The sequence below is a fragment of the Methanobacterium congolense genome (assembly GCF_900095295.1).
GTDB lineage: Archaea > Methanobacteriota > Methanobacteria > Methanobacteriales > Methanobacteriaceae > Methanobacterium_C > Methanobacterium_C congolense.
In genome coordinates this window covers 1,586,887-1,702,229 of record NZ_LT607756.1, presented here as the reverse complement: position 1 = coordinate 1,702,229, position 115,343 = coordinate 1,586,887, and the positions used below count along the sequence as shown (strand labels likewise).

Here is a 115,343-nt window from a genome sequence, read left to right as displayed (position 1 = left end):
AGCCAGGTAATGCATTGCATTAGGGTTTTTAACAGTTATCCTGTCGTATTCCTTTGCAGCTTCCTTTATGGCCTTGTTAATTTCCCTAGGTGTTTTGTGATTAACATCTATTTCAAATTCCTTCATTAAAATCACCTGAAACTTCTTATTGAATATATTCTCGAGATTAAATGGTGTAAGCCCTGGTTTCTCCGGGTGCTATCTGTTCCACGTTGTGTGTATCCATAACTTCACGCAGTGACACTTCTTCTGAGGCTATTGCAAAAACCTCATCATTTTCAGCCATAACACCAGGTCTAAGTCCTAATTGATCCTTTGCTATTCCCACACCGTTAGGTGTTCCAACTATGTATGAGAATGGTCCATCCATATCCTTAACTGACTCTTCTAGAGCTTCTTCCAGTTTGTAGCCTTCTGAGAGTTTGTCTGCTATGTAGTGGACTATACACTCTGTGTCGTTGTTGGTTTCAAATATGTGTCCTTTCCTCTCCAGAGGATCCCTTATCTTCCAGTAGTTGGTTATCTGGCCGTTGTGAACCACTGTGATGTCTGGTATGATGTAGCTCTGGAAGGGGTGGGCATGGTACCTGTCCACGATACTTTCGGTTGAAAAACGGGTGTGACCTATTGCATGGGTTCCCATTTTGGATGCTGTATCGTACCTTGCAGCTATATCCTTAACAAGACCAACATCCTTTATCATTTCAAAGGAATGGGCTCCGTTAAGAACTATTACATCGTCTATTTTGTCTATTTCCATTATAAGTGGTTTAAGTGCTGCAAATGATTTAAGAGCAATTTTACACCTGTATATGATGGAATTTTCAACTGAGGGGATTACTTCCTCGCTTTTTATAGGGGTCACTGTGTTCACAGTACTTTTCACAGCTTCAAGGAGACCTGCTTTTTCTTTAACTTCGATGTTTAAGAGGTACTCGTTTTCTTCTAAACCAAGACCTCCGTATATTGCGAAACCTGCAGAATCCGGTCCTCTGTGTTGTAGGGCATCTAACATTTTGGTCAATGCAGCTCCTACTGGGTGAAGCTTTTTATCTTTATAAACTACTCCTGCTATTCCACACACTTCAATACCTCCTTTATGAAGTACTCATGAATTTTTGTATCATCTGTGAGCTCTGGATGAAAGGCAGTTGCAATGTGATGTTTGTATGCAACTGCAACTATCTTATCATCGAGTTTGGCAAGTACATCCACGCCTTCACCTGCTTCAAGGGCGTAGGGTGCTCTTATGAACACTCCCTTATAATTGCCACCAAATATTTCAATTTCATCTTCAAATGAAGCTCTTTGACGACCAAATCCATTTCTTCTAACTTTAATATCTATTAATCCGAGTAAAGGCTGTTCATAATCACTTTCTTTAGACAAGAGCACCATTCCGGCACATGTTCCCATAACAGGTATGTTCTGCTTGATTATAACATCCAGCACGCCGGTTTCCTTCATTAATTTACCGATAACGGTGCTTTCTCCTCCAGAGATGATTATTCCATCACATTCTGCGACTTCAGATGCTGTCTTCACCTTTGAGACACGGGCTTCAACACCCATCTTATCTAAAGTTCTTTTTGTGATTTCTAAATGTTCAGAAACGTCTCCCTGTAAGTCTAAAATTCCTATTGTTGTCATTTCAATGCCCTCTGTCGGTGTGCTTGTTTCATGTATCTTTGTCAAGTTTTTTTTAGCTTGATACTATTTGAAAAGCGTATTATATAAATATAGAGGAAACGAGTTTCCGAAAATTTGCGGGATGGCATCGTTTCTAAAACATATTTTATTTAATTGAAAATTTTTGTACAATGTTCAGAATTTAGACCTTTGATTATATTATAACTGAACGATTATATAAACTTTTTTTCTAATGGGCTGTACTGAAAGATTCAGACTTAAATTTTGATCTGGATTCCTTTTTGAACTCCAGAGAACTCTTCATGGGCATATGATCCTTTTTGGATCCTTCCATCTTCACGATAGTTTAATATATATTTATGTACACAATATTCTAAAATTTAAAAAAAATGGGAATAGATAAATAGAGAGTAATATAAAAAAAATATAATAATACATAATGTTCCTATTTTTCCCACAGCACCGTACCGATGAAGGAGGTTTAATTATGGAAAAAACAACGATTGCTCTAATAGCAGTAGTAATAATTTTGGTTGCAGGCGTGAGCTACCTCTTTGGTTTATCCCAGAATACAGGTAACATGACCCTCAACATATCAAACAACACAACAAATGATTCTGGAGATACTGGCATTACTTCAAATGATAATGATAAATCTAGTTACACCACAAAGACATCAACAACAACCAAGAAAAATACCACACATACCAACACAAACAATACCAGTAATGTAACAGAGGAGAACTAACTTATAAATAGTTTCTAATGGTTTGAGAGGGCTTGGCCGGAGGAAAGGAAACCTACCCTAAAATTGAGTCATTCAAACCCTAATTTTCTCTATTTATAAATATTCCCTCTTTCATTGTATCCTTTTTAAAAATTTTTTAAAATAATTTGAAATGTTAAAATAGGTTTGTTTATATTTTGACAGATTTTTCAAAAAAATAAGATGTATATGATATGGTATTTGTTTTATGTTGTTATAAAAAAAGGATTTGAAGTATCAAAAATCCTCATCCAGGCAGTCCAGAACTTCGTTGGTTGATTCCTTAACGAATTTTGCAGCCTCTAAGAATGCAACCTTCTCTTCTTCACTCATTTTTATTGGTATTATTCTCCTGATGCCATCCTTTCCAAGTTTAACAGGAACACCCAGACAGACATCTGGAACGCCCTCTATCTCACCTTCAAGGTAGGCGCTGACTGTCAGTATCTTCTTTTCATCGTTCAGGATGATGTTAACGATGTTGGATACAGCGTAGGCGGGTCCATACTCAGTCGCACCTTTTTTACTTATAACGTACTCGCCTGCACTTTTTACCTTCTCTATGGTTCTTGCAATGTCAAATGAATCGTACTTGGAGAAGTACTTCAAGAGTATTCCTCCAATGGATGTTGAACTTATGAGTGGAACCATGTGGTTTCCATGTTCCCCAACAACTCTTGTATGTATTTCACTCACGTGGATGTTGAAGTGTTTGGCTATCTGATTCTTAAGCCTCAGGGAGTCGAGATGATTACCCAGACCAAAAACTTTGTTTTTATCAAAACCAGAGGCCTTAAAAGCTATATAAGTCATCACATCAACGGGATTGGTTACAACGAGGAGCACGGAGTCTGGAGCATATCTTGCAACGGCTCTCGAGTACTCTGCAACTATCTTTGCATTTGGAACAGCAACATCCATCCTTGTCATGCCTGAACTTCTTGGAATTCCAGCGCTGAGCACCACAACATCCGAATCCCTTATATCTTTTAAATCACATGATGGGGTTATTGAAACATTAACATCCTTTGCAGCAAGGGCATCGTACATATCAAGGGCTTCACCTTCCACCTTATCAATACTTTTTTCCCTTGCTATAAGTACAAGTTCATCCACGAGATTTTCTTCGGCCAAACAGAATGCAGCTGTTTTACCAACTTTTCCTGATGCACCAATAACACTAACTTTCAATTAAACACCTCCGTGTGTTTCCATGTTAAACCTCAATTTTTTTATAGGATCATTTCTATCGAACTCTAATTCACAGCACAGATTCATCCAGGGGTTAGATGGTCTGGTTTTAAAAAAATAAGGTTCCTAAAAATTAATCAGAATAAATATTTTAGGGTATTCATAGGCTATAGTATGTTTTAGCATGTTCAATTAACCTATGGACCGGTTTGAGATTAAACCTTTTTCAGATAATTCTCAGCTACCCTTCTTACGAAACTACTCTTATCATTTAAGGCCTCTTTAAGGGGTTCCTCAGCTTTTTCATCCCCAACTCTACTTAAAGCCCATGCTGCGCCTCCCCTAACAAATCCACTCTCATCCTTCATGGATTTTATAAGTGGATCCACAGCCTTTTTGTTTCCTATTTTACCAAGGGCCCATGCTGCTCCTCCTCTAACACGCCAATCACCATGATTTAAAACGTTTATCAGGGGTTCAACAGCAGGATCACCTATGTTGGCAAGAGCTCCCGAGGTTTCTCTTCTAACCCATTTATTAGGATCACTCAAACTCTGTATGAGTGGTTCTATGGCTCTTTCAGCTTTGATGGTTCCAAGAACCCGTACTGCACCCTTTCGAATATTTTTATCCTCATTATCAAGGGCCTCTATGAGGGGGTCCACAGCAGGTTCACCAACCTCTTCAAGAAGTCCCATGGCCTGTAACTGAACCAGTTCATCATCATCTTTTAGAGTATCTATAAGCCTTTTAACGCTGTTTTCCCTTTCCATTTTACCACCTTAAACCATTAAATATTTTATATCTTAAATTCAATCAGTTTCAATGAAGTAAACATTTATTAAACCATTAAAATGGTCGCTACATTTTTTATGTTCAACTAAATAGTACATTTAATTACATTTTGTTACTTTGTTCCTCCTTTCGAATAAACTTTTCCATAACTGAAACATGAATTGAGGGTAATCAATCGTAATCTTCTTCTTTTAAATCAATAATTCTGCAAATCCATTTTAAAAACCATCTATTCTAAATTAAAAATCATAAAAACTTAAATCAATAAATGAACAAGAACATAATAGAAATATAGATTTTGAACTGAATATTTGATTTAGTTAATGGGATTCGGATGCCCAGAGGTGTCCAATAAATCGAACCAAAGTGTGATTTTTATGTACAGATTAACTGTTATACCTGGAGATGGAATAGGACCTGAGGTTATGGAAGCTGCACTCTACATACTTGAAGTCTCAGAAATTGATTTTAGCTACGAAACTGCCCATGCAGGTAACGAATGTTTTAAAAGAACCGGAAGCACGATACCCGATGAAACGATTTCGACTTCAAAAAAGTCAGATGCAACTCTTTTTGGTGCTGTTACAACGGTACCCGGACAGAAAAGTGGTATAATAACCCTGAGAAAGGAACTTGATCTTTACGTGAATTTAAGGCCGGTGAAATCCTATGAAGGAACTCCTTTTCTCTTTGAAGGCCTTGATTTTGTTATTGTAAGGGAAAATACAGAGGGGCTCTATTCAGGAGTTGAAAAATACACAGATGATGGTGCAGAGGCGGTACGTGTTGTAACGCGAGGGGCTTGTGAGCGTATATGTAAATTTGCATTTGAATACGCCAGAAAAAACATGAGAAAAAAGGTCACAGCGGTTCACAAGGCCAACGTCCTTAAGAAGACAGATGGAATTTTCAAGGACACCTTCTACGAGGTTGCTCATGAATACAATGATATACGATCGGAAGACTTTTATGTGGATGCAACAGCCATGTACCTCATAACAAAACCTCAGAACTTCGACGTTATGGTCACAACCAACCTCTTTGGCGATATACTCTCAGATGAAGGGGCAGGACTTGTAGGTGGTCTGGGACTGATTCCATCAGCCAATATTGGCGATAAAAATGGACTTTTTGAACCAGTACATGGGTCAGCTCCAGACATTGCAGGAAAAGGAATTGCAAACCCATCAGCCATGATACTTTCAATGTGTATGATGCTAAAATACCTTGGTGAAGTTGAAGAATCTCAGAAACTTGAAAAGGCATTAACAAAGGTTTTAAGGGATGGTAAGGTTGTCACACCTGATCTTGGTGGTGTTGCATCAACCATGGAAATGGCGGAACAGGTTAAAACGATATTTGAAGGTCTTTAATCTTTCAAAAACTTTTTTAAGGATACATACAGTTATAGCTTTAACATGCAATCCTTGTGCTGATGTTAGACCGAAAATTTGCTTTAACAATTTGATTTTATTTAATAATCTGATTTTAAAAAATAAGTTCCAAATTAAATAATTTTTTATCTTAAAAACTATAGAAAGTAACATGTCATTACCCTATGGTTTTGACCCATTTTATATCGCATAGAAATTATACCACTTCGTTATACATTTCACGTAACTTGGAGGTATAGTAAATTTTATATGGCCACCAAATCATAAGTTCTCTCATAAGATAAACTTAAAGTAGATTTTAACTGCTTTTAGGTCATTGAACTTAAGATTATTAATGATTTTCCATTACCTAAAATACGATGATCAGTGGTCTAAATGCTGCTTAAAGAAATTTTATGATTTTTTTGGAGGTACCAAAATGAAAACAACGATTAGTGTAATAAAAGCAGATGTTGGTAGTGTTGCAGGACATGCAGTGACTCATGACGCGCTTAAACAGAAATGCGACTCATTACTGGCAAAAGCAAAGGAAGAAGAACTTCTTGTGGATTATCATATAACCAACTGTGGTGACGACATAGACTTGATCATGACCCACACAAACGGTGAAGAAAACGAAGAAGTCCACGAACTTGCATTCAACGCCTTTATGGAAGCAACAAAAGTTGCAAAAAGCTTGAAACTCTACGGTGCAGGTCAGGACCTTTTATCTGACACATTCTCTGGTAACATCAAAGGAATGGGTCCAGGATGTGCTGAGATGGAGTTCAAAGAAAGACCATCCGACCCAGTATTTGTTTTCTGCTGTGACAAAACAGAACCTGGAGCATTCAACCTTCCTATATTTAGAATGTTCGCAGACCCATTCAACACAGCAGGACTTGTAATAGACCCATCACTCCACAAAGGATACGAATTTGAGATCTTTGATGTCATAGAACACAGAAAAGTTACAATGAAATGTCCAGATGAGATGTACGATCTTCTTGCCCTTATAGGCTCAACTGGAAGGTACGTTATAAAACACGTTACAAGGAGAAGCGACAACGAAATAGCTGCATCCATAAGCACAGAAAGATTAAACCTCATGGCAGGACAGTACATAGGAAAAGACGACCCAGTTGCCATAGTAAGGTCACAGTCTGGTTTCCCAGCAGCAGGAGAAGTAGTTGAACCATTCGCATTCCCACACCTCGTGAGTGGATGGATGAGGGGTTCACACAACGGACCATTAATGCCAGTTTCCACAGCAAACGCTCGCCCAGTAAGATTCGACGGCCCACCACGTGTAACAAGCCTAGGATTCCAGGTAGCAGATGCAAAGCTCGTTGGACCAGTTGACATGTTCGATGACCCTGCATTCGACAGATCAAGAAACCTTGCATCTGAAGTAGCGGAATACATGAGAAGGCATGGTCCATTCGAACCACACCGGTTACCAGCAGATGAAATGGAATATACCAGTCTTCCTGGTGTGCTTGAAAAATTAGAAGAAAGATTCGAAGATATGGAATGATTTAGAAGTTTAAAACTTCTATTTACATTTTTTATGGAAAAATCTTTTTTAAAACTTTAGAAATAACTTTTTTTTATTGTAAATAATTAACTTTACTTAATTCCAGCTGTGGAAGTTTTTTTATTAATTATAACTATTAATTATAATCTCATATTACATTGAAACCTTTTAAGTTCAAACCTTTTTTTTTACATGGAACTTTAATTTAATAGGATAATGTTGTTTTAAATTTTGATTTTTAACTATTAGATTTTTAACTAGCAACATTACCTCATTTTTTTCAGGATTTCACAGGGTATGTCAATAACTCTCTGGATTTTATCAATAACAGCACTGTCACTGGTTGCAACAATGCCTCCAATATCTTTAGATAATGATATAAGTTCAGAATCAACATTTTTAGATGTCACTGCATCTCCAGAAACATCACTGGCCTTTAAAATATTTCTTGTGATCTTTGAAAGTTCCCCACTCTGACTCACTGGGCTGTCGTATAGAAATTTCACGAATCTGGGGTTGTAATACTTTAAAATGAGCATTATCTGGGTTAAAGCAGTTTTTGTTGTATCGTTGATCTTGTACTTTCCAAAAACAGCATTAATATCCCTTAAAAATCCATCATCACATCTTACAAGGGATGGATAACCAGTACATATGCTTTCAACTGTTATAAGAACGTTGTATCCGTCCACAAAAACGTTTTCATCCTTTACACGGGAGATATCAAGGATCTTGTTTTGTCGGGATAGTGCTGCCTCCCTTGAGAAAACCTTTCTTGCAAGGTAATTTCTCTCATGGATGTTAAGGAGATATCTGTCTGAAACAAATTTCAAGGCTCCTTTCTTCCTGTAACCCCTATTTAAGAGGTACCTCAAATCTGTAACGGCTTTTGAGATTTTTTCTTCAAAATCCATGTTCATGCTTTCCAGGTTTTTCATAGAAAAGTTGAACTGTTGATCTTAATTTAATTTTTAAGATGTATTCTGGGATAGAATGATAGAAATGATGGATAAAATCATGTTAGAAATATTTTCAATACATATTCTAGGTTCTGTGATGGTTCATCCCTTTCGTTTAGCAACCATTATCAAAACACGGTCCGATGCATCTTCTGCTCTGTCAACCACATTTCCAAGGCGTAAAACAGTATTTTTAAGTTCAAGTAATCTTAATATTCCAAATTCATTGTTTCTGTAGGAATCATAGAGTTTTCTGAGAATTCTTCTCTCGATCTTGTCAACAGCATCTTCCATTTCTTCCAGTTCATGAGCCTTCAACATTGTAGCCCTTAAATCAACGTCAAGAAGTTCTATACAATCCTTCAGTATGGCCACAGAATTTAAGACTCCCTGTGTTATCTCCATGAAGTCTTCCTGGAATTTCTCTGGGAACTGGATTCTGCTGAGGCTTATTCCATAGGCTGTTTCTTGTGTCATGTCAGCAACACCATCCACAAGCTCTGCGAGAATTATTCTATCCTCACGGTCGAAGGGTAAGAATGCACCATCATAGAATTCAATTTCCATACTTCTACGGATCACGTCGGCTGAATGTTCGAGTTGGGATATTTTTTCAACTTCTAAATCCAGAGAATCAAAATCATTGCTGTAAAAAAATTCCATAAGCTTTTTGAGCCCGTGAACACATTCATAAACAAGTTCAACATGTTCTTTTGAATGTTTTTCAACTTCTGATTCTTTTTTAAACAGTTTTTTCATTTTATCCCCATTTAAATTTTTAATCTAATTATCAGGGAATAATTCTATTAATTTAAGCCATTTAAGTTCTACTTGATCAGGTTTACTCAAAGGATCTCTAAATCATTTTAAAAAGTTACATGATTGGTTTTAAATCCTGGAGATTTAAATGAGGTCATGTAGTATGCGCACGGCATCGAGAAGTCCATGTGCATAGGTTATACATCCAAATGCAGTCATTTGATCCTTTTTTTCAAGGTAGTAACTTGTGTCCTGGCAGTAGCTTTCTGCCATTTCAACGATCCGTTCCTGGTTTCCATGAATTTCTATGGATTCTAATTCTTTTATATTTTTTGCAAATAATTCAATATCCTTCTTTATCCTTTCAACGTCTCCATACATTTTACCACACCTGTTTTTTTGGATACGATCCCCTAAAAAATCCATCTGTGAGGTTCAACTCAAAAATAATGGAATAAAAAAAATAAATCATCAACTTTTTACTTTAATCACGTACTTCATTGTCCTTTCAGTTCTTTCCAGGAATGATAAACCCTTTGGAAGACAGTTAAATATCCTAAAATCATTATAAGAACAACTGCTCCATACAGGATCATGTTTTCATGGAAAACAACGCTTAAAATGGCTCCTGCAACTACTATGATCAAACGTTCAGCCCTTTCAGCGAATCCAACACTGCAGCTGATTCCCTCAGATTCAGCTCTTGCCCGGACGTAGCTCACAGTTAGGGATGCATGAATTGCAAGGGCACCAATGAGTGGGTTTACAAAGCCACCATACATTATACCAATTATTATTGCTGCGTCTGCAAATCTGTCTGATGTGGAGTCTAAAATTCCTCCAAACTTTGTTTTGGATGAATTGTTACGTGCAACAGCACCATCGAGCATGTCAACAAAGCCACCCAGAAGTATCATGGCTGCTCCAAGCAGGAGATCACCTACCGCGAACATGAATCCTGATAGAATGCTCACAATCAACCCTAAAATGGTCAGTACATTGGGATTTACGTTTATTCTCTTGGCTAGGGGGTCTATGAATTTCTTGACATTGGGTCGTAGTCTGTTCAGCATACCTCTAGTTATAGGTGGAGTTAGATATATACTTTTGATTTGGATTTCATGGATTTTTCAGATCCATTTTTTTGGAATCTTTTTTTAGAAAATCCTTTTTTTAGAAAATCCAAAAAAAAATTATATGAATCATTTGGATCAATTAATGTATCGAAATTCATAAGTATTTTTTCCAAATTAAAGATGATCCCAATTAAATATAAAATAAAGATGATGAGATGAAGCTGATTAAAATTAACCCTCAAAAACCTGAAAAAGATAAAATTGAACTTGCACTTAATATACTAAGGGAAGGAGGAGTTGTTGTTTATCCAACAGACACCCTTTATGGTATTGGTGTCAACATATTCAATGAGGATGCTGTTGAAAGGGTTTTCAGTATCAAAAAACGATCGAGATCGAAGCCGCTTTCAGTTTGCCTCCCCAAAGTTGAATCCATTTCAAAAGTTGCTTACATGGACAGTGAAACTGAAAAAATTGTGAGGAAACTTCTTCCGGGTCCGTTCACGCTGATTTTAAACAAAAAAGAATGCATAAGCTCAACTTTAACTGCAGGTGAAGCTAAAATTGGTGTCAGAATACCTGACAGTAGAGTTTCAATGGAACTTTCACGAGAATTTCCGGTAACAGCCACAAGTGCCAACATATCAGGCATGAAGGTTCCAGAATCCTCAGAAGGGGTTTATAAACAGATTGGTGGATCGGTTGACCTTATCTTAGATGCAGGAACGTTTAAAGAAAGCTTACCATCAACGGTTGTTGATTTAACTTGTCGTCCTCCTTCAGTGATTCGCAGGGGTTCGGGGGTAGAACTTTTTGATGAGATAATTGAGAAGATCAAATAATTCCACTCAAATAATTCCAAAATCAATCGATCTGTAAAAATTAATCAACAAAATACTCCTTTTAAATGGTTTTTGTGGATGTTTCAGTGTTAAATTCCTGATAAATAAAAATACATGAATTATATCTGAAAATACATGAATGTATCAGGAATACATGATCTAACTTTTTTTGGAATCTTTTGAAATCAAATTTAAATTTCTCAGGTATTCTCATGGCATTTGGCTGTTCAAATCATGGTACCATCCATCACTGGTTCCATTTTTGAATTTAGGAAGTACAAAACTTCTAAAAATAGTTTCAACCATTACCTTGAACATGTTTCTATGTTCAAGTAAATATTTAGGTCTTGTGTAAAATTTTAGGTAGGCTTTTGCCAGTTTTCGTTCCACAAACTTCTTGCTCAGCCCCAGGTCGTTGTAATTTATAACAGATTTCAGAACTGTGTATTTATCCCAGTTCTCTGTGTCCAGGAGTTTTTTAGCCTTAAGTTCATGGTAAATTGGCGTTCCAGGGAATGGAGTTAATATTGAGTACTGACTGTAATCTGCATTCAACTTAATTGAAAAATCAATTGTTTTATCCATTTCTTCTGCAGTTTCCCCAGGGAAACCCAGGATAAAGGAGGTCAAAACCTTTATACCTTCATCTTTTGCAGATTTAACAGCATCTTCGGCCTGTTTTAATGTGATTCCCTTCTTCATAAGGTCTAAAACTCTCTGTGAACCTGACTCCACTCCATAGTAAAGGGTGCTCATTCCTGAACTTTTCAGTTTGGCGAGAAGTACCTTATTAACCATATCAACCCTTGATGATGCAACGTAACTTACATCAAGGCCCCTTAAATTTATTTCATCGGCTATTTCACCTGCACGGCGCTTGTTCATCATGAAGGTGTCGTCGAGGAAGGCTATGTTTCTGATTTTGTAGCTGTCCACGAGTTCTTCAACTTCGTCAACAACATTTTCAGGACTTCTTGAGCGGAATCTTTTCCCCATTATCAGTGAGGAGGAACAGTAGCCGCAGGAATAAACACATCCCCTGCTTGTTATCATGTCACCCTCTTGATCCTTTGAAACGCCATAGGCATCAAAGGGTACAAGGTGACGTGCAGGGAATGGAAGGGAATCCAAGTCTTTAATCAAAGGCCTTGGTTGTGTCACTTGAATCACGCCTTTCTTATCCCTGTAAACTATGCCTTTAACATCATTTAAGCAGGTTATACCATACTTTAAGTATTTTTCAGCCAGATCAACAACGGTTTCTTCACCCTCACCAACAACAACCACATCCAGGCATTCATTTTCCTGGAGGGTTTCAACTGGGATGAACGTTGTGTGAGGACCTCCTATCATGGTAATTGAATTAGGAAGTGCTTTTTTCACACTTTCAGCATATTTCAATGCTTTTTTTATGTTGGATGTGCTGGCTGTAAGCCCCACGATGGATGGATCCATCTTTGAAACCATCTGTGTGATCTTCTCCTCACCCATCTGCATGATATCATCATCCAGTATTTTAACAGATAACTCTGCTTTTTCAAGGGATGCAGCAAGGTACATGAGATTCAGTGGAGGAACCTTGAAGCCTAAACAATTCTTCACGGCATTTTCATCACAGGGATTTATTAAAACCACGTCCATTTATTTCACACTCCTGAATTTAACTCCTCAAAATTAATAGGGTTTCATGCCCGGTGGAACGTTGGAGATTTCAGCTTAATAGGTACGTACGTTAAAATGGTGTGTTTAAGTTTATCTACTGAAATTTCAATAAAAATCTCCATGGAACTACAAGTCTTGTGATCTTAATATATCTTTTATGAAATTTAAAAATTTTTTTATTAAAAAAATCTGGTGGATTCTAGGGGCAAATCTATTTTTATGGAGTTAACAAATTTATCTCATAGAAGAATCAGAAAAGAAATATTACAAAAAATATTTTAAATAATAAATTCTTAATTAAACCCATGAACATCTGTAAAACTTAAATCAAATACTATGGGTGTCATGAAAATGAATTTTTAGAAGGAGTAAATATCTTGAAAGTTTTATCCAACCTTGAAGAAAAGAGCAAAATACCCACAGCATCACCCATAGACAACATGCTGGGGGGAGGTGTTGAAAGGGGATGTTTAACCCAGTTTTACGGCCCTCCAGGTTCGGGTAAAACCAACATAGCTCTGCAGCTTGTTGTACAGTGTGCAAAAAATGGTGGTAAAGCCATATTTGTAGACACAGAAGGTGGATTTTCAATAGAAAGGGTAAAACAGATATCAAACGGAAATTTCGATAGTTTTGCATCTAACATCATGATCCTGGAACCCACAACCTTCAGGGAACAGAACGAAGTTTTGGAAAAAATTGAAAACCACATAGATTCTGGAAAGGAGAAAGTTGAACTTGTTGTGCTGGATTCTGCAGTTGCACTTTACAGGCTGAAGGATGGAGAATCCAAACAGATGAACAGGGAGCTTGGAAAGCAAATGGGAAGACTCTCAAGGATTGCAAGGAAAAACAACGTTGCAATTGTGATAACCAACCAAATTTACTCTGTTTTTGATGCTGACGGTACAGACAGTATGATAGAACCGGTTGGAGGTACCATACTCAAGTACTGGAGCAAGATCATGGTTGAGGTTGTGAGGATCAACGGCAGCGGTGAACGTTTTGCAGTTTTGAAACGCCACAGAAGCCGGCCTGAAGGGCTCAGGGCGCGTTTCAGAATAGTTGATCATGGACTGGAATGATTACATAATACTTCATCCATTTAGCATTATTTTAAGATGTTCTGCAGTGTTCATCCAAACATACCTTTGGGAACTTTTTATAAAATATAATTAAATAATAACTTTATAAAATCAATTTTTTTATAAAATCAATAAAATCAATAAAATCAACTATAAAATCAAAAATGAAATACTGGAAATAAAATGCATCAACTGATTAAGTTGTGGGGAATAGATAATTTTAAATCATGTCAATACAAAATAAAAAAGAAAGATTGGTAATGGTATAAACCATTAAATATCAATTGATGTAAGAAGATAGATTTTAGAAAACTTATTGTTCAAAACGGGCAAAGGTAATTTTCCTGTTTTGGTTGATACACCTAAAAAAAGATACACTAAAGAGATATTAAATATAAAAAAATATTTGTTTGAGAGGATAAAACCGTATTTTTAAGCATTTAATAATTCTAAGGGTTATCTGCTTTTTTAAGATAATTATAGATACGATTGTGTTGTGAGATGTATGATTTCACCTAAGAAGTATGCAAAAGCTGCAAAGATGATACCAAAGGGTTTTAAAACACCCAACGAATTTTTCAATTACGTTTACAACGACGAAGACATGATCTGGATGGGTCAAAACACCAACCACCTTCATGATGAAAACGGAATTATGAACGCCATGATGGGCAGTATCAGAAAGAGAAACTACTGCAAATACCCACCTCCAGAAGGATTCCCTGAACTGAAGGAACTTGTACTGGAGGATCTTGGACTCAACGATGGCAGGTTTGACATTCTCATAACTGCAGGTGGTACAGAATCTCTGTACCTTTGCGCCAACGACATTCTGGAGCCAGAGAACAACACCATAACCTCTGACCCAGGCTACCTCATAATAGACAACTTCGCAAGCAGGTTCGGAGACCATGTAAAATCAGTTCCAATCTACAACCAGGAGTGCGGTTACAAACTCACACCGGACCTTGTCAGGGAGAACATGGACGATAACACCAAACTGGTGATACTCATCGATCCATTAAACCCACTTGGATCATGCTACACCAAGGAGGAGTTAAAGGAGTTTGCAGATATTGCAGAGGACAATGACATCTACCTGTTACATGACATCACCTACCGTGATTTTGCAAGGGATCATCATTTGATGGCTAACTACGCACCTGAACACACCATCACCATATACAGCTTCTCCAAGATCTATGGAATGGCAGGCATGAGGATCGGTGGAATAATAGGAATTCCAGAGGTTATAAACTCAATAAGAAGTATCGTGATAAACGACTTAGGAACCAACGTTGTTGCACAGCACGGTGCAATAGCAGCCCTTAAAACCAAACCAGAATGGCTTGACCGCATCAGGAACACCACCAGGGGTAACCAGAAGATAATCAAGGAAGCAGTTGACCAGGTTGAGGGAGCATTCATCCCAGTCTACCCATCAGATGGTAACATGATGGCAATAGACCTTTATGATGCAGGAATAAAACCAATGGATGTTGCAAACTACCTCCTGGACAGGAAGATCTTCACAAGGGAAGGATCTTACACAAGCAAACTCTTCGGACACAGATACCTGCGTGTGAGCTACTCAATACCAACAGAACAGGTTGAGTACTTTGGGGAAGAGTTCCTGAAGGCCATAGATGCTATAAAATCTAAATAAGATTTTATTTTTTTATACTTCATTTTTTTTTTAACGTACAACAAAGGAAACATAAAAAAAATCTCTTTTTTTAATTTGAAAACTTAATTTTTAAACAAGATAATCTTAACTAGATAAAATTTTAACTAGATAATTTTAAAGGCCAATTTTGCATTGAATTACTTAAAATTAATCTATTATAAAAATAATTTTTTATTATTTATTTTATTTTAATTTTAGGAGCTAATTATCATTTGTTTTATTTATAAATTCTTTTTAGGCAAAGTAGAAGTAAAAGATCTTTTTTAACATATAAAATTTTTAAAAATCAGAAATAATATTTAAAAAAATTTATTTTAAAAATTTGAAAAAAAAATTGAAGTTTAAATTGAGTTCAGGCTTCAAAAGGGTAAATGGAAACGTAATACTTCAAAAAGAAGAACTGGTTGAAGTTTCAGCTCTCCAGATAATAGTATTCTCCTTTTTCCTTCTGTTCACGGTCCAGATAACTTCCGAACTTGTTGACACGTGGTCTTTTAGTTTCTTTGTCACGGCGGAAGGTTATTCCAACATCTGAGAGGAAACTGTTCATTGCAGAGCGCAGGTCCATTGGTTTGCTTGCATGTCCCTCAACTCCAGGTTCACCGTAGAAAACCATTGCACGGTCTGATATGTAATCTATGAACACTATATCATGGTCAACTATGATGGAAGCAGCATTCCTGCTTTCAACAGCTCTTCTTATGGCCTTAGCAGCCCTGAGTCTCTGTTCAACATCTAAAAATGCTGTTGGCTCGTCGAAGAGGTACACCTCAGCATCCATGGAGAGTGTTATTGCAATGGAAAGCCGCTGAAGCTCACCACCACTCAGATCTCCAACATCCTTGTCCATTATATCATCAAGGGAGAAAGGCTTAACTATCTCTGTTTTGAAGATGTTCGTACCGTAGTTAGGTGCAGATGTTATCAGAAGTTCCTGGACAGTACCATCAAAGTCTGATGCAAGGTACTGTGGCTTGTAGGCAATTTTTATCTTCTTGCTGATCTTTCCACTGTCTGGTTTGGTGACCTTTGCAAGTATCTTTGCGAATGTGGTTTTACCTATACCGTTTGGACCGAAGGCGGTTATTATCTCATCATGCTGAACCTGGCCTGCTTCAGCTTCAAGTGAAAATCCCTCGTAGGACTTTTTGATGGTTGAGTACTCTGCAAGAACCTCAGCCTCAATTTCCTGGGCTGGGGGTTTCACATCAAAAACGATGGGTTGCTTCCTGATACGGATGTTTTCCTCCCTTAAAAATCCATGGAGGTATGCATTTATACCAACTCTAACTCCCCTCATCTGGGAGACAACACCATATCCTCCAGGTTGACCATATAAGAGGTGCACGTAATCTGAAATTGCATCCAGAACAGCCAGGTCGTGCTCTATTACCATAACTGATTTTCCAGCATCTGCAAGACTTCTTATAATTTTAACAGCGTTCAAACGCTGCTTCACATCAAGCCAGCTTGTTGGTTCGTCGAAGTAGTAGAAATCCGCTTCTCTTAGAACTGCTGCAGCTATTGCAACCCTCTGCAGTTCTCCTCCACTGAGTTTTGAGATATCTCTGTCCATTATTGAGCGTATCTCAAGGGTATCCAGGGTTTCATCCATTGCACCCCTCTCATCCACACCCTCAAGCAGTGTTCTGACCTTACCCTTAACAACCTTCGGGAGAAGATCAACCATCTGTGGCTTGTGCACAACTTTTATATCTCCATTTGAAAGTTTTTTGAAGTATGACTGGAGCTGTGAACCCTTGAAATAGTCTATAATCTCTTCCCATGAGGTTTCTTCATCGTAATTTCCAAGGTTGGGTTTCAACTCACCTGAAAGAATTCTTATGATGGTTGATTTTCCAATACCGTTGGGTCCCAGTATTCCCACAACTGAACCTTCCTTGATGTTGGGGAGACCAAAGAGCTCGAACATGTTCTGGCCGTAACGGTGTATGGGTTCGTCAAGAGCTTCAGGAAGGTTTATGATACTCACAGCATTGAAAGGACATCTGTTGGTACATATACCACACCCTGCACATAACTCCTCGGACATTATGGGTTTTTTAGTTTTTTCATCAATTGTTATTGTGTCTTCTTCCATTCTAACGCCTGGACAGTATTCTATGCAGACGTAGTTGCATTTTTTTGGTTGGCATCTATCATGATCCAATATTGATATCCTTGTCAAAATTCATCACCATAAAATGAGTTTAAATAAGTTACAATTAATTAAATCTTTACGGGTTTCATATGATATTTGTAAACCACAATAAATAAAATTACTTTTCAAAAATACATTTTCAGACACAATTTATTTGTAAGTATTTCCATGGATGATGTTATGGCTCACACTCAGGGTACTGAAAAAATTATGGATAACCCGGTTGAGTTTTGTTATAGCTGTCATTTATTATGACTATTTCCTGATAAAAAGAGATGTTCCATAATCATTTAGCCTTTAAAAAAAATTAAAATGTTAAAGAAAGAAATTGGGCAAAGTTATAATGCTTTTAGTGCCATTTCTATGTCTGATGCTTTAACTGTCTTTCTGCCAGCGTGTTTTGCTAGTTTAACAGCGTCTGCTGCAATTTTTTCGCCTGTTTCTTCCAGTACTTTTGCTAATTCGTCCCTTGCGTCATCACTGACTCTTGGAGCACCAGCATTTTTAATGATTCTTCCGACTGGAGCAATTGGTAATTCAGTCATATATACCACCTCATTCAATTATTAAGACCCCATAGTATTTAAATTTGTCGATTTATTGCTTATTGGAAACTCTTACAGTCATTGTGTCATCAATGAAAACTTTAATTAAATATCTGTCATGATAGAGTTTTTGATCCCATGGATCATGATCCACAGTTCCTATCCTCCAATGAAAAATTCAGTATCAATTCAAAAAATTCAGAAAGCTGAAATGGATATTTCTTATAAATTATTGTGGTCTAAATTTTTTCATGATAACTTTTGGGACAATATTTCCTATTAAAAAACTTCGTTATACATCAGGATTTGCTATTTTTTTTAAAGTAATGATATTACATATAAAAATAAAAGGAGATACTTAATAAACCTTTTAAATACCGAAAATATTCTTTAAAAAAAATTATTGAATAAAAAAGCCTTTAAAATCAACTTATTCCGCAAGTAAACAATTTTAAAACAAAATTTTAACGGATTTTACATAAAAAATTGAGAACACTACTCAAGGATCAAAGACCTACCCAAGGTTAAACATATAATTCAATAGACACATGGGATAAAAATTAATATGGATAATTCACTTGACTAAATGTTTAGGTTTCATAGTTTAAAATATTTACACATTGGATGGATGTGATTTAGATGACAATTGAAGTTGAAAGTACAGCTTTTAGAGAAGGAGAGCCTATACCAAACAGGTACACATGTACCGATGTTAATGTTTCCCCAGAGCTTCAGTGGAAGAACATTCCAGGTGGTGCAGAGAGTATTGCAGTTGTATGTGAAGATCCAGATGCACCTTCAGGTACATGGAGTCACTGGGTGCTTTTCAACCTGCCCCCGGACTGCAGAGAACTTCCAGAATGGGTCATGGAACGGGAGGAACTTGAAAATGGTGCCAGACAGGGCATGAACGATTTTGGAACAGTTGGATACAGGGGACCATGCCCTCCAGGGGGAACTCACAGGTACTACTTCAAGGTTTATGCCCTTGACACCATGATAAATCTTCCATCCCTCATAAAGCGCCAGGAACTTTTGGATGCAATGGTGGGACACATTCTGGATGAGGGCCAGCTCATGGGAGTTTACACAAGATAACTAAGAGCAGTTGATTAAAAGAGTAATCAAAGCCTTGCACTGTTGGGTAGTAAAATTAAGAGTTAACAGTATTCAGTACCTAAGAGTTTAAAATAAGTCATAATTAATAATTTACAGTATAAATTTAAAGTTTACAGTAAAAAAAGAAAGAAAAGAAAGACAGAAACGAACAAGGTTTTTTTCATGAAGCGAGAAGTAGAAGAAAGTGTATCTGTATTGAAGAAACTTTTAAAACCCGTTGTTGATGGTGAAATTTCAGCAGATGATCTGAACCTGGATCTGTGGAATGAACTCGGTTTTTCCCTTGAGAAGGTGATCTTCAATCCAGAAACCCGTGACATCACAATTGTAACACCAGATCGACCGGAAAAATCTGCAGTTATTGGGAAGGGAGGATGGGTTGTTGGAAGGTTGAGGGAAGAACTCGGTGCAAACTCCATCCATGTTGAAGCTTACTCAGACATGCTCATTAAAAGGTACAGAATGGAACTTGCACTGGAAAAGTTGAAGAACATCACACCAGACTTCAACCCAGAAGACAGAATTCCCCTAAAAAATCTTCAGAATCTTCTTGAAAAAAGAATTGAAAACATATATGGACTTGATTCCACTTTAAATGATTTTAATCCTTTAAAGCTGCAGTCAGAAGAATTAGATGAAGCTCGTGATCATAGGGCAGTGGTTGCACTTTCTGGTGGAGTGGACAGCAGTGCCTCCCTTGTAATTGCCAAATTCATGGGATTCAATCCAGTTGCAGTTACAGTGAATCCTGGTGACATCGTACTTCCAAGGTACTTCCAGAAAAGTGTTGAAAATCTCTCAGAAAGCCTGGAAGTGCCCCATGAATACGTGGCTGCGGATATGAAGGCGGTTGTGGATGATGCACTTGAGGGAAAGATACATCCATGTGGAAAGTGCTCTGGTACCATTGAAAATGAGGTTATGGCTTACGCTAATAAAATGAAAGTTCCCTTTGTAATATTTGGAGATTTCCTATCCACAGGGTCGCAGTCAATCCTCCTAAAGGATGGCATATGGAGAATTAACATGCCTGCAATGCTCTCTGCAACCAAGGGTGAAACAAAGGATCTGGCAGGTAGGTTTGGAATTGAAAGCCGCGGAGCTTATGGATGTCCCCTCATCAATGAGGTGCACAAGCGGCATCCACACATGCGCAGGTTTTCTATTCAAAGGGTTTTAAGGGAAACACGGGCTGGTGTTCTTGAGCCTGGTGAAGCCCTTAGCCTTATAATGAGAACCCTCTAATCCTTTATTTGATTAGTGTCAGTATTCCGTATATCACCAGGAATATTCCAACCAGATACCCCACAAGCTGTGGATAAATGATCATCAAAACACCGAGTATGATTGCAATTATTCCCAGTATCTCACGTGTTGTATCGTTTTCCATGGGAATATATTTTGTAATCAATCCTATATAGGTATTATGAAATCATATGGATGTGATGTTTAAGTTCTGTTACTAAAACGGGGTGGTTCGATGGACAGAATATGTCCAAACTGCGGATATCCAATGTTCTACAATGAATCTGATGGATTTTGGTACTGTTACAATTGTGGTTACATGGAAGAGGATGGATCTGCTTAAATAAAACGATTTTAAAAAATATTTTTCAGGGATTCTATTTTTTGTGGGGCTTATTTTTTTAAAGATTCTTTAACTTTTTAATTAAGATTTCTTTAAGTTTTTAATTCATATCAAGAAGATATCCCGTAAAAGAAGGTTTTCTCTTATTTTTTTTAAATTTTTAATTTATAGAATAAAATAAGAATAAAATTTAGAAGAGAATATATTGGATGCAAAACGTTAAAGAATGTCATACAAATTTGATTAAAATAACAAAAAAGGGTTTTAATGGAAAGAAGAGTTAATTAAAACCTTCCTCCTTCAAAAAGTTTCTCAACCTCTTTATAACCTCTTCCACAGCTTCTGGTGAGGATCCACCAATTGCCCTTCGGGTTTTAACGATCTCGTAGGGGTCAAGGGCCCTCTTAACCAGTTCATCATCAATTCCGAGTGGTTTGCTATGTATCTCCATTGAAACTTCATCAAGGAAATCAGAATCTATTTCTGCAGGTTTTATTCCTTTTTCAATGGCTTCTGTGACTGTTCTGCCCACTATTTGATGTGCAACACGGAACGGCATATTTTTTTCCTTCACCATAAGGTCTGCTAGTTCTGTTGCAGCTGCGAAGTTGGAGTTTGCAAGTTCCCTTCCACGTTCAGCATTGAACTCGATGGAGGCCAGCATGTGGTGTGTTATATTCAGCATGGATCGTGCAGTATCTACACTGTTCCACAGGTGAGGTGTCACTTCCTGAAGGTCACGGTTGTAGCTGTGGGGTAGGGCCTTCAGTATACTCATGACTGCAACAAGCTCCCCATATAGCACACCAGTTTTTGCCCTTCCAATCTCTGCAACATCAGGATTCTTCTTCTGAGGCATTATTGAGGATGTTGAAGAGTACTCATTGGATATTTCGACCATACCAAATTCGTACGTGCTCCATAGAATGAGTTCCTCACAGATCTTACTTAGATTTGATGCAAGCATGGACAGTGCAAATATGGTTTCTGCCATGAAGTCCCTGGAACTAACTGCATCTATGGAGTTTTCCATGAGTCTTGAAAAACCCAGAAGTTCCATTGTTCTTTCACGGTCTATTGGAAAACTCGTTGTTGTCATGGCTGCAGCACCAAGGGGACACATATCAACCCTTTTATAGGCATCGACAAGTCTTTCGTAATCCCTTCTAAGTTCATTTGCATAGGCCAGAATGTGGTGGGCAAAGGTCGTTGGCTGTGCATGCTGGAGGTGGGTGTACCCAACCATGATGGTTTCAGTGTTCTCTGATGCAATGTCAAGGATGGTGCCTATGAAATCCAGGAGATCCATTTTGATTTCATCTAGCTCCTCCTTAAGAACTAGCCTTAAGTCCGTTGCAACCTGGTCGTTTCGGGATTTACCCGTGTGCATGAAGCCTGCCCTTTCGCCTATCCTGGCAGTGACGTAATTTTCAAGGGCCATGTGTATATCCTCAACCGAGGGGTCCAGGTTAAGGGCATCTATTCCCTCAGATTCAAGGTCATGAAGGGCTTCAACTATCTTATCAGCATTTTCAGAGGGTATTATGCCCTGTTCCTTGAGCATGGTTGTGTGTGCAACGTTACATTTAATATCTGCCAGGAATATGCGTTTATCAAATTCCATGGATGATGTGAATGATGCAGCATCGCTTGTCATCTTTCCTTTTAATCTTCCAGATCTGAGATTCAAAAAGTTCACCTGAAAATTTGTTGAATTAAAAATTAATAAAAATAAAGAAATTTAAGTTATTCAACTTATGTTTAGTTGAATTTTGGATGTTTTTTAAATTTAAGCTTTTAAATCTATTTCTTATCCTTTTTCCACTGGGTGTAACCGCATCTTCCACATGCGTACCTGTCTCCGTGGTCAGCCATAAAGACTCCGTGGGAACATCTTACACACTCTGGGTTTTTCCTTATGATCTTGTTATCCTTAACTTCGTAAAGCTGGTATTTTTTCATAGATACATCCTCCCTTGGGTTTTAATTATAGATTAATTTTTATAAATAAATGATATTGAACTTATTTCATTGAGATAATTCGTCTCAGTGAAATAATTTATTTCATTGAAAATTTGATTTCAATTAAAATTGATTTCAATCAATCAGAATCAATTTGATATCTTTTTTGAAAAAGAATATTTGGAATGTGTGGATTGTTCCAATCCCAATTATTCCTCAGCTTCCTCTTCAGATTCCTTTTCAGGTTCTTTGTTTTTGGATATAACATGCTTTGTTTCGATTTTAGCGAGGTTTTCCTCTGAATCGTAAAGTTTTGCATATCCAACTGCTTTACCTTCACCGTAAGATGGTTTGACACTGTCCACAACCAGAAGGTTTTTGTCAACGTTTAAGAGTGCTACAAGTCTGTTTTTAACGTCAAGAATCTTTGGAGTAGATTCTCCCTGGTATGTGCATTCGAAGCGTACTTCTGTTCTGTTTAAAAGTGGATTTTCGATCTGTTCGTTTATATTGATATCCATTATTATGCCTCCTCTAACATTTTCATCAGGCGTTCTGCCGTTTCTTTAATTTTATCAACTTCACAAAGCACCACACCCTCCCCAGGTTGGCCGTATAATATTATAGAGCTTGAAGGGGCCATTAGTGCACATGGAATAACAGCAAGATCCTCTTCACCCTTAACTGTGATCAAAACATTGTGTTTTGAATCCATGAGTTCAAAGGCTTTTTCAATTGTTTTCCACAGCTCATCTGTTATTGTTCCAGGTGGGTTTTCTGTTTTTAATGTGATGTTATCGTAATTTATTTCCTTTTCAGATGGTCTTCTTTCGATCTTGTTATCAACGATACCTATGTTTGGCATTATTCCTGCTTCAAGGATGTTACCTGTTGTAACGTCACCTATTGAAATGATAAGATTCCCATTCTGAATGGATGATTTTAATATTTCTTCTGCATCTTCTATTGAAGGATAGAGTTTTCCGAATGGTTTTTTAAACTCTGATCTCATTTCTTTTTTAAGTATTAACACTATCTAACCCTCAGGGCATATTCTCCTGGAAGTGTTATGTGCAGATCCTTTGCAATGTTTGAGTTTTCAGGATCCACCACTATTAAAAAGCCACTCCAGTTTTTTGAAGTTGGTATGTTACACACTGCACACCTGTCTTCTTCCATGATTCTGTGGCATTTTGTGCATGCTTTGGTAACCATTTACTTCTTCTCCTCTGTCTTTTTAGTTTTTTTATTCTTCTTGTCCTTTTCTTCCTGGATCCATTCCACTCTTCCAAGGCCTGGTTGTCTCATTGTGAGACCTATTTTGGTCTCTTTAGAGGATTTTCCTTTAATGCTCAGTGCGACGATTCTTGCACGAACCCGGTTACCTTCTTCAAGGCTTTTCTTGGATTCTTTTCCTATGAGAGCTCCTCTTTTTCCATCGTAGTTTATGTAATCATCTGTAACCTGCGAAACGTGTACAAGTCCGTCCATGGGTCCGATGCGTATGAATGCTCCGAATTCCATTATTTCTATGACTTCCCCTTCCACGACTTCGTGTAACTCTGGTTTGAAGGACAGTGCTGTGAATACGACATCATGGTAAGCTGCACCATCGCCCATTATAACTTTTCCGATGCCTATTTCTTCAATTTCCTTGACTGTTACCATCAATCCCAGTTTTTTGTCTATCTTTCCAACGTAGCTTTCGTTTAAGATCTCTACAGCCACTTCTTCAAGTGGCTCTTCAAACCGGCTTGGTGGGATTCTCACAGTGTCTTCTATTTTGGATACTAAATACAATCAAATCCCCCTAATTCCTGCTTTAATATAAATTAAGCAAAGCTAAACATAATAATCCATCTAACCATACAATCTTTTAAATTGAGTACTGTTATTGGATCTGATTAACTTCATTTAAATTAATTTTTATTGGATGTTCCATTTAACTGTTGACTTTTAGAACTTACATCTCATCGTAAAGTTCTTTAGAATGTTTAATGGCTTCAAATGCTTTCTCTGCGTTGTCCCATCCAAGTACTTCAGTTGTTTTGCCTTCGAGTCTTTTGTACTCTGTGAAGAAGTGTTCTACTTCATCAAGGAACTGTTTTGGGATATCTGTAATGTCTTTAACATCGTTGTACCTTGGATCGTTTATTGGAACACCAAGGATCTTGTCGTCACTATCTCCACCGTCTATCATTCTCATGATACCTATTGGCCTGGTTTCTATGACGCAGCCGGGGAATGTTGGTTGATCCATCATGACGAGTATGTCCATGGGGTCTCCATCGTCCCAGAGGGTTTGTGGTATTATACCGTACTCTGCAGGGTAGTGGAATGGAGAGTAGAGAACCCTGTCAAGTGCAAATGCTTCCTTATCTTTATCGTATTCATATTTGTTCCTTGATCCTTTTGGAATTTCCACAACAGCGTATAAAACGTCTGTAGATGGTCCTGTTGGTATATCCTTCCAGAGATTCATATGATTCCTCCAAAAAACCTTGAGAGAACCTTTAAGGTTCATCAAAAGATAATCTTTACTCAATTTTAATAATTTTTATTTTTAACAGATCAATGTTAATTAACAAATCAATGTTAAATGTGATTATGAAATGATCATCATTTATTCTATTAATTTTTAAATCTTCAATGAATTTTAATAATTTTAATTAAAATATTATAAAATTTTATTATAAAATTTTTCTATAGTTCTATAAGTGGACATGTCCATCAACAGCAAGATAACTTCTTTGACGGAGATAAACAACGGTTATTCCTCTTTTTTTTGCCCTGTTTCTCAGTTCACGGTCATTTGTACATAGTACGTCTCTGGAATCGGGTTTGAACATTTTGAGGAGTGCATTATCAACATGTTCTTTCCTGTCAATTTCAAGTTCCAAGGTTTTCACTGGTTCAGAATTCGCTATTTTAAGGGCCACTCCTGATGCAATTCTGTCTTTACCTTTGGATCTTTTTTTTATGACCTCAAGTTCTCTTAAAACAGGTGATGGAACAACGTAACTGTATGAAGAGGGTAGGATGCGCTCAAGTTCACTGATGATGTCAACGTGAAATTGAGCGGGTATCATAAAAAATTTGCATCGAAAACTGCAAATGGTTTATTTAATGATACCATATCCAATTAACCTCCATCTTGCACCTACACGCCTGCTGAGTGCAACTCTCTGACCTTCCTCAGCACATACTGGTAGTTTGAGTTTAACATCAACCTCTTTTTTCCTGGCGCTTTTAACAACTCCAATGGTTGTTGTCGTTCCTATGTTTATCATGAGTGGTTCTGATGATTTTATAGGGTCAACGTCACGTTCTTCCTTGGTACCAACCACGCGTTCAAGTAGTTTGGTTTTCATTGTGAACTCATGCATTATAGGTGGTAGTGTTCCAGGTTTTCCTGCAACTGATCCTGACAGAGAATCTGCCTTTGTGAGTGCAGGGTCGAGTTTGGTTCCAACTCCAATGAGTCCTCCAGGTCCAACCTCTTCAACAGCTTCATCAGCTGCAACAAGACCTGTGATTTCAGAGTATAAACTTATCCATTCAGTTTTACCCTTTTTCTTAACCTGTATTCCAGGTTTTATCTCGATCTCATCGCCGACTTTGAGTTTTCCCTGAACAAGGGATCCTCCTATGACTCCACCCTGAATTTTTGTGGGTTTACATCCTGGTTTGTTAATGTCAAAGGACCTTGCAACGTACATCCTTGCAGCCTTCCTCAGTGAACGTCTTGGAGTTCTCATTTTCTCCTGTATGGTTTCAATGAGAATGTCTATGTTTGCTCCTTGCTGGGCAGATACTGGTATTATAGGTGCGTCTTCTGCACAAGTACCCTTTACAAACTCTTTTATTTCTTTATAGCTTTCTATTGCCCTTTCCTTTGAAACAATGTCTATCTTGTTCTGTACCACTATAACATCCGTGACTCCTATAACATCAAGGGCCATTAGATGCTCTTTAGTTTGTGGCTGTGGGCATGGTTCGTTTGCAGCTATAACAAGAACTGCACCGTCCATTATCGCCGCACCTGAGAGCATGGTTGCCATGAGTGTTTCGTGTCCAGGTGAATCCACGAAGGATACTTTCCTGAGCAGTTGTGTTTCCTTTCCACAGTTCTCACATATCTCTGCTGTTGTGTAGCACTGTGGTTCAGGACACTCAGTACACCTGCGGAAGGTTATGTCAGCATAACCCAACCTTATTGAGATACCCCTCTTGGTTTCCTCACTATGGGTATCTGTCCATATGCCCGATAGGGCCTTTGTCAAGGTTGTTTTACCATGATCAACGTGCCCTACAAGCCCAATGTTTATTTCGGACTGTATTTTCACAAGTTACACCTGTAAAAAATTCTAATCCTCACTCTGTTCTTCTTTGTTTAAAAGTTCAGCTATGGTTTTGCTGCCCTTCTCTGCAATGATGGTGTTGATCTGTACTATATCATCGGAGACTGTATTTCCCCTGACGGTTTTCCTTCTTCTCTGACCGTCTCTTTTTGGTTTGAAACCTATACCGTTGGATAGAAGACTTTTCATCCTCCTTGGGCCGTCAACATCTTTCTTCATTGGAAATCCGTTTTTGTCGCTTCCACCGGTTAATTTAAGTTTGTATCCTGTTAAACCAACTAGAGAGGCATCGAATTCATCACCGATCTTTAATCCTACGAGTTTCTTTGACTCTGCAGCTTCAACTTCAACTTGATGGCTGTTTGCGCCTTCTGAAATAACTAATTTAAATGCCAATCTATCTCCTCCATCTTATTCTTGGTTTTTTATAGTCTATATTATTTATCGTTTTCCATTGTAGAAACTTCAATGATAATGATAATTATATTTTGATATTATATTCAATTTGAGGATTTATAATCTTAAAAAATCCTTTTTGATCTTATTTGAATTGTGTATTTAGGGGTTAATATTCAACCCTTAAACCCCATAGTGGGTCTTCTTTTCTTTTTATCTCAACTATCTCGTCGAGTACTTGAAGTTCATCCTCTGAAAGTTTGCCCTTGAGTTCTGATTCAAGGATCTTAAAGTGGTTTTCAGGTATGTCCACGTAAAGAACATCCCCTTCCTCAAAGTCCTTCTGGAAAACAGCGTCTTTGATTGCCATTGCAACCTTCTGACCCCTTGCAGTTGAGGGTTTGTTTTCTCCCTTATCTTGCATACTCTCAACCTTCCCAACACGTTCACCATGCTCGTTTATTAGGCCATAATCCTTCTTCATGGTTCCTGCAAGGACTTCTATACCAGCAATTGCAGGTTTACTGTGTCTGAAAACGAGTTTAGGAATTATTCTAAGTTTTGCAGGTTTTATAACTGCATCAAGCCATTCTTTTCGTTTACGTTCCTCTGCAGCATCCATCCACTCTTTGTAATCTTCTGTAAGTTGGTATATAACGTTTGCAGAGAAAAGCTTTAGGTTGGAACTCTTTATTTCTTCCATTGCAGATGGGAGCACCTTTACGTTGAATGCTATGATCACACCGTAGAGTGGGTTTTCCTTCTGGACTATGTTGGTGTCAAAGACGTCACGCCTTGAAACATCACCTATATCTGCAACCCTTATGGGCACTTCCATGGCCTTGAGCATGTTAACCAATGCTTCAAGGGATCCAAGGGTATCTGCCTTTACAGTCACACCCATTTCGTCGGTGTCTATTTGTATACTCTCAATTTCACTTAAGATCTCTTCTTTAACCTTGTTAAAATCCTTGCCTGCAACACGCAGTGGCGATCCTGACATGACATCTTCGATGTTTGGTGCAACGATCTTTATACCTGCAGCTGCAACAACTTCATCAACCTTTTTGAAACGTTTTTTAGACTCCCTCATCTCTTCAAGGGGCCTTGGTTTTAGAAGGGATCTTATCTTGGTTGTTATAATTTCTTTATCAGTTGTAAGGGCTATTGTATCCTTTTTTTTGAGAATTCCATCGTATATAACTGCATCAACAGTTACTCCAAGTCCTGTTTCCTCTTTGACTTCGAGGATGGTTCCCTTTGCAGGGGAATCAGTTTCTATTTGAAGCTGTTCCTTGAGGTACTGCTGTGCAAGCCCCATCAGCATGGCCAAAAGTTCAGCTATTCCTTCACCGGTTTTTGCACTTATTGGAATGATACTTATCTGTCTTGCAAAGTTCTGAACCCTATCGAATCGTTCAGATTCAAATCCTTCCTCGTGTAATATTCCAACCAGTTCGTAGATGTTGTTGTCCAGTTTTTCCTGAACACTTCTGGGCTGTTTGTTGTAGGTTTCAAGGAATGAGAGACCTTTGTTGGTTTCCCAGCCGTAGATCTTATCGATCTTGTTGGCTGCAACTACGAATGGGGTTTTGCACATTTTGAGTATGTTCAATGCCTCATAGGTTTGGGGCTTGAAACCCTCATTGGAATCAACGATTAGAATTGCGAGATCTGCAAGTGCACCACCCCTCTTCCTGAGGGTTGTGAAGGCTTCATGGCCTGGAGTGTCAATGAAGAATAGTCCGGGTAGTGTTTCCCTGATGTCCAGTTTTTTCAGAAGGTCTCCGCCGATGTTGTCTATGACGTCCATTGGAATCTCAGTTGCACCTATGTGCTGGGTTATTCCTCCAGCTTCCCTCTGGGCTATGGCACTGCCCCTTATAAAATCCAGGAGTGTTGTTTTACCGTGGTCAACATGGCCAAGAACAGACACTATTGGTGATCTAATCTTCAATTTTATCCTCCAGATAACCATTAAAATTTGAATTTTTGTATGCTTTATGTTTTGTTGATAGTATATTTTAGTGTAATATACTGTAAATTCTGTAAAATTATCCTTATTTTAATTTTCAGGATAATGTTGGTTAAATTGAATCGTCATTGAATCCTTTGATTCATGAAACAGATGTTAAAATTTGAAAAAAAGAGCTTAAAAATTAAACGCTCTTCAATCAACTCTTTTTTTAAGGTTCTTCGTATATCAGTTCTTCATCAGGCAGAACGTATTCGCAGATTTCAGATTCATCGAAAAATAGTGATATTTCTCTTTTTGCAGAATCTGGTGCATCTGAAGCGTGTATTATATTTCTACCTGTGTCTATGGCATAGTCGCCTCTTATTGTACCCATATCAGCTTCCTGAGGGTTGGTGGCTCCTACCATCTTCCTGATCATGCTTATGCATTCTTCGCCTTCAATGACTGTTGCAAGCACTGGTCCGGAGGTTATGTAGTCAACGAGGTCTTTGAAGAATGGTTTTTCAGCGTGTTCTCCGTAGTGTGTTTCTGCAAGTTCCTTGTTTATAACCATCATCTTTGCAGCCAGTATCTTGAGTCCGCGTTTTTCAAAACGGCCTATGACTTCTCCGGCAAGTCTCCTTTTAACTGCATCAGGTTTAAGCATTACGAAGCTTCTCTGTTTCATTGTTTAACCCACTTAACCTTTCTTGGAACTCTTCCGAGTTTTATCCTGTTTTTCTCACATTTACTGCTGCAGAAGAAATAGACTGTTCCGTCCTTTTTAACGTACATTTTTCCTGTACCTTCTTCAATTTCTTCTCCGCAGAATGAACATGTTCTCATATTAAACACCTGTCTGTCTATGGGGTACGGATTTCCTTAGCTTCCCGTATTGTGTCCAGCAACATTAAAACGTCGCCTTCTTTTATTGCGCCCATGACGTTTCTGGTTAATATTCTACCTTTATCTCTTCCATCGAGTATCCTACATTTTACCTGCATGACTTCTCCAGTCATTCCAGTTCTTTTGAGAACTTCAATCACTTCAGCAGGAGTTGCTTCTCCCATTACAATCACCTTCAATAAATGAGAAAGGTATTGGTTTGATAGACTCTTTTGAGTCCCCTAAACCTTTCTTGTAAAAATAGTTCTATTTTTTGAGTTCTTCGACTTTCTCAACGATGTCTTTGATCAAGTCTTCAGCTTCGCCTGCTTCTATTATACATGCGGATGCTGTACCAACATTGAGACCTGCTGCTTCTCCTAATTCATCCTTGGTTGGGATGTAAACGTAAGGAATCTCTTTTTCTTCAGCGAGTACAGGTAAGTGTGCTGCTATTTCTGGTGGTTCGATGTCCTCAGCTATTAAAACGAGTACTGCGTTACCCCTTTCTATGGTTTTGGTAACCTCGTTTGTTCCTTTACCTACTTTACCTGTGTCTTTTGCTATTTCTAGAGCTTCGTAAGCTTTGTCAGCTATTTCTTTTGGTACGTCGAATTTAACATACATTGCTTTTGCCATTTTTTTACCTCCTTTTTCATCTGGTTTTAACCATCCATCGGCAGATCTTACTTTTACATTTCAAACTATAAAAGTTCTTCCGATCAGGCAATGACTTAAATTTAATCATTTAAATCAATTTGTGTGTTTAAATTTTTGTTTAAACAACTACCTGGAACATCCCATTTATCAAATCTCTTTTTGGGGAATTATCCAAGGGTTAAATCCTATTTAAAACCTATTTAAACTTAAAAATACATGATTTTAGAAGTTCAAAATTAGTTTATTAGATGTTTCAGCATCATAGTATATATACTTTCTTTATGCCTTTTAGATGCTGATTAAACATCTCTGCTACATGACTTTTATTCTTTGCGGATATAAATTCCAATTATTTCCTGAACCCCTCTTGAAACTCTTATCTTTAGATTTTATTCCTTAATTCTCATCTGAAAGTTTCAAAAGGAAAGAATCAGAGAATTTAACATCGTAGTACTCAAAATCATGTGATATCCTGTTGAAATGTTTTACACCCTTTTCTGTTAATAGGTACTCTGTTTCATTTGTTCTTATCAATTCTAAATCCATTAAGGGACTTACTATCTCAGAGAAGTTTTGCCTGTAATTGAACTCTTCATGGGGTGTTAATTTCAGCTCTGAAAGCACAGGTATGTAACGGGCTTTGAAAGCATTTTCAAGGGATTTTATCAGTCCTTCTTTTGTTTTAATATCTTTCCTATGAATTGCAAACAGTATCCAGAACTGGAAGGATTCATAATGGTTCAGTTTCATGTAATCCCCGAATGCAGTTTTGTACTGGGATAGATCGGTATCATCACCTTGGTATGATGATATTGCTTCCCTTGAAAGTCCAATGGCATCTCTCAATATTCCTAAGGATATGAATATTCCAACGATGGCATCAACGTAGTATACTCCGTAGATAGAGAAAACTGCACCTAAAATTACTGCAGACCCTATCATTATATGGTTTTTTGAATCAACGGATTGTGATACAATGGTTAAATTGTTCCTTTCCCGTCCAATGTGTCGTTGATAAATGAACAGGAAAATTGCAGTTAGTATGGCTATGAATTCAACAGCCATAACCAGGTAAGCATGGGAGATTGGTGTGAGTGTACCTGTTAATGCAACTATTATCCTCCTTAGGGCTTCAGAACCCACACTGAAGGCCGCAACAAAGAGCATGAAGATAACAAGAACTGTACTTAGGAATTCTCTGTGAATCTTTAGTCCCAGCCAGACCAAAAATGCTGAAATTGTGTCTGTTGTTGCATCAGCACCATCTGCTATTAAACCAACACTTCCAGTGACCAAACCCGATGACAACTTCATGATGGCCAGGAAGAAATTGATGAAGATGGTGTTTCTTGCAGCAGATGATGTTTCAAGCAGATCCTTCTCAATTAAACTGCTCCTTTTTTCCATTCTTTTGATTAGTTCGCTGGCTTTTTTGTTACCTTTATCAGTCAACTCGTAGGTTCCATTGGGGTTGCATATTGCCAGACCATTTTTTACAAGGGTTTCACATTCAAGGCCGGCATCTATGCCTACTTCTTTTGAGCTGTCATTTCTTCGTTCCTTGTAGTAAACTTCGTATATGCTGTACCTCAACCTTGAGAGATATGTGAAGGTTGTTTCAAGGGAGGATTTGTTATTTTCATGCCACTGCTGGTACCATATCTTTGAAATAAAAATAACTGTTTTATCGTTTAGATCCATGACACTCAGAGGATTCTCTTTGTAGAGTGCCATTAGAAGAAATTTATCGTAACCGATAAGGGGTTTATCCTTTAGTTTAGAATTTTTGTTCACGTAAATGCTCCTTAATTATATGAAATTGTATTTTCACCTAACATGTAATTTACATAATTCTTACAATCAACATTTAAACAAATCTTTCCAGCACTAAGAGAGCTACATAAACGGTACTGCACCACTTTGGTATTATTAGGGACAATACGGTTGCTGTTAATGACACTCCCACAAAAAGGAGGCATGTTAATTTTATACTCTTTATTTTTGTTTTATCCATTTTTTTGTTGATTAACCCTTTTTTAGTTGCATAATGCCAGTTTAAATAGAGCAAACTTGCAATTCCTAATAGGTTTAAGTTGAATATGAGTTGAGATATTGTGTAACCACTGTAGTCTCCGCTTATTTCTGTTGAAAATGGAACTATGGCAATAAAAAGAAGCCATACTATGTTTATCCATAAAAATACACTGTCCACATGTTTCACATAGTGCAATTGTTTATGATTGGCTGTCCAGAACATTGCAAGAAGAATAAAGCTTAAAACAAAATTGAAAAATGGAAATGCTATAGTGTAAAGAGCTTTTTGTATAGATGCATCTGATACTGGACCTGATACTGAAGGCACTCCTATGGTCAAAACTATCAATGTCATAGCTATTGCAAAGATACCATCTGTAATAGCTAAGATACGGTCTGTGGTCATGTAATCTGATTCTTTAAAATTATCCAATTCAATCTCCTCTTACTGGTGAATTATTGGTTATGAATTATTGTTTTCAACGTTTTATATGTTTCTTCATTGAGTACAATGTCACCAATGACTTATTCACAGAAATTTATATTATGAAAAAAAGTTTAAAGATTGAAATGATTTTATATTTGGGCTAAGAATTGGATCTTATGGAACAATCCTTGTTTAACCCCAAAATTAACCTTATCTTTAAGAATATTACTTTCTGTGGGGATAAGAATACTAACTTGGGTCAGGGAATGCCATTCAGATCCCAGTTTTAAAAACGGAGTATTGAACTATTTTACTGATTCAAAAATAGTTTAAGACTTGAAAAATGATTTCAATAAATACTAAAACTAACAATTAAAATTGATGTAAAAACTAATTAATATAATCAAAAAGAAAGATAGTTAAGGGACTTAGCGTCCTTTAACTGCCATTTCTATGTCAGATGCTTTTATTGTTTTCCTTCCGGCGTGTTTTGCAAGTTTAACAGCCTGTGAAGCTATTTCTTCACCTTTTTCTTCTAAAACTTTTGCTAGAGCTTCCCTAGCATCGTCACTGACCCTTTCTGCACCTGCATTTTTTATTATTCTTCCTATTGGAGCAATTGGTAATTCCATCTTTAATCACCTCATTTTTGTATATTAGTTATATTACTCTGTTGTCATACTGCTATATATATTTATCGTTTTATTTGGTGATTTTTTGATGATCTGTGTGCTGATGGGTCATGTCATGGTCATCCATATGATCTTGGGTCAGCCCATGACAAATCATGTGGTATTGGGACACTCATAAAAAATTAGAATAGAAATAAGTTTTGATTTTCCCTAAAAAAAATTGTAAGAGGAAATCCATTATTTGCCAGTAATAATACGTGAAAGAGCATTAATATCTGCTTCAACTTCAACAGGCTTTTCACACGCATTTATGGCAGTATTAGGGTCTTTTAACAGATGTCCAGTCACAATACAAACTACTTTTTCTCCCTTATCCACTTTACCGGTTTCAACTAACTTCTTAAGCCCTGCAATGGATGCTGCAGACGCAGGTTCAACACCAATTCCCTCGGTTCTTGCAAGTAATTTCTGGGCGTTGAGTATCTCATCGTCGGTCACAGTCTCGGCAAGACCATTGGAGTCATAGATTGCACGGAGAGCTTTTGTTGCACTCACAGGTGCACCGATTCTTATGGCGGTTGCAACGGTTTCCGGGTTTTCAACAGGTATTATATCTTTTTTACCATTCTTTACAGCGTTGTATATTGGTGCTGCACCTTCTGCCTGGATTCCAGTCATCATTGGCAGTTCATCAATGAATCCTGCATTGTAGAACTCGTTCACACCCTTCCATATTGCAGATATGTTTCCTGCATTTCCAACAGGCAGTATTATCCTGTCTGGGGACTGCCATCCAAGGTCGTCAACGATCTCAAATCCAATTGATTTTTGACCCTCCAGTCTGAAGGGGTTCACTGAATTTAAGAGGTAAAGCTGACCCTGAAGTGCCAGAGCAGTTATTGCCTCAAGGGCTTCATCGAAGTTTCCTTTAATGGAGATTACATCAGCTCCATGGAACATTGCCTGAGCAAGTTTTCCAAGGGCAACCTTTCCAGCTGGTAGAAGCACCACGCATCTTTTGCCTGCACGTGCTGCATAGGCTGCCAGTGAAGCTGAAGTATTTCCAGTTGATGCACATCCAACGGTGTCAACACCAAGTTCAACTGCCTTGGTGATTCCAACACTCATCCCCCTGTCTTTGAAGCTTCCAGTTGGATTGGAACCTTCAACCTTCACGTAGAGGTCCACTCCAAGGTCTTCTCCAAGCTTCTGACATCTTACGAAGGGTGTTCCTCCCTCTTCAAGGCTCACGATCTTTGATTGGTCAACAGGCATGAACTCCTTGTACTTCCACATGGTTGATTTTCGACAGCTAAAAACATCTTTTGAAACATCTGGGCTGCATTCCACCTCTAATATGGAACCGCATTCTTTACAAGTGTAAATTATTTCATCAAGGGCGTACTCTGCACCGCAGGATATACATCTTATCATCATCTCACCTTTTTTTAACTTTTAAATAATTTTTTGATTTTTTAATTAAAATTTTAGGGTTATGTGTTATTTTTAATCTTAAAATAACCCTAAAAATTTACGAATTTAATCTCATGTTTAAATGGATAATTACAAAACATCTTTATTTTTCTTTCAGTCTATTTTATTCATTTTATCTTTATTAAATATAGATTTAGATTTTTCATGATATAAAAATTGATTCAACAGTAATTTTTCAAAAAAAATCCGTGGTTTCAATGAATGTTGGCAATTCAATAATTGAAGATGATTTGAATGCCAAAAAACAGTAAAGTGAAGAAAAAAAGTGAAGAAAAAGATAAGTAATGGAATTAATTCACGTTTATAGCGTACTTTGAATGTAGTTTCCCCATGCAATACTTAGATTTGCTTCTATGAATGCTGCGATGATGAGCAGTACAACGGCGATCACAAAAAGCTTGAGTGATTCACTGATTTCATCCATGTGGCTTTCAAAAACGTACTTCATTTGGGTTACGGTGGATATGTCTGATCTTATGTGTAACATATCCTTAAACACATTTACAATCCAACTTGTGAGTCTGAATCCCGCAGCTCCTGCTATAATGATTCCAATGACTTCAAAAACTCCATGGGGTATTGTGTATACTACGAAGTTGCCAAGTTGGTACTGGGTTGCTGCATATCCAATGAAAAGTCCGTTCAAGGCTAAAAAATAGAATGTGCCAATTCCAAGGACTAATCCTCCAAGGTAAATAAACAATGCTATCTGGATGTTGTTTGTGAATATTGATAGGGTGGTTAATTTAAGCTGTCCCTCAGTGATCTTCTTTTTAAATTCCGACATAACAACACTTAATATGCTGTCAAGGGCACCTGAAAATGCGTAACCCACGAATATGGATATTACGAATATGGTGGCAGAAAGAATCAAAAAGGTTTCATTTCTCTTGTAAAGGCCGCTGAAAAAGCCGTCATATTTATCTTTTTTAAGCATGTCCATCTTCCTCTTAAGTAATCTTAACAATTACCTCATAATTCATTATTCCATATTACTACTTGTCCATTAAAACTTTTTCGGCAACATCCATGGCGTCTTTCCTGCTTTTTGAGATGTCTTCAAAGAAGGCTCTCATCATACTTGAAGCCCTAGCTTTACATTCACCACACATAACTGCACCATTCTTACAGTCATGGTAGATCTCCTTGAGTTCATCATCAGATTTTACAAGGTGGTAAAGTAGCATTTCATAGACAGAACAATCTTCAGGAACTCCTCCCATTTCCTTCTGTTCAGCAAGGCTTTCCCTTCCCCCTGTTTTTGCAGATTTGATCTTCTTCTCGGCAACCTCAGGACTGTCACTTAAAAATATTGCAGTTTTTGGCTTGCTGCTGGACATCTTATCTCCTGTGAGCCCTGTTATGAACCTGTGGTAAGTTGAAGATGGGGCAATGAAGTTGAATTTGGATTTGAAACGTTCTGCAATGTCCCTTGTTAACCTTATATGTGGATCCTGATCTGGACCTACAGGCACAACTGTAGGCTTGGGGCCACCACATTCCTCAAGCTGAGGATGGAGAATATCTGCAACCTGCATGAGCGGAACGTAGAGATGTGAGATGTTTGTGGAACCTCCAAAGCCATATATTGCCTTCATCTCGTTGAGGTTCACCCTGCGACCAAGCACGTAGGCAAGATCTCCAACGAGTTTGTTTTCAGACTGGAGGTAAGTGTGAACATTTTTTTTGTTAAAATCAAGGCCAAGTGCTATGTAATTGGTTATATACTCCTCTACAGCAAGTTTTCTTGAGTCTTCAAAGTCAACTTCCCTTGCGGAGTAGGATTCCATGTCTGCTATGGGTATGTAAATATCTGCACCCTTTGCCTGGTACCATACAAGCTGATCCACTATCATCTTGTGGCCGATGTGCATTTTACCACTTGGCATCATTCCACTTACAACTGCAAAGTCTGAACCTTCCCTTATTGCCTTTACAATTCTTCCGTAGTCCCTCTGACCGAAGATTATACCTCTCTTCATGAGCATGTGGGGATCATCTATGTCATCAATCATATCTGAGAATGGTTTGATTCCAAACTGTTCTATAAGCTTTTCATAGTCTACAACTGCTGAACTCCATGGATCTATCACTGAATCACCTTAAATTCATTATATTAAACTTAAATTCATATATTAATCCCTTAACATGAAATATTCATTAACATTAAACAAAATTTCATCAACATATAATGATGGTATCTGATTTTTGTTGTTCTTTTAATTTTGATTCGGTTTAATAACTTTAATAATTTGTTTAAGTTGATAACTGTATTTTAAAAACAGGATTTTAGTTGTTATTAAAAATTTATCAATCTTTTAAAGTGTTGATTATCTTTTTACTATCAATTAACACATCATTACTCAATAAAAAATTTATCTATTGATTTAAAGATCATTGAATGGTGAATGTTCCAATTTCTCAAGTATATCCCAAGTATATCCAAAGTGTATCCCAAGTTTATTATTCCAAGTTTTAAGGCCTTGTCCATTCCACGTTGTAGTAGGTTATATCGTTTTCATCATCAACAACTGCAAAGAGAAGTTTTTTATTCACTCCATGGGCAACCCTAACGTAACTTGAAAGGTCGAACATAGTTATGCTACAGTTTTCAGGGGCAACCTTCACCAGGTAATGGGAATGACCTTCACCCGGGGAAGTTCCTCGCTCGTAAAGTCTGAATTCAGAGCCATATTTGAAGCCGGTTTTAACTATGTAACCTCTGTTTCGAAGATCCCTGAAAACTATGTATTTGGTGAAAAGATCCTTGCTGCGTATTATGTGGAACATGTCCTCAATGGAAAGCTGTTTTTTACCATCTGAAACTTCCAGTTTCTCCTTCTCCATTAAAAGAAGTGCTTCAATAAGGGAAAGCTGCAGTCCTTCCTCGGTAAGATTACCGTAATGACTTTTATCGTAGATCTTCCCTCCATTACTACCCCTTATTATTACTAAATCCTCTGATAACTCTCCATTCATATTCAAACTCGCCCCAATACGTTGATAAATATTATAAATGTATTCCTTCACGTTGTTTTAACGTTTTCCAAAAATATGAGTAAAATACTGGCCTTTTATAGATTAACTAACTTGAATGCGAATTTTCATGTTAGTTACTGTTTTTTTATTCATTATGTTATTCTATGGTTGCATGTCTTTTTTTTAGGTCAACTTCCTTCTTACCGAGGCGGGCCATGAATTCAGCTATAAGACCATCAAGGAAAAGATGTGTACTATCTTCGAAAAGGGTTCCCATTGGAGTTAAATCATCGTACTCTCCCTTCAGAACATGGGATGTGTAGTGTTTCCATGGCTGTTTCCCAGGGTCCTTTGTTTTACTTTCGATGTTAACAACAACATCGGATCTTTTACCCAGTGTTGAAGTTGTAGTTGCAGTTATTGCAACGACATTTGCCCCTGTTTCTGATGCAGTTTCTGCAGCCATTGTAACAGCTTTTGTTTCACCGGAACCGGATATTGCAATTAAACAATCTGTATCCTTTATTGCAGGGGTTGTAACGTCTCCAACAACATGTACACTGAAGCCCAGGTGCATCAATCGCATTGCAAACGCCATACCCATGAGTTCGGATCTTCCGCTGCCCACTATGAAGATAGATTCTGCATTCAAGATGCAATCTATCATTTTATCCACTTCTTCTTCATTTATCAGGTCTATAACCTTTAAGGCATGTTTCGTTATATTTTCTGCTGTCTTTTTTATGTACTCCATATTTCTGAACCTTTAATTGATTTTTTATTATAAATGCTCTTTAAAAAGTAAATAAACAGGTTTTTATTGGATTGATTAAATTGTAACGTGTATTTAAATTAATCAATGATTTCTAAAGCCCGGTTATTCTTATACCGGTAAGTTTTACCTTGTTTCGGATGTTAAGGTTTATGAGCATTGCTGTTATCTTTTCAACGACACGAGCATTTTCAAGTGCACCGCAGTCTATTGCTTTGACCCCTGGAATCTTCTCTGCAAGTTCTATCACTGTTTTTTTAGCCTCAAGGTCATCTCCAGATATGAGACAGTCACACTGAACATCTTCTGGAATGTTTGTGAGGCTTGCAGCGCTTATGTTGTTGAATGCGGATACTACCTTCACATCTTTTTCATTCAGGAATTCTGCGGATCTTTCAACTGCAGAACCTTCCCAGAGGTCCACGTACCTTGTTGGCCTACCACCTAAGCAGGTTTCAAGGGGAACAGTTGCATCAACGAATGTTTTGCCTTCAAGTTCATCCTTGATACTTTTGAGGGTAACCATCTGTGCCTGGAGGGGAACGGTTAAAACAACGATATCTCCGGCTCTTGCAGCATCAGGGTTTGTCATTGGGGTGAGGTTATTTATCTCCTCTTTTCCAAGCATGCTTTTTATTTCAGAAACTGCATTTTCGGCCTTTTTAACGTCACGTGATCCTATTACAACGTCTTCTCCAGCTATTGCAAATCTGAGTGCCAATCCAAGTCCCTGATCTCCAGTTCCACCAATTATCGATATTTTCATGAAAACATGTCTCCTCTACTTTTTTTAAGGTTTACTTCTTTTAAAGAAGAGTATCTTAAGAATTATATTTAAAATTATATTCTGAATTTTTATATTCTGAAGTTTGAGTTTTTTGCCTTTAAATTCCAATTTTTCTGAACATTTTATGAATCTATTTCATGTTTTTCATCTGTGATTTCAGGTAATCGAGACTTTCATCAACATCATCAAGATTTCTGACTTCAACAACAAGAATGTCCTTGTAATTGGATTTATCCAGGTTTTTAAGGAGTTTTTCAAAGTTTATACCATTTTCACCTTGAGTACCCAGTGCCTGGTGGGTGTCGAAGGATCCATCGTTGTCACTGAGGTGCACATGCTTCACGAGTTTTGATCCAACCATTTCCTCGGTAGAAAAACCCATGTTATGTGCATGACCAACATCCAGGGTCATGTAAGCATTTATATCCTCAACAAGGTCTTCAAGTTCCTTTATATCCTTACCAAGAAGTCCATGGATGTCTGGCATGTTTTCAACACACATCACAACTCCACAATCTTCTGCGTATTTTGCACATTCTGTGAGGGATTCCAGATTGTACCTGTGGATTTTATCTGGAAATCTATCACCAAGGATGGGCATGGTACCTGGATGAACAACAACGAGTCCTGGTTCCAGTTTTGATGCAGCATCAATGGAATTTTTCATCTGTTGAACCGAAGAATTCCGTATTGTTCTGTTGTGGGATGCGATATTGATATCCGAGATTGGAGCGTGCACACTCACCTTTAATTTGTATGAATCAACAACATCACTGTCTATCTCATGGTAGGGATTCTCATTTATTACCTCACAGTGATCAACACCCCTCTCCTCAAGTTTTGAAAGAACATTCTCAAGGGGTGTAGGGTAAAGTGCAAGGGTTGATACGCTGATTTTCATTTGATACGCCTTTTAAATGTGTTTTAATATTTTTTATTTTATTTCATCCTTCTTTTTAATTCTTCAAATAAAAATTAATTAATTTTATAAATTAATTTTTAAATCAATTTTATAATTTTTATTCTAAGATTAAGAACCACAACACTAAGAATTCCAATTATTCAGGGTCATTCCTCCCTGATCCTGGCATTTATTGATAAATTCCTTTTCAGTGCATTTATTACTATATTAGCAAGTTCAATGTCTTTTTTTATTTTGATGATGCCTTTTTTACCTACCGTGGCTGTGAAAAGATATTCATTGTCCACTAGGATGTCGAAGGGCGTTCCAACTGCATCCTTTTTGAAGCTGAGCACAACGTAATTTCCTGAAAGTTCAGCGTTTATTGGGAAGTTGTCCCCAGTTTCCTTGGCCTGTAGGGGTTCAACACCTATGCTTATACCGATACGCTTTTCAACTTCATCTATGGTTTTACCTCTCTTACCAATGAGCTGTGGAATATGTCTTTCATCCAACCAGACTGTTGCACGTTTATCAGACTTCATATCCACTTCAATGGTGGCATCGGGAATTCTACGCTTTATTTCTTTTATTATTTCACGTTCTGCAATCTTCTGGAGGGGTGTTTTCTCGAATGTGGTTTCACCAACATCCATAACGATTGTTTGTTCACCGTAGGTGTATATCTCATGTACGGGGGTTCCTGTTTCAAAGTCTTTGATCTCTATAACCGGCCTTGCAAGATCAGCTTCTATCATCCCTGTTGGAACCTTGACGGTTAATTCAACATCGTAGATGGCTGCAACCCTACCTTCATTTATGAATATGGTTGTGTCAACTATGGATGGAATCATTCCAAGCTCCACCCTTCCAATGATCCTCTGAAGAGCGTCTATTGGTCGGGTTGAGTGCACAACACCGATCATTCCAACACCAGCAAGTCTCATATCCGCGAATATCTTGAAATCCTTTGTTTTACGCAGTTCATCATATATGGTGTAATCTGGGCGCACAAGAAGCAGTATATCTGCTGTTTTGGCCATATCATCTTCAAGGGGTGCGTACTGTGTTATCTCATCACTGACCTGCAGATCACGTGGTGATTCCATGGTTTTAACAACTGCACCAATGTCTTTACTGTAAAAGTCTGCTACAGCCTGGGCAAAGGTACTTTTACCAGCACCAGGAGGTCCTGAAATAAGTATTCCCTTGGCACTGTTGCGGAGCCTGTCCACCAACTTGTCTGGAAGTTTGTAATCATCAAGTGAGACCTTTGCAACGGGCCTTACAACTGTGATTTCAATTCCATCGGAGAAGGGAGGTCTTGCAATGGATATACGATACTCCCTGAACTGGACAACAGTTGCACCATCCATTTCTATCTCAATGAAACTTTTGAAATCGCTCTTTGTTCTTTCAATAATCTCCCTGGCCATTCTCTCGATTTCGATGCGTTTGAGGGGTTTAGGACTTATCTTCACCAGTTTTATATGTCCTGGTTTTCCCTTCTTGGCCATTGGCCTGACATTTTCCTTGAGGTGAATGGACATGGTGTTCTTGTCAAAGAACTTTCCAACCTCCAGGTCTTTGTAGGCAACCATTTCCTGTTTCAGATAAATTGCATGGAGTCCCTGGGCTTCTGCAACTTCCTTCTGAACTTTATCGCTGGTTATGAGGGTGGCATCGTTTGCACCTGCAGTGTCCCTTATCATTGCATCTATTTCCCCACCCTTTGCAAGGGATATCTCTTCAAGGGTTGGTCTTCTCCCAACGTACTTAAGAGAGATTTTACCATCTTTACAAAGTTTTTGAAGTTCCTTCAACTCTTCCAAACCATTGAATCCTGTTTCACGTCCCTTATTAGCCTGGTTTTCCAATTCAGATATAACTGCTTCTGGAATTATCACCTCACATCCTGTGTAATCCTTATCCTGGACTATTCCTGTGATCCTACCATCCACAATCACACTTGTATCTGGAACTATTCTCATTTACTTCTCCCCATAAATTTTTTCAGGCTCAAAAATCTTTTCCTTAACTATCCGAACGTTACATTTACCTGCATCCTGTCCCACAGAGTCTTCGGAGCATATTTGTCTGAAGAAACATGAGAAATAGCCCTCATGGCATGCTCCTCCATTCTGTTTAACCTTCAAAAGCACAGCATCTTCATCACAGTCCGTTAAGATCTCCTTAACCTCCTGAAAATGCCCTGAACTTTCACCCTTGAACCAGAGCTTGCCCCTGGAAGTGCTCCAGTAATGGGCTTTACCAGTTTCAATGGTTTTTTCAAGGGCTTCTTTGTTCATGTAGGCCACCATGAGAACTTCAGAAGTTTTGTAGTCCTGTGCAATTGCTATAACCAGTTTTTCACCCTTAACCTCATGTCTGAAGTTGAGTTCTAAAGGTCCATCCATTTTTTTAACCATCCACCTTTTTTTTAAACATTCCTCATTTTTTTTACAAGATTTTAAAAGATGATCCATTTGAGCTTAGACGTTCATGGAATAGGATCAAATACTTTTAAGGATTAAATACTTTCAAAACACTTATTGACTATTTTTTCAATTCTGAAAGTAATTCGTAATCTCTAAAAGGTCTACAAGTTCCTGTTCACCAGATTCCATGTTTTTAACTGTTACCTTACCTTCCTCGAGTTCCCTTGCACCCACAAGCACCACATATTTTATGCCTGCAGTGTTTGCATGGGACAGTACCTTCTTGAGTTTCTTACCTGCAAGGTCAACATCCGTTGAAACCCCACTTTTACGGAGTTTTTGAGCTATTTCAAAGGCCTTTAACTTCACATCTTTATTTATGGGGGCAACGAAGACATCAACATGTCCTGTGACTGGGATTTCTGCTTTTTGCTTTCTCAGGGCTTCCATAACCCTGTCGAAGCCAAAGGCAAATCCAGTGGATTCAACTTCCTCGCCACCAAATATCTCTATTAAATTATAGGTTCCCCCACCACTTATCTGTTTTTGTGCACCGAGGCCATGGACGTAGATCTCAAAAACTGTTCCAGAGTAGTAATCCAGACCACGTGCAATACCAAGGTTAACAATGTAATCATGGAAATCAAAGGCTTCAAGGGCTTCAAGAAGTTCTCGAACTTCCTTCAATGCTTCAAGAGATTTTTCGTTGTAGCTGATTATTTCCTCAACCTCATCAAGGATACTTCCATCACCCTTCATTCCTATCAGCTTCAGGAGGGTTTCCCTGGATCGATCATCAACCTCAAGCTTGTTAAGCAGATCCTGGAGCGCCTCAACATCACCCTTATCTATGAGGCCCATTATCTGGTCGTGTTCTTCCCCAAAGATTCCTGCACCATTGATTATGTTTCTGAGTATTCCGAGGTTTCCTATATTGATCTCGTAGCCCTCAAGTCCCAGTTCCTCGAGGCAGTGGCCTGACATTGCAATGATCTCAGCCTCAGAACTTGGAACCTTTCCTCCTATGAGTTCGCATCCAAACTGCCAGAACTGTCTGAACCTGCCTGCCTGTGGCCTTTCGTACCTGAAACAGCTCCCGAAGTAGTACATCTTAATGGGTTTGGGAGTTTTTTGGAGTTCATTCAGGTAAAGCCTTGCAACAGGGGCTGTGAGTTCCGGTCTTAGGGCCAAATCCCTTCCTCCTTTATCCTGAAAGTGGTAGATCTGTTCCTTTATTCCTTCCCCTGATTTTGTTGTGAAAAGAGATAGTTCCTCAAATATTGGGGTTTTTATCTCACTGTAACCATAGGTTTCAAATATTCTTCTTAAAGTATTTTCAACATATTTACGTTCTTCCATTTCATTAAAAAGGAAATCACGAGTTCCTCTAGGTTTTTTTATTTCCATTTAAGTCTCCTGCCTTTGAAAAATGTGATTAAATTGTTTAATTATTAAATTTAAGAATTTTTTCAAGTTTTCATTGATTATTTTGTCATGATCATTTTTATTTTATCATCTAAAAAATTTTATCATCTAAAAACTATTTCTCTAGGCTTGGTTTTTAATTTTTTCATTTTCATTTTGATTGTGGATATGAGAATTTTTTTTAATGCAGTTATTTTATTAGGAATTGAGGTTTATTTAGAATCAGAAATCCTGCTTAAATCTTTAGACATATTTGAATTAAATTTAATTGCACTAGAATTTTATAATAAAAATTTATACTGAAAATAATAAAAAAAATCATAATAATAATATTTGAAAAATCTCTTAAACTTTTCTTAGAAAAAAAGTAATTTTTGATTTCTTTTTAAAACATGTAATTTTTGACCTATTCGTAGTATTTAAGATATTCTCCAAGCATCTTAGGGAATGACTTCGCACTCAAAAACCTAAGGCCCAGTCTTTCACCCCAAACCTTGATTCCCTCATCTGCAGCTACAACCCCTGCGCCAAGCTCCTTTGCAAGGAGGAGAACATCGAGATCAGGGGCGCTGTCAAGGGTTCCCTTCCTTAAAGCTGCTCTGTAACGTTTTCGGAAGTCTGTGATTGATTTTCCAATGACCTCAACTTCAACGTCTGTTTTCTTCTCTCCCCGGGATAACATGACCATTGATTCAACTGCAGCCTCCCAGACTGCACTTTCAGATATGCGCATTCCCTTGTTCATGCGTTCCCTCATGTCCTGAACGTACTCGTAGAATATCTCAGATGGTATCTTGGTGTCGTAGCGGTTTGGTGTTTTCTTAACGATCCAGGTTTCAGCTTTGACCATTATTTCCTCAGGGCATTCGTAACGGGCCATGTAGTCTGAGAACTCTTTGTAGGTGACAGGTGGCATGTGGCAGCTTATGTTGAGTTTTATTCTGGACCTTGCAATGAGGTCCAGTAACACATCAACGGTTTTTGTGAGTTCTCCCTCTCCATAATCTTCCCTAAGCTGGTTATCTGTAAAAGCGGTTGTATCCAGAACGAATCTTTGCTTTGCAAGCAACATTACCACCCCCTTTTTTATAAAATTTTCCTGCAAAATCTTCTTATTAAAATCTGAAACTACAGATAAAGATTTTTATAATATTATTATTTATAAAGCGATTTATATAAAAGTTACAGAAAAATAATGCACAAAATTATCTCCTGAGTTGGGAAGTATTTTGTAATGTCAGATCTTATCATATCACCAATTGGGATTTGTATATTAAACATGAAATTCTACGGGAAGAATAAGATTTGCATATAATTTGTAAGAAATTTGCAGGTAATTTTGAAATATCTACTTAAATACTCTTTTTTTAATCAATACCACAGATTAGACAGATTAGATATCACTAAAACCAGGAGGGTATTGAATAATGAATTATCTGGGTTTAATTCTGAAAAATCCATTTAGAAATAAAACAAGGGCTTCCCTTGCAATTGTGGGCATTGCAATTGGAATTGCAACTATTGTGGCATTGGGTCTTGTCACAAGTGCTCTTCAATCATCCACAGAAACTACTCTTAAAGCAGGGCAAGCTGAAATTACTGTAATGACAAATGGTTCAAACAGCTTTCAATCATCTGCTGATCTTAATCTGACTCAATTAGATAATGTTAAGGCGATAAGTGGAGTTAAAGATGCTACCGGAGTTTTAACCGAGAGGGTCAACTTAAATAGTTCAAGTTCCTCAAGTCAAGGATTTGGTCCAAGTGGTTTTTCTGTGACTGGTATTGACAGCAGCAAATTAACTCTTGCAGGTATAAATGCAAGCAGTATCAATGGAACTATTTACAGTGGCAGTGCAAACGAGATCATAATAGGTAAAACCGCAGCTGCAAATCAAAACAAAACCATTGGAGATACTGTAACCCTTTACAACCAAACTTTCAAAATTGTTGGAATCTATGAAACTGGAAGCTTCATGACAGATGGTGGAGCCTACATGTCTCTAAGTAAACTTCAAAATTTAACGTCCAACTCTAACAAAATCAGCAACATTTTAGTTAAAGTTAATGCCAATGCCAATGTCACTCAGGTAAGCCAGGCAATCACAAATACTTATCCTACTTTAACCACAACAACCGCATTAGATCAAGCCAAAATGGTGAATAACCTGTTAAGTGTGATTAATACGGCAACATGGGCAATTTCACTTCTTGCAATAGTAATTGGAGGAGTGGGAGTGATAAACACTATGATAATGTCAGTATACGAAAGAACTCGTGAAATTGGAGTTCTAAAAGCTGTAGGATGGACCAGTAAAAGAATACTTGGAATGATACTAGGAGAATCTATTGTAATTACCCTAGCAGCTGCCGTAGTAGGTACCATCGTAGGTACCGTGCTGGTTGAAGGAGGCTTAATGATCTATGGTATCACTGCATTGAAACCCGTATTTACACTTGATTTGTTTGTAAGGGCCTTTGGAGTTGCTCTACTTGTTGGTGTAATTGGAGGAATTTATCCAGCTTACAGAGCAAGCAGATTAGCACCAACGGAGGCGTTGCGCTATGAATAACGAAAATATAATCGAAATACACAAACTCAAAAAAAGTTATGATAAAGGCAAAATAAAAGCATTGAACGGCATCGATCTTGAAATAAAAAAAGGAGAATTTGTTTCCATAATTGGACCTTCAGGTTCAGGAAAATCAACCCTCCTGAACATGTTGGGAGCATTGGATACAGCAGATGAGGGTACCATAAACGTTGCTGGTGTAGATTTAACAAAATCCAGGGATCTAAGCCAATTCAGATCAAAGGAAATAGGCTTTGTCTTTCAGCTGCACAACCTCATTCCAAACCTCACGGTGCTTGAAAATGTGCAGATTCCAATGCTTGAAACTCATCTTTCCAGTGAAAAAAGAGAGGAAAGAGCCATGGAACTTTTGAAATCTGTACAACTTGAAGATAAAGTTAATCAAAGGCCAACTAAACTTTCTGGAGGACAGAGACAACGGGTAGCTATTGCAAGAGCACTGGTGAATCATCCGTCCATTGTTTTAGCGGATGAACCAACAGGGTCTTTAGATTCCAAGACAGGAGATATTATTTTAGATCTCCTTAAGGATCTTCATAAAAAAGAGAATGTAACTCTTGTAATGGTAACACATGAACCTTATGTTGCTAATCTGGCTGAAAGAAGTATAACCGTTAAAGATGGTAAAATAATAGAAGAAAAAATAAATACTTAACCAATTAACAAAATGGCAGCTTTTCTATTTAATGAAAACCACTGCCACTAAACTTTTTTTACTTCTACATTGTACATGGAGGACAATTCTCATAAATAAATTTTTAAAATATTGTGTGGTTAAATAGTAACATACTTCTAAATTAAAAGTAAAATATTATTAAAGAGTTAAATTAAACCTTAAACTCATTTTAATAATGCAAAATAGGGATAATTATGAAAAAAGTGCTTTGGTGGCTGATATTAGGTACACGGGGTGGAATAAACCGCGCAAAAATTATTAAAAAATTAAATGAACGGCCTTACAATGCACATCAGTTAACAAAAGAATTAAATCTTAATTATAGGACCATTACTCATCATATTAAGATTTTGGAAGATAGTAACGTGGTTGAGTCTACTGGAGAAAAATATGGTAAGATGTATTTCCTTTCAGATAAAATGGAAAAAAAATTATGCTGATTTTGAAGCTATTTGGGAACAAATACGTGACAAATAATTAATTCAGGTGTTAAAATGGTAATAGAATCACTGGGAGCTATGGGAATTGTATACATCGCAATTATAATTGCAAATATTGGTATTTTATTAGGGTTACTTTACGTCTATATTCGGAGTTACAGGCAGATAAAAATTGGATTTACAATAGGACTTATCTTATTTGCTTCAATTTTCTTACTTAAAAGTATCTTTGAGCTTACATTCTTATTAATGACGGGTAACACAATACATGGCAACCATAATTTCACAGGAGATATTATTGGAGGTCTTATCCAGTTTGTAGCTTTCACCATACTTTTAAAAATAACATGGGATTACTAAAAAAGTTGTACCTACCAATTAATGTTTGTGAAGGTTTAAGTTGATGAATCATAGAAATCATTGATAAAACAAGGTGGTAAAATGATAACTGGAAGAACCAATGTTTTCGGTATAATGGGAGACCCGGTGGAGCACAGCCTCTCACCTCCAATGCACAACGCAGCATTTAAAAAACTGGGAATGGACAGTGTTTATGTCCCATTTCATGTCAAAAAGGGTGAAATTGGTGCTGCAATTCAAGGGGCACTTGTAATGGGAGTAAAGGGACTTAACGTCACGATTCCTCATAAAACCAGTGTAATGGAACATCTTGATGAAATTGACCATGCTGCAGAACTCATAGGTGCTGTGAACACCGTGAAGTTCAATAATGGTGCAAGGGGTTACAACACCGATGGTCTGGGTGCAGTGAGGGCAATTGAAGAAGTCACACCTGTGAAAAATAAGAAAGTGGTAATCTTAGGAGCTGGAGGTGCTGCTAGGGCAGTTTCATTCCAGATACTTCTTGAAGGTGCAGGGGAAGTTGTTATTGCAAACAGAACGGTTGAAAAGGCAAAATCCCTCAGGAACGACCTTGTATCCAATCTTGATGCAAGTGTGAAAGCTTCTGATCTGGATCTGGAGGTCATAGGGGAGATTCAGGATGCAGACATTCTCATAAACACAACACCAATAGGTATGTACCCAAACATCGATGATGAACCCATTATAAATGCAGATGTGATGCATGAGGATCTGGTTGTCAACGACATAGTTTACAACCCCTTTGAAACAGGCCTTTTGAAGGAGGCAAAGAAAGCAGGTGCCAAGGTGGTTCCAGGAACCAGGATGCTTATTTACCAGGGAGTTGAGGCCTTCAAGATATGGACTGGAGTTGAAGCTCCTGTGGATATTTTTGAAAAGGCACTTATGAAGGAGCTGGGCCTTGGGGAGGAACTCTGATCCTTAAAATATTTTAAACCAACTCAATCTTTTAACCAATTCAGGGGATGAAAAATTATGGAAGATATTCCAGTGACAGACAACCACATACACGTGGATCCAATCCATGGTGAAGGACCAGTTGCAGTGGCAACCAAATTTAAAAGAGCCGGTGGAAGTGTCATGATCAGTCCAAACAAGCCAACATGGACTGTTGGAGAATCATGCACCTTCAAAGAGGCAATGGAACTCGGAATAAAGTACGTGGATACCATAAACACCGAGACAGATATTAAGGCATTTGCTGTTGTGGGTGCACATCCAGCTGAACTCTCAAGACGCGTCAAGGAAGGATTGGGCCTTGAAAAGGGTGAAAAAATAATGAGGGGTGCCCTTGAAACAGCTCAGAAGCTTGTGCTTGATGGCAGAGCTGTGGGTATAGGTGAGGTTGGAAGGCCCCACTACGAGGTTTCTACAGAGGAACTCCAGGTTCACAACAGACTCATAAATTATGCAATGGAACTTGCAAAGGATGCAAACTGTCCAGTGCAGCTCCACACAGAAACCTCAGGACCAGCAGAATTCAAAGAATTTGCCAAGATGGCAGACGAAGCAGGACTTAAAAGATCACAGGTCATAAAACATTTTTCAGGACCGATGGTGCTGGATGAAGAAAACCACGGCTTGACACCATCCCTAATCGCAACGAGGGACGTGGTGACAGAAGGTGTTGAGAAGCTTCATTTAAAGCTTTCAAATGGGAAGCTGAACTTCATCATGGAAACAGATTACATGGATGACCTTTCAAGGCCTGGAGCAGTTCTCGGCCCGAAAACAGTTCCAAGACGAACAAGGGAACTTCTTGAGAAGGGCATCATCACAGAGGATGAGGCCTACAGGATACACGTTGAGAACGTTGAACGGATTTACCACGTGGATCTGGGCTTTTAAACCATTTAAAACCTTAAAATAGATTTAACTTTTTATTAAGTTTTATTACTTCTTTTTTTTAAAATTAAAACATATCTACCTTTTTTAGATTATTTTTTTAATTATTATTTAAAATAGTATTTAAAATAGAATATTTAAAAATAAATTTTCTTATTCCATATCTACTAAATATTTAATATGAATCTGTTTAAATAGATTTTAGGGTATTTAACCCATTAAAACCTAAATAAACCTATTATCCGTGACTTCCCCCAATGAGGAAACTCACAACACTTATGGCAACACCTATGGCCATGATTTCCACACTCGTTCTTAGAAGGCTACTTCTGGATACTTTGCCCAGATAAACTCCCAGAAGCACGAGTGCTACAAAACACAGGGTAACTGTGGTTATTATGGCGGTCGTTCTGTCTCCAATGAGGAGAAATGGTAGAACAGGTACGAATGAGCCTATGAAGCTTGAGAATCCATGGGTGAACATGCTCATGTGAACCCTTTTCTTTGCCTGGCTGTGGATAACAGTGTCTTCAAGTTTTCCCTCATCCAGCATCATCTTATGTTCAAGTTCACGCATGGTACGGGTTTCCTCAGCCCTTTCGCCTATGAAGGAACCGAAGGCATTGGACATTGCAAGGGCTATTCCACCGCTGAGTCCTGTAAGGCCTATGGCATAGTTGGGTGTTGCTACCCCACCTGCACTGGCTACTCCTGCAGCTGCAATTGTTATTCCCATAACTGCAAGGATTCCGTCGAGGGTTCCAAGGGCAATGTAACGGCTCATGTTGAAGTATTCATGTATGAATTCGCGTATGTTCATTTTCTAGTTTATCTCCTGATAGATCTTAATTCTTGATCGTGTAATCGTAAAAATAGAGTTATTGGAGTATCTAATATTAATGCTTTTAATTAATTTTTTAATTATTTCTTTAGTATATGAGTTTTAGATTTATTCAATTTTTAAAAGGATTTGGCAGATTTCTTTATAAATTTTTATTTAAAAAGTTTTTATTTAAAATGAAGGGAATTTAAGGATTCAGCACCATTCATCCCCTTCCAAGTTCCTTATGTGCCCGTGCAAGATGTCCTGCTGCAAGCGCACCCATAAGCGACAGCTCACCAGCCAGTACAGCTCCTGCAAGTATCTCTGAAAACTTACCAACCTTTCCACTGCCATGGGCATCCATTATTTCAAGGCATTCTCTGGCAGTTTCAAGCCTTGTACCCCCGCCTATGGTTGCAACTGGAACATCTGGAAGTGTGACTGAGAAGTAGAGGTCACCGTCAACTGCTTCGGCGGTGGTTATTCCAAGGCTTCCCTCTACGATGTGAGCTTCGTCCTGACCTGTTGCAAGGAAAACAGCCCCAATAATGTTGGCGTACTGAGCGTTAAATCCCATACTTCCTGCAATAGCGGAACCTATCAAGTTCTTTGCAGTGTTAACCTCAACAACTGCTTCAGGTGTTGTTTTAAGTTTCTTCTCAACGATCTCCCTTGGAATCTTAACCTCTGCAACCAGGGTTTTTCCACGGCCTTCAATGAGGTTCAGTGCAGATGGTTTCTTATCAACGCAGAAGTTACCGCTTAATGCAATGATATGTGCACCTGTTTTATGGGTTAAAAGGTTCAGTGCAGCCTCAGTTGCAATTGTAACCATGTTCATTCCCATACTGTCGCCTGTTGTGAAAACGAAGCGTGGATAAACGTATTTGCCCACCACAACTGTTGGGTCTATTTTAACGAGCTTTCCATGTCTTGTTGTTACTTCTGCAGCTTTTTTAAGCTCTGAAAAGTTTGATTCTATCCATTTCTTAATTTCAACTGCATGGGTAACTGATTCTGCTTTTATGACTGGTGCACGGGTCATTTTATCTCCAACGATCCTTACATTTGCTCCGCCTGATGCTTTTATAGTGGAACAGCCCCTGTTGATGGATGCAATCAGTGCACCTTCAGATGTTGCCAGTGGCACGTAGAACTCTCCCTCTGCATGTTCACCAAGGATTTTAAGTGGTCCTGCAACGCCTAATGGTATTTGAATGGTTCCTATTGGGTTTTCAATGTTTCTTTTCATGGCCTCTTCCATATTTAGAGAGTACTTTGAAACATGCTCCATACTGGTGTTTGCAAACCTTTCAACAAACTCCCTCCTTATATCCAGGGCTTCAATAACACTTTCAGTGTGTTTATCAATTTCATGGAGTTTCATATCACCATTTAAGAGTTTCTTTATAATCTCATCTTTTTCTACCATTTTTCTCACTCAAAATCCTTTTTTCAATTGAAATATTTTTTTATTAGATACATCCACTTGAATGGGCTTCAAATCCCAAAATATTCTCTTTAAATTGAAAACTCTTTAAATTGAAAATATAATATCTTATTTGTTTTTTTATTATAAAAAAAGTTATAAAAATAATGATTAAATGATAAAAGAGAATTTTAGATTACCCTATTTTTTCAAGATATCTAGTTTCAACTCTTTGAAAAGAATATTTAATGATATTCCTTTCAGTTGATACGTCCTTAAATCATGTCCTTGATAATTCCTGCAATCTCAGATGGGCGTTTTGCAACTGTCACACCTGCAGATTCCAGTGCTTTTATTTTACTTGCTGCAGTACCACTTTCACCATCAATTATGGCTCCTGCGTGGCCCATTCTCTTTCCAGGTGGTGCTGTTACCCCTGCAATGTAAGCAATAACAGGTTTTTTTATGTTTTCAGCTATAAAAGTTGCTGCTTTTTCCTCTGCTGTGCCTCCAATTTCACCTATCATCACCATAAAATCAGTGTTTTCATCTTCCTCGAACCTTTGAAGCACGCTTGAGAAGTTCATTCCAACAACAGGGTCTCCTCCAATACCAAGGCATGTGCTCTGTCCCATTCCAGCATTGGTTATTTGACTTGCAACTTCGTAGGTAAGGGTTCCACTTCTTGAAACTATTCCAATGTTTCCAGGGCGGAATATGTGTGTGGGCATTATTCCAAGCTTTCCAACGCCAGGACTAATTACTCCCGGTGTGTTTGGTCCGATGAGTGTTGTATCGTTCTTCTCTGCGTAGGCCACGATCTCCATTGCATCGTGGACTGGAATGTGCTCTGTGATTATAACCGCCAGGTCCAGCTGGGATATGGCCTCAAAGGCAGCATCCTTTGCAAAGGGTGCAGGTACAAATATTATGGAGGCGTTCACATCAACATCCTCTTTTATCTCAGCTATAGAATTGTAAATTGGTACACCATCAATTTCCTGTCCTCCCTTACCTGGACTGGTCCCTGCAACAATGTTTGTACCGTATTTAATCATCTGTTCGGTGTGAAAGGAACCTTGCTTCCCTGTAACTCCCTGAACAGCACATTTTGTATTTTTATCAAGAATTATCATTAATATCACGCTCTGTTATCCTTAAACTATATTTTCCTTAATTCTCCTTTAAATTTAAGTAAATTTAATCATTTGATTCAATTCGTTTATCCTAAAATCCTCATCCGAGATGAAAGCGGTACTGCAAGGTCCATAACGTTCCCGTTCATGTAGGCTGAAACTGATACTATAACGCTTCCAGGAATAACGTAGGAGGGGGTGCCTCTCTTGACCATGTAAACATTTTTATTTCCAAGTGCAGCTCCAACCATGGCACCTGCAACGATTCCAACACTTTCTATGTCTTCTATGGTTGCAACCACAACCGGGTCATCTGTTTCATCTGAAACGTATCCCACGCCAGGTATCTTGCGGATACCGTCCATTCCGCCACCACCAACATCTGTGACATTTTCCATGCCCTTTGCAGCATCCATTGCAGATTTTGCAACTTTTTTAACGAAGGGTTCACCTCCGTAGGTGTCGAAGGCCAGAATTATTCCATCAGGGTATCTGTCCTGCCTTATTTTTGCTTCAGCATATGAAATACCTTCCCCTGCTCCTTCAGGAGTTTCTGATATCCCATCCACATCTCCAAGACTTTCTGCATTACGTCGGAGTATGTCAACGATCCCTGCATTGACTGACTGGAGATTCTCATCCTCTACAAAGGCACTTATAACAACATCATCTCCAGTGATGTTTGTAAGAGCCGCTTTTTCTGCACCCATATCAATAAGAGAAGGAATATCCTTTTCAATGCCATTTATAAGTCTTTTACTGCAGGAAACATCGTTCCCGGATATGTCTGCACCAATTGAAGTTAACTTCAAGTTATCACCCTTAGGAATTTAAAAATGCACAAATTCATCTTAGAATCTATACAATCTTTTGAATACCATGTTGATTTCATGCTTTTTTTTGCACATGATAAATTCAATGATTATTTGGGTCTTTGTGTCCAAAATTCATACGTCAGCCTTATATTGGGCGAACTTATTTTTATAGATTTTTATAGGATGCATGAATGGCACACCTAAATTAAACCTAAAATTAACTCAAAAAATCTTAACATCCACTATCCCTATTTATTTTCATGGAAACCGTCCCAATTAAAACTGGGACAAAAATAAGAGGATTTGTGGATATGGTTGGCATCAAATCTTTATTAAGTTATCATGAAGATATTAATATAAAGAGGGCCAAAATTTTATACCCGGTTTCAACAGCTTTACAATGATCATAAATATAAGCATGGAACTTCAATTTAATCAGGAGATGTGCTAAAATTTGACTCAAAAACCAATGGTATGCGTCCCAATTTTTGAAAAAGATGAGAAATCTGTATTTAAAGCAGTAAAAAATGCTGTAAACAGTGGGGCAGACGTACTGGAACTTAGAATTGATGCAATGGAAGATCCACTTTCTGTGGATGTTAAAGGCATTATCAAGGATATAAAACATCCGGTTATTGCAACCAATAGGATGAAAGCAGAAGGTGGACTTTTTAAAGGAACGGAAGAAGAAAGGGTCAAAATATTGATCGGATCTGCGGAGTATGCTGAATTTGTTGATATAGAACTTCAAACAGAGGATAAATACTTATCAAAGGTTATTAAAGCTTCAAAATCCACCATAATTTCATATCATGATTTTAAAGGAACCCCTCCATGCAGCGAACTTTTAAGTGTTGTAAGAAGGGAACTTGAAATTGGAGACATTGCAAAGTTTGCTGTAATGCCCACGAGCATAAATGACACTCTGGTTGTGCTGGAAGTTCTTTCACAAGTTGAAAACACAATAGGAATTTCCATGGGAGACATTGGAAAATACACAAGGGTTGTTGCACCACTTTTTGGTTCACCAATCACCTTTGCATCCCTTGATAAGGAATCAGCACCAGGACAAATGGATATCGAAAATACAAAACATATTTTAAATGAAATAGGAAACTGGCGGTGATAATTTGAAATCAAACAATAAATGGCTGATCGCAGGATTGATTGTACTCATTGCTGTGGTTGCTTCAGCAGTTTACGTGGTAGAAAACTTACATAACGTTGGAATAACAGTCCAAACAAATGGAACGAGTGTCAATGTTAAAGCATCATCAGTTTTACCAGTTCCAAGTGCAATGATAACTGAGATGAATGAAAAAGCCCTGGCTGATGTTCAGGATGAAGACAGCACAGTTTCAAGTGTCAAAGCAGATATGCAGGCAATTGCAAAGGAATACAACTACACTGCAACTGTTACGATACAGTCTCAGTTTGGAAAGGACCAACTGCCAATGCCTGCAACAGTGAATGGAACATCAATGCTCCCAACCCTGCAGGATGGACAGAACTTAATCCTTCTGAAAACAGATAATTACAAGGTTGGAGATATCGTGGTTGCAAAGCATCCTGACTATGGATTAATAGTGAAGAGGCTGGCAGTAATCAATGGGTCCATGGTTTACCTCAAGAGTGATAACAACAAAACTGAGGTTGTTGGAACAGAAACCATCTACGAGAATGGATACTACCAAGTGGTTACCATTGAAAAAACACCTTTAAGCACATGGCTTCCACGGGAAAATATTATAGGAGTTGTGAAGGACTATTAATCTTCACATACCTTTTTTTAACATGGAAACCTTTTAGAAACCTTTTAAGATGGAATTTAGTATAGAACTTTGATTTAACTCTTTAATTTATCTTACTTTTCAATTCCAGCAACGATTATTTTACAAAAAAATTTTATGGTCTTGAAAACAGTGATTTTTTTACATATAAATTTTTAAAAATTTCTGTAGTGTTACCGCATGATATAAAAAATTTTTAGTTTAGAACTTTATTTTAAAAATTACGTTAGTATTGAATTTAATATCTAATTTGAAGGGTAATATACGGTGATAATATGAATGGACAAAATAGAAAAGATATAAAACCTGGGCTTGAAGTTGACATAGTGCTGAAAAAGGATCAGCGTAGTGGAAAAAGGACTCGTGGAATTGTTAAGGATATCCTAACCAATTCTTCATTTCATCCCCATGGAATAAAGGTAAGACTTAAAGATGGGCAAGTGGGACGTGTTCAAGAGATTGTAACTAAATGAAGTTGGGGTTTACTTAAGAATTCACTTGAAATAAAACCTTATTAAAATGAACAATTGTCATGAACGATTATCCCAGAAACGATTACTAAAATTTCCCTTAACTCTTTTAAAATGAAACTAAAAATTATATAAATCCAGATAAAGGAATTTAAAGTATAAATTCCTAAATCCACTATTTAAAACTATTTTTTAATTCTTTAACTCAATTCAGCAAGCATTTTAACCCTTTTCACCATGTTTGGGTGGGTGGAGAGTACTTCCATCATTTTGTTTGCGGTGCTTATCTTTGCAGGGGTGTACTTTAACTCAGAAAGTTCTGCTTCACTTATAACACCATCCATGTTGAGATCTAACTGCCTGAGATCGTTTATCTCGTTTCTTGCATCAGACACATCGTTGACAAAGAATGCCTTCACCCCTTCCACTTCCTTCAGATCATCCTTGTTAAACTTAGCAGACCCGTAAACGAGCTTGTAAAGGGCACTTGCAAGTTTGTGGGGTTTACATCCCAGTTCAACACTACCCTGATCTGCGTAGTACTCTCTTACACGTGAAACAAACAGAACAAGAATTTGTCCTGCAATGTAACCTCCAAGAGCTGCAATTCCAATGATTAAAGTTCCATTATCTTTATCTCCCCTTGAAAACAATGTGCTTAAAAAGATGTAGTAACATATAAGTGGAACAACACTTATTAGGGTCATAACTATCATGTCGCTGTGTTTTATATGGGACATCTCATGTCCGAGTACGGCTTCAAGTTCCTCTTCATCTAGAAGGTTCATTATGCCACGGGTTACACACACCCTACCATCTCTTTTGGTTCTGCCGAATGCAAATGCATTTGGAAGGTTTATCTCCGAAATTCCGACCTTTGGCTTGGGTATGTTTGCCTTCATTGCGAGATCCTCAACCATTGCATGTAGATGGGGAGCTTCAGCCTCAGATACGTAGTGAACATTCATGGTCATCTCAACCATCTTGGGGCCGAGCATGTACTGGATGAACACTATAAAGAGTGCAAGTAACGTGTATATTAAAGGTCCACCAAATCCAAAGTAGTAGCTTATAAGCATCAATATAACATAAAGAAGTCCAAATAACAGCACACTGGCTGCCCAAAGTCTTAATTTTAATTTCCAAGTACTCATGCCCTTCATACGATCTCCCTCTTTTAATCTGTTTATTTAATCTGTCCCCATTTGATCCATCTGTATTTTGATCCGTCGTACTTTCATGATTCCATGGGTTTAAATTTTAATTAGGTCAATCAATATTTTTTAAGCTTATAAATTGGATCAGGAACAATCACTAAAATAAAAAGTAAGAATAAAATTCAGACTAAACTGAATCATATAAGTTTTTTTTTGTTTAACTTGGTGTTTTAATTAACCCATTTAAAGTTTAATTCAAACTAACTTTATCTTTGTATTTGTAGATTATGTACCCTAAAAAGGCAATTATTCCAACTACAACTATTACATCTAATATATGGAAGTATCCCTTTATTATTTCCCATCTTGGACCTAACTGAACGCCTATGTAACCCAGAACAAAGCACCAAGGCAGTGAACCTGCGAAGGTGTAGATCACAAACTTCTTGAGGTCCATGTGTGAGATTCCTGCTGGGAGTGATATGAATGTTCTGACAATGGGAAGCACCCTGCTTATGAGTACAGCTTCGTATCCATAGCGATCGAACCACTGGTCTGCGAGTTCAAGTTTGCTGTGGGTTATAAGGATGTATTTACCATATTTTTCAAGCAGTGGTCTTCCTCCTTTCAGTCCTACGAAGTAAGCTATGAGGGATCCGACTAGGTTTCCCAGGGCCCCGATGAGGGTTATGCCCCATAGTGTCATGTTGGTTGTGCCCTGCCAGACAACGAATCCGCTGAAGGGCATGATGATCTCGCTTGGGAGGGGTATGCATGCGCTTTCAAGGGTCATTCCAATAAAAACGCCCCAGTAACCCAAACTGTTTATAAGATAAATCGCGAAGTTGCTTACAAATTCCACTATTCCAGTCATGTTAATATCCTGCCATACACTTTAATCAATAGTTAAGTCAATTGGCTAAACATAAAGTTTTTAATGTAAAAATTTTTTTTAATCTAAATCTATTTTCCATACAATATAAAAATGTTCAATTAGTATGTTCAATTAATTAATGCCCCTGTAACTAGAAACATGTGTTAAATAGATTTTTCAGTTCAGTTTGGCCGGGAAATCAAATTCCTATCACTCAAACTTAATGAATTTTTCAGGGTTGAAACCCTGCTCAAGCAGCATCATCCTGTCTGATTTTTTCAGTGGTTTCTGGGACACAGGAGGTATTGGGGTTCCCTTTTTAGCCAGTACAAACCCTGATCTTTTGTTTGCAGCTAAAAATTTTCCTGCATTTCCATTCACAATTACAACTCCACTTTTCATATCTATAGCTGTGAAATCATCAGTATCACCGTTTATAACAACTGTTCCACCGTTAAGGAGTGCTCCCGTATTTTTCCCTGCGTTTCCATTGATCCGAACCCTGCCATTCTTCATGAGTATTCCAGTACTGAGGTCAACATTACCACTCATAAAAACCTCTGCATCCACATCCAGCCGGGCTCCAACGGTGTCTTTAACAGTTCCATCATCAATTATTAATTTTTTTCCTGTTAATTGACATCCAATGAGTTTTTCACGTCCAGGACCATTTTTTAAAATATCTGTAATGGACCTGAATTTTCTGTAGCCTTTTTTATCGGATTTAACCTCAACCAGATTGCCCAGGGGTTCTTTAATCTTTCCCTTAACATATATACATCCTCCAACCATGCTTATGCCCATTCTGGTGTCAACGGATCCATCAACGTAGACATCACCAACAGCTATGCTTTCACCGGTTCCACCGAAGTACTTAAGGTCGGTTCCCATACTTGAACAGAGTCTGTGGCCAGCATCACCCCTGATACAAATATCACCACCATTTTTCAGGTGTTCAACAAGATCGCCAAATGTATACTGGTTATCAGGTATTTTCCAGCTTGGATCAAGCTTTTCCCCTTTATGCTGCCAGTGAAAATTGTACGTGAAGTCACAGAGACAGTCAACAGGTTTCTGGAGTTCTACTTCCAGCACGTCCCTATCAGATTTTTCCTTGGATCTTCCAAACAGTTTGAACAATTTGATACCACCTTTTAATGTCTTTTTTATAGATGGAACATGATTAATCTTTTCATTTTACTCCACAAGTTGGATTTTCATCAAACTGAACACAGGTATCTTAAGGTTTTGGAGGGTTTGAATTCTTTTAAAGGTCAAATAAAATGGTGTATCATTTTTTACAAGTTTTAGCTTTGATTAGGAAAATATAAATACTACAATTCAAGATAAAAATCTTGACAGTCTTAGATTATCAAAAAATAGGGGTGTTTTTACGTGGAACTGAAGGCAAGAAAATTCTTAGGAAAAAAAGTTCTTGACAGCGATCTTTTTGTAGTTGGAGAAGTATCAGATTTTGAATTCGATACAGAAACCTGGTTAATCAGAGCTTTGATGGTATCAACTGGAATCATGGGTATTGAAGGTTCATTCAAAGTGACCTGTGAAGAGGTTGACAAAGTTGGAGACCAGATAATGCTCAAACTCAACAAAGATGAAATTGATGAAAGGGCAGAAAGACCACTTCAGAGAAGTACAGAAAACGCTAAAAAAACCCTTGAAAACGTTGGTAAATCAGTTACAAAAACTGGTGAAGACATTAAAAAAACAGTTGCCAGTAAATCCCTGCGTAAAAAGGAAGAAGAGTGAGTTAAAAAACTCCAACTTTTTTTAGTATTTATCAAACTTTATTATGCATTGATCATAAAACTAATTTTTGAAATGATTGGAAGTTACATCCATTAAATTCAAGCAATCTTACATTAAATTAAAATTTGCACTGTTAAATGCAATTGATTCCTTAATAACTTAAAGGATCATCCATGGTGCCAATGAAAATGTTATTCGTGGTAAAATGAGTATATCCAAGGCGGAATTTTTACACAGGATTGGGGTGGACACGAGGTTCGTCAGTATAATGGATGGAGTTATCTTCATCAACAACCTGAAGTTCTCCAGATTCTCCAGAAGAAAGGAAGAACTTTTTCTGGCGAAATTCCCAGATGAACGTGTTGTAAGGTCCAAGATTTTCCAGAGAATATGTACAAGGGCTTCAAGAACCCTTAAAACATCCATAAACCCCCGGGATAAAATATTCATACTTGAAGGTGATGAATCTGAGGGTAAAAATTGCTTTGACTACGCTCTCCGCGCTGTTTTAGAGCCATACAAACGGAAGTATGGTGTTGAAATTATATATGGAACTTCATTGAAAGATTTAAAGGATTCGGGCGTAGATTCAATTGCACTACCTGTCACCCTGGATGCGGAGTCAATAAAAATCGTTGATATCATACTCGATGGTGGAAGAATATGTCCTCCAAGCTCCAGAGAAAGTTTCCACAATATGAAACTGATTTATCCTCTTTTAAAGGTTCCAGATTCATGGATAGTATCGTGGATTGAAAATCATGGTTTTAAATGCAGTTTTGAACATGATGCTGTTGAATATGGCACAAAAAACATAGAAACAGGAATTCGGAGTGGAAAAACAGCTGCTAATGATTTTTCAGGGGATTTAATAAAATTTTTAGGGGACTTCATCCCAGATGTACGGGAGAACATCCTTAAATCTGCAGAATTCGTACATGAAAAACATATTTAAAGAGGGTAGTTCATTGATTTTTTTCACTGTTGTTTGAATTATTCATTTTTGCACTGAAAGTAGATTAAAAAATATTAAAAATAATAAAAAAATAATTAGAAAAAGAATAAAGGTATTAGCTTGAAAATTGAAGGTTTGAAAAACCTAAAAACTGAAAAGAGAGGTTTGTTTATCTTTTTTACCCTTTTTATCATCCTTTGATTTGTCAGATTCCACATCAGACTCAACTTTTCCATTGGAACCTTCAGATCCTGAGGATGATTTTTTAGGTTTTTTAGATCTGTATTTCGATTTTGTGGATTTTTCCCCAGTTTTTTCCCCAGATTTCTTTGGAGCTTTCGGAGCTTTCTTTTGAGTTTTAGTGGAATCTCCTGCTTTTTCAGATTTCAAATTGAAATCAAGGGTTTTGTCAGTGCCATTGCCCTTCTCGCTCATGATCTCTTTTTCAGCTTCCTTTCTGACCTTTTCACGGGCTTTTTCTATCTTCTTAACTGGTATCTTCTTTGAACGGAAGAGTTTAACCTCATCGTCTGCCAGTCCGAAGTACTCTGCCATGTCGTATGCAACTTCATCGTCCTGGAACATGGTCTCGAAGTAGGGGAACTGTTCACATGCAACTTTTTTGGAGGTGTGAAGTTTTTCTCCAATCTTGGTTGCAGCCCTGTCCCTCAAATCCCTCTTGGAGCGACTTTTTGAAAGCATGGTGTACACAGATGAACCAGTGTAGCGTGCAAACTTCTTGTAAGTTTCATCCTTTGAAACTGCAACCCCCAGACTCATGAGATCGTATGCGTACTTCCAGTAAGAGTAAACACGTGTGTTGAAAGCTCTACCAAGATAAGTGTCTGCAAGTGAAACCATCTCATAAGCATCAGCTATTTCATAGGCCTTTTCATATTCACGGGGAATGTTTTCTGTTATAAATTCAAGGATAAATCCTGGGTCAGATTCCACCTTCATTGCATCCTTTATTCTGTGGATGTTCTTACTTTTAAGAACCACCCGCACAGAGTCGAATATGTTCGCAACATCATCCTTTTTTGAGAGAAGATCCAGGTCTTCTGAGGTGATTTCAGTCTTTCCACGGCCCATGGCTTCAAGATCGTTTATTGCAGATCTAAGATCTCCATTTGAACGTTTTGCAAGGGTTCTAAGCACGTGTTCCTCAAATTTAATTCCTTCCTTAACACATATCCTCTTTAAGAGTGCAACTATGGAGTTGGTATGAACTTTACGGAGATTTATGACGTTGCATTTGGTTTTAAGACTTTTTAAACGTTTACTGTAGGGATCGTTTGCCATCATTATGAGGGGATGTTTTCCCTCCTTGATGATCTTGCTTATGGCCCTGGTTCCTCCCCTGTCCTCTGTCCCATGGATTCCGTCAACTTCATCAAGTATTATGAGTTTTAAACCCTCACCAAAAAGGGATCTTGAAACTGATGCCTCACCAACGGTGTTAACGATTATGTCGTAGGATCTCTTGTCACTGGCGTTGAGTTCTATGTACTCTGAGAATTCCCTTGCAGCCAGATGGGCCATTGTTGTTTTACCTGTACCTGGAGGACCCACTATCAACAGACATTTTTGGGGGTTACCCTTCAACCACTCCTCAGCCCACTCCAGTATTTCCTTTTTAACCTTGACGTTCCCCAGAACCTCATCAAAGTTCTTTGGACTGTACTTTTCTGTCCACAACATTTTTATTCTGCCCTTTATTTCAATAAAAATTTGGTTAAGAGAGCCTCAAGTTGAATCCTTGGATTTGATCCTTCCCTTATCCTGTAATCGTACTCTCCAATACTTTCTATTAATCTGATGTATTTATCAGAGGGTATCAGGTCCTCCATAGCCATCCTTGAAACTTCCTGGTAGATCTGGGTGACCATGTCTTCACCACTTGTGCCCTGAACAACCATAACCTCACGCAAAAGGTCACGTGCACCCATGAAATCACCGTCAAGGGCTTTGTTCACGATCTTCCTGACATCCTTTGGTTTGGCCTTTGAAACAACCTCATGAACGCTCTCCTCGGTTAGTTCCTCATCAGTGGATGAAGAAGCCTGAAGAATGTTTACAGCCCTTCTCATATCTCCTTCAGCGAAGTAAACAATGCTTTCAATGGCTCCGGGACTCACTTTCAGGTTCTCTGTTTCGGCTATCTTCTCAAGCCTCTTGATGATCTGGTTACCCTTAACCGGTGCAAACCTGAATATTGCACATCTTGACTGTATGGGGTCTATTATTTTTGAAGAGTAGTTACATGAGAGTATGAATGAGGAGGTCTTTGTGTACATCTCCATCTCCCTTCGAAGGGCGTGCTGTGCATCCTTGGTCATGTTGTCAACCTCGTCCAGGAATATGATCCTGAAGGGGGCTCCAACAGCCTTGAGTCTGCAGAAGTTTTTGATGTTGTTCCTTACCGTGTCTATTCCTCTGGCATCTGAAGCGTTCAACTCAAGGAAGTTCTGCTTCCAGTACTCTCCAAGCACGGCCTTTGCAAGGGCAATTGCAGTGGTTGTTTTTCCAACACCTGCAGGGCCTGTGAACATCAAGTTGGGCATGCTACCCTCATCTATGTACCTTTTTAATCTGTGAATTATGTGATCCTGACCCACAACCTCATCCAGGTTTTGTGGTCTGTATTTTTCAACCCATGGTCCATTCATTTCATCACCATTTTTACCATTTTTTATCTACAAATGATATTTGTAGGATATGCCTATATTATTTGTGCAGAGATTTTTTTTTAGATGATCCATTAAAAACATAGAATATAAAAATTCTTTAGAAAAGTTATAAAAAATATTTAAAAAGCTTTTTAAGTTCTATTTTTCATTTATTTTTAATTCCTTGTTTTAAATAATTTTATAAATAAATATTAATGATAATATTAATTGCATATACTTATTTTTACTTATTCAACGGATTTGAGAAGATATTGGGTTCATTCGATGAGATTGATAAGTTCTGGGTGGATTTTATCTTTTATACCCAGCTCTTCCATTGCATCACCATATGAATTGGTTATTACCTGAAATTCTTTCCTTACCATTCCCCTGAAGGCACCGTAACCCATTACTCTACCATAACTCTCAGTTATAACTGTGATTATTCCACTGAAATTGTCTATAAGTATTTCTGAACGTTTCGTTACAGGTATTTTCTCGGCATTTTCTTTGATCCTGTCAAAATCAATTGTGGAATTGTTTTTAACCTCAACACCTTCAAGAAGCTGGGGATACTTATCAACAGGCAGGAATTTCTTTGTAAGGCCCTTTGCAGGTGCCAGTCCCATGATCTTACCTGCACCTATTGACATGGCCAGGAATAGAGATCTGTATATATCTAGGATGAGATCGGCTCTCCTCTGTGGATCTTCAGGTATTTCAACGTTTTCTGGAAGTTTTGGAAAGTTTATTGGAGGTTTTATTATGGGGATGGATGATTTTGCTTCAAGGACTCTCTTTGGATCATCCACATGATCTAAATCAAGATTTTGCTCGGTACTGTCTAAAAGTTTAATTGAATCTTCTCCAGATGCCTCAACAGGTTTAAATTTTTCTTCAAAATTATTTTCAAGTTTTAAAGGTTCTTTTGAAGTTATAAATTCTTTTAAATCTGTTTCTAAACTTTCTGCATGGGCTGAATCTTCACCAACGCTCTCTTCAGTTTTATCAGAAACAACAACTCCTAAAGTCTCTTCTGGTTTTGAAACTTCCCCAGTTAAGGTTTGTGCAGTGATTTCTGATTCAGCATCAATTTTTACCTCTTCAGTGACTGGGGTATCACTTTGCAAAGTTTCAACAGATTCTCCAGCAGGTTCTTCCATTAAGTTTTCAGGGCTCTCAATAGGAACTTCATCTTCGTAGGCTTCATAGTCCCGTAAAGTTTCATCAACCATTTTCACAGCCCTTTTAGCGGACACCATCACCATTCCCAGATTTGCAGATATGTTCATCAGAACTATTAGCTTGGCCTTTCCAAGGTGGAAAAAAAGAGCCTTACCATTTTTTGACTCCACAAGAACTCTTTCAATTTCGCCCTGATCTGTAGAATTCAAAAGCCTCCTGGATGAACTTGTGATAACATTTGCCATTGAACCAAAAAGTGAAACTTCGGACCTCTTGAAAAGCTTATGATAAAGAATAATGCCATTACTATCGATTATCAAACTTCCATCAACGCCTTCCACTTTGTTCAAAGTACTGACATTTTTTTCAAGTTGATTCTGTATTTCAGGGTCTTTCATGGGATCACTTCATATTTAAGGGGTTAAATTATTTCTTACAACCTTTTTTTTGTTAGACTTTGGTTCTATGACTCGTGTTTATGAACATAACTCTAGAAATTCTGCTCTAAAAACTAATTGAACATAAGGTTTTATAATTTTTTGTAATCTTGGTTGAAAAGATATTCAAACTCAAAGATATTCAAACTCATCTTAAAGTCTTTCAAGACTTTTTAAAATTCAGATTTTAATTAAAAATATTTCTAATTGACAAATATGTTCTCTAGGGATGTTATTGGTGTTTGTATCTTATTAAAATTGAAAATTATCAGAATTGAAAATGATTTTAAAAAAATAATCTATTTTAAAAGAATAATTTAAAAGAAAACCATAAAAAAATTAAAAAAATAGGGTTTAAGGTGCAAAAATTAGATCACATGTTTTTTAACGAGAATTCCATCGGCATCGTGTATGTCCACGAGTAGAGGTGATTCTCCGTTTATCATGTGGGTTGCACAGGAGAGACATGGATCGTAGGCCCTTATTATCATTTCAAGCCGGTTTTTAAGACCTTCAGATACTTCTTCACCATGTATCATGGCCTTTGCGGTTTCCCTTACACCCATGTCCATTGCAAGGTTGTTCTGACCTGTTGCAACGATCAGATTTGCTTTTTTGATTATTCCTGCACCGTCTGTTTCGTAGTCATGTATCAGGGAACCCCTTGGAGCTTCGATTATTCCAACACCCCTTAAAGTTTCATCTGATTCTTTGGCCTCTGCACGTGTCATTAAACCTTCAATGCTTTGTCTGATGTCATCTCCCATGATTGCATCATCTTCAAGTAACTCAACCGCACGTTCTGCAGTGTACATGAGTTCTATGAGTCTTGCGTAGTGGTAAAGAAGAGGGTTCTGGGCCATTCCAAACTTGTCCTTGTACTCACCGTAGAGGGCCCCTGCCTTTTCAGTTGGAACCTCATCGACGATGTTGAGCCTTGCAAGGGGTCCAACCCTGTAGCTACCCTCTGGGAAACCGACCTGTTTTAGGAATGGGAACTTCATGTAGGACCATGGCTGAACCTTTTCCTCTATGTAATCAAGGTAATCAGCACCTTCGAACTCATGGATCATGTTACCTTCCTTATCAATGACCTTCATCTGGCCATCGTAGAATCCAAGCTTACCCCCAGAGGTCAATCCTCCGAAGCAGGTTTCAACAGGACCAAGAGTTTCAATTGCCTCAGCGTACTGTTCAAACAACGGTTTTGCAACTTCAACACCAGCTTCAACAAGTCCAACACATTCTTTTGCTTCCTGAAGTAATTTATCCCTTCCTTCAGCATCTATTCCTCTTGACTGACCTCCAGGTACTGCTGTAACAGGGTGCACTGGTTTACCACCTACTATACCGGTTATGTGCTGACCCACTGCTCTGGTTTTAATTGCCATCTTTGCAAGGTCTGGATTGTTTTTTATAATTCCAAGAACGTTCCTTTCAGCTGGATCTGAATCTGGACCCATTATAAGGTCTGGTGCTCCCAGGAAGTAGAAGTGAAGTGAGTGTGAATGGATGTACTGTCCCAGAAGCATCAATTCCCTTAACTTCTCCGCTGTTTCTGGTGGTTTGACTTGAAAAACAGCATCTGTTGCCTTTGCAGATACTATGTGATGTGCTGTCTGGCATATTCCACATATCCTTGGGGTTATACGTGGTGCTTCTTCTGCTGCAGCACCTTCAAGGAACTTTTCAAATCCCCTTATCTCCATAACATGGAAGTGAGCATCTGAAACATTTCCACTGTCGTCCAGTTGAACGGTGATTTTTGCATGTCCCTCAATCCTTGTTACCGGGCTTATCTCTATCTGTTTCATCTTGTATCACCTTATTTTCTTTATTTCTTGATCAGCTGAGGGATCAATGAAACTTTCTTATTCTCCATTATGGTACTTCCAATAACAAATCCATAGACCACATGGCCTTTATCGTAGATCTGTTTTTCAACGTCTTTGTGTGGCATCTTTGAAAGGTGGGCTATTCTGTTCACAAGACAGTTGTAAACATCGTGGTTTGGCTCCCTAAGTACGTCCAGAGATGGACCTCCACATCCATGGCATGGAATTCCAGCAGCAGAACACAGTGCACCGCACCTTCCAAGGGTTACAGATCCAAGACAGATGTATCCCTGGCTCAGGAAGCACTTCTCAGGGTCAGTGTCTCCAACAACCCTTCTCTTGAGTTTGTCGAATTCAACATGATCCATCTGTCTGTGACAGTCTGCACAAACAGATTTTTTTGGAATGTTTGGAACTTCACCATTTATGAGTGGTATCAGTAAATCCTTAACAAGGCCCTCCTTTGGGGGACAGCCTGGAAGGAAGTAATCTATATCTGCAAGGTCTCCTGCAGGATGTACTATTGGTAAAAGTTCTGGAACAACTTCAGATGGTTGCTCTGCAGGTTCTGTGCTTGGATTCTCTGAGAAACTTCTGGCTGAAAGATCATCTGGACTGTAAAGGTCAGCCATACATGTGATTCCACCGTAACAGGCACAGGTTCCATATGCTATGAGTGTTTTTGATTTTTTACGCAGTTCCTGAAGCTTTTCCTTGTTATCCTCATTTCTGACTGATCCAGAAACTATTGCAATATCGATATCCTCTGGTATCTCCTTAACATCCATGAGTATCGGTGCGTAAACTATCTCTGTATGTTCCAGGAGGTCCAGGAGTTCTTCATGAAGATCTAAAATTGATAATTCGCAGCCTGCACAGCTTGCAAGCCATTCAAGGGCGATTTTCACCATTATTTACCACCCCATTTAATCGTTAATGTTTTAAGACAGGCATTTGGCCCAACATGGTCTATATCCAATTTTCCACGAATTCCCATAACTTCTTCAACTGCACCTACTGTGTAACCGTAAAGAAGGTAACATAAAGGTCCTTTCTGGGGTAATCCTGTTCTTCTGAGTGTCTGCCTTACAACGCAGTCTCTGAATATCAGTTTAACAACTGTTTCATCCCCTTTTTCTATGGTGTATTCGTCCTGGTCTGCAGGCTTCCACATGTCGAAGTAAAATTCCATACCCAGAATTTCACTCAATTCCTGCATTGCCTTTTCAAGGTCATCTGTTTTTTCAACGAGTTTGCCTGCTTCGTGTCCCATTCTCTTTCCTGCTTGGTAAACAATAGCGTTAGCACCTCTACCTGAAACTTGTTCAAGGGCGCTGGACATTGAGCCCATAAACTTCATGAGAACGTGAAGACCTTCTTCATAGTCGTTTATATCGCCACCACATTCCTCTGGAATGAGTTCAGGTTTAAAATTTCCAAATGTTTCATTCGTATCCCTTGTTATTTCCATGGAAATCTCCTCACACTATTTTACTAATCACATCATTCACGTCTCTGTCTATGTAAAGCCTTTTAGCAACATGTATGTCCTTATGTTCCATGGCTTGAGCTGGACAAATTTCATGGCAGGATAAACAGGCCATGCAATCCTCTTCTTTGACAACTTTGGTTTTCCAGTCGTCATCCATTTCATAGACATCGTTTGGACAATCCTCAACACAGGATGCACATCCAACGCATGCTTCTTTGTCTATTTCGATTTTTACCATTGTTACTCCTCTGATTTACTTTTTAAATCATAGAATTTTTTTAGTTCTTTTTTTTGGAAAGGCTTAAAAAAATAACAATTCATCCATTCCCTAATCCAATCCTCATTTCTATAATACTTATTAACTATTCTCTTAAATACTTGTTAATATACAAGCGTAATTGTTAATAAAAAATTCATTGTTAATAAGCTCTTAAACTAATCTTTACCTTTCCAGTTTCCAGTCACAACTCTAATAAAATATGAATTTAAAATAAGTTCACCATTATTTATATTTTGTGGACTGAATCAGTGAAATAACCGAACCAAACCTTGTTATTCACCTTAGATAAATATTAATGGAATTAAAATTGATATTAAATGGTCACAGTAAGTTAATAGAATTTCATTAAAAAAATCCAGATCCCCTAAATTGTAGAAATATTGATCATAATGGATACCTCAATAAGAAAAAGAACAAGTCCAGGGGTCTAAATATTAGACGTGGACTGTAACTTGCAGTGTGTGACCCATGCTGCTTTTTTATGTCCTGGCGGATGACAGCTTACAAGTAAAAGACGGGCCTCCCCACTTTTAGCAAATTGAATTGGATGCTCCTTGTAGTCCCATCTCACATCATCTCCGTTGGATGTTACAACGTAGGTGTACTCCTTTTTAGCAGAGTTATCTTTTATTATAACTTTATCTCCCACCTTGAGGGTATTTATGTAACGGAATAAGGCAGAGTATGTTGTTCTGTGACTTAAAAGCCCACATTCTCCAGGCATACCTGGATCAACGCTTTCAGGGTAATGGTAGGCTGTGTTGTATGCATTTACAGTCACTGAACTTATTGTACAATCAACTCCAAGTTTTGGGATTATGAGTTCATCATTGATAATTGATGAGGAACTAACACTTGCAGAGGATGGATCAAGTGGATCAACAGGGGCACTCCGGCTTTCCTGATACTTTTTCAGATTAGTTTGGGCCTTTGCAACCTCTTGTGACTGTTCGTAACTTATCCAGAGAACGCTAAAACAAATTAAAGCACAGAAAGAAATTATCAACATGGAATATAATCGATATTTACGCATTTTCACCAACCAACAGCTTTTTTACTTCCAATGAAATTGATGATCTGTACTCTGCAACCTTCCAGGGGTCATCAATCCAGACGTTCAGGGTTGCTTTCACCCCCTCTTCTGAAAGCTCTTTTATGAGTACATTGGGTAATGGTTCCTTTGAAATACCATCAACCTTCGATGAGATCTCCTTGAGGGCTTTAAGAGTATCTTCAAGCTCTAACTTGTAGGGTATTGTTATGTCAAGGTCAACTCTCCTAGTGTCCAGTGCTGTACGATTTATGTAAATTCCATTTGAAAAGAGTGAATTTGGTATGGTTATAACGTTGTTGTCTGCAGTTGTGAGGGTGGTTATTCTGAAACCCATTTTAGTAACCTTGCCTTGTTTTCCAGATATTTCTATTTCATCCCCAACTTTGAAACCCTGATCTGCAAGTATGAAAAGCCCTGCAATGAAATTTGAAAGTGTATCCCTTGCTGCAAAACCCACAGCAATACCAACGATACCTAAACTCACCACTATTGCACTTATATCGATACCCACTTCGTTCATTATCATGCTCAGTGCAACTACAAGTATTGAGTATTTTATTATCTCATTAAGAACCTGGATAAAAGTTAAATCCAATCCCCACTTCCTTCCGGTTTTCCAGGTAAAATAGGTCAGTCCCTTGAAGGTCAAAAAGGCGCTTGCAGCTGTGATCCCAACTATTAAAAGATCTATTAAGTTAATTCCTGCCATTTCTCTTCACCTCGAAGATCATGAAATCATCTGCAAGCACTGTATTTTTAAATACAGAGATAGCTTCACTTTCAAGTGTACTTGCATCTTTGTACCGGGTACTTATATGGGTTAATATCAATTTTTGAACTCCCGATTTTTTGGCGATTTCTGCAGCTTCTGCAGCTGTTGAATGTCCCGTTTCATTTGCTTTTGATTCATTTCTATTGTCAAAGGTTGATTCATGTATTAAGAGATCTGCATCCTTTGCAAATTCAACCATCTGGTCGCAAGGCCTTGTATCTCCAGAATAAACGATTTTTAACCCTTTTCTTTCTTTTCCAAGTACTTGTTCTGGATTTACAGTTACATCGCCAACTTTGACTGGTATTCCTCTTTGGAGTTTCCCAAAGTCAGGGCCTGGTTTAACACCGCAGGCTAGTGCCCTTTCTCTGAGGAATTTGGGGGCTCTTTTCTCAGTTATACAGTAGGATAAATTGGGAACCGAGTGTTCGGTGTTGCAGCAGGTTACAATGTAATCATCTTCTTCAAGGACCACACCGTTTTTTAGTTCATGTGCATGTATTTCAAAGGATAATGCGAAGTATCCCATCTTTTTAATACATTCAACGAGTTCTGAAAGTCCATCAGGTCCAAATATGTGGAGGGGTTCTTTCCTACCACGGAATGCCATGGATTGGATGATTCCAGGAAGGCCTAAAAGATGATCTCCGTGAAAATGTGTTAAAAATATTTTATCAACTTTCATTGGGCTTACTTTAACCCGTGACATCTGTCTCTGGGTTCCTTCACCACAATCAAATAACATGATTTCTCCAAAGGCCTTTAGAGCTATCGCCGAATGATTTCTATGATTTGAGGGCATTGCAGATGATGTTCCAAGAAATATGATTTCCATTACGTGTCACCAGGGATATTGGATTGTATTAGGCTTAATAATAATTAACTCGTTATAACTTAGCGTATTATAAATAATTCATTTGTAATATAATATGTAACTACATCTTTGGTATGTAACTACCATTTAGGTGTATGATCGGAACATGTTTTTGTGTTTTGTATTCAACACAGACCATACTAATGGCTTGATACTTTTGTATTAACATTTATATCTCTTATTTTATATAATTCTATAAAACTACTCATTAAAATTAAATCGTGAAAATAAGGCAGTTCAAGATAGGAGTCTCTTGAATTCAGAGTTGAATTTCTTAAACTGCCTGTTTATGTAAGGATATTCTATTAAAAGTGAGACTATGAAGCCTGATATAACCAGAATTCTCTATGATGATGTGGGATTTGAGGATATAACAACCAAAGCGTTGATACCTCCAGATCTTGAGATTGAAGCCGAGATAATATGCAAGGAAGATGGGGTAATTGCAGGTGTTGAACTCGCAGACAACATATTCAAGGAATTTTTGATAAAAACATCAATTAAACGGTACGATGGTGATCATGTGTCTGCTGGGGACGTTGTAATGACACTTCAGGGTGATGCAAGGTCCATTATCACAGTTGAAAGGACAGCTTTGAACCTGCTCATGAGGATGAGCGGCATAGCATCACTAACCTCCAAGCTGGTTAAGGATGTCAAAGGTGTTAACAAGAATGTTATCCTTGCAGGAACACGTAAAACCACTCCCGGCCTCCAATTCTTTGAAAAAGATGCTGTAAGGGCTGGTGGGGGTGACACTCACAGGTACAGACTTGATGATGCTGTTCTTATTAAGGACAACCATATTGCAGTTGTGGGCAGTGTTAAGGGGGCTGTGGAAAGGGCCAAAAACTATGTGAGCTTCACCAAAAAGATAGAGATCGAGGTTGAGAGCAGTGCTGATGCACTGGAAGCTGCAGCTTCAGGTGCAGATATTGTGATGTTTGATAACATGAGCCCGGAAGAGGTTCAAAACGTGCTTGAAGAACTTGAAAATGCAGGTTTAAGGGAAAAGGTTCTAATTGAAGTTTCTGGTGGGATCAATCCAGGCAATATCTTGGAATATGCAGAAAAAGGCGTTGATGTTATATCCACAGGTTACATAACCCATTCTGCAAAGGCTCTGGACTTGAGTCTTGAGGTTTTGTGATACCCGGTTGATTCGCACGCAAGATTCATCCGCCTAAAAAAACTCCCTTTATACTATTTTTATATTTTTAGTGTTAGCATCAATAATTTCAATGAATTTGGCTTAACTTATAAAAATTATCACAGTAGTCTTCAATTTAATGCATTAAATTTATATAGATCTCTTCATAGATAGTAAGTGAGAGAATCGAAATAAATCTTATTATGGAGGGATTTAATGATCGAAGAATTTAACGAAGAAGAACTTAATGAAAATTTTGAAGAAGATTTAAACGAAGAAGAAGTGGAAAATTCCGGAGAATCAGAAGAATCCCAAGAATCATCTGAAGAAATAGAGGGAGAAACACTCGAAGAAGGAGAATCGCCTGAAGAAGGAGAATCGCCTGAAGAAGGAGAAGCAAGTGAAGAAGATTCTGAAGGTCTTCCATTTGCAAAGGCAGAAGTTGTCAGGCTGATGAAGCAGAACCTCGACAGTGATAAAATGATAAGGGAACGAGTTAAGGTTGAGATGAACAAGTTCCTTGGAGAGGTCCTTGAAAACGTGTGTGAACAGCTCAACGAGTACCCTTACACAACCATAGAATATGAAATGCTTAAAGAATCCATATATCCCTACAAGAACATAAAGAGGATAAATGAAGAGAAGATAAGGTTATTAAAACACATGGATGCAATAAAAGCAGACTGTGATGCTTTAAGTATGGATATTAAGAAGACACTTAAATTAAAAGATGTTGATGAAGATAAAGACGATTTCTTCCAGTAACTGTTTAGGTTGTCTTTAAACAGGATAGTTCAAGGGGAATAACATAAACTTTCCTGTTACTGTTTCTATTTTTTAAATACTAATTATTAAGAAACTTAAATTTTTAAGAAACTTAAGAAACTATTTTTTTTATGTTGATTTCGGTGGTATATCGTCCATCTTTGATTTTAGGAAGGTTTTAGACGGATCAAGAATTAAAAATGAGATTTAACATTTAAAAGGTTTAATATTTAATTTTAATGTTTAATAATATTTAATATGCTGTCAATTAATCTATAATTTTGTTTAGAGTCTTATCTAGTGGATTATTTTAAAATGAAATATTAAAATAAAAATTTAAGATTTTAAGATTAAAAAAAATTTGAGATTTAAAATTTAGAATTCTTGAGTTTAAGTTTCTGTAAAGATTCTTTAAAGATGATCATTTCTGATCATTCATTTAAGAATGGTTTTCCCGCTCATCATTTTTCAATGGTTGCAAAACCAGTTCTAAGATTTTTTATTTCATCTTCAGTCAATTTTCTATGTTCAGCATTTTCATGGTCGATCATGCTGTGACCAAAGGGGTCTTCAAGGACAATCGTGGCTGATCTTTCACCAGTTTTAACCTGTACAATTTCTTCAAGTATTTTTAAAGCATTTTCTCGGATTGTTTCATCATCGGTCATTTTCAATGCCCTTACAACGGCTTCTTCAAACCTGTTGAGTACTCCCTCAACGTTTGAAACGTAACCCTGGGATTTAGGTCCTGGTTCGACTTTAAGTCCCAGTTCTGGAATGGTCACAGTTGCAGATGGTGATTTAACGATCCTTGCGTTCAACATCTCCTTGTGAACTTCCAGGGTGTATCTGACAGGTTCCTTTTGGTCAAGGCAGATGGTGTCAGAATGTTTGTATCCGCACTGACTGCACTGTACTGTTGATTCCAGTATCTCCCCGAAGTAGGGTATTTGTTCGGTTTTACTGGTGACTTTAAGGGTTCCTTTGGCTTTACAAACTGGACAGTCTGCCATCATATCATTCAAATTTACTTCTCTCCTGAAAATTATTAAACTAGATTAATAAACCTTTAAATATAGTAAGTAACTCTAAATTAGGATAATATAATAATATAAGCTTTAACTGTGTAATTAATTATCTATTTTTTTCATCTTCCCTTTGGAAAATGAATCCACTTGCTTCAAGGTCCTTTACCATTTCATTGAGGCTTTCCTCATTTGGTGCACAGATCTTGTGGCTGTGAACATTATCTGAAAGGTTGTAAAGGCCCTCTAAATCCTTTTTTCGTTTTGGATTTTTATTTAATTGGGTTATGAATCGTTTTGCTTCCACTGGATCGTAGACATTAACCTTCCTCTTGAGGGGTTCTCCAAATCCCGGTAAGAAGTAGGATACATCAACTATCCTTCCACCGTACTTATCCAGTATGATGTCAGTTTCCTCTTCAAGCTGGTCAACTGTGTGTTTGAAAAGCATGACCCTGCAGATCTCCCTTATCAAAGTCAGCATCCTTTTAAGAGTACAATCAATTTTTTCATTGTTTATCACAGGTATCCCATATTCAAGAGCTCTTTCAACCAGATAATCATTTATGACACGATTCTCTTTGAAATATTCAAGGTGCTTACCGCCCCTCTTTATTTTCATGGCCCTCTTAACGAATCGCTCCTTGTGAATATCCTCGTTGGCAGTTAATACAAAAAAGTGAATGGATGCATCATCCTTGAATTTATCGATATCAATGAGGCCTGGAACAAGGTGTACTCCCTCAATAACAACGTCATCGTAATCATCCACAGCTCTTTTGATGACCTTTTCAATTGCAGGTATAACGAATGAGGCATGTTCTTCAAAACCTGCCCCTATAAGGCCATTCGTATTTCCCTCATATCTTTTCCTGTCTTTTAAAGTTACGTATGCATCGAAGGAGGATTTATGGAGTGCAGGTGCATATTCAGGACCTATTACTCCCCTTACTATCTCCCTTATGAAGTCAGTTTCAATCAGATGTTTTATGCCTAATTCTTTGGCCAATTCTGATGCTATGGTTGATTTTCCAATTCCTGAAGCACTTCCTATAAGAATAACGTAAGGCTTTCTCAATTTCATCCTCCCCACTGGCTAAGAGATTTTGGGAAATGTCTCAATTTATGTTAAAAACTCAATTACGCGTTCAGCACTTCTCCTCATCTCAATCCTGATGAGACCAAGGTTTATATCAATATCAGTTATCACAACTAAAATTCCTTCGCCTGCATCTATCATCAAGGTTTTACCCTTTTCACCTTCGATCATAACCTGCTGCAATGGGTCATGCTTCATTTCTTCGGCTGACCTTTCAGCGGTACCAAAAACTGCTGAAGCCATTGCTGCTACAAGTTCTGAGTCTATGTCTGATGCTACTTCGCTTTCTATGATCAATCCATCTTTTCCAACGACTAAAGATCCGTTTACTCCATTTATTCGGCCTAGATCCTTAAGTATTCTCTCTATCATACTATGCCTCCACAATAGAATTTAGTATGCTACCCAAAGTATATATCTTGGTTTAACATTTATTAGATAAATAGGTAATGTTAAAATTTCACCTAATTCATCAAATGAATAAAGTTAATACATGTAATAAGGAGTGATTTTTTTGTATTTTATAACTTCGGTAGAGGAACTACAGGAACTCAACCCATTCATAATCATAGGCTGTGGAGGTGGTGGAGAAAAATTTTCTAATTTTGAAGGTGTAGAAACTGTGGGTTTTATTGACGACGACACCAGAAAACAGGGCAAAGACTTCTGTAATCTCACAGTATCAGGGGATCTTAAACAACTCATTCAGGAAACAGATGCTAAAAGTGTTGCAATAATGCTTCCAATTGGTGCTGAGGGAACAGCACTCAAATATGCAGTTGAAGCCATTGATAACGGCAAAAACGTTGTTGCATCCTTTAGATCATTACCAATTTCACAGAACGAGTCCCTAATAAAATTTGCAGAATCCAGGGGTGTTGCTCTCAAGGAGATAAGTCCTCGTTTGGATGTTGTAAAGAACATATTTGGGGTTGCACCTCCAAAATGTACAGAAACCCTTCCTAAAATAACCTACAAACACAAGGTACCTGTTGTTTTCGTTGGTGGAACTTCACAGGAATGTGGTAAAAGAACCACCACACGTATGCTTGGTAAAGCAGCTAAAGAGATGGGTTTGAATGCTGTTGTAATTTCGACAGATGAGATGGGTCTTGAAAAACCTGCAGATGTGAACTTCCGTGCAGGAAGCCTTTCAGTGATGGATGTTGCATCTGCAGTCATGGGAACCGTAAAGTACATGGAAGAGAATAAAGATCCAGATATAATATTTGTTGAAGGCCAGTCAAGTTTAACAGAAAGAGGAAACCCTCATCCAAAGGGTCTTTCAGCTGCAATACTTTTTGGAGCAATGCCAGATGCAACGATTGTCTGTCACAGACCAAATCATCCATACAGGGAACCAGTTGGAATAGAGTATGAGGTAAAGGCAATAGAAGCTGTTGAACCAACGAAGGTTGTTGGACTTTCATTGAACCTGAGAAACGTGGACGAACCATGTGATCTCGCAGAGTATGAGAATGAATATGGCCTGCCTGCTGTTGATATAGCCAGAGGAGTCAATGGTGGTGCATCAAGATTACTTAAGGTAATTATTGATCATATAGGGGAATTTAAGAAATGAAGGACATGTTGGATATCATAAAGAAGAACATTGGTTTAGAAGAAGACGAAGAAAAGGAAGAACAGGAAACCATAATAGTTCCAGAACATTCTTTCTATGAAATAATTCTTATGAAGGCCAAAAACCTTGATGAGTTTGATTTCGCCCTTAACCAGATTGCAGAAGAGAAAAATCCCATCATCATGGACATGAGTCTCCTTGAAAGGGAAAGTCTTGAAGATTTCAAAATTGCAGGGGAAAAATTAAAGGCATTCCGTATTAACACGGGTGGGGAAGCCATATTACTGAGTAAAAATAGTAACATACTCATAATCACTCCTCCTGAAATCAAATTAATAAGGAAATGATGAATTGGTACTTAAGGGTTTGTAAAATAAACATTTTGGACTACTAATCAAATTAAGCCTTATCTTTTAACAGAAAACAGGTGAATTAATTTATTAAAAATTTAGAAGACCAAGCACATGATCCTAAAAGTTCTGTAATGCCATTAAATTTTTATACAGGTTTTATAGCATTATTTATTATAGGGTTAAATGCATGCTAAAAATATGAACTCAATTCAATTTTTTCATAATTAGCATGTTCTTAAATGAGTTACACTAAGGATAGAGGGATAAAAAATGGAGCTGCCAATAACAAAACCTTCCATGGTCTCTTATGCAGATCAAATTGATTTTAACCAACTTGTTGGTGAACTATCTAAAAACAAGCACAATGGATTTATAAGGGTGACTCACGGTTCTGAAGATGGTTACCTACTTTTTAAGGAAGGAGAACAAATTGCAGCATCATATGATACTTATTCAAAGTTAGATGCCCTTGAAAAAATTCGTAGTGTAACTGAAAATGATAGAACATTGGTTGAAGTTTTTGATATTAAAAAATCCCAGATAGATTTCCTTTTAGATCTAAACAAACATTACATAATCAATTTAAAATCTGAAACAGATGATCTACTATCTGAACTCCAGACTTCAAGGGGTTACAAAGAAGTGGAAGAAAACAAGGAAACAACTGCACTTAAATTAGATGAACCCCCAGAGTTAGATGAGCTCAAAACTGAAGCAGTTGAAACAATTGAAGAACCTGAAATCCAGTTTCCAAATACTGAATCCCCAGATAAATCCCCAGATACAAATGAGATATCTGTGACTGACACAAGTGTAAGCGAAGTTGAAAGTGTTCCAGAAGAAACTTCAGCCACGCCAGATGGTACTGCAGATTCAGAACCAAGCACTTCAGATGCCTCAAATACTAACTCACTTGATACTAAAACAATAGAAGATGATGTGGATGAGTTAGAACCTGAAACTGAGGTATCCGAAACTGCCTCACAATCTGAAGAAGTATCAGAACCTGAAGTTCCATTGGATAGATTGGATCTTCTCAAGAAGTACGGTATCAAAGAGGTCAAGGAAGAAGATGTTGAAAATCTTTTAGATACTTATAAGGGGGGTTCTGTGGATGAGGGTGATGTTGAAAAGATAGAATTAACTCTTATGAATAAAATCAAGAAATCTGTACTTGGTTTACCTAAAATAAGGGGTGCAGAGGTCATGGTATTTTTGGATAACACCAATGGACTCTCTGGACATGTAAATATAATTATTGAATCAGAATCTCAGGGATTTCTATCAAAGCTACGGGGAGACTCTAAAGATGCCGATAACTTAAAAAGGCAGATCATCAATATATCCCAGATAGAGATAAGAAAAAGCTTTAGAAAGTACCCTGAAATTGTAGATGAATTTGATGTAAATGTAGAGATGAATTAGGAGGTATCAGATGACACGAGTTATAACAGTTGCTTCTGGAAAGGGTGGGGTTGGAAAAACAACCATAACAGGTAACTTAGGGGTTGCCCTGTCCACCTATGGTGAAGAAACCATAGTATTGGATGCTGATGTTGCAATGGCAAACCTGGAACTTATTCTTGGAATGGAGGGTAAATCTGTAACCCTGCACGATGTACTTTCTGGAGATGCAGATATAGAGGATGCCATATATGAGGGTCCTGGAGGAGTTAAGGTTGTTCCTGCAGGAATATCACTTGAAGGATTAAGAAAAATTAAACTTGACCGTTTGGAGAATGCTCTGGAAACACTTGTGGAAACTGCGGACATATTACTTATAGATGCACCTGCAGGACTTGAAAAGGATGCTCTGGCTGCAATAGCATCTGCACAGGAATTACTACTTGTCACAACACCGGAGGTCCCATCCATAAGTGATGCATTGAAGACTAAAATAATCGCAAACAAACTTGGTGTTGACATCATTGGAGTGGTTATAAACAGGGAACAGCATGATAAAACCTTCCTTACCATGGATGAAATTGAAACCATACTGGAAGTACCAGTAATTGCAGTAATACCTGATGACCCTGAGGTTAGCAGGGCAGCAGCATTTGGTGAACCAATAATCGTGAAAAACCCCAAATCACCTACGAGTAACGCCATCATGCAGCTTGGTGCAGATCTCATTGGCGAAGATTATCAGCCAATTGAGCCTGATAAAAAGGGTGTTATATCCAAACTTGTTGAAGGCCTTTTAGGCAGAAGATAAGGATATAATCGGGGATTATGCAGTGATCAATATCCCATTTAATGGAAAAAATTGTAGTATCATTGAAAATTGGTAAAACATGTCAAGATTTATAGCATTTGCTTCAGGTAAAGGTGGTGTTGGAAGAACAGCCCTAACATTCAACATGGGCGTTGCAATGTCCCTTTTTGGAGAAGAAGTGGTCATGCTTGACACGGATCTTGTAATGGCAAACATGGATGTTATAACTGGGCTTTTAAACCCTGAGGTCACATTACATGATGTTTTAATCCGTGAAAAATCCATAGACGATTGTGTTTATGAGATTAATCAGGGAGTTCGTGTGGTTCCCACAGGAATACATTTTGAAACCCTTAAACATATAAATCCTAATTATATCTCCTGGAACAAAATAATGAATGAGGTATCGGATTATGGTAATGTTTTCCTGATGGATCTGCCTGCGGGAATTAATTCAAATATTTTTGAGGGTCTTCCAGAAGAAACAGAACTCATACTGGTTACAAATTCAACCATGGCATCTGTTGCAGATGCCCTTAAAATAAGAATTCTCTTCAACGAGCTCAACATAGACATAGTTGGATTCGTACTGAACATGTGGTACGATGATAAGTTCCTTCTATCCCCAACTGAGATAGAATCCATACTCGAGGTTCCACTGCTTGGAATAGTGCCCTATGACAGGGAGATGGAGAGGGCAATGGCAATGGGACGATCAATCGTGGAATTGAACCCCTCATCCCCAACAAGTAATGCAGTGATGCAGCTTGCAGCAGATATGTTGGGAAAACCTTACAGGCCTATAGAACCTGATAAAGAGGGTATCCTAAGGAAGCTGAAGAAGTTCGTTGGGATATGAAACAGTAAAACTTCATTTCATTTTTTTTATTTAAAAACAGTTCAAAAAGAACACAGTTCAATGCACATTGTTTATTTTTAAGGTCCAATTCATTTAAGGTTCAATTCGTTCATTCAATGAATTTAATTTGTTTTATAAATTATTTTAATTTCGTTTTAATCAAAGGAATAAAAGTTCAAATTTTCATTCAATTTTTTATTTTTTTGGTTGCACCTTTAAAAAAAACTTTACCTAGAAACTTCATAGTATCAACAACACGTGTGGTAGGAAGTGGAATTTCTTGAAGGATTTTAAAAGGGACGTGGCTGCACTTGGAACCTGTAACATGGATTTTATAATGAAGGTTCCAAGGTTCATTGGTGCTGAGGATGAAGCAGATGTTCAATTGCTCTTAGAGTCACCTGGAGGTTCAGCAGCCAACTTCGCACGTGAAACGTCCAGGTTGGGCTTAAAAACAGGGATCCTGGCTTGTGTGGGAAACGACCACTTCGGCAGTTTGATAACTCAGAACTTCCAGATGGAAGGTGTGGATACAGAAAGGCTCTTATCGCTGGATGAAAAGACGGGAATGGGGTTTATAGCAGTTGATCCTAGGGGCGAAAGATCCATTTACACCTTTATGGGTGCAAATGCACAGTTCAGTGTACATCCAGAGGATGTAAGTTACATTGAATCCTCAAGGATCCTCCATATCACAGGTGTCTACGTGGAAGTCCTAGAGGAAGCATCAAACCATGCAAATACTCTTTCATTGAACCCGGGAACATTGCTTTCATACTACGGTTGGAATATCCTGAAGAAGGTTATAAAAAAATCAGATGTACTATTTTTAAACAGAAAAGAGCTTGAACTTTTAACTGGAAATGACCGAGATGAAGGTGCACAATTCTTACTTGATGAAGGAGTACCACTTGTCATATTAACCGGTGGAAAAGATGGGGCAGCTGCTTATACAGAGGAAGGTTCCATAAAAGTTCCAACGAAGAAAGTTGGAGCTGTTGATACAACCGGGGCTGGTGATGCCTTTGCTGCAGGATTCATATCCTCATGGATCAAAAACCAGGGCCTTGAGGAATGCCTTAAAAAGGGTAACCAAATTGCATCACAGTGTGTCCAGAGATTTGGAGGTTGAATAATCCCGAATTAAACCCCCCAAGTATTGAACCTCTCATGGATTTCATTGACCTGAACTTTCAAATTCCATAAAACTTTGCTGCATTTGAATGGGAAACCCTATGAATCTCTTTAGCCGTAAAACCTGCAAGTTTCATTTTATGCACAGTTTTAGGGACAGATAGAGGATCAGATGGTGATGAACTCATGTCACTGTCCAGTACAAACCTATCAACTCCGTACTCCCTGAGCATGGAAACAGCTTCATCCGGACTGACCTTCAATGGTTGAACAGTCATTCCAAGGTTCCAATCATGTTCAACTGTCATATCCACTATGGAACTGTCAATATGGTCCAGCTGTACAAGTGAGGGCTCTATCATATCTTCAAGTATGGATGCTGTAACCTTTGCCACCTCAGATTTGTTTTTTCTGGGGGTGTGGACAACGACTTTCATGTTCAACTCGTCTGCAAGTTTTAACTGCTTTTTAAAAACTTCCTTTTCAATATCTGATGTGGTTTCAAGACCTATTTCCCCAACTGCCACAACATCTTCCTTTTCAAGAAGGGCGGGAAGTTCGTGGAGTACCCTTTCCCAGTCCTTTGAAATGCTTCGGGGATGTATTCCAACTGCAGCGTAGAGTTTCAAACCATTTTCAGCAGCTCTTTTGGTATCATTTTCCATTATGCGGTTTATATGATCCAGAACAACATCTGAAGTACTCATTCTGAGGGGGTCATGGGCGCAGCTCACTGCTTTTTCAACCCCTGCCACTGCCATTTTTTCAAAATCCTCATAGGGCCTTGTGTCAGCATGTACATGTGCATCTATCATAAAATCACCTTCATTGGAATGTGTAACCTTCAATTTTAGATGTATCTTTTTTCATATTTGAACTTAAGTTGGGACTTAAATATAAATTGTGGGGTTAAATAACCAGTAGATAAAGCCTGATGATAATTTTTAAGACTTTTCAAACCCACATGAAATTCGGTTAAGGTTTGCGCATATGAATTACACAAAACTTTTTTTATAAAGACCTTAAATATATATACAAAATATATCATGTGAAGTGTTTGATTTGACGGATTTATGATAGAACTGAAAATGTGTGCTTTTGTACCCCTTGATTAGGTTAAATAGTTTTCACAATATTTTGAATTATCAAAATGGAAGGTTCAATATGACTTTAAACAATGTTTTGGATATTTATGATGATGTAAAAGATGATCTTAAGTTTTTATCGATGTCAGTTGTTCGTACAAAGATCATGTTAAGTTTAAACGAGGGAGATTGTAAATTAAATGATTTAAAGAAAGGTCTTGATTTAGATTCCTCTGCAATTAAGCATGTTCTGAATGACCTTGAAGAACGGAACTTCGTATTTAAAAATGGTGATGTGTACTCCCTTTCAGAGAAGGGGATTATCATATGCACTAAACTTGCTGAACTCATAAAAACTCTTTCTGTTGTAAAAAAAAATGAAAAATTCTGGTTAAAACATGATATAACTTCAATTCCGCCTGAATTTCTATTGAGGCTTGGGGAACTGGAGCGTTCATGCCTTGTGGAATCTGAACTCACAGACATATTAAAAACATTTGAAAATTTTAAAGAACTCCTTCATAAATCAGAGGTAATAAAGGGTGTATCTCCAATTTTCAAGCCAGAATTTATAGAGGAATTTAAGACTCTACTTGAAAATGATGTTTACGTGGAATTGATACTTACGAATAAGATAATGAGCAAAACCATGAGAAGTATTGATGCAGGGACCCTTATAAAGCTTGGAAAACTCTTTTTACAGAACAAACTTAAAATATGGAAGATAAAGGAAGAAGAGGTCAATGTTGCATTTACAGTAACGGATACCACCCTATCTTTGGGTCTCTTTTCGACCAATGGAGAATATGATCTTTCAAGGGACCTTGTTAGTGATGATCCAAAAGCTATTCAATGGGGAAACGATCTCTTTGATTACTACAAGGGCAAAGCTGAACTTTTCAAGATTGGACTTTAATTAACATCTCTAAATTATATCTAAATCATCTTAGATCTTCTCTAGGTTTAAGTTCATACCACTCATTTATGATTAGAAATTTACATAAATTAAACCTGAGAATATAGTTTTTTAATAAGCAGTCACTGAATTAGAGTTAGGAGGTCTAGAAAATGGATGTAGATGAGATGGCTAAAAAAGCTACCATGAAGGATCTTAAGGAAATTGCTAAAAAACATGACATAAAGCTTGGAAGATGCCCAACAAAACTTAAAATCGCAAAATTAATCCCAAAAGAGGAATTAGAAGCTTTGGTGAATAAGTAAAGTTCTTAGGGTATTGGCATTGGACGGGGTACTCGCTTTTCAACCATTTCATAGAGTGTATCAGTTTCATAGATTGTATCAAATTATTTTTGTTGCTTAATTAAGATTTTAATGAATTAATGATTTCTGATCATCAATAAAAAAAATAAATAAGGAAGGATTGTTCATGGATTTTACGTTCCATTCCATTAATTCATCCTTTTGATTTTAAATCCTTGAAATTGATCTTCTTGTTTAAGAGGTCACTTAACACATTGTAAACATCTTCAAGTGGTACTCTGACCTGCTCAAGACTGTCCCTGTTTCTGATTGTAACTTTATTGTCTTCAAGGGTTTCATGATCCACTGTAACTGCAAATGGAACACCAACCTCGTCTGATCTTGCGTACCTTCTTCCAATGGTACCTGAAGCATCGTACTCTGAGATTATGCCCTTCACGCGCAGATCATCGCTTATTTTGTAAGCTGTTTCAACCAGTTCATCCTTGTTCACAAGAGGGAAGACACTGACACTCACAGGTGCGATGTCCTCTGGAAGCTTCAGATAAGCCCTTTCTTCATCCTCTGTGAATGAGTGCAGAAGTACTGAGTAAAGTATCCGGTCTATACCGAAGGATGGTTCTATGACGTGTGGAACTATCTTTTCTCCCCTTATGGTTTCATCCTTTTCCTGGAAACTCACAAGATCCTCTGTTAACTCATACTCCTTTCCTTCAACCTCCACTTTGAAGGTTCCATCAGCTTCAAATGCATTTTTGATGATGGTTGCATCTGTTTCATCCAGAACTGCCTTGATCTTGGGGGAATCTCCCTTGAAGAGCGGTCCGAACTTCTTCATATCAGGCTTTGCAACAACCTTTTTAATGGTTTTGGGTTCATCGTATTCAATGAAAACACTCATATCCTCATTACTGTACCTGCTGTGGGATTTAAGGTCGAAATCTGTTCTGTCAGCTATTCCTATTATTTCAACCCAGCCGAATCTGTCTGTGTGAACCTCAACATCCCAGCAGTCAATTGCGTAGTGGGCCATCTCAGTTGGAAGGTGCTGCCTGAACCTCATAACATCATCTGGAATTCCAAGTTCAGATAGGAACCTTTCAGCAAGGCACAGCTGGTAAGCATGCATCTGACTGGACACAAGACCCGTTTCAACAGCCTCTCCTGCAGCTACCTTGACGGGGTCCTCCCCATCCATCTGATTCTTTGCTGAGTAAAGGGTGAGTTCCTGGTCTGCAACCTCATTGAATCTGCGGTGCCTCTTATCAGAGGGGTTGACGAAGATTTCAGCTTCAGCCTGTGTGAACTCCCTGAGCCTTATAACTCCCTGACGAGGTGAGATCTCATTTCTGTAGGCTTTACCAACCTGAACAACACCGAATGGAAGTTTTCCTCTGAAAAATCTCAGAAGCCTCTTGAAGGGTATGAAAATTCCCTGTGCAGTTTCAGGCCTCATGTAACCTGTTTTTTTCCCCTTAGCGCCGATAAGAGTCTGGAACATGAGGTTGTAGCTCCAGACGTGGCTGAGGTGGCCTCCACATTTGGGGCATGGTATCTGGTTTTCTGAGATTATCTCTGTGAGCCTCTGGTTTTCAAGACCCTCAACGTCCTTGTCTATTGCATCCTCTATGACGTGGTCTGCCCTGTAAACTTCCATACAATCTTTACATTCGGTCATTGGGTCTGTGAAGTGGTCAACATGTCCTGATGCTTTCAGGGCTTCTTCTGGCATGATGGTTGGGGATTCTATTTCATAAAATCCTTCCCTGACCACGTAGTAACTTCTCCACTTATTTATTATGTTGTTTTTAAGTATGGCGCCCAGTGGGCCGTAATCAAAGAAACCTGCAACTCCTGAGTATATCTCAAAGGAGGACCATATAAATCCCCTTTTCTTGGCGATATTCATAACATCGTTATCAGTCATATCAAATCCTCTCAAATCTATTCAATCATCAATTGCTATGCTTAATTTTTAAACTATTTAAAATCATTTTAATTCGTTTAAACTGGAATTTAATTAGAATTTAATTAAAATCTCTTCTAAATAATATAAAATTAACTTTAAAATTTGTTAATTTCATATCTTAAGTCGTTTGAATCCAAATAATTTGAATAATCCTTGAATAATCTTTAAATAATTAAAAAAATTTTTAAGGTCAAGTCTGAACACGTTAAGTCTAAAAGAACTCTTCAGGACCTGGATCTGTTCACGATCTCGTAGTCATGCTTGATCTTACTTGTTTCTGGACGTTTTTGCCCCATGTATTTACTGTCACGGTCTGGGTGTCCGTATGGCTTTTCTGAAGGTGATGTCATTGTTTCAAACACGATCTGACAGACCCTCTGGCCTGTGTAAAGGGCAACTGGCATCTTACCTATGTTGGATATTTCAAGTGTTATCCTACCATGAAAACCTGGATCTATGTATCCTGCTGTAACATGCATTGTTATACCCAATCTTCCCATTGATGAACGTCCCTCAACCCTTGCAACAAGGTTATCTGGAAGTTTAACAGTTTCATAGGTGGTTGCAAGTGCAAACTCTCCTGGGTGAATTATGAATGGCTCACCATCATTTATGTAAAATGATTCCATGTATGAATCCATGTCTGTTTTATCCATTGGATCTATACATGGCTTCCTTATTATTCTGAAGCCTTTAAATTCATTCCCAATCCTGAGGTCAACTGAAGATGGTTGTATCTGTCTTTCAGGATTTTCCAGCGGTTCTATAAGAATTTCACCTGTTTTCAAGCATTTTTTTATGTCTCTGTCACTTAAAATGGCCATTTCCTGCCCTCTTTTTTATTTTTACTTTCTTCTTTATCTTCTTTGATATTAATGTTGTCCAGGTCTTCAACCTTAACTGGTACTCCACAGCTGTTACCAACACCTACAACCAGAACACTTGAACCCTCAGGAGATTCCATTATGGCATGTTCAACCACTGAAACAGCTTTCCTAGAAGATTCAAGGATTTCCTTGGTCATGGGGGATATTGCCTCTTCAGGGCTCATCTTGATGATAACCGCATCAGTTTGAAGGTCTGATTTAACGAGTTCTTCCTCGATCATCCATTTATCAACACCAGGACCTCCAATAACAACACCTACTCCCTCTGCAACAGTTCCTGTCTTTTCTCCTTCGAGTTTAACTGCAGCGTCAATGGTTAAAAGTCTTTTGATATTCTTTTCATGGATGATGGAAGTTACAACCTTACCAACTTTCCCAACCCTTGCACCAGGACCATTTGCACGTGCTATGATGAGTTCACGTCCCTGGAAATGCGTTTTACCAACAACCATTTCCCCAACTTCATGGATATCGGGTTTTTCCACATCCTTCATGAGTGTTCCTGCAACAATGGGTCCAATCCCATCTCCAACTGCTTTGCCCTCTGAAAAAGCATGCATTCCTTCATACTGGGCTTTAACAACTCTCATTATCATTGGAAGGCTCATCTGGAGCATCAAGAGTATCTGGATGTTACCTGTTTTCTTTGCAAGTTCCAGATTGTGACGAACCATCTTGGCAACTCCATTGATACCAAGGGTTGCCTTAAGGGTCATCACGATGTTTGAAGTCCATTCAGCATCAGCTTCAGGTGCCAGTGTCTTCGACATGTGACTGAACCTGTCCTCACTGAGATCGAGTATCTTCTCGAACTTCCTCACGATACCGTTTGGATCAAGCTCAGCAGGTTGGATGACAAAAAATTCAAGAAAATTGTCCAGTGCTGCCTTTGGATCCCCTTTTGGATTTCCCTTTTCACTGCAGAGCTTGATAAGAACATTTTTGGATTCTTCAACCATTCCCTCAACTTCAACAGTGAAATTGGAGATGCTTGACATTGCACGCATCCTCAAAAAGGAAGGGAGTATGAGTATCAGGATGAAGAAGATTACAAATCCAATGATATCAATTGGGCTGATGCCGAAGAGCATTTTAGGCCACCTCAAGGGTTCAATCACATAAATATTTGATCAAAATCTTTTAAGGACATTTCGTGAATATTTTTTGAATCAACTGTTAAACCTTTTTTCAGATAAATTGTATTAAATTTTACGTTAAATCCACTTAATCTAACTTCTTAAACTGATCCTTTAATCTACTTTTCCAACAATCTCTCATTTATCCTTCGAAGGGTGCCTTTCAATGTATGTGCTTCCCTTCCCGAAATGAAAGCCCTTCCAATGATTCTGCGAAATACAAGGGATGCATTTTTACTTTTATGTTCGGGATATCCGAGTTTTTCAACGATATCATCCATGGTTCCGATGAGTCCGTCCTTCTCAACCTTGGAAGCCTCTTCAAGTTCCTCACGAGGGTAACTCTTCTTCTTTTTGAATATCTCGTAGAGCACGATTGCAGCTGCATGGGTTATGTTCATTATAGGGTAATCCTCATGGGTTGGAATGGTAACGATAACATCACAGAGTTCTATCTCATCGTTAGAGAGTCCATTACCCTCTCTTCCAAAGAGAAGTGCCATTTTTCCGGTCAAGTTAAGATTTTCTGCAAATTTATCGGGTGTTACAGCTATCCTAGGCAAGTTGTAGCTTCCTCCAGCTTCTCCAGTTGTTCCAACTGTGAAATCTATTTTCTCAGCTTCAAGGAACTCTGGAATGGAATTGTAAACTTTCGCGTTTCTCACAACCTCCCTTGCATGCATGGCCTGGTAGTACGACTCATTTTCCAGTTGGCAGGGATTTATTAGTACCATATCGGAAAGTCCGAAGTTCTTCATGGTACGTGCAAGAAAACCTATGTTTCCAGGAGTTTCTGGCTCCACAAAAACCACGTATATCATTTGTTTATCAGCTCTGTTCTATAATATTGGTTGATTGAGGTTTGATGATCTGTCATTGGATGTGTATGTTAATTTTCTTCTTCGTCCAACCCGTAAGCCTTTTCCAGGAGTTTTAAAAGGTTTAGAACTTCTATGTTTCCAAGACCCTCTGCTTCAAGTGAATCCCGTATGTTGTACTCGCAGAAGGGACATATTGTAACCACAGCATCAGCTGCAACGTCTTCAACCATATGAGCCTTTTTCTTACCCAGCCCTGCTGCTATCTCAGGTTTTCCAGAGCGCACTCCACCACCTGCACCACAGCACTGGTTTGGAGCTTCCATCTCCACGAATTCCACACCTTTGATCCTGCGGAGTATGGATCTGGGTTCTTCCCTTATCCCCTGACCCCTTGCAAGGTGGCATGGGTCGTGGTAGGTGACCTTCATATCCATGGGCTTCATATCCTCAGTGTTGAGTTTGTCAACCAGAACCTCGCTTATATCCTTGACGTTGAGTTTGGCACCGTAGCGCGGATAATCGTTTTTAAGGGTGGAACCACATCCTGCACAGACAGTTATGATGGTGTCGTAGTCTTTAAGGGCTTCATAATTCTGTTTTACAATATCCTCGATTATATCTGTCTGTCCGGTTCTTATCAGTGGTGAACCACAGCATATCTGGGTTCCTGGAACCTCTGCATGAATTCCATGCTTTTCAAGAACCTTTAAAAGTGCTTCTCCAATTTCAGGAAGCTTATAATCCACCATACATCCTGTGAAAACAGCAACCCGGGGGTTTTCAGATTCTTCAGTACTTTCCGATTTTCTTTCGGTTGAAGCAGCTTTTATGAATCCCTCTGCAAATTTACCCTTGCCCAATGGTTCAACTGACCTTCCAGTACTTTTTATGGACTTCCAGATTTCCCTGTGGGCTGGAAGGGGTCCTTTACCTTCCCCGTAGGCTATTTCCCTTAACTTTTCAATGGCCCCTCCGAAGGTGTTTATCTCCTTTGGACAAACCTCAACACACTTGGAACAGGATGTGCAGCAGTAAAGACCCTCTTCAATTCCTTCAGCTGCACGTTCTCCACAGTCACGTGGATCAAGGGCAAATTTTGAGATGTAACGCATGAAGTATGGCCCTGCAAATTCCTTGGTTTCTTTAACAACTGGACATGCTGAAATACATGAGTAACATTCTATGCAGCTTCTTATCTTTTTGGTATCTGCATACTCACTGGGATCCATAACCTTTGGGCATTCAGAGATTTCACATCCACCTTCAAGGAAAAGTCCCATTTTCCAGGTCTTCTCATCCAGAGCTGTTCTGTCAACAACCAGATCCTTCAAAACTGGAAGGTCTATGGGTTCCAGAACGTCTCCATCTTCTATTTCAGATTTACATGCAAGTGCAACCTCTCCGTTCACCTTGATTGCACATGAACCACACTGCCCTGCACGACAGGAATATCTATAGGCAAGATCTGCATTGTGGGTTTCATTTATGTAATTCAGAGCATCCAAAACCTTCATTTTATCCTTTTTAAGGACCTCATAGGTTTCAAAATGGGCTTCGCTATCCTTTTCAGGATCGTATCTTAGAACTTTAATTCTTATCATTTCTATCTCCGGGTTATGTTTAAAAACATTTATGAGTAAAATTTACAAGTTTTGAGGGTTGATTATTATTCAATTAGTTTATTCAATTATTCTTTAATTCAATTTAATCTTCAATTTATCGTGTTTTAATTGATTAATCATTGCTTACTTGAATATTTTTAATTCAACCTTCAGAAATTGAATGTTATTTTTTTTATATGGAACAACAAGTTACACTATTATTGGTGCAATATATTATATAAAATTTATAAGGCAGGACCAAACCCACAACACAAAAATGAGATCTTAAGAACTAACTGTTGATAATCAAAGTTAAAAAGGATAAAATGTAAATTGAACAAGTATCCTATGATATTTAGTTTTCAAAGGGTGTAATGAATTTCTCTTTTATCAGTATCCAGTAGATTGAAAGCTCATCCTCGAACTCACTGTAATCTCCAAATTCACTGGACACAATGCCCCAGAATCTTTTGTTGTGTCCCATCTCAACCAAGTGTGCAACTTCATGAAAAACAACGTATTCAACAAGTTCTTCAGGAAGATATATCATATAACGGTTGATGTTGATGTTACCACGGGAACTGCAGCTGCCCCACCGTGTTTTCATCTTCCTGAAACGTACAAGCTTAAAATCAACCTTCAACTGGTCTGCAAATTTCCCAACCAACTCCCTAACAAGGCTTCTGAACTCCTCCTCAGTTCTTTCAAGGTTCAAACTGCGTTTTCTTGCTTCATGCTTTGAATGTTCCAGCATGCAAAGATGGTTGTATATCCACTTTCTATGTTTCTCAACAAGTCTACCTGCCCCATCGTAACCCTCTGGAACTATGACTCTAAGATAACCTGTTTTAATCTCTAAACGTGGATATTTGACCTTCCGTGGGATCACTTCATATTCCACGTCCAGATCATTTATCCTGATTTTTGCCATTCTTTGCATGTTACTCATATTACTATTTATCCTATCTGTTTTATGAATGGGCTGTGTGACTATAAAAAATTTTAATTGTAGATAAGTACAACCTAATAAAAATAGAAGATTGAATACCATTCAATTGAAGATAGATTTGGAAGATCAACAACCAAAAACATGTGATCTAAACAAAACATCAAACATCTTACATATAAACCCATTTTAACCATCTGTTTAACCATAACCATTTTAACCACAATTAATTAAATAAAAAAAAGAAAAATTCACATTAGAATGTTAATCAAATTCTTGAATTTTAAAATTGCAGTTCTTTAAAAGTGTAGTTCAAGGTTCAAAGCAGGTTATATTAAATTATTTAGGATACACAATCATTTAATGATTTTATAAATGCTAATAGGTTCAATAAGTTAAAGGAGATTCTTATGAATATAAAAGAGGTTTTAACAGGAAAAGAGAACGATAAATTGTTCCTTTTAGGGAATGAGGCTGCTGTTCGTGGAGCAATTGAGGCAGGCGTTGCAGTTGCATCCACGTACCCTGGAACACCTTCATCAGAGATAGGTGATGTGCTCTCTAAAATAGCAGATGAAGCAGGACTGTACTTCGAATTTTCAACCAACGAAAAAGTTGCACTTGAAGTTTCTGCAGCAGCAGCAGCTTCCGGGTTAAGGTCATTTACCTTCATGAAGCATGTGGGAGTTAACGTTGCAGCAGACTCTCTTATGAGTGCAGTTTATACAGGTGTTAACGGGGGGATGGTGATACTGTCGGCAGATGATCCATCCATGTTCTCCTCACAGAACGAACAGGACAACAGGCACTACTCACGCCTTGCAAACATGCCCATGATGGAACCATCCAGTCCACAGGAACTCAAAGACCTCATGAAGGATGCTTATGAATTATCAGAGGAATTCCAGATACCCGTGCTCATGCGTACCACAACCAGAATATCCCACATGAGGGGGGTTGTGGAACTTGGAGAGAGGAAAGAAGCTCCAAAGAAGGGGTTTTTCAAACGTGACCCCAAACGATTCGTGCCGGTTCCAGTAACTGCAAGGGAGATGCACAGGGAACTCGTTGGAAAAATGGAAAAGTTAGGAGAGCTGAGCAACACCTCCCCATTAAACCAGATATTTGATAGGGATGGAAGGATCGGTGTGGTAACAAGTGGAAGTGCCTTCAACTACGTGATGGACGCTGTGAATGAGGAAAACCTGCCGGTGAATGTCCTCAAATTAACTCTTTCCAATCCATTCCCTGAAGAACTTCTACTGAAATTCATGGAAGGTCTTGAGTGTGTGCTGGTGGTTGAAGAGGTTGACCCAATCATGGAGAAGGACGTACTTGCAGTTGTGGGAAAACATGGCCTTAAGGTTCAGGTTCATGGAAAACTGGATGATACAATGCCTATGATCTACGAGTACACCCCTGAAATAGTGCTTGAAGGTTTGAGGAAGGTTACCGGAGTGGATGTGAATATCTTGGAATTGGAATCAACGGAACTATCACTACCAAACCGTCCACCTACCCTTTGCCCTGGATGTCCCCACCGTGCTGCCTATCATTCCGTTAGAAGAGCGGCAAAAAACCTTGGAATCGAAAACATCATCCACCCAACTGATATAGGCTGTTACACCCTTGGGATAGACTCTCCCTACGACGCAGCAGATTACCTTCTGTCCATGGGTTCCAGCATAGGAACAAGCTGTGGATTTTCAAAGGCAACAGATCAGAGGATAGTGAGCTTCATAGGAGATTCAACATTCTTCCATGCAGGAATACCACCACTCATAAATGCAGTTCACAACAAAAACCGCTTCGTACTGGTCATACTTGACAATAGAACCACAGCTATGACAGGAGGCCAACCACACCCTGGGTTGCCTGTTGATGGAATGGGATACGAGGCACCGGAAGTTTCAATCGAAAACCTGGTCCGGGCAACAGGAGTTGGATTTTTAGAAACCATAAATCCACTGAACATTAAAAAATCCCAGGAAGCCCTGGAAAGAGCACTGGAATACGATGGAGTGGCAGTGGTTGTGTCAAGGTACCCATGTATGCTCATCAAAAACAGGAAAAGACCAAGAAGTGATGCTATTATCCATGTTAAGCAGGATAAATGTGACAGATGCTCAGTTTGCCTTGAGGAACTTGCATGTCCTGCAATCTACACCAGTGAGGATGAATCAGTTCACATAGATCCAATGCTCTGCAGAAAATGCAATGTATGTGTGCAGATATGCCCTGAGAGGGCCATAGGTGCTAAAAAGTAGATTTTATGGATATGATTTAAATTAAATCACCTTCAAAGAATTACCTTCAAAATTTTCAGCTTTTAGCTATTGAAACTATAAAAAAATGATTTAAAGATTGCAATCGAGGAGATCAAGGATGAAACCTTACAGTATTTATATTTCAGGCGTGGGTGGTCAGGGAATAATTAAAACCTCCACGGTAATTGGTGAAGCAGCAATGAGAAGTAACATCCCAGTTGTCATGAGTGAAATACACGGCATGGCTCAGAGGGGAGGTGTGGTGTCCACTGAACTCAAGATAGGTGATGCCTACAGTCCAATAATCAAGGAGGGAACAGCAGATTTATTACTGGCATTCGAGCCCCTTGAAGCTTTAAGAGCCCTTCCAAAGCTTAACAGAAAAACCAGTGTGGTTGTAAACACATCCCCAATCTACCCCTCCAGTTTAAGACAGAGTGATGTGCCCTACCCAGATGTTGATGTCATCATGGATGAACTCAGATCAAAAACAGGAGAAGTGTTTGCAATGGATGCAGAAACCATTGCAAAGAATGCTGGACACATACTGTCCCTTAACATGGTGATGCTCGGGGGTGCAGCAGCAGTTGAAGGATTTCCCTTGAGCAAAAAGTTGATACTTGATTCAATGAGGTCTAATCTGCCTGAAAAAAGCATACCAATCAATATGAAGGCATTTGAGGAAGGATTTGGGATTTGTTCTAAGGGGTAACTATTTAAACTCCTTTTAGGTCCCTTATTCTACTTCATATTCCTTGAAATCATTCTCTTTTAAAAGTTAAATGTGAATATACAATTAGATGATCCATTTGCAATATTTGACTTATTTTTAACTGTGCCTGTCAGATTTATCCATTTTAAAATGGTTTCAGCAATGGCCTGACAGTTTAAACAGAATATATGATTTTTTTCACATTCATGGATCCATGGGCAGTTGTTAAGTACAAGAAACAGTTTTTCATTGTTTTCCTCAAATTCAGCTTCAATGCCCAGGGAAGAAAGGTACTGTTTTAAAAAGGTCCTGTAAAACTCAAGGTGGCTTTCCATAATTGAATCCTCACCTGGATCTTTGTTGATTTGGTAGGATTCCATTTCATTTAAGAAATCGTTTTTCAATTCACGTTCTAATCGTTTCTGAAATACTCTTAAAATTTCTTTTTTGATGTTTGGATCATTTTTGGAAGTAGAAGAAGGTACAGACTGAAGAAGGAATTCATAGAAATCTGATAATATCTTTTTAGGGTCTTGGTTTTTTTAGGTTTCGGAGAGCTTTTGTAGGGCTGTTTTTGTGTTGTAACCTGTTGTTGTGATGAGCCCTGCTAAAAATACAGTTAGTATGGTTGTTCTTTCGGCTGATTCAGGTGTATATTTGTGTAATTTTTTCAAGCTTAGTCCTGATTTGCATAATTTGAAAAAGTCTTCGATTTTTCCACGTACAGGTTTGTATCGTTTCCAATTTTCTATTTTATAGATTAATACATTTTTTAAGGTATTGTATAATTTTTTAGACTTTTTTTCGGTCTTTTTATCCTTAAATACTTGTAATGGATAGGTTAATTTATCATCTAATTTTTGTATTTTGAAGTTTTCTTTGGGAAAAATTAAAGGAACAATTTTATACTTAGAAATTCCGATTTGATAGTTTTTATAACTGTAATATCCTCTGTCAAATAGTATTGTGTCTCCTTTTCGGATTATTCGTCTTCTTTTCAGGTTTTCCATTATCTCATTGAATATCTTGGAATCGTGTGGCGCTCCAGAATGGATTAAAATAGCAACGGGCATTGCAGATGTGTGTTCTATAACTACTGTGGCTTTAAATCCAATATAAAATCCATAGGAGGATGAATAACTCCATTTTAGGTCCTGTTTTTCTAAGTATTCTTTTGAACGATGTTTACGTTGTATGTTGTAATCTAAGTCCACGGGTGTGGCATCAACAATAAATGTCCGTTTTCCACGCCTTTTGAGAGGTTTAGTTTGCATTAATATGCTATTTACCATTTTGATGTACGTATCGGGTTTAAATCGTGCCAAAAATTCTGAAACTTGAACAGCACTTGGAACTTCATTGGTTTTGAAGAATTTTCGCAACTTTTTATCCCTTTTTAGTTCAGAAACAACAAACTCAACAGTTATATTGAAGAAAATAGCAGTGAAAATGATTTTAATTGATAAAATCATCATATTAATGTTTTTAACACCTTTAGAGGCTATTATTGTCTGGGATTTTTTAGAACCGATAATTTTAAATATTTTTTCCAACAAGATATAATTTGGGTCTTCTTTACTGTAATTTAAGTGATGCTTCATTTTTATCGCCAAATAAAACTATGTAAGCATTAATACTTAAATTTAACGGTTTAGAAGCCCACTTATTCTCATAAAATAAAAATAAAAATGTATTTTTAAAAACAAAACTATCAGTAATCCTTAAAAAGTGGAAAACTAGAAGGAAAATCCTCTTTTCAACAAGAAAAATCTAAGACCCTATATCTTTTTCTTCATTTTTTCAGAGTTTTGTTCACATTTTTGATGTTTGTACAGGGCCATCTGCATGTTGGCGTTCAATTCTTCAGACCGGAAGGGTTTGATTAAATAACCGTAGGGTTCTGTTATTTTAGCTCTCTTAATTATATCTTCATCTGTCTTAATTATATCTTCATCTGCGTAGGCTGTAACGTATATGACTGGAATATCCAGTTGGGCTTTTATAACTTTAGCAGCTTCAATTCCATCCATATCTCCCTTTAAAACTATATCCATAAGTATTATGTCTGGTTGATGTTTTTTTGCCGCAGCTATTGCCTTTTCACCGGAGTCGACTATTTCTACAGTTTTATGGCCCATTTTTTCAAGTTTACTTTTAACACCTAACGCAAGAATGCTTTCATCCTCAACAACAAGAACCAAACTTTTAAAGTAAACGTGGAGGTGGAAGATAATGGTAAGTTGTATGGTTGTATATTCAGAATATAGTCAGAATATATCATATTCTAATACCCCAAGCCCCTTTTTATTTTGAATAAACCATAACAACTTACCATTGCCTTTAAAATCACTTTTTCATAATATTTATTCTTTATTATCTATTTTTAAAGAAATAATGCCCTGTTAAATGAAGTATACTTGATATCTAATTTTAGGGTTCAATTTCTAATTTTAAGTTTCACCTGCAAATTAGACTCAAAATTTGATTTGATCTACAAAATGGCTACTTTTTAAGGAAAAAGTTAAAAGGGAAACATTTAAAATGTATCCATGAACACATTATTAAATCAAGAAACAGGTTTTAAATTCAATCTAAGATAAGTAAAACCTTAAAAAAATCTTTTAATACCATTCATTAATGCTTCAAATCATAAAAGAGTTTACTCTTAAAAAAGCAAGTATTCACATATGTTCTTAAGTATTGATGAGTTATCAATTGTCAATAAACATTTCCTGAAATAACATTATTGGATATTTATCAAATTTTTATCCATTAGAATAAATCTTTAAAAAAATGAAGAGGGAATTAAATGGGTTGTATTACAATATGCATATCTGATGAGCTGGAAATAGCATTTAGAAGAATTGCAAGACTTAAATATGGTGATAAGCAGGGTAAAATTTCAAGAGGAGCTACAGAAGCTATATTTGATTGGTGTCAAAGGGAGATGCTTAAATTACCAGAGGGAGAAAATGTTCTTGATGATTAAGTAGTGTTTATATGGTGGCTGAAAATTCTGGCAATGTTAAATGTTAAAAATCATTTAATAATACTTCAGATAGTCTTCATGGAAGTTGATAAATTTCTTGAAGAAAAACGACGTTACATAACAGAATCCCTAATTGGACTCCGTACACTTGAAGAACTTGATGATTATACCCTGGATGTTGGTATTAAAAAAACCTACCTCTGCATCACAGTGGAATCTGAACAGACCTACGAAACCCTTGCAAAAATCGTTGAAATCTTCATAAAGGCTTACGGTGGAACAGTAATTATCTATCCTAAGGGTGAAAGAGTATGTCTTGAACTTATAACACCTAAAAGAGGGTTATAGCACATCAAAGGTGTTGGGCATGTCAAAAACTAAAATAATGATAGTGGAAGACGAAAAAAATCCTTGCAATGGGTTTGAAACGTAAATTAGAAAAATTAGGATATTTAATAACTGACACAGCATCTTCTGGACAGGAAACCCTTGAAAAACTAGTTAAAAACCTTCAAGTAATAGTTTATTGTGTTTAATTTCGTATTTACGTAATAAACATATTTTAGTGGACCTAATTCTGCTGAATGTTCTACAACAACTTTCATCTTAGTTTTTGAGACCTTTCTTAGAGTGTAAGTAAATGTGTCACTTACGTACCATTTACCTTCCATTTTAACGTAATTTGTTTCTTTGACTTTTCTTACATTTGAACTGTACCAGTAAGTTTTCCATGAAGCTTTTTGATATCCTGATTGACCATCGTAGAAATATTTCGTTCCGTGATCTATTAAATAGCCTTTTTGGCTAGCTGCTGCTGTGGTTTCTGAAGAATAAAATTAAAAAATTAAAATCAGAGGCTGTAAACCTCTTCAGCTGTCAGAACATCTGCACCACCAGCTTTAAGAACTTCAATTCCAGCGTCCATATCTTCAGGGTGCAGGATAACTATTGCTCTGTTTTTCTTTTGTTCAACGAAGGCGTAGAGGTAGTCAAGGTTTATGCTGGATTTGTCCAGTATTCCAAGTATCCTGTTGAGGCCTCCAGGCTGGTCAACTATTCCAACGGCTATTACTTCACCTATCTTTACAAGAAAACCATTCTCCTCAAGGACTTCACGTGCCCTATCTGGTTCAGGCACTATCAACCTTAAAATTCCAAATTCTGATGTGTCTGCAATTGAAAGCGCCCTTAAATTAACACCTGCTTTTTCAAGCACGTCCAGTGCATTCCACATTCTACCTTTTTTGTTCTCAAGAAATATGGACAACTGTTTTAACTTCATACTATCACCATTTTGATATAAATCCCCAACTGTTTTTTTTATGAATGTATCAGTTTAAATATCAACTTCGCGCTTGTCAATAACCCTGACAGCTTTTCCCTTACTTCGGGGAAGGGTTCTTGGCTCCACAAGGGTTACGTTAACCCGGAGGCCTATTTCACTGTGTACTAGTTCCTCTATTTTTTTGGTAATTCCAACGAGTTCCTTCACCTCATCTGAGAAGAGTTCTGGTGAGGCTTCAACCTGTATCTCCAGTTCATCCAGGTGTCCTGGTCTGGTGACTATGATCTGGTAGTGGGGTTCCAGCCCATCGATCTTAAGGAGGGCTTTCTCGATCTGGGATGGGAATATGGAAACGCCCCTGATCTTCATCATATCATCTGAACGTCCTGTAATCCTTTCAATCCTCACAAGGGTTCTTCCACACTCACATTTACCCCTTTTAAGTCGCGTTATGTCCTTCGTACGGAAGCGCAGAAGGGGCATTCCCTCACGGGTCAGGGTGGTCAGCACCAGTTCCCCCTTCTCACCGTCAGGCAGGGTTTCGTGGGTCTGGGGATCTATGATCTCTGGGTAGAAGTGGTCCTCAAAGATGTGCAAACCATCCTGGGCTTCACATTCAAGGCCAACGCCAGGGCCCATTATTTCTGTTAGGCCGTAGATGTTGTATGCAGGAACATGGAACTTGGATTCTAACTTTTCACGCATTTCCTGGGTCCATCCTTCAGCTCCAAATCCAATGACCTTAAGATCAAGGTCGTCCATGTCAATGTTTTCATCTGCAAATTCCTCTGCAAGGTACAATCCGTAGGAGGGTGTTACTATGAGTACGGTTGTGCCGAAGTCCTGCATGATCTCCATCTGCCTTTTTGTCTGGCCAGTTGAGATTGGTATCACAGTTGCCCCGATCTTCTGGGCACCGTAGTGAACACCGAACCCTCCTGTGAAAAGACCGTAACCATGTGTGTTCTGGATAACATCATCCTCTGTAATTCCAACCATGGTAAGGCCCCTTGCCATGCATTCACTCCATATCTCAAGGTCGCCCTTGGTGTAACCGGATACTGTGGGTTTTCCTGTTGTCCCTGAGGATGTGTGGAGCTCAACTATTTCCCTGCGGGGAACTGCAAACATGCCGAAGGGATAGGCTTCCCTAAGGTCTGTTTTGGTTGTAAAGGGAATCTTCTCTATGTCCTTCAATGTTTGGATGTCTTCGGGTTTAACACCTGCCTCATCTAACCGTTTTTTGTAGTATGGCACATTTTCGTAGGCCCTTTTAACGATAACCTGTAATCTTTCAAGCTGTAATTTTTCTCTGTCCACCTGGGACATGCATTCCTTTTCTTCGTTCCAGATCATTTTATCCCCTGAACATGCTTCTAGGAGAGCCATCCTTTAATACTCAAAATCCTTTTAATATCCTAGATATTTTAAATTGGCCCTCAATACTATTAATCTTTTAATGAAACTTATAGAATTATTTCTTTTTATTAATTATGACTCTTCCCTATCTTTTTTATTAAATCTCCATTAAGGGATGGATTCTTGGTAGAATCATTTTGAATGAAAAAGGGTATGGAAATAAAGGTATATTTGCGTTGTGGTTTCATTTTTAAGGGAGGTCCATGAACTTGATTCATAGTTAAAAAATAGATTTCATGAGGTAACTGTTTACAGATTCAAAAAAAGACACATCCTAAAACTGGAGGAATTTAAAAACTAACGCAAACCTTTATTGAATTTTTTAAACAATTTCTGCTTATAGTTAACTGATAAAAAAAACTAAATCCTGTAAAAATAGGTTAAACCCAGTTTTCATGTTAAAACAACAGATTTCATGTTAAAACAAATAAAAAAACCAGAATTTCGTGTTGAATCTTTAATAAATCATTTCAAGGTCATATAAATCATTTCAGGTTCATTTAGAAATTAGAAAGATGAATGTTTGAAGGGGGATTGAGGTTAGGGACTACAATATTGGGAAGATTGGGGCTTTCCCGGTAATGTTAATTTGGTTATCCCCCTCACAAACGTTTCTTTTTATGATAAAGAACATATAAAAGCGTTTACCAGAATCACACCCAAATCTATACCAACTCTCCCTCACATGTACCTTTTTTTTAAAATGGACCAGTTTTAATTCACCTCACTTTCCATGGTCTTTAATTTGTTTCAAGTTGTGAAGTTCCAGGTTAAGATCGATAAAAGAAAGCCTGTACAAGAATTAATTAAAAGAGTTTTTATATGGAGATGGCATTAATAAGGATTAAACATTATAGATTTGTAGAATTGTATCAGAATCAATCCATCTTATCATTAAAAACTTTGGAGTGTAGATATTTAACATCTAATTTCTGCAAGTTTTTAACTTAAAATTTGGCTTAAAAAGATAATTAAAACTATAATATCTTGATTACATCGCTTTAAAAATTTCAATCAGGTCTTTTTGATGGATTTACCTAAAAAATAAAAAAATGATGAGGTTAAATTATGGACGTATTGTTATTCAGTGTTGTTGTTTTTATATACCTCCTCATGGTGGGTTACGTTGGATACATCGCATGGAAGCGAACCGACAGCTCAGAGGATTACATGGTTGCAGGCCGTGACACCCATCCATACATCATGGCTTTAAGTTACGGTGCCACATTCATAAGTACGGCGGCAATTGTAGGTTTTGGAGGTGTTGCAGGCCAGTTTGGAATGGGAATTCTGTGGCTGGTATTCCTGAACATTCTGGTGGGTGTATTTATAGCATTCATAGTGTTTGGAAAACCTACACGAAGGATGGGACAGAAGATGGGAGCGTTGACCTTCCCAGAATTCTTGGCCCGAAGATTCGACAGTAAATTTATCCAGTACTTCAGCGGACTGATTATATTTGGTGCAATGCCACTATATGCATCGGTTGTTCTTATAGGGGCTGCAAGGTTCATGCAGACAACTCTGTCAATGAACTTCAATATTGCACTCATTATACTGGCAGCCATCATTGCAGCCTACGTTATTTTTGGTGGTATAAAGGGTGTTATGTATACAGACGCTCTCCAGGGAACCATAATGTTTGCAGGAATGTTAGTTTTACTGGGATTCATTTACTGGACACTTGGAGGGGTTACAGCAGCTCACCAGGCCCTAACCAATATGGCCTACCTCATGCCCCAGAGTGTGGTGGCCATGGGTGCAACAGGATGGACTTCCTCCCCGGTTCTTGGAAGTGCATGGTGGTGGACCCTTGTATCCAGTATAATTCTGGGTGTGGGAATAGGTGCCCTTGCCCAACCCCAACTTGCAGTCAGGTTCATGACAGTCAAGTCCAGCAAGGAGCTTAACAGGGCAGTGCTCATGGGAGGATTGTTCATATTCGTCATGACCTTCACGGCATACGTTGTGGGTTCCCTTTCAAATGTCTACTTCTTTCAGCACCTTGGAAAGATTGCGGTTGATGTTGCAGGTGGGAACGTAGACTCAATAATACCCATATTCATAAACATGGCCATGCCCGAGTGGTTCGCGTACATATTCATGCTAACGCTCCTTGCAGCAGCCATGTCCACCATAAGCGCTCAGTTCCATGTTCAGGGAACAGCCATAGGTAGAGATGTCTACGAAACATTAAAGGGCAACAAAGGCCAGAGATCCGTTTTCATAACCCGTGTAGGAATTCTGGTTGCAGTTGTCATTGCAGTTGTAGTGGCTTACCTCCTTCCAGGAAGCGTGGTTGCCCAGGGAACATCCATATTCTTTGGACTCTGTGCCTCAGCATTCCTACCAATGTTCGTATGTGCACTCTTCTGGAAACGTGCAACCAAATCCGGGGCAATTGCAGGACTCATGACAGGAACCTTTGTGAGCCTGTTCTGGCTGGTCTTTATGCACAAGAAAGAAGCTGCAGGTCTTGGAATATGTAAATGGCTCACAGGAAGCAGTGTACTTGTGACAACCATGCCTTGGCCGGTTGTTGACCCAATAGTTGTTGCGCTGCCGCTGGCATTTATCGTAACAATCATTGTGAGCTTACTGACCAAACCTCCTGCAGAAGAGGTTCTTGAGAGATGTTTTGGGGAAACGAGTTCAAAATAAGGGGAAATTTCTCTTTATTTAAACCTTTCTTCCCTTTTTAAACTTTTCTTTCCCTTTTAAATCCTTTTCTCATTTTTTAAATCTTTTAATATCTCTATTTTTTCCATAGAACTTCAGAACCTTAATATTCCATTAAATCATGATTTTGTTTTATTTTACTCAAAATAATTATTTAATAATGTTATCTTAAATAAAAACCATTAAATCATCTTTAATAATAAAATAAAATTTATAAACGTTTTCAGGACAGTTTTAAAAATATTTAACTAAAAATTTAATTATTTTAAAACCATTTTGGGAATATTTCATTGATATGGTGCAAAAAATCAAATAGAAGGATATAAGGTGTGTGAAATAGAGAACATCACAATAAAATTCTTATCATTAAAGACTTATCATTAACGATATTTTATGGAGAAATTAAATTAAGGGATGTAAAATATGAAAATAGTACCATTTTCATTGAAGGAAGGTTCAAAAAAAGAATGGAAGGATGTTTTCAACAATCCAAGACCGGTCAAAGTGGAAAGTTTTAAAACAGGAACTGTAACTCTGAATATGAGGGGGACAATCAATCCCAAACATCCGAATGCAGGCAACGTTGAGGATGAAGATGTGGATGTTCCAATAATGGCCCACCTGGTTCACCACGATGATCTTGGGGATTACCTCCTTGATGCAGGGCTTGATGCCTCTTACTGTAACGATCCAAGGGGTAACGTTAAGGGTATCCTTTCCTGGATATTCACAGACGAGTACCAGCAGGAGAAGGATGAAAACATAGCATACCACCTGAATAAAAGGGGAACAAAACTTAAAGGGGTATTTTTAAGCCACCTGCACTCTGACCACATGGCTGGGATACGGGAGTTACCCCATGATATCCATTACGTCATTGGAAAGGGTGAAAAATGCCTGGAATCCAAACCCTTCCACTACGGAGGCTACTTCAAGGGCCTGGAAGCTCTTCATGAAATAGACTTTTCTACTGTAGAACTCATGCCGCCACTGGGACCAGCTGCAGATGTTCTGGGGGACGGATCCCTTTGGGCCATCTACACTCCAGGGCACACCCCAGGGCACATGTCATTTCTTGTCAACGGATTAGATGGGCCCGTGCTCTACACAATAGATGCCTGCTTCATCAGGAAGAACCTCGAATGTGGTGTTGCATCCTCAGGTTACACATGGAACGTTGAAATGGCCCAAAAAAGTCTGGAAAATATTCTGGAGTTTTTGAAGGAGTACCCTGAAGTCAGGGTTGTCTGTGGGCATGAGGATCCAGAGTAAAAGGTTAATTCCTTTTATTTTTTTATTAATATTACTGTCCAAATAAGTATGAAATTCTTTTAGTAACCTGAGAACAGAAAAGTATATAAGCATATACTTATATACTGATGGTACATGCTGGAGTCAGATCTTGGGCACGACCCTGAGGTACAGGAAGAACTGGAAGAGCTTTTCAAGGCACTTGCCAATGTTAACAGGCTCATCTTAATCAGTTGGCTTGCTTCAGGTGAAATTGAAAGAGTCAGTGTAACTGAGATGGCAAATATAATGGGTTTAACACAACCTGCCGCCTCACAGCACCTTAAAGTACTCAAAACAGTCAAGATCCTCCATGCAGAGAAGGAAGGTAACTACATCTACTACACCTTCAACAAACGTGCCCTGTTAAAACACAAGAAAAATATTGATTTTTTGTTTAGTTGTGCGTTAGCAAAGTGCGATCAATTAAAATAAAACCAAAACAGGGAGATAAAAACCCAAAAAGGAACTTCAATAGGTTAAAATGCCGTATATGTACCCATTGGGTGATAGTATGAGAGAAATGAACTTCAACGAAGAATTAGCTGTAGTGGTCCTACCAGATGTTCCACTACTACCCGACACCAACGTAAACCTCAAAGTTGGTAAAGAAGCAGGAAGCGAGATCTACAACCGCGTTAAAGACGATGATTCTTACGGTATAGCTCTGGCTCTTAAAAAAATGAATCCTGTAGGATTCTACGAAGAATCTGATTTTTACAGGTTAGGAACCATAATCCACATTCAAGACGTCGAGGAGGTGAAGGACTTCTACCAGATCAAGGCACAGATCCTGGAAAGGGTGGAAGTTAAGGAATTCATCCCCGACGGTGACAATTACAGGGCAACTTACACATTCATGCCCGACATCACAGATCTGAAGGAGGAAGACCAGGACGAGATGTTGATGAACATCCAGAACCTTGTAGGGGAAATAAGTGAGAACTTCAAGGGATCCGATGCTTACCTCAAACAGATCCATCAATTAAACGACCTCAAACAGGTCATGGCCTACGTGTTCCCATACATGAGGCTTTCAATCCCAGAAAAACAGGAACTACTTGAAACACGCTCCCTCAGAGAGAGGAGTCTGAAGTTCCTTGATGCACTCATCGACCAGAAGGAATCCATAAAGTTCCAGATGGAGATGGGGGCCAGACTCAACGAGGAGATGAACAAAAAACACAGGGAAACAATGCTCAAAGAGCAGCTCAAGGCCATACAGGATGAACTGAGTGACTCTGAAGGCGCCTACGGAAAGAACTACAGAACACTCATTGAAGAAGCACAGATGCCTGATGAGGTACGGGAGGTTGCACTTGAGGAGGTCAACAAACTCGAGAGGGGTGGCTCCAACAACTCAGAGGAGAACATCATCAGAAACTACCTGGATCTTCTGACCAGCCTACCATGGGGACCCGGTGAAATCAGGGACATCGACATCGAAGCTGCAAGGAAATTACTGGATGAACAGCACTACGGCCTGGACAAGGTGAAAGACCGCATAATCCAGCACCTCACAGTCATGAAACTGAAGCACAACAAACAGGGATCCATACTACTCCTTGTTGGACCACCAGGAACAGGTAAAACCAGCCTTGGAAAAAGTATAGCAGAAGCACTTGGTCGTGAATACGTCAGGATCAGCCTGGGCGGTGTCAGGGACGAGTCTGAGATAAGGGGCCACAGAAGAACCTACCTCGGAGCCCTGCCCGGTAGAATCATAAATGGAATGAAACGTGCAGGAACCAGAAACCCTGTTTTCATACTGGATGAGGTGGACAAACTCATGGCATCTGTTAACGGAGACCCAGAAAGTGCACTCCTTGAGGTTCTGGACCCTGAGCAGAATGACACCTTCTCAGACCACTACCTGGACGTGCCCTACGACCTTTCAGACGTGTTCTTCATAGCCACAGCAAACTCACTAAGGGACATATCAGCACCACTACGTGACCGTATGGAGATCATAGAGATAGGCAGCTACACAAGCCACGAAAAATTCAGAATAGGAAAGGATCACCTCATAGCAGAGGTGCTTGAAGACAATGGACTTGATGAAACCCAGCTCCAGATCGAAGACGAGGCCCTTAAAGCCATCATAGAAAACTACACAAGGGAGGCAGGTGTCAGGGGGCTTAAAAAACAGCTTGCAAAGGTTGCAAGGGTAGCATCAGAGAAGATAGTCCTGGGCAAGGTTGAACTACCATACATTGTTAAAGCGGACATGCTCTACGACCTGCTTGGCCACGAGCTCATCCAGGTGAACCAGGCTGGTAAGAACAACCCTCCAGGTGTTGTGACAGGCCTTGCATGGACACCGGTTGGTGGGGACATACTCTTCATAGAGGGTGCCTTCATGCCTGGAACAGGCAAGCTCATGCTCACAGGTCAGCTTGGTGATGTTATGAAGGAATCTGCAAAGATATCCCAGAGCCTCATCCGTTCAAGGATGGCCTTCAGCCTCAAGAACATGGAGTTCGAGAAGAAGGACCTGCACATACACGTGCCATCAGGTGCAATTCCAAAGGACGGACCATCAGCTGGTGTGGCACTTTTAACCACAATTGCCTCACTTGTAACAGGTCGTGCAGTTGACTCAGAACTTGCAATGACAGGTGAAATATCCCTTAGGGGTGCGGTGCTTCCTGTTGGTGGTATCAAGGAGAAGGTTCTTGCAGCACACCGTGCAGGAATCAAACGTGTCATACTGCCGAAGGAAAATGCAAAGGATCTTGATGAGGTTCCAGATGATGTCAAAGCAGAGCTGGAGTTTGTCACCGTTGAGACTGTTGAGGATGTTATCAAGGAAACCATAGGCATTGAACTTCCAAAACCAGTGATCATGGACCTTGGTGCGGACTCACTTGCAGGTGGAGCAGGGGCTTAAAAAAATCAGATGTAAATGAGACTTTCCTTCAATCCACTCCGATTGGATGGGGGTCTTTTTCCTTTTTTTATTTAATTATTTTTTAATTCATTGAAAAATGAGATAATAAGATATAATAAATTAAAAATAAGATATCTTAAACCTTAAATTAAAATTGGTATATGTTTAAGAGGATTTTACTTTTAAACTTTTATTTTTAAATAGAATTTTAGTTTTTTAAACTTTTACTTTTAAAAAAGATGTTATTTTTAACAGGTTCTACTTTTAAAAAACATTGCACTGATCTTTATATATTTAAACTATTCCTCAAAAGCGTTGTCTTATCCTTAAAAAATAAAGTTTTAAAGGGTAGTTATCATTCAACCCTTTTGAAGTCAAGTATCACCCGAGCCATGGCGGGTTCAGTGTCAATGTCCACAGTTATTGCAGGTCCCTCATCCATGTACATGGAAACTAAAAGAAACTCATCCGATACTTTTTCCCCATCACCTGCTGTGGTGTTTATGATGAACAGTTCCTCTTCGCTGTCCTCAAAGAAATCCACAACCTTGGATGCGTCCGGGCCAACGACCCTGAGCATGATCATGAGGTGTTCCTCTGTAGAAAAATGGAAATCCTTCACGAACGCACTGGGAATTATTAAATCAGTTTCAACACCCTCAACTTCCTGGATGAATGTTACAGCTTCAGATACTCCTGTCAAAATGTTCACCTTCTTCAGTTTTTTTATTCATGAACTTTTACTCATGAAATTGAATCATTTAATAATATATTTGATTCTTTAAATTAATAAAGATGAAAATTGGATTGGATTTTTTGACTTTTGATTTTTCATAAAATTTTTAACTCATCTTTTGATTCATCATCTAAAATTTTTAACTCATAATATAAAATAAGGTTAAACCGGATCAGTAAGCATTATCGAACCAGTTTAAAAAGGTCATGAAGAATATTTTCACATCGAAGAGGAAGCTCCAGTTTTCAACGTAGTAAATATCATGTTTTATCCTTTCTGCAATGGACGTATCGCCTCTCCAACCATTAACCTGGGCCCAGCCGGTCATTCCAGGTCTTACGTAGTGCTTGACCATGTACTTGGGAATTTCATCCCTGAACTTTTCCACGAAGTATGGACGTTCTGGTCTGGGGCCAATTAAACTCATATCCCCCTTCAATATGTTGAAGAACTGGGGCAGTTCATCGATATTGGTTTTCCTGATGAATGAACCTATCCGTGTCTTACGTGGATCTTCTTCTGTGCTCCACTGGTACTTCTCCTCCCTTTCATCCTGAACCCGCATGCTCCTGAACTTGTACATGTCGAAATGTTTCTTGTTATGGCCAACTCTTTCCTGTTTGAAGATCACAGGTCCTGGAGAGCTTAATTTTATTAAAATGGCCGTTATGATCAGTATTGGTGATGTTACGAGGATCCCTGAAAGGGCAACGAAGATATCAAATATCCTTTTAACTATCCTGTTGGAATACTTCTCAAGGGGTACATATCTTATGTTTATAACCGGAATATCATCTATCATATCAAAGTAAGGCTTTGCAGGGCAGTAAATGAAATAATCTGGAATTATTTCAGCTTTCACACCGTACCTCTCAAGTGTGTCCACGATACTCTCTATGGTCCTGCGATGCCTTGCAGATAATGTAATTATAACCCTATCAACTACGTTGTTTTTAATTACCTTTTCAATATCATCCAGGTTTCCTATGACGGTTGAATCCTGAACTTCATGGCCCTTTTCAAATTCATCATCCAGAAATCCAATTATTTCGTACCCTATGTATTTACTTTCCTTAATTTTAACTGCAAATTTCTCGCCAAGTTCTCCAGCACCTACAACCAGAATATACTTGATGTTAAATCCTTTATATCTTATATACTTTAAGGAAGATCTAAGAACATATCTTTCCCCAATGCAAAATCCACAGCTTAAAATAGCGAAGATGATGATGAGGTACCTTGAATAATTAAGTATATTAATCAAGTAGAGGGATGTGAGGATAAGCAGAAATCCAAGAACATTTCCTTTGATGATTTGTAACGCTTCAGAATCAAAGTTTTTAGTTCTTTGGGGATCGTACAAACCAAATGAATAATAAAGGAAAATGTAAAGGGGCAATATGAGTAAAAGTGAGATCATGTACTGTTTGAAGGACCATACACCATAACCATGACCCAGTATATCTGTTTCAAAACGTAGATACCATGCTAAAATCAATGAAAGGGTTATTAAAGCCATGTCTGCAATTATCAATATGGAGTTGAAAAATCTTTGATTCTCTCTGATCATTTAATCACTGTTTTTTTATTTTTTCAGAACTATCTGAAGAAATTTATGAACCTCTTCAAACAGTACATGCCCCATATTCCCAGATAAGTAATTACTGTTACCGTTTTTGAATAACTGTCCCTATAATGTTTGTTGTAAAAAATGTACATTGCCCTGTAAAATTCGTATATCATCTTTGGTTTTTCTTTTTTGTTGAGGCTCCCACCTTTATAATGGATTATCTGAGCGTCACTGTAGTACACTACCTTCCAATTTGCTGCTTTTATACGGTAGCACCAGTCTATGTCCTCCCCGTACATGAAGAAGGTCTCATCCAGAAGACCCACCTCTTCTATCGTGTTGGATCTGACCATCATGAAAGCCCCAACGATACATTCAACATCATAGGTCTCATTTTCGTCCAGGTAGGTGAGGTTGTAGCGCCCGAAGCGTTCACTCTTTGGGAAGAGCTTTGAAAGGCCAGTCATCCTGTAGAATGAAACACCGACCGTTGGAAAACTTCTCCTGCAGGCTTTATCCAGTTTTCCGTCTGGTAGAAGAACCTTGCATCCAAGGGCACCTATTTTTTTGTCTTTTTCCATGTATTCCATGCATCTTTCAAGGCAGTCATCAACAATCACTGTGTCGGAGTTTAGAAGCAGAACATATTTTGAATCAGTTTCTTTAAGTGCCTGGTTGTTTGCATGGGCAAAACCTTTGTTTTCTGTGTTTATTATGAACCTAATCCGGCCGTCCTTCTCTTCACGTGAAAAATCTTTCTTCAACTTTTCAAGGCTGCCGTCATCAGATGCATTGTCTACAAGAACTATTTCATAAATGAAGGGATGATCTTTGTCTAAAACAGATTTTATGGTCTGTTTGGTTAAATCATAGGTTCTGTAGTTTACAATTATTATGGATAAATCCATTTTAAATCTCCTTGGTGGGGCCCTGCCTTTGCCACTAACGATCATCCTTGATGACCTATATGTTTTCTAATAAAGTGCTCTTATTATTTTAAATGATTCATTAAGTCTATTAATATTATTGAGGATTTCTTTAATTATATGTGAAGATGGCTGCATGGATAATCTCATTTACGGAAAATCATTTATAGAAAAACAAATTTCACAGTATTTTTAATGAGAAGCCATTCAATTTTCATGTAGTTAATCAAGTTACCTTTATATTTTATCTTATTTATATCCTGGCGAGATTTAAACCCTTCTTTCAGTCCATCTAAGTAATATTTTCCATAGCCCTCCTTCAGGAAGAACAGATACTTTATGAAATATCCTAAAAGCAAGAATAAGATATTTAAAGCTAACTGGGGCCAGGGCATATTCTTGTAAGGTAAGTAAACATTGTTCCTTGCAGATATTTTTACCTTGAATGCGTTGTGTTTGCTGCCGCTGGTTCCACTGCCGTGGTGGTAAACAACGGCTTCAGGGCAGTAAATGGATTTGTAGCCGTGAATTCTAGCCCTGTAACTTATATCAACATCCTCAAGGTAGGCGAAGAAGTTTTCATCGAAGTATCCAATTTCATTGAGGAGGTTTCTTTTGTAGAGAGCTGCTCCTGCACAGGCACTGAAAACTTCCCTTTTTTTGTTGTAAAGGTCTGGTGATCTTCCGTTACCAAGCTTTTTGGTCCAACCAAGAAGGGTGTATGCATCACCTGCATCATCCATCAAATCCCTGTTTTCAAACTGGATCATCTTCGAGGAAACTGCGAAGATGTTTTCATCACTTTCAATACATCTTACAAGGTTTGAGATGCAATTTTCCTCCAGTTCAGTGTCGTTGTTTAGGAGGAACACGTAATCAGTTTTTGAGGCACTGATTCCCTGGTTGACTGCAGCTGCAAAGCCCAGGTTTTCATCATTTGTTATTATATTAAATTCAGGGTAGTTATTTTTAATATAATTAACACTGTTGTCAGAGGAAGCATTATCAATTATTATAACTTGAAATTCACATTTTTGATTTTTCAAGGTTTTTAAACAATTTCTAAGGAAATTTTTCCCATTGTAATTGGGTATTATAACAGATACTTTCATATAAATCAGGATTAACTATTTATTGAGTTTTAAGGTGGAAATCAGGAATTCTATGCCTTATTAAATTTCTGACAAGATAGTACAATTTAGGTGAAATTGTGAACGATTTGATTTTTGCAATGAAAACATAATCTTTTTTGGTTATGGGTTCGAAGGAATTTAACTCTTCAATAAGGTCACGTCTTTTCAGTTCTTCAACCACTTCTTCACAGGGAATCTGCGAGTCAAATAGGAATATTGTGTTTCCCCAGATACTTTTAGGTATTCTGTAATCATCGATGAGCTTTAGAATATCCTCTTGAATGTTTTGAGATCCATAATATTCTTTTACACCTTTCAATGCAGTTACAAAATCGTATCTGTTGAACAATGCATTGCTGGTTGCGGAGTCATCCCTTTGAGTATAAAATATCAGATTTTCAGGGGTATATGCTATTTTGTTTGCATGTGCAAGAAACATCAATGCAAATTCTGTATCTTCTCCATATTTCATATTGGGGTTGAATAATAAATTATTTTCAATTAAAATGGACCTTTTGTACATTAACTGGCAAAAACTGAAGGTAATGGTCATTGTAGCTTCTAATTTCATTAAATATTCTGGAGAGGAGGTATTGGGCAGATTAATCTGGGGATTATGAATTTTTTCACCAGCACTGCTTATTTTAATGTAATTGGTGTAGGCAGCATCACATTCATTTTGGGTTAAAGCTGTGTAAAGCTTTTCTATACAATCCCCCTTTATGAAATCATCTCCATCGAGGAAGAAGATATAATCCCCCTCCGCAGATTTTATACCTTTATTTCTCGCGTTACTGACCCCTCCATTGGATTGGTTGATGATCTTGTAGTTAACACTGGAATTTACCAGTGTATCTTCAATTATTTTTAGGGTTCTGTCCGTTGATCCGTCATTTATGATGATAAGCTCAAAATATTTGAAAGTTTGATTGATAATGGATGTTAAAGTCCTTTCAATGTAGTTTTCAACGTTGTATGCAGGTACTATAATGCTGACCTTAATATTTTCCATTTTATTTCCCCAATTGGATTAAATATATTTTATATTTTATTTATCCCAAAGTAATATTATCTTACCAAAGTCAATACCGAGGTTTTTTTCAAAGGCATCCCCAATATCCTCTAAATTTCTTATTTTAACCTTTTCAACAACTAAATTCTCCAAATAAGAAACAATTTCTCTGTTCTTATTGAGAAGGTCTAAAGTTTTTTTAAAATCTATTTTTCCACTTCTACTATTTCCAAACAAAAAAATGCCCTTTTCAAGTATCATACGCGTGTTGATGGGAATTGAATACTCCGAAACTCCTAGAAGAGCAATTGTACCCTCAGGATTTATATGATCAATTATCTGTTCAATAGCGGATTGGGATTTTATCCCACCTACACACTCAAAAGCGTGATCAACTTTTAAATCATCGGGAATTTCATTGATAATACGAGTTTCATTGGCAAAGGTAAAATAACTTAATTTTTCAGGATTTCTACCAAAAACGATTACCTCAGTTTCAGGAAACGTCTCTTTCAGAAGGAGTGATGTTATAAAGCCCACATTTCCATCGCCCCACACACCAACAGTATCCCTTCTAGCATGTGCAAATCTGTCCATACGGCTTATGGCATGTAAACATACGCTGATAAGTTCTGTAAATGCTGCAACGTAGGGATTTATATGATCATCAATTTTAAGCACTTGATCAGCGGTTGTAACCACGTACTCCTGAAGAAATCCATCGAAGTCACTGGATCTGAACTTGCTTGAATTCAAATAATTTTCAGATATAACTGCATCATCTTCAAGGGGAACGTTAGGAACCATCACAACAGTGTCTCCAGATTTAAATTCACCGCTTCTATCATGAACGACTCTGCCGATCCCTTCATGTATCAAAGCCATGGGCAGCTTTTCCTCCAGAATATGTGGATCCCTGTTGCCCAGGTAGTACCTCTCATCAGCTTTGCAAATTGAGAGGTGTGTGGGCCTTACGATGACCTCACTGGTCTTGGGATCAACGTCCTGATAAACTGAATTAAATAGCTTAGGTGCAACAAGACGATAAACAGTATTTATCATATTTTATTTTCCTTTAACATGGTATCTGCAACTTTAAGATCGTAGGGATATGTAATTTTGATATTGGTAACATCACCATCTACCATGTAGACTTTTTCATGGTTTAAGGTAAATATTTTAGCTGCATCAGTCAGAATATCCCTTTCTGCTATGTTTAAGTTGTAGTAAAGTTCCCTTAATTTCAATATTTTAAATGATTGTGGGGTTTGCCCGTGAAATATCTCTGCACGGTTGGGTATTGATTCGATGAATTCTCCGTCCTCACTTTGAACGATGGTATCAGTTGCTGGTACTACTGTATCACAGGCACCATATTCCAATGCATATTTGATGTTCTCTTCTATTATACGATGGGTTACGAAGGGACGTACTGAATCATGGGTCACAATTATGGAGTTCTCATCCACATCGTAGTTTGCTTCAACGTACTTAATGGAATTCATGATTGTTTCATTCCGTGTACTCCCTCCTTCAATAACAACAATACGATGATCTTCACCCATTTCTTTGGATATTAAATCCTTTGTGTGTTTGATCCATTTTTTAGGGCACAGAACCATTATCTTCTCGAACTTAGGGTTTATGTAAAATTTTTCAATGGTGTGGAGAACAATGGGTTTATCACCTAAAAACATGTACTGTTTAGGTTTTTCAAGGTGACCCATTCTGGTGCCCATTCCTCCGGCTAAAATTGCTGCAAATATCATTTTTTTCACTTCAATCCGTACTCAATATCGTTTCATTGATGGTTAGTTAGGATGTAATTAATAACCCTATGGGTAGACTTCCCATCCAAATAATCAAATTCTATTTTGGTAAACTCTTTAATTTTATCAAAATCGTAGTCTTCTTCTTTAATGATTTTCA

At 38.1% G+C, this 115,343-nt stretch carries 119 protein-coding genes and 1 pseudogene (2 of these 120 only partly in view); 38 read left to right on the top strand and 82 right to left on the bottom strand.

All coding sequences use genetic code 11. The features are described 5' to 3' along the window. The 3 genes in view from MCBB_RS08115 to pdxT are tightly spaced (at most 40 nt apart) and all read right to left on the bottom strand, a layout consistent with a single transcriptional unit that may run on beyond the window. On the bottom strand, window positions 1-126 hold the 5' portion of the coding sequence (locus MCBB_RS08115; protein WP_071907288.1) for a GltB/FmdC/FwdC-like GXGXG domain-containing protein. It extends 564 nt beyond the left edge of the window; the window shows 126 of its 690 coding nt (coding positions 1-126); its start codon is at window positions 124-126; its stop codon lies off the left edge, out of view. Between the two features lie 40 nt (window positions 127-166). Continuing rightward, on the bottom strand, window positions 167-1,084 hold the full coding sequence (locus tag MCBB_RS08110; RefSeq protein WP_071907287.1) for a class II glutamine amidotransferase: 918 nt from the start codon (window positions 1,082-1,084) through the stop codon (window positions 167-169). Then, entirely contained in the window at window positions 1,072-1,650 is a 579-nt protein-coding gene (pdxT, locus tag MCBB_RS08105) for a pyridoxal 5'-phosphate synthase glutaminase subunit PdxT (protein WP_071907286.1), read from the bottom strand. Before pdxT ends, MCBB_RS08110 begins: the two co-directional genes overlap by 13 nt. Window positions 1,651-2,137: 487 nt before the next feature. Here pdxT and MCBB_RS08100 point away from each other — a divergent pair, with 487 nt between their 5' ends. Further along, window positions 2,138-2,398: a hypothetical protein gene (locus MCBB_RS08100; RefSeq protein WP_071907285.1), complete on the top strand. Its 261-nt coding sequence runs from the start codon at window positions 2,138-2,140 to the stop codon at window positions 2,396-2,398. A 255-nt stretch (window positions 2,399-2,653) separates the two neighbouring features. Here MCBB_RS08100 and MCBB_RS08095 read toward each other — a convergent pair whose 3' ends face one another. Continuing rightward, window positions 2,654-3,607 (bottom strand): malate dehydrogenase, encoded by a 954-nt coding sequence (locus MCBB_RS08095; RefSeq protein WP_071907284.1) that lies wholly within the window; start codon window positions 3,605-3,607, stop codon window positions 2,654-2,656. Window positions 3,608-3,822: 215 nt separating this feature from the next. Then, window positions 3,823-4,380, bottom strand: a complete 558-nt coding sequence (locus MCBB_RS08090; RefSeq protein ID WP_071907283.1) for a HEAT repeat domain-containing protein — start codon at window positions 4,378-4,380, stop codon at window positions 3,823-3,825. Between the two features lie 399 nt (window positions 4,381-4,779). On the opposite strand from MCBB_RS08090, the gene aksF reads away from it, so the two are divergent. Both aksF and fbp read left to right on the top strand, forming a co-directional pair. Further along, complete coding sequence (aksF, locus tag MCBB_RS08085) at window positions 4,780-5,775, top strand: homoisocitrate dehydrogenase (RefSeq protein WP_071907282.1); 996 nt, start codon at window positions 4,780-4,782, stop codon at window positions 5,773-5,775. Between the two features lie 439 nt (window positions 5,776-6,214). Beyond that, window positions 6,215-7,312 carry a fructose-1,6-bisphosphate aldolase/phosphatase gene (gene fbp, locus MCBB_RS08080; protein ID WP_071907281.1) on the top strand — a complete coding sequence of 366 codons (1,098 nt, stop codon included), beginning with the start codon at window positions 6,215-6,217 and terminating at the stop codon, window positions 7,310-7,312. 266 nt (window positions 7,313-7,578) lie between these two features. Here the strand turns inward: fbp and MCBB_RS08075 are convergent, their stop codons facing one another. The 4 genes from MCBB_RS08075 to pgsA form a co-directional block, all read right to left on the bottom strand. Next, window positions 7,579-8,226: a DUF434 domain-containing protein gene (locus MCBB_RS08075; RefSeq protein WP_071908047.1), complete on the bottom strand. Its 648-nt coding sequence runs from the start codon at window positions 8,224-8,226 to the stop codon at window positions 7,579-7,581. A 147-nt stretch (window positions 8,227-8,373) separates the two neighbouring features. Next, complete coding sequence (locus tag MCBB_RS08070) at window positions 8,374-9,030, bottom strand: TIGR00153 family protein (RefSeq protein WP_071907280.1); 657 nt, start codon at window positions 9,028-9,030, stop codon at window positions 8,374-8,376. Window positions 9,031-9,174: 144 nt separating this feature from the next. After that, window positions 9,175-9,411, bottom strand: coding sequence for a DUF357 domain-containing protein (locus MCBB_RS08065; protein ID WP_071907279.1), 237 nt, complete (start codon window positions 9,409-9,411; stop codon window positions 9,175-9,177). Between the two features lie 116 nt (window positions 9,412-9,527). After that, the gene (pgsA, locus tag MCBB_RS08060; protein ID WP_071907278.1) at window positions 9,528-10,103 is read right to left on the bottom strand and encodes an archaetidylinositol phosphate synthase; all 576 of its coding nucleotides are present in this window, start codon (window positions 10,101-10,103) and stop codon (window positions 9,528-9,530) included. A 218-nt stretch (window positions 10,104-10,321) separates the two neighbouring features. Here pgsA and MCBB_RS08055 point away from each other — a divergent pair, with 218 nt between their 5' ends. Continuing rightward, on the top strand, window positions 10,322-10,948 hold the full coding sequence (locus tag MCBB_RS08055; RefSeq protein ID WP_071907277.1) for an L-threonylcarbamoyladenylate synthase: 627 nt from the start codon (window positions 10,322-10,324) through the stop codon (window positions 10,946-10,948). 210 nt (window positions 10,949-11,158) lie between these two features. Here MCBB_RS08055 and MCBB_RS08050 read toward each other — a convergent pair whose 3' ends face one another. Next, window positions 11,159-12,589 carry a B12-binding domain-containing radical SAM protein gene (locus MCBB_RS08050; RefSeq protein ID WP_071907276.1) on the bottom strand — a complete coding sequence of 477 codons (1,431 nt, stop codon included), beginning with the start codon at window positions 12,587-12,589 and terminating at the stop codon, window positions 11,159-11,161. Between the two features lie 398 nt (window positions 12,590-12,987). Between MCBB_RS08050 and radB the strand changes: the two genes are divergently transcribed. Beyond that, window positions 12,988-13,695 (top strand): DNA repair and recombination protein RadB, encoded by a 708-nt coding sequence (gene radB / locus MCBB_RS08045; RefSeq protein WP_171899115.1) that lies wholly within the window; start codon window positions 12,988-12,990, stop codon window positions 13,693-13,695. 505 nt (window positions 13,696-14,200) lie between these two features. Further along, window positions 14,201-15,361: a pyridoxal phosphate-dependent aminotransferase gene (locus MCBB_RS08040; protein WP_071907274.1), complete on the top strand. Its 1,161-nt coding sequence runs from the start codon at window positions 14,201-14,203 to the stop codon at window positions 15,359-15,361. Window positions 15,362-15,794: 433 nt separating this feature from the next. Here the strand turns inward: MCBB_RS08040 and MCBB_RS08035 are convergent, their stop codons facing one another. Together MCBB_RS08035 and MCBB_RS08030 are read right to left on the bottom strand one after the other, a co-directional pair. After that, window positions 15,795-17,570, bottom strand: a complete 1,776-nt coding sequence (locus MCBB_RS08035) for a ribosome biogenesis/translation initiation ATPase RLI (RefSeq protein ID WP_071907273.1) — start codon at window positions 17,568-17,570, stop codon at window positions 15,795-15,797. 311 nt (window positions 17,571-17,881) lie between these two features. Then, a complete protein-coding gene (locus MCBB_RS08030; RefSeq protein WP_071907272.1) occupies window positions 17,882-18,088 on the bottom strand; it encodes a histone family protein in 207 nt (68 codons plus the stop codon). Between the two features lie 639 nt (window positions 18,089-18,727). Here MCBB_RS08030 and MCBB_RS08025 point away from each other — a divergent pair. Next, the gene (locus MCBB_RS08025; RefSeq protein WP_071907271.1) at window positions 18,728-19,186 is read left to right on the top strand and encodes a YbhB/YbcL family Raf kinase inhibitor-like protein; all 459 of its coding nucleotides are present in this window, start codon (window positions 18,728-18,730) and stop codon (window positions 19,184-19,186) included. Window positions 19,187-19,369: 183 nt separating this feature from the next. Beyond that, the gene (locus MCBB_RS08020; RefSeq protein ID WP_071907270.1) at window positions 19,370-20,452 is read left to right on the top strand and encodes an ATPase; all 1,083 of its coding nucleotides are present in this window, start codon (window positions 19,370-19,372) and stop codon (window positions 20,450-20,452) included. 4 nt (window positions 20,453-20,456) lie between these two features. Here the strand turns inward: MCBB_RS08020 and MCBB_RS12130 are convergent, their stop codons facing one another. Beyond that, window positions 20,457-20,597: a hypothetical protein gene (locus tag MCBB_RS12130; RefSeq protein WP_171899114.1), complete on the bottom strand. Its 141-nt coding sequence runs from the start codon at window positions 20,595-20,597 to the stop codon at window positions 20,457-20,459. 66 nt (window positions 20,598-20,663) lie between these two features. Here MCBB_RS12130 and MCBB_RS11960 point away from each other — a divergent pair, with 66 nt between their 5' ends. Then, window positions 20,664-20,795: a TFIIB-type zinc ribbon-containing protein gene (locus tag MCBB_RS11960; protein ID WP_269455000.1), complete on the top strand. Its 132-nt coding sequence runs from the start codon at window positions 20,664-20,666 to the stop codon at window positions 20,793-20,795. A gap of 280 nt (window positions 20,796-21,075) precedes the next feature. On the opposite strand, the gene argH is transcribed toward MCBB_RS11960, so the two are convergent. The 29 genes from argH to MCBB_RS07870 form a co-directional block, all read right to left on the bottom strand. Then, complete coding sequence (gene argH / locus MCBB_RS08010) at window positions 21,076-22,485, bottom strand: argininosuccinate lyase (RefSeq protein ID WP_071907268.1); 1,410 nt, start codon at window positions 22,483-22,485, stop codon at window positions 21,076-21,078. A 113-nt stretch (window positions 22,486-22,598) separates the two neighbouring features. Next, entirely contained in the window at window positions 22,599-22,757 is a 159-nt protein-coding gene (locus tag MCBB_RS08005) for a 30S ribosomal protein S27ae (protein WP_071907267.1), read from the bottom strand. 209 nt (window positions 22,758-22,966) lie between these two features. Beyond that, entirely contained in the window at window positions 22,967-23,278 is a 312-nt protein-coding gene (locus MCBB_RS08000; RefSeq protein ID WP_071907266.1) for a 30S ribosomal protein S24e, read from the bottom strand. Window positions 23,279-23,280: 2 nt separating this feature from the next. Then, entirely contained in the window at window positions 23,281-23,790 is a 510-nt protein-coding gene (locus tag MCBB_RS07995; RefSeq protein ID WP_071907265.1) for a GTP-dependent dephospho-CoA kinase family protein, read from the bottom strand. Further along, window positions 23,790-23,972, bottom strand: a complete 183-nt coding sequence (gene spt4 / locus MCBB_RS07990; protein WP_071907264.1) for a transcription elongation factor subunit Spt4 — start codon at window positions 23,970-23,972, stop codon at window positions 23,790-23,792. The genes MCBB_RS07995 and spt4 overlap by 1 nt, the downstream gene beginning before the upstream one ends. Next, the gene (locus MCBB_RS07985; RefSeq protein WP_071907263.1) at window positions 23,973-24,557 is read right to left on the bottom strand and encodes a DNA-directed RNA polymerase; all 585 of its coding nucleotides are present in this window, start codon (window positions 24,555-24,557) and stop codon (window positions 23,973-23,975) included. Between the two features lie 163 nt (window positions 24,558-24,720). Beyond that, window positions 24,721-25,239 carry an inorganic diphosphatase gene (locus tag MCBB_RS07980; RefSeq protein ID WP_071907262.1) on the bottom strand — a complete coding sequence of 173 codons (519 nt, stop codon included), beginning with the start codon at window positions 25,237-25,239 and terminating at the stop codon, window positions 24,721-24,723. 229 nt (window positions 25,240-25,468) lie between these two features. Further along, window positions 25,469-25,846 carry a type II toxin-antitoxin system VapC family toxin gene (locus MCBB_RS07975; protein WP_071907261.1) on the bottom strand — a complete coding sequence of 126 codons (378 nt, stop codon included), beginning with the start codon at window positions 25,844-25,846 and terminating at the stop codon, window positions 25,469-25,471. Between the two features lie 30 nt (window positions 25,847-25,876). Beyond that, window positions 25,877-27,103, bottom strand: coding sequence for a translation initiation factor IF-2 subunit gamma (locus tag MCBB_RS07970; RefSeq protein ID WP_071907260.1), 1,227 nt, complete (start codon window positions 27,101-27,103; stop codon window positions 25,877-25,879). 21 nt (window positions 27,104-27,124) lie between these two features. Then, on the bottom strand, window positions 27,125-27,514 hold the full coding sequence (locus tag MCBB_RS07965; RefSeq protein WP_071907259.1) for a 30S ribosomal protein S6e: 390 nt from the start codon (window positions 27,512-27,514) through the stop codon (window positions 27,125-27,127). A 169-nt stretch (window positions 27,515-27,683) separates the two neighbouring features. Then, window positions 27,684-29,471, bottom strand: coding sequence for a translation initiation factor IF-2 (infB, locus tag MCBB_RS07960; protein WP_071907258.1), 1,788 nt, complete (start codon window positions 29,469-29,471; stop codon window positions 27,684-27,686). Window positions 29,472-29,700: 229 nt separating this feature from the next. After that, the gene (ndk, locus tag MCBB_RS07955) at window positions 29,701-30,159 is read right to left on the bottom strand and encodes a nucleoside-diphosphate kinase (protein ID WP_071907257.1); all 459 of its coding nucleotides are present in this window, start codon (window positions 30,157-30,159) and stop codon (window positions 29,701-29,703) included. Continuing rightward, on the bottom strand, window positions 30,156-30,317 hold the full coding sequence (locus MCBB_RS07950) for a 50S ribosomal protein L24e (protein WP_071907256.1): 162 nt from the start codon (window positions 30,315-30,317) through the stop codon (window positions 30,156-30,158). The genes ndk and MCBB_RS07950 overlap by 4 nt, the downstream gene beginning before the upstream one ends. Window positions 30,318-30,334: 17 nt before the next feature. Beyond that, window positions 30,335-30,541, bottom strand: coding sequence for a 30S ribosomal protein S28e (locus MCBB_RS07945; protein WP_071907255.1), 207 nt, complete (start codon window positions 30,539-30,541; stop codon window positions 30,335-30,337). An 82-nt stretch (window positions 30,542-30,623) separates the two neighbouring features. Next, the gene (gene rpl7ae / locus MCBB_RS07940) at window positions 30,624-30,995 is read right to left on the bottom strand and encodes a 50S ribosomal protein L7Ae (RefSeq protein WP_071907254.1); all 372 of its coding nucleotides are present in this window, start codon (window positions 30,993-30,995) and stop codon (window positions 30,624-30,626) included. 417 nt (window positions 30,996-31,412) lie between these two features. Continuing rightward, window positions 31,413-32,810, bottom strand: coding sequence for a cation diffusion facilitator family transporter (locus tag MCBB_RS07935; RefSeq protein WP_084789912.1), 1,398 nt, complete (start codon window positions 32,808-32,810; stop codon window positions 31,413-31,415). 73 nt (window positions 32,811-32,883) lie between these two features. Next, entirely contained in the window at window positions 32,884-33,483 is a 600-nt protein-coding gene (locus MCBB_RS07930) for a TMEM175 family protein (protein ID WP_084789910.1), read from the bottom strand. A gap of 422 nt (window positions 33,484-33,905) precedes the next feature. After that, window positions 33,906-34,109 carry a histone HmtB gene (gene hmtB / locus MCBB_RS07925; protein WP_071907253.1) on the bottom strand — a complete coding sequence of 68 codons (204 nt, stop codon included), beginning with the start codon at window positions 34,107-34,109 and terminating at the stop codon, window positions 33,906-33,908. Window positions 34,110-34,346: 237 nt separating this feature from the next. Beyond that, window positions 34,347-35,543 (bottom strand): threonine synthase, encoded by a 1,197-nt coding sequence (gene thrC, locus MCBB_RS07920; RefSeq protein WP_071907252.1) that lies wholly within the window; start codon window positions 35,541-35,543, stop codon window positions 34,347-34,349. Window positions 35,544-35,904: 361 nt separating this feature from the next. After that, a complete protein-coding gene (locus tag MCBB_RS07915) occupies window positions 35,905-36,570 on the bottom strand; it encodes a stage II sporulation protein M (RefSeq protein WP_231916339.1) in 666 nt (221 codons plus the stop codon). A gap of 28 nt (window positions 36,571-36,598) precedes the next feature. Next, a complete protein-coding gene (locus MCBB_RS07910; RefSeq protein WP_071907251.1) occupies window positions 36,599-37,696 on the bottom strand; it encodes a tryptophan--tRNA ligase in 1,098 nt (365 codons plus the stop codon). A 382-nt stretch (window positions 37,697-38,078) separates the two neighbouring features. Then, the gene (gene endA, locus MCBB_RS07905; protein WP_071907250.1) at window positions 38,079-38,582 is read right to left on the bottom strand and encodes a tRNA-intron lyase; all 504 of its coding nucleotides are present in this window, start codon (window positions 38,580-38,582) and stop codon (window positions 38,079-38,081) included. A gap of 157 nt (window positions 38,583-38,739) precedes the next feature. Next, complete coding sequence (hxlB, locus tag MCBB_RS07900; protein ID WP_071907249.1) at window positions 38,740-39,336, bottom strand: 6-phospho-3-hexuloisomerase; 597 nt, start codon at window positions 39,334-39,336, stop codon at window positions 38,740-38,742. Window positions 39,337-39,448: 112 nt separating this feature from the next. Further along, entirely contained in the window at window positions 39,449-40,120 is a 672-nt protein-coding gene (gene npdG, locus MCBB_RS07895; RefSeq protein ID WP_071907248.1) for an NADPH-dependent F420 reductase, read from the bottom strand. Between the two features lie 151 nt (window positions 40,121-40,271). Then, the gene (locus tag MCBB_RS07890) at window positions 40,272-41,042 is read right to left on the bottom strand and encodes a sugar phosphate isomerase/epimerase family protein (RefSeq protein WP_071907247.1); all 771 of its coding nucleotides are present in this window, start codon (window positions 41,040-41,042) and stop codon (window positions 40,272-40,274) included. 167 nt (window positions 41,043-41,209) lie between these two features. Beyond that, entirely contained in the window at window positions 41,210-43,033 is a 1,824-nt protein-coding gene (locus MCBB_RS07885) for a PINc/VapC family ATPase (RefSeq protein WP_071907246.1), read from the bottom strand. Next, a complete protein-coding gene (gene hisI / locus MCBB_RS07880) occupies window positions 43,034-43,459 on the bottom strand; it encodes a phosphoribosyl-AMP cyclohydrolase (RefSeq protein ID WP_071907245.1) in 426 nt (141 codons plus the stop codon). A 147-nt stretch (window positions 43,460-43,606) separates the two neighbouring features. Further along, entirely contained in the window at window positions 43,607-44,887 is a 1,281-nt protein-coding gene (hisS, locus tag MCBB_RS07875; RefSeq protein WP_071907244.1) for a histidine--tRNA ligase, read from the bottom strand. 424 nt (window positions 44,888-45,311) lie between these two features. After that, complete coding sequence (locus MCBB_RS07870; protein WP_071907243.1) at window positions 45,312-45,974, bottom strand: RNA ligase partner protein; 663 nt, start codon at window positions 45,972-45,974, stop codon at window positions 45,312-45,314. A gap of 358 nt (window positions 45,975-46,332) precedes the next feature. Here MCBB_RS07870 and MCBB_RS07865 point away from each other — a divergent pair, with 358 nt between their 5' ends. From MCBB_RS07865 to MCBB_RS07840, 6 genes and pseudogenes are all read left to right on the top strand, one after another. Further along, window positions 46,333-47,478: an ABC transporter permease gene (locus MCBB_RS07865; protein WP_071907242.1), complete on the top strand. Its 1,146-nt coding sequence runs from the start codon at window positions 46,333-46,335 to the stop codon at window positions 47,476-47,478. Next, window positions 47,471-48,154: an ABC transporter ATP-binding protein gene (locus tag MCBB_RS07860; RefSeq protein ID WP_071907241.1), complete on the top strand. Its 684-nt coding sequence runs from the start codon at window positions 47,471-47,473 to the stop codon at window positions 48,152-48,154. The genes MCBB_RS07865 and MCBB_RS07860 overlap by 8 nt, the downstream gene beginning before the upstream one ends. A 215-nt stretch (window positions 48,155-48,369) precedes the next feature. Continuing rightward, window positions 48,370-48,652 (top strand): annotated as a pseudogene (locus MCBB_RS07855) (ArsR/SmtB family transcription factor). Window positions 48,653-48,669: 17 nt separating this feature from the next. Beyond that, entirely contained in the window at window positions 48,670-48,975 is a 306-nt protein-coding gene (locus MCBB_RS07850; protein ID WP_071907240.1) for a hypothetical protein, read from the top strand. A gap of 81 nt (window positions 48,976-49,056) precedes the next feature. Beyond that, the gene (aroE, locus tag MCBB_RS07845; RefSeq protein WP_071907239.1) at window positions 49,057-49,917 is read left to right on the top strand and encodes a shikimate dehydrogenase; all 861 of its coding nucleotides are present in this window, start codon (window positions 49,057-49,059) and stop codon (window positions 49,915-49,917) included. 57 nt (window positions 49,918-49,974) lie between these two features. Next, window positions 49,975-50,847 (top strand): TatD family hydrolase, encoded by an 873-nt coding sequence (locus tag MCBB_RS07840; protein WP_071907238.1) that lies wholly within the window; start codon window positions 49,975-49,977, stop codon window positions 50,845-50,847. Window positions 50,848-51,082: 235 nt separating this feature from the next. Here MCBB_RS07840 and MCBB_RS07835 read toward each other — a convergent pair whose 3' ends face one another. The 4 genes from MCBB_RS07835 to MCBB_RS07820 all read right to left on the bottom strand — a co-directional run bounded on the left by MCBB_RS07835 (window position 51,083) and on the right by MCBB_RS07820 (window position 55,044). After that, window positions 51,083-51,664, bottom strand: a complete 582-nt coding sequence (locus MCBB_RS07835) for a TIGR00267 family protein (RefSeq protein WP_071907237.1) — start codon at window positions 51,662-51,664, stop codon at window positions 51,083-51,085. Window positions 51,665-51,890: 226 nt separating this feature from the next. After that, window positions 51,891-53,099: a hydroxymethylglutaryl-CoA reductase (NADPH) gene (gene hmgA, locus MCBB_RS07830; RefSeq protein WP_071907236.1), complete on the bottom strand. Its 1,209-nt coding sequence runs from the start codon at window positions 53,097-53,099 to the stop codon at window positions 51,891-51,893. A 272-nt stretch (window positions 53,100-53,371) separates the two neighbouring features. Next, window positions 53,372-54,232, bottom strand: a complete 861-nt coding sequence (gene sucD / locus MCBB_RS07825) for a succinate--CoA ligase subunit alpha (RefSeq protein WP_071907235.1) — start codon at window positions 54,230-54,232, stop codon at window positions 53,372-53,374. An 86-nt stretch (window positions 54,233-54,318) separates the two neighbouring features. After that, complete coding sequence (locus MCBB_RS07820) at window positions 54,319-55,044, bottom strand: hypothetical protein (protein ID WP_071907234.1); 726 nt, start codon at window positions 55,042-55,044, stop codon at window positions 54,319-54,321. A 472-nt stretch (window positions 55,045-55,516) separates the two neighbouring features. Here MCBB_RS07820 and aroD point away from each other — a divergent pair, with 472 nt between their 5' ends. The 3 genes from aroD to MCBB_RS07805 all read left to right on the top strand — a co-directional run bounded on the left by aroD (window position 55,517) and on the right by MCBB_RS07805 (window position 57,310). Further along, window positions 55,517-56,173: a type I 3-dehydroquinate dehydratase gene (gene aroD / locus MCBB_RS07815; protein ID WP_071907233.1), complete on the top strand. Its 657-nt coding sequence runs from the start codon at window positions 55,517-55,519 to the stop codon at window positions 56,171-56,173. 4 nt (window positions 56,174-56,177) lie between these two features. Next, window positions 56,178-56,819: a S24/S26 family peptidase gene (locus tag MCBB_RS07810; RefSeq protein WP_231916338.1), complete on the top strand. Its 642-nt coding sequence runs from the start codon at window positions 56,178-56,180 to the stop codon at window positions 56,817-56,819. Between the two features lie 293 nt (window positions 56,820-57,112). Next, entirely contained in the window at window positions 57,113-57,310 is a 198-nt protein-coding gene (locus tag MCBB_RS07805) for a YwbE family protein (RefSeq protein WP_071907232.1), read from the top strand. A 197-nt stretch (window positions 57,311-57,507) separates the two neighbouring features. On the opposite strand, the gene MCBB_RS07800 is transcribed toward MCBB_RS07805, so the two are convergent. The 3 genes from MCBB_RS07800 to MCBB_RS07790 form a co-directional block, all read right to left on the bottom strand. Further along, window positions 57,508-58,470, bottom strand: a complete 963-nt coding sequence (locus MCBB_RS07800) for a zinc metalloprotease HtpX (protein WP_071907231.1) — start codon at window positions 58,468-58,470, stop codon at window positions 57,508-57,510. A gap of 244 nt (window positions 58,471-58,714) precedes the next feature. Beyond that, window positions 58,715-59,338, bottom strand: coding sequence for a DedA family protein (locus MCBB_RS07795; RefSeq protein ID WP_071907230.1), 624 nt, complete (start codon window positions 59,336-59,338; stop codon window positions 58,715-58,717). A 210-nt stretch (window positions 59,339-59,548) separates the two neighbouring features. Then, the gene (locus tag MCBB_RS07790) at window positions 59,549-60,478 is read right to left on the bottom strand and encodes a hypothetical protein (protein ID WP_071907229.1); all 930 of its coding nucleotides are present in this window, start codon (window positions 60,476-60,478) and stop codon (window positions 59,549-59,551) included. Between the two features lie 255 nt (window positions 60,479-60,733). Here MCBB_RS07790 and MCBB_RS07785 point away from each other — a divergent pair, with 255 nt between their 5' ends. Next, on the top strand, window positions 60,734-61,105 hold the full coding sequence (locus MCBB_RS07785) for a PRC-barrel domain-containing protein (RefSeq protein ID WP_071907228.1): 372 nt from the start codon (window positions 60,734-60,736) through the stop codon (window positions 61,103-61,105). 205 nt (window positions 61,106-61,310) lie between these two features. Further along, window positions 61,311-62,060 (top strand): ATPase, encoded by a 750-nt coding sequence (locus tag MCBB_RS07780; protein WP_071907227.1) that lies wholly within the window; start codon window positions 61,311-61,313, stop codon window positions 62,058-62,060. 144 nt (window positions 62,061-62,204) lie between these two features. Here the strand turns inward: MCBB_RS07780 and MCBB_RS07775 are convergent, their stop codons facing one another. The 10 genes from MCBB_RS07775 to rnz form a co-directional block, all read right to left on the bottom strand. Then, window positions 62,205-63,761, bottom strand: a complete 1,557-nt coding sequence (locus MCBB_RS07775; protein ID WP_071907226.1) for a replication factor C large subunit — start codon at window positions 63,759-63,761, stop codon at window positions 62,205-62,207. Between the two features lie 14 nt (window positions 63,762-63,775). Then, window positions 63,776-64,729: a replication factor C small subunit gene (locus MCBB_RS07770; protein ID WP_071907225.1), complete on the bottom strand. Its 954-nt coding sequence runs from the start codon at window positions 64,727-64,729 to the stop codon at window positions 63,776-63,778. Between the two features lie 278 nt (window positions 64,730-65,007). Next, complete coding sequence (locus tag MCBB_RS07765) at window positions 65,008-66,312, bottom strand: roadblock/LC7 domain-containing protein (RefSeq protein WP_071907224.1); 1,305 nt, start codon at window positions 66,310-66,312, stop codon at window positions 65,008-65,010. 407 nt (window positions 66,313-66,719) lie between these two features. Next, window positions 66,720-68,165 (bottom strand): Ni/Fe hydrogenase subunit alpha, encoded by a 1,446-nt coding sequence (locus MCBB_RS07760; protein ID WP_071907223.1) that lies wholly within the window; start codon window positions 68,163-68,165, stop codon window positions 66,720-66,722. Window positions 68,166-68,185: 20 nt separating this feature from the next. Further along, entirely contained in the window at window positions 68,186-69,097 is a 912-nt protein-coding gene (locus MCBB_RS07755; protein ID WP_071907222.1) for an NADH-quinone oxidoreductase subunit B family protein, read from the bottom strand. Then, the gene (locus MCBB_RS07750) at window positions 69,097-69,657 is read right to left on the bottom strand and encodes a hydrocarbon binding protein (contains V4R domain) (RefSeq protein ID WP_071907221.1); all 561 of its coding nucleotides are present in this window, start codon (window positions 69,655-69,657) and stop codon (window positions 69,097-69,099) included. The genes MCBB_RS07755 and MCBB_RS07750 overlap by 1 nt, the downstream gene beginning before the upstream one ends. Before the next feature lie 10 nt (window positions 69,658-69,667). Then, window positions 69,668-69,916: a 4Fe-4S dicluster domain-containing protein gene (locus tag MCBB_RS07745; protein WP_071907220.1), complete on the bottom strand. Its 249-nt coding sequence runs from the start codon at window positions 69,914-69,916 to the stop codon at window positions 69,668-69,670. Between the two features lie 469 nt (window positions 69,917-70,385). Next, window positions 70,386-70,967 (bottom strand): class E sortase, encoded by a 582-nt coding sequence (locus MCBB_RS07740; RefSeq protein ID WP_231916337.1) that lies wholly within the window; start codon window positions 70,965-70,967, stop codon window positions 70,386-70,388. A 16-nt stretch (window positions 70,968-70,983) separates the two neighbouring features. Next, window positions 70,984-71,721 carry a mechanosensitive ion channel family protein gene (locus MCBB_RS07735; protein ID WP_071907218.1) on the bottom strand — a complete coding sequence of 246 codons (738 nt, stop codon included), beginning with the start codon at window positions 71,719-71,721 and terminating at the stop codon, window positions 70,984-70,986. Continuing rightward, on the bottom strand, window positions 71,708-72,619 hold the full coding sequence (rnz, locus tag MCBB_RS07730) for a ribonuclease Z (RefSeq protein ID WP_071907217.1): 912 nt from the start codon (window positions 72,617-72,619) through the stop codon (window positions 71,708-71,710). Before rnz ends, MCBB_RS07735 begins: the two co-directional genes overlap by 14 nt. Window positions 72,620-72,977: 358 nt before the next feature. On the opposite strand from rnz, the gene nadC reads away from it, so the two are divergent. Then, window positions 72,978-73,808 (top strand): carboxylating nicotinate-nucleotide diphosphorylase, encoded by an 831-nt coding sequence (gene nadC / locus MCBB_RS07725; RefSeq protein WP_071907216.1) that lies wholly within the window; start codon window positions 72,978-72,980, stop codon window positions 73,806-73,808. A gap of 216 nt (window positions 73,809-74,024) precedes the next feature. Continuing rightward, the gene (locus MCBB_RS07720; RefSeq protein WP_071907215.1) at window positions 74,025-74,573 is read left to right on the top strand and encodes a hypothetical protein; all 549 of its coding nucleotides are present in this window, start codon (window positions 74,025-74,027) and stop codon (window positions 74,571-74,573) included. A 461-nt stretch (window positions 74,574-75,034) separates the two neighbouring features. On the opposite strand, the gene MCBB_RS07715 is transcribed toward MCBB_RS07720, so the two are convergent. From MCBB_RS07715 to MCBB_RS07705, 3 genes are all read right to left on the bottom strand, one after another. Beyond that, entirely contained in the window at window positions 75,035-75,589 is a 555-nt protein-coding gene (locus tag MCBB_RS07715; protein ID WP_071908042.1) for a ZPR1 zinc finger domain-containing protein, read from the bottom strand. A 118-nt stretch (window positions 75,590-75,707) separates the two neighbouring features. Then, window positions 75,708-76,676 carry a 3H domain-containing protein gene (locus MCBB_RS07710; RefSeq protein WP_071907214.1) on the bottom strand — a complete coding sequence of 323 codons (969 nt, stop codon included), beginning with the start codon at window positions 76,674-76,676 and terminating at the stop codon, window positions 75,708-75,710. 45 nt (window positions 76,677-76,721) lie between these two features. Then, window positions 76,722-77,069 (bottom strand): roadblock/LC7 domain-containing protein, encoded by a 348-nt coding sequence (locus MCBB_RS07705; protein WP_071907213.1) that lies wholly within the window; start codon window positions 77,067-77,069, stop codon window positions 76,722-76,724. 142 nt (window positions 77,070-77,211) lie between these two features. Between MCBB_RS07705 and MCBB_RS07700 the strand changes: the two genes are divergently transcribed. The 6 genes from MCBB_RS07700 to MCBB_RS07675 all read left to right on the top strand — a co-directional run bounded on the left by MCBB_RS07700 (window position 77,212) and on the right by MCBB_RS07675 (window position 82,838). Continuing rightward, window positions 77,212-78,279, top strand: coding sequence for a DUF1611 domain-containing protein (locus MCBB_RS07700; RefSeq protein ID WP_071907212.1), 1,068 nt, complete (start codon window positions 77,212-77,214; stop codon window positions 78,277-78,279). Next, window positions 78,276-78,626, top strand: a complete 351-nt coding sequence (locus tag MCBB_RS07695) for a cell division protein SepF (protein WP_071907211.1) — start codon at window positions 78,276-78,278, stop codon at window positions 78,624-78,626. Before MCBB_RS07700 ends, MCBB_RS07695 begins: the two co-directional genes overlap by 4 nt. A gap of 276 nt (window positions 78,627-78,902) precedes the next feature. Then, entirely contained in the window at window positions 78,903-80,057 is a 1,155-nt protein-coding gene (locus MCBB_RS07690; RefSeq protein WP_071907210.1) for a DUF2226 domain-containing protein, read from the top strand. Between the two features lie 10 nt (window positions 80,058-80,067). Next, window positions 80,068-80,847 carry a cell division ATPase MinD gene (minD, locus tag MCBB_RS07685; protein ID WP_071907209.1) on the top strand — a complete coding sequence of 260 codons (780 nt, stop codon included), beginning with the start codon at window positions 80,068-80,070 and terminating at the stop codon, window positions 80,845-80,847. Between the two features lie 79 nt (window positions 80,848-80,926). Beyond that, a complete protein-coding gene (minD, locus tag MCBB_RS07680) occupies window positions 80,927-81,706 on the top strand; it encodes a cell division ATPase MinD (RefSeq protein WP_071907208.1) in 780 nt (259 codons plus the stop codon). Between the two features lie 280 nt (window positions 81,707-81,986). Next, on the top strand, window positions 81,987-82,838 hold the full coding sequence (locus MCBB_RS07675) for a carbohydrate kinase family protein (protein WP_071907207.1): 852 nt from the start codon (window positions 81,987-81,989) through the stop codon (window positions 82,836-82,838). A 61-nt stretch (window positions 82,839-82,899) separates the two neighbouring features. Here MCBB_RS07675 and MCBB_RS07670 read toward each other — a convergent pair whose 3' ends face one another. Further along, window positions 82,900-83,655: a TatD family hydrolase gene (locus MCBB_RS07670; protein ID WP_071907206.1), complete on the bottom strand. Its 756-nt coding sequence runs from the start codon at window positions 83,653-83,655 to the stop codon at window positions 82,900-82,902. 349 nt (window positions 83,656-84,004) lie between these two features. Here MCBB_RS07670 and MCBB_RS07665 point away from each other — a divergent pair, with 349 nt between their 5' ends. Together MCBB_RS07665 and MCBB_RS12125 are read left to right on the top strand one after the other, a co-directional pair. Next, a complete protein-coding gene (locus tag MCBB_RS07665) occupies window positions 84,005-84,841 on the top strand; it encodes a helix-turn-helix transcriptional regulator (RefSeq protein ID WP_084789905.1) in 837 nt (278 codons plus the stop codon). Between the two features lie 152 nt (window positions 84,842-84,993). Then, window positions 84,994-85,146 carry a hypothetical protein gene (locus MCBB_RS12125; protein WP_171899112.1) on the top strand — a complete coding sequence of 51 codons (153 nt, stop codon included), beginning with the start codon at window positions 84,994-84,996 and terminating at the stop codon, window positions 85,144-85,146. A 193-nt stretch (window positions 85,147-85,339) separates the two neighbouring features. Here the strand turns inward: MCBB_RS12125 and glyS are convergent, their stop codons facing one another. The 6 genes from glyS to MCBB_RS07635 all read right to left on the bottom strand — a co-directional run bounded on the left by glyS (window position 85,340) and on the right by MCBB_RS07635 (window position 92,491). Next, entirely contained in the window at window positions 85,340-87,073 is a 1,734-nt protein-coding gene (gene glyS, locus MCBB_RS07660; RefSeq protein ID WP_071907205.1) for a glycine--tRNA ligase, read from the bottom strand. Between the two features lie 266 nt (window positions 87,074-87,339). Further along, entirely contained in the window at window positions 87,340-87,939 is a 600-nt protein-coding gene (gene dcd / locus MCBB_RS07655; protein WP_071907204.1) for a dCTP deaminase, read from the bottom strand. Next, window positions 87,927-89,093, bottom strand: a complete 1,167-nt coding sequence (locus tag MCBB_RS07650; RefSeq protein WP_071907203.1) for a DUF1512 family protein — start codon at window positions 89,091-89,093, stop codon at window positions 87,927-87,929. Before MCBB_RS07650 ends, dcd begins: the two co-directional genes overlap by 13 nt. Window positions 89,094-89,257: 164 nt before the next feature. Continuing rightward, a complete protein-coding gene (locus MCBB_RS07645; RefSeq protein WP_071907202.1) occupies window positions 89,258-89,959 on the bottom strand; it encodes an RNA methyltransferase in 702 nt (233 codons plus the stop codon). Between the two features lie 68 nt (window positions 89,960-90,027). After that, a complete protein-coding gene (gene tfrB / locus MCBB_RS07640; RefSeq protein ID WP_071907201.1) occupies window positions 90,028-91,560 on the bottom strand; it encodes a fumarate reductase (CoM/CoB) subunit TfrB in 1,533 nt (510 codons plus the stop codon). 355 nt (window positions 91,561-91,915) lie between these two features. After that, complete coding sequence (locus tag MCBB_RS07635; protein ID WP_071908040.1) at window positions 91,916-92,491, bottom strand: M48 family metallopeptidase; 576 nt, start codon at window positions 92,489-92,491, stop codon at window positions 91,916-91,918. Window positions 92,492-92,916: 425 nt separating this feature from the next. Between MCBB_RS07635 and iorA the strand changes: the two genes are divergently transcribed. After that, a complete protein-coding gene (gene iorA / locus MCBB_RS07630) occupies window positions 92,917-94,773 on the top strand; it encodes an indolepyruvate ferredoxin oxidoreductase subunit alpha (protein WP_071907200.1) in 1,857 nt (618 codons plus the stop codon). 118 nt (window positions 94,774-94,891) lie between these two features. Beyond that, window positions 94,892-95,485: an indolepyruvate oxidoreductase subunit beta gene (locus tag MCBB_RS07625; protein WP_071907199.1), complete on the top strand. Its 594-nt coding sequence runs from the start codon at window positions 94,892-94,894 to the stop codon at window positions 95,483-95,485. 59 nt (window positions 95,486-95,544) lie between these two features. Here MCBB_RS07625 and MCBB_RS07620 read toward each other — a convergent pair whose 3' ends face one another. The 3 genes from MCBB_RS07620 to MCBB_RS07610 all read right to left on the bottom strand — a co-directional run bounded on the left by MCBB_RS07620 (window position 95,545) and on the right by MCBB_RS07610 (window position 97,686). Beyond that, window positions 95,545-96,006: a methanogen output domain 1-containing protein gene (locus tag MCBB_RS07620; protein WP_171899146.1), complete on the bottom strand. Its 462-nt coding sequence runs from the start codon at window positions 96,004-96,006 to the stop codon at window positions 95,545-95,547. A 21-nt stretch (window positions 96,007-96,027) separates the two neighbouring features. Next, the gene (locus MCBB_RS07615; RefSeq protein WP_084789871.1) at window positions 96,028-97,086 is read right to left on the bottom strand and encodes a transposase; all 1,059 of its coding nucleotides are present in this window, start codon (window positions 97,084-97,086) and stop codon (window positions 96,028-96,030) included. A 177-nt stretch (window positions 97,087-97,263) separates the two neighbouring features. Next, window positions 97,264-97,686, bottom strand: a complete 423-nt coding sequence (locus MCBB_RS07610; protein ID WP_071907197.1) for a response regulator — start codon at window positions 97,684-97,686, stop codon at window positions 97,264-97,266. A gap of 608 nt (window positions 97,687-98,294) precedes the next feature. Between MCBB_RS07610 and MCBB_RS07605 the strand changes: the two genes are divergently transcribed. Next, complete coding sequence (locus tag MCBB_RS07605) at window positions 98,295-98,474, top strand: hypothetical protein (RefSeq protein WP_071907196.1); 180 nt, start codon at window positions 98,295-98,297, stop codon at window positions 98,472-98,474. Window positions 98,475-98,477: 3 nt separating this feature from the next. Continuing rightward, window positions 98,478-98,822, top strand: coding sequence for a hypothetical protein (locus tag MCBB_RS07600; RefSeq protein ID WP_071907195.1), 345 nt, complete (start codon window positions 98,478-98,480; stop codon window positions 98,820-98,822). A 502-nt stretch (window positions 98,823-99,324) separates the two neighbouring features. On the opposite strand, the gene MCBB_RS07595 is transcribed toward MCBB_RS07600, so the two are convergent. Together MCBB_RS07595 and MCBB_RS07590 are read right to left on the bottom strand one after the other, a co-directional pair. Continuing rightward, complete coding sequence (locus tag MCBB_RS07595; protein WP_071907194.1) at window positions 99,325-99,756, bottom strand: acetolactate synthase; 432 nt, start codon at window positions 99,754-99,756, stop codon at window positions 99,325-99,327. A gap of 54 nt (window positions 99,757-99,810) precedes the next feature. Then, window positions 99,811-101,115, bottom strand: a complete 1,305-nt coding sequence (locus tag MCBB_RS07590) for a phenylacetate--CoA ligase family protein (RefSeq protein ID WP_071908039.1) — start codon at window positions 101,113-101,115, stop codon at window positions 99,811-99,813. A gap of 1,131 nt (window positions 101,116-102,246) precedes the next feature. Between MCBB_RS07590 and MCBB_RS07585 the strand changes: the two genes are divergently transcribed. The 4 genes from MCBB_RS07585 (at window position 102,247) to lon (ending at window position 108,037) form a co-directional block, all read left to right on the top strand. Further along, complete coding sequence (locus MCBB_RS07585) at window positions 102,247-103,839, top strand: sodium:solute symporter family protein (protein ID WP_171899111.1); 1,593 nt, start codon at window positions 102,247-102,249, stop codon at window positions 103,837-103,839. Window positions 103,840-104,280: 441 nt separating this feature from the next. Beyond that, on the top strand, window positions 104,281-105,129 hold the full coding sequence (locus tag MCBB_RS07580; protein WP_071907192.1) for an MBL fold metallo-hydrolase: 849 nt from the start codon (window positions 104,281-104,283) through the stop codon (window positions 105,127-105,129). A 114-nt stretch (window positions 105,130-105,243) separates the two neighbouring features. After that, window positions 105,244-105,582 (top strand): ArsR/SmtB family transcription factor, encoded by a 339-nt coding sequence (locus tag MCBB_RS07575; RefSeq protein ID WP_071907191.1) that lies wholly within the window; start codon window positions 105,244-105,246, stop codon window positions 105,580-105,582. Window positions 105,583-105,661: 79 nt separating this feature from the next. Continuing rightward, a complete protein-coding gene (gene lon, locus MCBB_RS07570; protein ID WP_071907190.1) occupies window positions 105,662-108,037 on the top strand; it encodes an endopeptidase La in 2,376 nt (791 codons plus the stop codon). Window positions 108,038-108,392: 355 nt separating this feature from the next. On the opposite strand, the gene MCBB_RS07565 is transcribed toward lon, so the two are convergent. The 8 genes from MCBB_RS07565 to MCBB_RS07530 form a co-directional block, all read right to left on the bottom strand. Further along, window positions 108,393-108,740 carry a hypothetical protein gene (locus MCBB_RS07565; protein WP_071907189.1) on the bottom strand — a complete coding sequence of 116 codons (348 nt, stop codon included), beginning with the start codon at window positions 108,738-108,740 and terminating at the stop codon, window positions 108,393-108,395. A gap of 205 nt (window positions 108,741-108,945) precedes the next feature. Then, window positions 108,946-110,343, bottom strand: a complete 1,398-nt coding sequence (locus tag MCBB_RS07560) for an undecaprenyl-phosphate glucose phosphotransferase (protein WP_071907188.1) — start codon at window positions 110,341-110,343, stop codon at window positions 108,946-108,948. Window positions 110,344-110,372: 29 nt separating this feature from the next. Further along, window positions 110,373-111,251 carry a glycosyltransferase family 2 protein gene (locus tag MCBB_RS07555; protein WP_071907187.1) on the bottom strand — a complete coding sequence of 293 codons (879 nt, stop codon included), beginning with the start codon at window positions 111,249-111,251 and terminating at the stop codon, window positions 110,373-110,375. Window positions 111,252-111,433: 182 nt separating this feature from the next. Beyond that, window positions 111,434-112,381, bottom strand: coding sequence for a glycosyltransferase family 2 protein (locus MCBB_RS07550; RefSeq protein ID WP_071907186.1), 948 nt, complete (start codon window positions 112,379-112,381; stop codon window positions 111,434-111,436). 19 nt (window positions 112,382-112,400) lie between these two features. Continuing rightward, the gene (locus tag MCBB_RS07545) at window positions 112,401-113,414 is read right to left on the bottom strand and encodes a glycosyltransferase family 2 protein (RefSeq protein ID WP_071907185.1); all 1,014 of its coding nucleotides are present in this window, start codon (window positions 113,412-113,414) and stop codon (window positions 112,401-112,403) included. A 36-nt stretch (window positions 113,415-113,450) separates the two neighbouring features. Beyond that, window positions 113,451-114,476 (bottom strand): alcohol dehydrogenase catalytic domain-containing protein, encoded by a 1,026-nt coding sequence (locus MCBB_RS07540; protein WP_071907184.1) that lies wholly within the window; start codon window positions 114,474-114,476, stop codon window positions 113,451-113,453. Continuing rightward, window positions 114,473-115,183: an IspD/TarI family cytidylyltransferase gene (locus MCBB_RS07535; RefSeq protein ID WP_071907183.1), complete on the bottom strand. Its 711-nt coding sequence runs from the start codon at window positions 115,181-115,183 to the stop codon at window positions 114,473-114,475. The genes MCBB_RS07540 and MCBB_RS07535 overlap by 4 nt, the downstream gene beginning before the upstream one ends. Before the next feature lie 32 nt (window positions 115,184-115,215). Then, window positions 115,216-115,343 carry the 3' end of a CDP-glycerol glycerophosphotransferase family protein gene (locus MCBB_RS07530; protein WP_071907182.1) on the bottom strand. 1,024 nt of this gene lie beyond the right edge of the window, so the window shows 128 of its 1,152 coding nt (coding positions 1,025-1,152); its start codon lies off the right edge, out of view — the gene reads right to left on this strand; the stop codon is at window positions 115,216-115,218.

Coding starts and splice junctions, on each gene's coding strand:
- pdxT (WP_071907286.1), bottom strand. CDS start 1,650: ATGACAACAATAGGAATTTTAGACTTACAGGGAGACGTTTCTGAACAT.
- MCBB_RS08100 (WP_071907285.1), top strand. CDS start 2,138: ATGGAAAAAACAACGATTGCTCTAATAGCAGTAGTAATAATTTTGGTT.
- MCBB_RS08090 (WP_071907283.1), bottom strand. CDS start 4,380: ATGGAAAGGGAAAACAGCGTTAAAAGGCTTATAGATACTCTAAAAGAT.
- aksF (WP_071907282.1), top strand. CDS start 4,780: ATGTACAGATTAACTGTTATACCTGGAGATGGAATAGGACCTGAGGTT.
- fbp (WP_071907281.1), top strand. CDS start 6,215: ATGAAAACAACGATTAGTGTAATAAAAGCAGATGTTGGTAGTGTTGCA.
- MCBB_RS08075 (WP_071908047.1), bottom strand. CDS start 8,226: ATGGATTTTGAAGAAAAAATCTCAAAAGCCGTTACAGATTTGAGGTAC.
- MCBB_RS08070 (WP_071907280.1), bottom strand. CDS start 9,030: ATGAAAAAACTGTTTAAAAAAGAATCAGAAGTTGAAAAACATTCAAAA.
- MCBB_RS08065 (WP_071907279.1), bottom strand. CDS start 9,411: ATGTATGGAGACGTTGAAAGGATAAAGAAGGATATTGAATTATTTGCA.
- pgsA (WP_071907278.1), bottom strand. CDS start 10,103: ATGCTGAACAGACTACGACCCAATGTCAAGAAATTCATAGACCCCCTA.
- MCBB_RS08055 (WP_071907277.1), top strand. CDS start 10,322: ATGAAGCTGATTAAAATTAACCCTCAAAAACCTGAAAAAGATAAAATT.
- MCBB_RS08050 (WP_071907276.1), bottom strand. CDS start 12,589: ATGGACGTGGTTTTAATAAATCCCTGTGATGAAAATGCCGTGAAGAAT.
- MCBB_RS08040 (WP_071907274.1), top strand. CDS start 14,201: ATGATTTCACCTAAGAAGTATGCAAAAGCTGCAAAGATGATACCAAAG.
- MCBB_RS08030 (WP_071907272.1), bottom strand. CDS start 18,088: ATGACTGAATTACCAATTGCTCCAGTCGGAAGAATCATTAAAAATGCT.
- MCBB_RS08025 (WP_071907271.1), top strand. CDS start 18,728: ATGACAATTGAAGTTGAAAGTACAGCTTTTAGAGAAGGAGAGCCTATA.
- MCBB_RS08020 (WP_071907270.1), top strand. CDS start 19,370: ATGAAGCGAGAAGTAGAAGAAAGTGTATCTGTATTGAAGAAACTTTTA.
- MCBB_RS12130 (WP_171899114.1), bottom strand. CDS start 20,597: ATGGAAAACGATACAACACGTGAGATACTGGGAATAATTGCAATCATA.
- MCBB_RS08005 (WP_071907267.1), bottom strand. CDS start 22,757: ATGAAAAAATACCAGCTTTACGAAGTTAAGGATAACAAGATCATAAGG.
- MCBB_RS08000 (WP_071907266.1), bottom strand. CDS start 23,278: ATGGATATCAATATAAACGAACAGATCGAAAATCCACTTTTAAACAGA.
- spt4 (WP_071907264.1), bottom strand. CDS start 23,972: ATGGTTACCAAAGCATGCACAAAATGCCACAGAATCATGGAAGAAGAC.
- MCBB_RS07980 (WP_071907262.1), bottom strand. CDS start 25,239: ATGAATCTCTGGAAGGATATACCAACAGGACCATCTACAGACGTTTTA.
- MCBB_RS07975 (WP_071907261.1), bottom strand. CDS start 25,846: ATGATACCCGCTCAATTTCACGTTGACATCATCAGTGAACTTGAGCGC.
- ndk (WP_071907257.1), bottom strand. CDS start 30,159: ATGAAACAGAGAAGCTTCGTAATGCTTAAACCTGATGCAGTTAAAAGG.
- MCBB_RS07950 (WP_071907256.1), bottom strand. CDS start 30,317: ATGAGAACATGTTCATTCTGCGGAGAAGAAATTGAAGAAGGTACAGGA.
- MCBB_RS07945 (WP_071907255.1), bottom strand. CDS start 30,541: ATGGGAGAAGCAACTCCTGCTGAAGTGATTGAAGTTCTCAAAAGAACT.
- rpl7ae (WP_071907254.1), bottom strand. CDS start 30,995: ATGGCAAAAGCAATGTATGTTAAATTCGACGTACCAAAAGAAATAGCT.
- hmtB (WP_071907253.1), bottom strand. CDS start 34,109: ATGGAATTACCAATTGCTCCAATAGGAAGAATAATAAAAAATGCAGGT.
- thrC (WP_071907252.1), bottom strand. CDS start 35,543: ATGATAAGATGTATATCCTGCGGTGCAGAGTACGCCCTTGATGAAATA.
- endA (WP_071907250.1), bottom strand. CDS start 38,582: ATGAATGGAGAGTTATCAGAGGATTTAGTAATAATAAGGGGTAGTAAT.
- hxlB (WP_071907249.1), bottom strand. CDS start 39,336: ATGGAGTACATAAAAAAGACAGCAGAAAATATAACGAAACATGCCTTA.
- npdG (WP_071907248.1), bottom strand. CDS start 40,120: ATGAAAATATCGATAATTGGTGGAACTGGAGATCAGGGACTTGGATTG.
- MCBB_RS07890 (WP_071907247.1), bottom strand. CDS start 41,042: ATGAAAATCAGCGTATCAACCCTTGCACTTTACCCTACACCCCTTGAG.
- MCBB_RS07885 (WP_071907246.1), bottom strand. CDS start 43,033: ATGAGAATAGTTCCAGATACAAGTGTGATTGTGGATGGTAGGATCACA.
- hisI (WP_071907245.1), bottom strand. CDS start 43,459: ATGGATGGACCTTTAGAACTCAACTTCAGACATGAGGTTAAGGGTGAA.
- hisS (WP_071907244.1), bottom strand. CDS start 44,887: ATGGAAATAAAAAAACCTAGAGGAACTCGTGATTTCCTTTTTAATGAA.
- MCBB_RS07865 (WP_071907242.1), top strand. CDS start 46,333: ATGAATTATCTGGGTTTAATTCTGAAAAATCCATTTAGAAATAAAACA.
- MCBB_RS07860 (WP_071907241.1), top strand. CDS start 47,471: ATGAATAACGAAAATATAATCGAAATACACAAACTCAAAAAAAGTTAT.
- MCBB_RS07850 (WP_071907240.1), top strand. CDS start 48,670: ATGGTAATAGAATCACTGGGAGCTATGGGAATTGTATACATCGCAATT.
- aroE (WP_071907239.1), top strand. CDS start 49,057: ATGATAACTGGAAGAACCAATGTTTTCGGTATAATGGGAGACCCGGTG.
- MCBB_RS07840 (WP_071907238.1), top strand. CDS start 49,975: ATGGAAGATATTCCAGTGACAGACAACCACATACACGTGGATCCAATC.
- MCBB_RS07835 (WP_071907237.1), bottom strand. CDS start 51,664: ATGAACATACGCGAATTCATACATGAATACTTCAACATGAGCCGTTAC.
- hmgA (WP_071907236.1), bottom strand. CDS start 53,099: ATGGTAGAAAAAGATGAGATTATAAAGAAACTCTTAAATGGTGATATG.
- sucD (WP_071907235.1), bottom strand. CDS start 54,232: ATGATAATTCTTGATAAAAATACAAAATGTGCTGTTCAGGGAGTTACA.
- aroD (WP_071907233.1), top strand. CDS start 55,517: ATGGTATGCGTCCCAATTTTTGAAAAAGATGAGAAATCTGTATTTAAA.
- MCBB_RS07805 (WP_071907232.1), top strand. CDS start 57,113: ATGAATGGACAAAATAGAAAAGATATAAAACCTGGGCTTGAAGTTGAC.
- MCBB_RS07800 (WP_071907231.1), bottom strand. CDS start 58,470: ATGAAGGGCATGAGTACTTGGAAATTAAAATTAAGACTTTGGGCAGCC.
- MCBB_RS07795 (WP_071907230.1), bottom strand. CDS start 59,338: ATGACTGGAATAGTGGAATTTGTAAGCAACTTCGCGATTTATCTTATA.
- MCBB_RS07780 (WP_071907227.1), top strand. CDS start 61,311: ATGAGTATATCCAAGGCGGAATTTTTACACAGGATTGGGGTGGACACG.
- MCBB_RS07775 (WP_071907226.1), bottom strand. CDS start 63,761: ATGTTGTGGACAGAAAAGTACAGTCCAAAGAACTTTGATGAGGTTCTG.
- MCBB_RS07770 (WP_071907225.1), bottom strand. CDS start 64,729: ATGAATGGACCATGGGTTGAAAAATACAGACCACAAAACCTGGATGAG.
- MCBB_RS07765 (WP_071907224.1), bottom strand. CDS start 66,312: ATGAAAGACCCTGAAATACAGAATCAACTTGAAAAAAATGTCAGTACT.
- MCBB_RS07760 (WP_071907223.1), bottom strand. CDS start 68,165: ATGAAACAGATAGAGATAAGCCCGGTAACAAGGATTGAGGGACATGCA.
- MCBB_RS07755 (WP_071907222.1), bottom strand. CDS start 69,097: ATGGTGAAAATCGCCCTTGAATGGCTTGCAAGCTGTGCAGGCTGCGAA.
- MCBB_RS07750 (WP_071907221.1), bottom strand. CDS start 69,657: ATGGAAATAACAAGGGATACGAATGAAACATTTGGAAATTTTAAACCT.
- MCBB_RS07745 (WP_071907220.1), bottom strand. CDS start 69,916: ATGGTAAAAATCGAAATAGACAAAGAAGCATGCGTTGGATGTGCATCC.
- MCBB_RS07740 (WP_231916337.1), bottom strand. CDS start 70,967: ATGTTGATAATTTCTTTCTGTGCTTTAATTTGTTTTAGCGTTCTCTGG.
- MCBB_RS07735 (WP_071907218.1), bottom strand. CDS start 71,721: ATGGCAGGAATTAACTTAATAGATCTTTTAATAGTTGGGATCACAGCT.
- rnz (WP_071907217.1), bottom strand. CDS start 72,619: ATGGAAATCATATTTCTTGGAACATCATCTGCAATGCCCTCAAATCAT.
- nadC (WP_071907216.1), top strand. CDS start 72,978: ATGAAGCCTGATATAACCAGAATTCTCTATGATGATGTGGGATTTGAG.
- MCBB_RS07720 (WP_071907215.1), top strand. CDS start 74,025: ATGATCGAAGAATTTAACGAAGAAGAACTTAATGAAAATTTTGAAGAA.
- MCBB_RS07715 (WP_071908042.1), bottom strand. CDS start 75,589: ATGATGGCAGACTGTCCAGTTTGTAAAGCCAAAGGAACCCTTAAAGTC.
- MCBB_RS07705 (WP_071907213.1), bottom strand. CDS start 77,069: ATGATAGAGAGAATACTTAAGGATCTAGGCCGAATAAATGGAGTAAAC.
- MCBB_RS07695 (WP_071907211.1), top strand. CDS start 78,276: ATGAAGGACATGTTGGATATCATAAAGAAGAACATTGGTTTAGAAGAA.
- MCBB_RS07690 (WP_071907210.1), top strand. CDS start 78,903: ATGGAGCTGCCAATAACAAAACCTTCCATGGTCTCTTATGCAGATCAA.
- minD (WP_071907209.1), top strand. CDS start 80,068: ATGACACGAGTTATAACAGTTGCTTCTGGAAAGGGTGGGGTTGGAAAA.
- minD (WP_071907208.1), top strand. CDS start 80,927: ATGTCAAGATTTATAGCATTTGCTTCAGGTAAAGGTGGTGTTGGAAGA.
- MCBB_RS07670 (WP_071907206.1), bottom strand. CDS start 83,655: ATGATAGATGCACATGTACATGCTGACACAAGGCCCTATGAGGATTTT.
- MCBB_RS07665 (WP_084789905.1), top strand. CDS start 84,005: ATGACTTTAAACAATGTTTTGGATATTTATGATGATGTAAAAGATGAT.
- MCBB_RS12125 (WP_171899112.1), top strand. CDS start 84,994: ATGGATGTAGATGAGATGGCTAAAAAAGCTACCATGAAGGATCTTAAG.
- glyS (WP_071907205.1), bottom strand. CDS start 87,073: ATGACTGATAACGATGTTATGAATATCGCCAAGAAAAGGGGATTTATA.
- dcd (WP_071907204.1), bottom strand. CDS start 87,939: ATGGCCATTTTAAGTGACAGAGACATAAAAAAATGCTTGAAAACAGGT.
- MCBB_RS07650 (WP_071907203.1), bottom strand. CDS start 89,093: ATGCTCTTCGGCATCAGCCCAATTGATATCATTGGATTTGTAATCTTC.
- MCBB_RS07645 (WP_071907202.1), bottom strand. CDS start 89,959: ATGATATACGTGGTTTTTGTGGAGCCAGAAACTCCTGGAAACATAGGT.
- tfrB (WP_071907201.1), bottom strand. CDS start 91,560: ATGATAAGAATTAAAGTTCTAAGATACGATCCTGAAAAGGATAGCGAA.
- MCBB_RS07635 (WP_071908040.1), bottom strand. CDS start 92,491: ATGGCAAAAATCAGGATAAATGATCTGGACGTGGAATATGAAGTGATC.
- iorA (WP_071907200.1), top strand. CDS start 92,917: ATGAATATAAAAGAGGTTTTAACAGGAAAAGAGAACGATAAATTGTTC.
- MCBB_RS07625 (WP_071907199.1), top strand. CDS start 94,892: ATGAAACCTTACAGTATTTATATTTCAGGCGTGGGTGGTCAGGGAATA.
- MCBB_RS07615 (WP_084789871.1), bottom strand. CDS start 97,086: ATGAAGCATCACTTAAATTACAGTAAAGAAGACCCAAATTATATCTTG.
- MCBB_RS07605 (WP_071907196.1), top strand. CDS start 98,295: ATGGGTTGTATTACAATATGCATATCTGATGAGCTGGAAATAGCATTT.
- MCBB_RS07595 (WP_071907194.1), bottom strand. CDS start 99,756: ATGAAGTTAAAACAGTTGTCCATATTTCTTGAGAACAAAAAAGGTAGA.
- MCBB_RS07590 (WP_071908039.1), bottom strand. CDS start 101,115: ATGATCTGGAACGAAGAAAAGGAATGCATGTCCCAGGTGGACAGAGAA.
- MCBB_RS07585 (WP_171899111.1), top strand. CDS start 102,247: ATGGACGTATTGTTATTCAGTGTTGTTGTTTTTATATACCTCCTCATG.
- MCBB_RS07580 (WP_071907192.1), top strand. CDS start 104,281: ATGAAAATAGTACCATTTTCATTGAAGGAAGGTTCAAAAAAAGAATGG.
- MCBB_RS07575 (WP_071907191.1), top strand. CDS start 105,244: ATGCTGGAGTCAGATCTTGGGCACGACCCTGAGGTACAGGAAGAACTG.
- lon (WP_071907190.1), top strand. CDS start 105,662: ATGAGAGAAATGAACTTCAACGAAGAATTAGCTGTAGTGGTCCTACCA.
- MCBB_RS07560 (WP_071907188.1), bottom strand. CDS start 110,343: ATGATCAGAGAGAATCAAAGATTTTTCAACTCCATATTGATAATTGCA.
- MCBB_RS07555 (WP_071907187.1), bottom strand. CDS start 111,251: ATGGATTTATCCATAATAATTGTAAACTACAGAACCTATGATTTAACC.
- MCBB_RS07550 (WP_071907186.1), bottom strand. CDS start 112,381: ATGAAAGTATCTGTTATAATACCCAATTACAATGGGAAAAATTTCCTT.
- MCBB_RS07545 (WP_071907185.1), bottom strand. CDS start 113,414: ATGGAAAATATTAAGGTCAGCATTATAGTACCTGCATACAACGTTGAA.
- MCBB_RS07540 (WP_071907184.1), bottom strand. CDS start 114,476: ATGATAAATACTGTTTATCGTCTTGTTGCACCTAAGCTATTTAATTCA.
- MCBB_RS07535 (WP_071907183.1), bottom strand. CDS start 115,183: ATGATATTTGCAGCAATTTTAGCCGGAGGAATGGGCACCAGAATGGGT.